Source organism: Actinomyces marseillensis (assembly GCF_900155605.1).
In the GTDB taxonomy this organism is placed as follows: domain Bacteria; phylum Actinomycetota; class Actinomycetes; order Actinomycetales; family Actinomycetaceae; genus Pauljensenia; species Pauljensenia marseillensis.
This window is the reverse complement of sequence record NZ_LT707420.1, coordinates 273,141-388,483: the sequence shown is the minus strand read 5'-3', so window position 1 is coordinate 388,483 and position 115,343 is coordinate 273,141. Positions and strand designations below refer to the sequence as shown.

Sequence of the window (115,343 nt, the reverse complement as noted above, 5' to 3'; positions counted from 1 at the left end):
GGTCAGATCGTCAAGGTTCTCGCCGGTCATTGCGGACACGGACTTCACGTGGCCGACGTTTTCGGCGATGAGGACGAAGACCACGGGGACGAAGAGGCCCAGAGTGGAGACGGAGAAGGAGGGGGTGTGGAATTGCGGCAGACCGAACCATGCGGCCTCGCGAACTGCATCGAACTTGACCTCGTGCTGGAACACTGCAGCAATGTAGCCAATGAGCACGCCGAAGAGGATGGAGAGGCGGCCGATGATGCCCTTGAAGAGGACCGTGATCAAGCAGATCGAGACGATCGTGATGACGGCGGTGATGGGGCCGGTCTTGACCCAGTTCCATGCGGCGGGCGCAAGGTTCAGACCGATGAGGGCGACGATTGCGCCGGTGACGGTCGGGGGCATGATGGCGTCAATCCAGCGCACACCTGCGAAGTGAACGATGATGCCGACAAGAGCCAGGGTTGCGCCGGTGGCAATGATGCCGCCCAGAGCGAAGCTCGGACCGAGATCCTGCATTCCGGAGACGGCCATGATCGGCGAAATTAAAGCGAAGGACGACCCCAAATAACTTGGGAGTCGTCCTGCAGTGATAAGGAAGAAGAGGAGCGTTCCGATTGCCGAGAAGAACAGCGTCGTTGACGGCGGGAATCCGGTGAGCAAGGGAACCAAAAAAGTTGCCCCGAACATTGCAACGACGTGTTGTGCGCCAATTCCAATTGTTCGAGGCCAAGAAAGACGTTCGCCGGGAAGAACTACGTCCCCGGGAGCAATACTGGTGCCATCGCCATGAAGTTTCCAGCGGAAGAATCCAGATTGTGCAACAGACATGCTGTTAAATCTCCGATCAGTTAAAAGGTCTGGGCCGAAACCGGTCGGAACACCATCATAGCCTTCTTTTGCGCTTGAACATAAAACCGCTCGCTATGTGGCGCCTCACATCAGAAGCCCTCGATGTGGCATCCTTGAGGAAGGAAGAACATGAAGGGAGCCTGATGAGTGCATTAAACCCCTATGCTCCCGGCGGGAGTGGGATCAGCGGGCAGGGCGCGGCAGCTGCAAACAGTGCCCCTGGGCAAGCTGGCGTAAACGGTGCCGCAACTCAGGCCGCAACCGTTGGAATTGACGATCCCTATGGTCCAACCCCGCACCTTGAGACTCCAAAGCCCCAGCAGACACAAATGGTCTTTCCGGGTAGCGATGATCCGGCGCTGCTCTACGTATTTTCCTCGCCCGGTTATACCTCACCTAAGCCTCAAGTGAATTCCGTTGCCACTGCTGCCGCATGGTGCGGGTGCTTCTCTTTGCTCTTCATTCCCGCATTTATCGCAGTCATTTTGGGGACGATCGGGCTTGTGCAGTCAACGTCGATGAACGGCGTAGGGCGCAAGGCCGCGACGGGGGCAATTGGTGCTGGCAGCGTCGGCATTGTCTTCTGGGTTTTAGCTTGGATGCTTGCCTTTAGTGGGCTGAAGTAGGAAATTCACGCGCGTGGTATTCCCTATGGTGAGGGATTCCACGCTGGATATTGGCATCAAAATTTCGCGATTTCGGCGAATTCCGCTAGCATTACGAGGTGCGTGTTTCACGCTCCGGAGGATTCGCCTAGTGGCCTATGGCGCACGCTTGGAAAGCGTGTTGGGTGCAAGCCCTCGGGGGTTCGAATCCCCCATCCTCCGCAGTACGTCCCCGGGATCTCAACGGATCCCGGGGTTTTTCCTTTGTTTGCAACGTTTTTGGGCTGTGTGTATTGAAACCGATATATACCGATAGGTACCTTTGGGGGCGCTAAAAGTGGCCCCAATACGCCCCCATCAATTTGAGGTTCGGTTATCTTGCAGAAATTCCCTCCAGGGATCGAGAGGGACACAGTGTGTGAAAAATATAGGGCGAGCGCCTATACCGCGGTGAAGAGATCTAGTGTCCTTCCATGCGGATCGGGTATAAGAAAACCCGTTCCTGCGCAGGTGCGGGAGGCATGAGAAAACCCCGCTCGCAAGTCGCGGCGGGGTTTAGGGTTGCTTCAGTTAGCTATGCAGCAGTATTGGCATTTTGCGCTGCGAAGCCCGCGCGGAGTTCTTCGAGTTCAAAATCAAAAGCTCCGGCATACTCGTCATTAAAAGCAACGAGCCGCTCAATCCAATCTTGGTTAACTTGCTTGTGCTCGACAAGCGCAGCGACCGCGCCCTCTACGTCCGGGCCGTCGTATTCGAGCATTTCTAAGAAGACAGGAATATACTCACGGTCGCCTAACGCTTCCAAAAGCGCGACCACATCAAGAACAAACTTTGTTGGGGTGTCACGCGATTCCATAGACTAGGTATCCCCTATCTAGTCGCTCTGATGGGATAAATACCCTTAATTTTACCGCGCGGGTTATAGTCTCGAATCAGCGGATCGCTCTCGACTCGCATGCTCGTAATGAGCACGAGCGCATTTGGAAAAAGAAAGACCCCGCCCGCCCGCAGTGTGCGGACGGGCGGAAACTCTATATCGCCTCGGAAATCAGGCGCGACGCTTGCGAGCAGTCACGGCAGTGCCGCCAGCAGTTGCTACAAGAGCGGCGGCAACCAAAATTCCTGATTCGAAACCAGTCTTTGCCAGTGCAGGCTTCTTAGGCGACTGAGTCGTCGGCTGGTCAGGAGCAGGCGTGGTGGGAGCCGTTGTTGAAGGACTCGGGGCAACGGTCGTTGGCGTTGCAGGCTGAGTCGGAGCCGGAGGCTGAGAGGTGGAGGGCGCGGGAGTCGGCGTTGCGGCGATCTGTCGGATCACGATGTCGGTATCGCGACCAACCGCGCGCGCGTCAGCCGGATTGTTCGGGTCCACGGTCTGCGCAGCCTCGTTAAAGCCGAAGACCGACTGGCCGGGAACGATCTCGTAGCCACCGGGAAGCTGGGGGAGAGCGGTTGACGCTGCGCGAGAAGGATCCGTTTGGTCATTGGTATAGACCGTCGAAGCCAAAACTTGACCAGAGGGATCGACCAGACGAATCCGTCCGAGGTGTGAGTACTGAACCTCGCAGACAAAGTGCATGGCAGGATTGTCTGGATCAAAGTTCACGGCAGGCGCGGAGGTCTGCAAGGTGTAAGACCCCGGGACGACGGGGCTGGGTGTTGAGGGGAGCGTCGCAGCGCCAGGGGCGGGCTGGTACTCCTGGCGAGGCTCAAGAATGGTTTCGTTTTCGTCTGCGATGTAGCAGGTGGCGGGGCCCGCGACCTCGGCGGCCTGCGCCGACTGCTGAGCAAAGACGGGTACTGCTGCGACGAAGAGTAGTGCTGTCGCTGCACAAGTCAGTTTGGTTCGCATTGAAATTCCAACCAGCTTTCTACCTATATGTTCAAACGCGGTGATGGGGATGCGCTCATTCGATTCAAGTTTATATCGAGTGGGTGAGCTGGCCAAATATGTGGCTTGGAGGGCTAGGGGAAGCGGGAGGAAGATTGTATTCATTACCACGGGTCGCCGCGAAAGCTCTGCTCCGTGTAGACTGTTCCCGGATCCTCCGTGTGACGGTATCATCCGAACCTCCCCAGGGCAGGAATGCAGCAAGGATAAGGGTGCGCTGCCGGGTACGCGGGGGGTTCTTTTGTATTTGGGCGCCAAAATGGCGGGATTTATCCTGTGTAACTACGCACATGTGGTTACGTAGCGACCTATTTTTGAGACCTCGAAAAACTCATCATTCTTCCAGCTGGAGAGCCAATCTCTTCGCCCTCAACATCCGGGCATTCGCGCAGGTCACTAGTTATTTGTCGATACAAATGTGAATCCGTATATACGTGTCACCTTATTACAAATAGAATCGACCTGATCCATCTCTACCTTCAACAGGAGAACACAGTGCATAACGTCGGTTCGCGCTCTGTCTGGCGCCGCGCCGGTCAGATGTTGTCAGTCTTGATCGTCGCAACCCTCGTGGTTTTTGGACTGGGAAATAACCCCAGCCGCGCCGCAACTCCCGTCCTCAACGTCAGCATTACCCCGGAAAAGACTTCCTACAATTCCGGCGATACCCAGAAGTACACCGTCTCATGGTCGTGTACTTCGGTGACCGAGGACTGCGTGGACTCCGTGATTAAGGTGCGCATTCCCCATGCTGTGAACCAGGCGGGCGATGCCATCGATAAGGCAGTTGCAGCAAACCTTGCAGCAACTGCTGCTTCGGGAACGCCTGCGGTGAGCGCGAATATCACTCCGGGAAGAGCTACCACCGACGCTTACGTTACCTACAACATGGGACGTATTCCCGCGGGTAACTCCTACCAAGCTGTCATCACCTTCGAAATGCCGAACAGCTACACGCCTGATCAGTCGACAGTGTCGCCCGAGGTTTCATTTACTTCGGCAGATACGACAGTGACCGACGATACGAAGGTTACTAACCATGCGGAAACTACTCTTGCTCTGACAAAGAAGAAGCCCACCGCGATCGGTCCAAAGGGTAGCAACGTTACCTATTCCTTGACACCGACGATTACCTCCGGAACGCTTGGTCCGAACCGTGGAAAGCTCGCAGTTGTCAACACGAAGCTGGTCGATAAACTGCCGAGCTGTGCTGTCTACGTCAGCGCAACTTCCCAGGGCTCAACTGATGGATCTGAGTTCACTGGAGCAGAACCGACCTACGACGCAGCGACACACTCCCTTACTTGGGATCTGGGAACGATGGTTCCGAATGTCGTGACTCTGACAATCAACGTCACGCTCAACTACCCGACGACCTGTGCAGATACGACGGTTACCAATACCGCAACCGTTACGGGTAGCCCCTACGGTGATCCCACGAAGACCGCAGCCGCTAATTCCTCGGTCTCGCACGACTTTGCCGACAGGGTCACCTATGGCGGTACCTTCTCCAAGAATGCCCTGCAACAGTTCAAGCGCGGTCAAAACGGCATGTGGCTCTACTGGTACAGCAACACCTCAAACATGCCGATTGTTCTTGAATACACCGACTACCTCAGCTGCGCACTGACCTCGCCAACTGATGGATCAACCGACTGTGCGAACCCTCTGATGTTTGCTCGCGGGGCAGAACTCAACACGACTTCTCCGGTCGAATTCACCTACTGGACCAATAAGGGCAATACGGGCACTCAAACGCTTACCGCCTCGAAGAAGTTCGATTCAACTGTCCTGGCAGCAGACGAATACATCACGAAGTTCCACTACAAGCAGACCCTGAACCCCTCGGAAAACGGACGTTTCATTGTCCAGGGTCAGATCAACGCGAAGACTCCCACGACTGAAGCCGGGGCCGACTACGTTCGTGCCGACACGAATTCAAATGCGTGGAAGGCTGGAACAGATCCCTCGTGGGTTCGCGTCCAGAACTGCGTGACCGACCTGTCGATGAAGTCCGAAGACGGGACTCAGTCCATTGGTATCCCTGCGGATAACCTCTGTGACATCCTCCTGCTTGAGACCTCGCGTCCCTCGTACTACAACGCAAAGTCGACCATTGCGAACTCTCAAGCAGCTCCGGGCCAGGAAGTGACCTTCTCCATCGTTGCCAACAACCGGACGATGTCTGCACCGGCTCAGCCGATCATTGCCGACCTCCTTCCCTGTGGCATGACCTATGTCGAGAACTCGGTTGCGGGTGGACCACGAGGCTTCAACGCAACCGTCGACTCCTCGCGTTGGGTCACGGACGCAAGCGGATGCTCGCGCCAATTGGTGACCGTTACGTGGCCCGGCTTCAAGGGTGTTGACGCTACAGGCGTCACCTTGCGAGGCCTCGTCACCAACAAGATGAAGCCCGGAACCTACACGAACCAGGCATTCATCTCCCCTGCAGAGCGCGAATACCAGAACGCCGATCCTTGCTTCTACTCGGGCACCACCGATATCTACGACATCAATGCCAATGGCTCTGTCACCGATAAGGTCTGCCCCGTAACCTCAGGCATGAGCGTCAACGAGCTGGCTGCAGCAGGCGTCGTCCTTGAGAGCCTCGGCTCAGTCCCCGGCTCGGTGTACATGAAGTACAACGACGGCACCTCACTGATCCGTCAGGGTGAAAACGGCACCTTCCGCATCACCCCGACCAACACCGGTAACGCCAACCTGTCGGATATGACCGTCTACGGCACCCTGCCGCACGTCGGCGACACGGCAGTTCGCACCAGTGCAAGCCGTGGTTCCGAGTGGGCACCCATCATGACCGGACCAATCCAAGTCCAAGCCGGAAATGGAATTGACCCCTCTCAGGTCAGCATCGAGTACTCGACCTCGTACAATCCTTGCCGCGGTGAGGTCATGGAACGCGGAAAGGCCAAGGCGGACGGACCCGCAGGATGCGATAACAACTGGACCTCGAACCCGGCTTCGTGGAGTGACGTCAAGTCCTACCGCATCTACATCAACGGCAAGACCACCCCGATCGAGGGCGGTGCATCGATCCCCCTGATCGTCCCGATCAAGGCTCCCGATAACGCTAATGGCGTGGCCTACGAATCGGTTGCAATCGCAGCAACCCAGGCCTCCTCGAACCAAGCGGTCTTCCCCAGCGAACCCTTCAAGGTCGCTATCGCCTCGGCCTTCGACGTCGCGCTGAACAAGAGCGTCGCCTCCGATGCCTCGGCGCTCTCACCCGGCGATGAAGTAACCTTCCGCGTCGACGCCGCAAACACGGGTCAGGGTTTGTCGGCGAACACCAAGGTTTTGGAGAAACTGCCTGACGGCGTCACCTTCGTGAAGTCCGAATCCTTCATGTGCCCCACCGGCTACGTGTCGGGTACCCCGGACGCGTGCGAGGCCGGCGCCGCTGCAGGCACCTACGATGCGAACAGTGGAGTGTGGACCATTGGCGACCTGACCGCGGGAAGCCACGCCTCGCTGTACGTGACAGTTCGCTTGAACGATGGAACAGATGGCAAGACCATCACCAACAACGTCGAATTCAAGGACCTGCCTCCTTACGACGTCAACCTGAACAACAACAAGGCAAGCACGACGATCACCGTCAAGCACCGCCTCGCGGGTAAGGTCTACTTCGATAAGAACGACTCCTCGTCCTACACCGCCGGTGAAGAGGGCTTCAACGGTGTCACCGTGAACCTTGTGGACGCAGCCGGAGCAGTTGTTGCCACTACCACGACTGACGCGGATGGTAACTACTCATTCGCTAAGCTCGACGCGGGCACCTACACGGTCAAGGTCGTCAAGGATGGGGATCTCGCCAACCTGACTCAGACCGAAGACCCCGATGGCACGAAGGACAATGCCTCCGGTGCAATTACGCTCAACACGGACAACCCCGTTCGTGAGAACGTGAACTTCGGTTACGTGAAGAAGCACGCGATCTCGGGCAACATTTACCAGGATGAAAACCGCGATAAGACGAAGAACGGGGATGACATCAATCTCTCCGGCGTGACTGTCACCCTGGTCGACGGCTCGGGCAACGTTGTTGCAACCACCACCACTGACGCCTCGGGAAATTACAACTTTCCCGGCCTGCTGGACGGTACCTACACGGTCAAGGTGGATACGACGGGCAAGCTCGCTGGCTTCGAGCAGACCGAAGACCCCAGCGGCGCGGCAAACTCGCAGTCCAACCCCATCACCTTCACGCGTAATGATCCCGATGTCACCGATGTGAACTTCGGTTACGCAAAGAATTACACCGTGACGGGTTCGGTCTACTACGACAAGGACCGTAACTCGTCGATGGGTACGGGTGAACAGGGATTTGGCGGGATCACCGTCAACCTGCTGGATAAGGATGGAAACGTCGCCGCCACTACCACGACTGCGGCCGATGGTTCTTACTCCTTTGGCAAGCTTCCTGCAGGAAAGTACTCTGTGGAGGTTGAGCAGTCAGACCTGCTCAAGAAGCTGGAGCAGACCCAGAACTCGACTGCACAGTTCACCCTGAACAACGCCAGCCCTTCCAAGGACAAGGTCGATTTCGGCTTCGCAACCAACTACACCCTCAAGGGCACGATTTACCGCGATGGCAACCGCTCCGAGGCGCTGGATTCCGGCGAGAAGCTCTACCAGGGCGTGGCTGTCGAACTGCTGAACTCGACAGGTAACGTTGTGGCCACCACGACCACCGACGCGCAGGGCGCGTACAAGTTCCAGAACTTGGAAGCGGGCGACTACAAGGTCCGCGTTGTCAAGGATGGAGCGTTGGCTGACCTGGTACAGACCGAGGATCCGGATGGAACCGCGGACAATACCTCTGGCGTGTACACGCTCAAGCTTGAGGATCCGATCCACGAGAACATCAACTTCGGTTACGTTTCCAACAACACTATTGAGGGAAGCGTCTACCGCGATGACTCGCGCAACGGTAGCCAGAACGGCAACGAGCCGGGCTACACCGGAGTCACCGTTCAGCTGCTGGATAAGGACGGCACCGTCATCTCTACCGTGACGACCGATGCCAACGGCCACTACTCCTTCTCCAACCTGCCCGATGGGGAATACTCCATCAAGGTTGTGAAGGATGGTGCGCTTGCGGATACCGAGCAGACCGAAGACCCCGACGCAACCAAGGACAACGCCTCGGAAAAGATCACTCTGAACGAGGCCAACCCGAAGAAGTCCGGTGTGAACTTCGGTTACGTTCCGGACTACTCGATCGCCGGTAACATCTACCGCGATTCGAACCGCTCCGAATCCAAGGACGCAAGCGAAACCGTCTTCCAGGGTGTCACCGTCAACCTGGTTGATGCCTCGGGCAACATCGTTGCAACGACCACGACCGACGCTGACGGAAACTACTCCTTCTCCAATCTGCCTGCCGGTGACTACACCGTGAAGGTCGTCAAGGATGGCGCCATCAAGGATATGGACCAGACTGAGGACCCTGATGGTACGAAGGACAATGCTTCTGGCAAGATTTCGATCGGTGCGGACAACCCGACCCAGACCGGTGTGAACTTCGGATACAACCCGAACAACATCATCAAGGGTTCGGTCTACCGCGACGATAACCGTTCCTCTTCCCTGAACTCCGGCGAGGAGGGCTACGAAGGCCAGACCGTCCAGCTGCTGGATGAAAACGGCAACGTCATTGCGACGACTCAGACCGGCGCGGATGGCAGCTACTCCTTCGAGCACCTGGCCGATGGCACCTACTCGGTGAAGGTTGTCAAGGACGGCGCCCTTGCGGATACCGAGCAGACCGAGGACCCGGATGGTACGAAGGACAATGCCTCCGAGCCCATTACCCTGGATCCGACCCAGAGCGTGAAGGAAGGCGTTAATTTCGGTTACGTTCCGGATTACTCGCTCTCCGGCACGATTTACCGCGATGGAAACCGCAGTGCCTCCCATGATTCCACCGAGAATCCCTACGCGGGTGTCACCGTGAACCTGCTGGATTCGGCGGGCAATGTTGTGGCGACCACAACGACGGATGCCAACGGCGCCTACAGCTTCTCCAAGCTGCCCGCCGGTGACTACCGCGTCAAGGTTGATACGACCGGAACGCTCAAGGGCCTGGACCAGACTGAGGATCCCGACGGCGTCGCGGATTCGACCTCTGGAACGATCTCCCTGAACAACGCGAACCGCACTCAGAGTGGTGTGAACTTCGGTTACATCGAGAACAACTCGATCAGCGGCACGATCTTCCGTGACGAGGCCCGCAACGGCGTCAAGGATCCCAGCGATCCCGGCTTCCCCTCGGTCAAGGTGACCTTGCTCGATGAGAACGGAAACGTCGTGGAGACCACCACCACGGATTCCAACGGCGCGTACAAGTTCTCGCACCTGCCCGATGGCAAGTACCGCGTGAAGGTTGATACGACCGGTGTCTTGAACGGCCTCGAGGTCACTCTTGATCCCGATACGCTCAAGGATTCTCAGTCCGAGCTGATCGAGCTTGGTGAGTCGAACCCGACCGTTGAGAACGTCGACTTCGGATACATGGAGAAGGAAGTTCCTCCGGCTCCGCAGCCCCCGAAGCAGCCGAACCCGAAGGCTGTGCCCTCGAAGTTGGCGCGTACCGGCGCTGAGTCCGGGGTCCTGGGTGTGGGTGTTGCCGCACTGATCGCCGGTGGCGTGCTCCTTATCCTCCGTCGCCGAGGCCGCATCTCCTAATGCGCGTTGCCGCCGCTGAGTCGACGGCATAGACGTGAGTCGGTGGAGGTCCAAGTGGGAAACTACTTGGGCCTCCACTTTTATGATTTTTGCGGTGTTCTTGCGGCTTGGGGCGAAAACAGGACGCAAATGAGCGCGCGGGGCCGTAAAGTTCAAGTGTGACGACAGCTCTTTATCGCCGGTACAGGCCCGATACCTTCGAACAGGTCATCGGTCAGGAACACGTGACCGAACCTCTTCGCGCGGCTCTTCGCGCCCACAGGGTGAATCATGCGTACTTGTTTTCTGGCCCTCGTGGGTGTGGCAAGACAACCTCTGCGCGTATTTTGGCGCGCTGCCTGAACTGCGCTGAAGGCCCAACGGACACTCCCTGCGGCCAGTGTGAGTCCTGTCGTGAACTGGCTACTGGTGGCCCGGGTTCGCTCGATGTTGTTGAAATCGACGCCGCCTCCCACGGTGGTGTGGATGACGCCCGTGACCTACGTGAGCGCGCCACTTTTGCACCGGTGCGTGACCGCTACAAGGTCTTCATCATCGACGAAGCCCACATGGTCAGCCCCCAGGGCTTCAATGCTCTGCTCAAGCTCGTGGAAGAGCCGCCCGAGCACGTGAAGTTCATCTTCGCAACGACCGAACCTGAACGAGTGATCGGAACCATTCGTTCCCGCACGCATCACTATCCTTTCCGCCTGGTACCACCGGATATCTTGGAGCCCTATCTGCACACCCTGTGCGATGAGGAGAACATCCGCGTCGGTGAAGGTGTTTTGCCTCTGGTTATTCGCGCCGGTGGCGGTTCTGTACGTGACTCGCTATCCGTGCTGGATCAGCTCATGGCCGGTGCTATCGAGGGTGAAATCGCGTATAAGACCGCGGTTGCACTGCTTGGTTACACGGATACCGCGCTTTTGGATGAGAGCGTTGATGCTCTTGCCGGTGGTGATGGAAGCGCAGCGTATCGCGTCATTGAAAAGATGGTGTCCTCGGGGCATGATCCGCGTCGTTTTGTTGAGGATTTCCTCCAACGTCTGCGCGACCTGCTGATCATCGCTGTTGCGGGTGACGGCGCCAGTGATGTTCTGGTTGGTACCCCACGCGATCAATTTGAACGCATGAGCATCCAGGCAAAGAACTGGGGGACTCAGGCGCTCTCGCGCGCCGCTGATCTGACCGATCAGGCTTTGCGTTCTATGACGGGTGCAACCTCGCCCAGGCTTCAACTTGAACTCTTGATCGGCCGGATCTTGGTACCCGCCCCAAGCGCACACTCTGATGCCGGATACGTTGCTTCCGCGCAAGGGCAGCCTGGTGGTGGGTCTGGTTCGCTTTCTGGCGGAGTTGGCCTCGTTGGGGGAGGGGCGCCTGCAGAAAAGCCTGCGGGTGCGGGTTCTTTCGGTGCTCGCCAAGCGCGGGAGGCCTTGGCTCGAAAGAAGGCCGAAAAGAGTGGGGAGCAGGACGTTCCTCAGGATCAGCCGCAGACTCAGATTCAGCCGCAGTCTGTTCCCGAAGCTCGCGCGGAATCCCCTGCTTCTTCCGGTGGCTGGGAAGTTGCCCAGCCGGCGCAGCGTGGGGGAGACGGCCCTGCGCCTCAGGCAGCGCAGCGTCAGGCCGAACAGAATGCTCCGGTTCCCCAGCAGCGCTCGCCCAAGCATGATTCGGATCAGCCCGAGGCCCCCGCACAGGCCTCTACGCCCACCCCCGCCACTACTCCAACAGCGGCCCCGAGCCGCCCTGCTGGAGGAGCAGCAGGTGCTGACCTCATCCGCCAGCGTTGGGGCGATGTCGTTGAACGCCTCGCGACCCACAGCAGGGTTGTGTGGAGTTTGCTCTCGCAAAATGGACAATTGGGCGCCATTGACGGGGACCAATTGGTACTGCTCTTCCCCAGTCAGGGAATGGTTGCCAGCTTCACCAATGGCGGCAAAGCCCAAATCGTTGAAGAAACAATCTATGACGTTCTCGGTATTCGCCTGAATGTCAGTGCACAGGTTGGACAAGCAGGTGGCGGCCCGGCGGTTTCAACGCCTTCAGCCAACGCGCATGCCGCAGCTACGCCGCCCACGCAGGGAACTGGCCAGCAGTCGGCACCCCAGCGCGGCGGGCAGCGCCGCGAAGTTGAGCATCGCGCCGAGGCCCCACAGGAAGCCTCCGTTTGGCAGGTTGCAACGCCTCCGGACGCTTCGGGAAACGCACCCACGCAGGGATTGCGTGTTCCAGCTCAGCCGATTGACGCAACGCAGCCCTATGACCCGCAGTCGCCCGCGTCTTACGATTGGCGCACCCAGGAGCCGCCCCCTTTTGATCCCGGCGAAGAAACCGATGAAGACGGCGACGCAAAACTCGAAGCGCCTGCTGCCTCGCAGCACGTGTCACAGCCAACGTCACAGCCAGCGGCCCCTCAGGACAGTGCACTCGACCAGCCTGAAGACGACGAAGACGAATCAGAGTCTTTCGAGCCGACCGCGGGATGGAGCGAGGCGGTCATTCAGCCGCCCAGTTTTGATCCCGAAGAAGAGGAATCGGCGCCCCCAGTTCCTGCTTTTGCAGAGGTAACTCCCTTGCCCTCGCAGCACTTTGCTGCGCTTGCCGAGCGCGAGGAAACGGATGAGAGTGACGCGGAAGAGGCCTCGCCGGAAACGGAGGATGAACCCTTCGAAGCGCCCACTGTGTCCGCTGCAGAAGACGATAGCGCCAGCATCGATGATGAGGACATGTCCGAGTCGAATCTCTTCGGGATTCCCGCGGTTTTGGATATTCTGGGCGGAACCATCATTGAACAGAAGGCTGACGACCAGGGAGGGTGGTGACGCGTGTACGAAGGAGCTCTTCAAGATCTCATTGATGAACTTGGCCAGCTTCCCGGGGTTGGGCCAAAGAGCGCACAACGCATGGCTTTGCACCTTCTCGAGGCCGAACCTGAGGACGTCGAGCGCCTGACGACCGCGATCAACGCGGTGCGACACCAGGTCAAGCATTGCTCGGTGTGTGGGAACCTCACCGAAGACGATGAATGCTCGATTTGCCGCGATCCGCGCCGCGATCCCAGCATTATCTGCGTCGTGCAGGAACCGAAGGATATTCAGGCGATTGAGAACTCTCGGGTTTTCCGCGGACGCTATCACGTGCTCGGTGGAGCCATTGACCCGATCCACGGAATTGGCCCTGATCAACTCAGGATTCGCCAGCTCTTGGGGCGTCTCTCTGACGGTGTCGTTCAGGAAATCATCATTGCAACGAACCCGAATATCGAAGGGGAAGCAACGGCCTCGTATCTGGCCAGAACCCTGTCCACCATTGGCGTGACAACAACGCGTCTGGCCATGGGGCTTCCCGTGGGCGGCGACCTCGAATACGCGGATTCCATTACCCTGGGCCGGGCAATGGAAGGCCGACGCAATATGTCCTGAACGTCGACGGAAACTGTGAAAGGATCTCGACGTGAGTACAACAGAGTCCAACTTCATCCGCCCCGATGGGACGCCCGCGCGCATTCTTGTCGTCGACGATGAATCCGTCCTCGCTGAGCTTTTGGGATCGGCCTTGAGGCACCAGGGCTGGGAGACAAAGACCGCAGCCAATGGCTGGGAAGCCTTGGATAAGGCCGATACTTTTGACCCCGATGTCGTCGTCTTGGATATCCAGATGCCCGGCCTTGACGGGATGGAAACTCTGGAACGCCTGCGTAAGCGCAAGCCCCATCTTCCGGTCCTGTTCTTGACGGCTCGTGACGCGGTTGCTGATCGTGTTGCAGGACTGCGCGCTGGTGCCGATGACTATGTGACGAAGCCCTTTGACTTGGATGAAGTTACCGCGCGAATCGACGCCCTGCTTCGCCGGTCTGGAATGGCTTCGGTTACCGCTGAACGTGTTCTGACCGTTGGTGATCTGACCCTGGATGAAGACTCGCATGATGTTGCACGTGGTGGTGAAGCTATCACGCTCACGAACACCGAATTCGAGCTGCTGCGGTACTTCATGGAAAACCCGAACGTTGTCTTGTCGAAGTCGCAGATCCTCGACCGCGTATGGTCCTACGATTTTGGCGGTCAGGCGAACATCGTCGAGCTCTACATTTCGTATTTGCGTAAGAAGATCGACGCTGGGCGTGACCCCATGATTCATACGGTCAGGGGAGCCGGTTATATCCTCAGGCCCGCCTCCTAGGAGCGCCAATGACAAGCTCTGCCCCCCAAGCTTCGAATACCGAATCGCAAGCGCGCGCTCCCAAGCACAGTGCTCCCCAGACAAAGCGCAAGCGATCTCGTCTTCTCACTGTTCGCCTGAGTCGTTTTCTTGCTGCAGCTGTCGCTTTAGCGTTGGTCANACGCTTCGGGAAACGCACCCACGCAGGGATTGCGTGTTCCAGCTCAGCCGATTGACGCAACGCAGCCCTATGACCCGCAGTCGCCCGCGTCTTACGATTGGCGCACCCAGGAGCCGCCCCCTTTTGATCCCGGCGAAGAAACCGATGAAGACGGCGACGCAAAACTCGAAGCGCCTGCTGCCTCGCAGCACGTGTCACAGCCAACGTCACAGCCAGCGGCCCCTCAGGACAGTGCACTCGACCAGCCTGAAGACGACGAAGACGAATCAGAGTCTTTCGAGCCGACCGCGGGATGGAGCGAGGCGGTCATTCAGCCGCCCAGTTTTGATCCCGAAGAAGAGGAATCGGCGCCCCCAGTTCCTGCTTTTGCAGAGGTAACTCCCTTGCCCTCGCAGCACTTTGCTGCGCTTGCCGAGCGCGAGGAAACGGATGAGAGTGACGCGGAAGAGGCCTCGCCGGAAACGGAGGATGAACCCTTCGAAGCGCCCACTGTGTCCGCTGCAGAAGACGATAGCGCCAGCATCGATGATGAGGACATGTCCGAGTCGAATCTCTTCGGGATTCCCGCGGTTTTGGATATTCTGGGCGGAACCATCATTGAACAGAAGGCTGACGACCAGGGAGGGTGGTGACGCGTGTACGAAGGAGCTCTTCAAGATCTCATTGATGAACTTGGCCAGCTTCCCGGGGTTGGGCCAAAGAGCGCACAACGCATGGCTTTGCACCTTCTCGAGGCCGAACCTGAGGACGTCGAGCGCCTGACGACCGCGATCAACGCGGTGCGACACCAGGTCAAGCATTGCTCGGTGTGTGGGAACCTCACCGAAGACGATGAATGCTCGATTTGCCGCGATCCGCGCCGCGATCCCAGCATTATCTGCGTCGTGCAGGAACCGAAGGATATTCAGGCGATTGAGAACTCTCGGGTTTTCCGCGGACGCTATCACGTGCTCGGTGGAGCCATTGACCCGATCCACGGAATTGGCCCTGATCAACTCAGGATTCGCCAGCTCTTGGGGCGTCTCTCTGACGGTGTCGTTCAGGAAATCATCATTGCAACGAACCCGAATATCGAAGGGGAAGCAACGGCCTCGTATCTGGCCAGAACCCTGTCCACCATTGGCGTGACAACAACGCGTCTGGCCATGGGGCTTCCCGTGGGCGGCGACCTCGAATACGCGGATTCCATTACCCTGGGCCGGGCAATGGAAGGCCGACGCAATATGTCCTGAACGTCGACGGAAACTGTGAAAGGATCTCGACGTGAGTACAACAGAGTCCAACTTCATCCGCCCCGATGGGACGCCCGCGCGCATTCTTGTCGTCGACGATGAATCCGTCCTCGCTGAGCTTTTGGGATCGGCCTTGAGGCACCAGGGCTGGGAGACAAAGACCGCAGCCAATGGCTGGGAAGCCTTGGATAAGGCCGATACTTTTGACCCCGATGTCGTCGTCTTGGATATCCAGATGCCCGGCCTTGACGGGATGGAAACTCTGGAACGCCTGCGTAAGCGCAAGCCCCATCTTCCGGTCCTGTTCTTGACGGCTCGTGACGCGGTTGCTGATCGTGTTGCAGGACTGCGCGCTGGTGCCGATGACTATGTGACGAAGCCCTTTGACTTGGATGAAGTTACCGCGCGAATCGACGCCCTGCTTCGCCGGTCTGGAATGGCTTCGGTTACCGCTGAACGTGTTCTGACCGTTGGTGATCTGACCCTGGATGAAGACTCGCATGATGTTGCACGTGGTGGTGAAGCTATCACGCTCACGAACACCGAATTCGAGCTGCTGCGGTACTTCATGGAAAACCCGAACGTTGTCTTGTCGAAGTCGCAGATCCTCGACCGCGTATGGTCCTACGATTTTGGCGGTCAGGCGAACATCGTCGAGCTCTACATTTCGTATTTGCGTAAGAAGATCGACGCTGGGCGTGACCCCATGATTCATACGGTCAGGGGAGCCGGTTATATCCTCAGGCCCGCCTCCTAGGAGCGCCAATGACAAGCTCTGCCCCCCAAGCTTCGAATACCGAATCGCAAGCGCGCGCTCCCAAGCACAGTGCTCCCCAGACAAAGCGCAAGCGATCTCGTCTTCTCACTGTTCGCCTGAGTCGTTTTCTTGCTGCAGCTGTCGCTTTAGCGTTGGTCACCATGCTTGCTGCCTCGGCGCTTGCAATGCATTCGTGGATGACTTCCAAGATCGATAGTTCGCTCGAATCCATGCTCAGCAGGCTTGAAAAGAACGCAGAGCTCAGTTTGCAGCAACCTGTTCCCCCACCCCCGCCTCCAACGGCCGGGTCACAGGACGACCAGGATGATCACGGTCCATCACAGTCGAATTCCCCAAGTTCCTCCGCTTCGCCAAGCGAACACGGACCGCGCGGCTTGCGAGGCCCGGGTTCTTCAGAAGGCCAGTTGCAGCTCATCAAAGACGACGATGAGATCGTTTCAGGTGTCGTCAAGCAATTTGATGTGGTGGAGCTCGATACCGCCGCTCAGCAGCAGATTCTCTCTCTGCGCTGTGATGGACACGGGCACAATGTCAGCCTGACGAATTTTGGCTCTTTCAGGATCATGTGCGGTCAATCAGAGTCACGGACACTGGTCGTCGGCCTGTCTTTGGCGGCCAATAACTCGACGCTGATTATGTTGGTGGCTCTTGAAGGTGTCATCGCTCTGGTCGTGATCGCCGGTGCGACTTTCATCGGCCGCAAGTGGATTCGCAGGGAAATGCTCCCCTTGGGTGAGGTAGCGGCGACCGCGAGAAGCATCGGCACCAAAGACCTGATTGCTACTCCAACGGTTGAGGACTTCCAACGCGTTGATTACTCCATCGCCCAGCCTGGTGATGAGGTCGGCGATGTTGGTTACGCCCTGAATACGATGATCGACAATGTTGAAACGGCACTTCAGGCCCGCGCCGAATCCGAGCAGCGCCTGCGCCAGTTCGTCGCCGATGCCTCGCACGAGCTTCGCACTCCATTGGCGTCGATTCAGGGCTACACGCAGCTTCTGCAAAAGGGAAGCGCGGATGAGGAGCTTGCGCTCGCGCGTATTGCCTCAGAGTCTGCCCGCATGTCCGGTCTGGTCGAAGACCTCCTGCTATTGGCTCGCTTGGATGCGGGCCGAGAACTCGCCAGTGATCCGGTCGACCTGATCCCCCTGGCGATTGACGCGGTTTCGGATGCGCACGCGGCGGGCCCGGATCACGAGTGGGTCTTGGACCTCCCTCAGTTCGATGACGAGGACGAAGACTGCGTCTCCTGCACGGTTGCGGGCGATGAATCCGCACTTCGCCAGGTGTTCGCAAACCTGGTGAATAACGCGCGAATCCACACTCCCGCGGGCACGCGCGTCAAGGTTGGCGTGCAGGTGATCGGCGGCGGGGCCTCGGCACCGGGGTTTGTGCGCATGAGTGTTGCCGACGACGGCCCGGGTATCCCGCCCGAGTTGCGCGCTACCGTCTTTGATCGTTTCGTCCGAGGCGACACTTCGCGCTCGCGTCAGGGGAAGGGATCGTCTGGCCTTGGGCTGTCGATCGTTTCTTCGATCGCCGAGGCCTTGGGCGGCCGGGTGGATGTGGATACCGTGTGCGAAGGCGAAGCTAAGCCCGGTGAACACGGGACGACTTTCTCGGTGATCCTGCCTGCGATGGAATTGTGACCTGCACAATTTATACGAAAAGCGAATGACAGAATGGCATAAATTCGATATTCTTTAATCAATCGTTCAGCCCGCCTCAACCGATATGGTTGAGAGTGGGCTGGATCTTTATCAGCGAATGACAAGGATGTCTTCGATGTCAAAGGAACTGAAGCCGGCAACGACGATTAGTGAACAGATAGAGACATTACGCGAACGCGGCATGCAAGTTGATGAGCAGCTTGCGCGGCAATGGCTCTCGAATGTTAGCTATTACCGGCTCTCAGCGTACTGGTATCCAGCTCGGAAACTTGACGATGATGGTACACATCTCGATGAATTTGACAATGGAATCTCTTTCGCGGATGTAGTCGCATTGTATGAGGCCGATCGGAAGCTACGTACCCTCCTTTTTGATGCGATTGAGCGCATTGAAACGACGATGCGGACGAGAATCGGGGACTGTTTATGTATGACCGATCCGGTTTTCTATCAAAATCCTGCTAATTTCCGTCCGAACTTTCGACATAAGCAGTGGCTCGAAACCGCCGATAAACGGATTTCCCGTATGCGTATGCGTAGCGAAGCAATTCAGCATTATTGTGATGTCTATAATTCTCAGTTTCCGTTTTGGGTATTGGCTGAGATCCTTGATTTCAGTGATTTATCGCGAATGTTTGACGGGATGCGTGTTCGGGACCAGCAAACGGTTGCAGAGAGTCTGGGGATACGAATTAATCTGAATTCCTTGTCTCGGAATCAGCAGGAGAAAGCAAAGAAACAATCACCATTAGCACGGTGGCTCGAACAGTTTGCAATCATACGGAATACATGCGCACACCACGGTCGACTGTGGAATAAATCGTTTACCCCGGCTCCCACTTCGGCGTTAAAATCGCAAACGAAATTCTCTGCGCTTCCAGCACGACAAAGCGAACGCATCTTTGGTGCGATTGTCGTCATGTCGCATCTTCTGAGAGTAACGTCTCCGGGAACTACATGGCCGGATAAAGTTTCGAGGCTCCTTGTTGAGGAATTTCTGCAGAACCCATTGGTTCGAACTCCGAGCCTCGGAATACCTGAAGAGTGGAACCGGACTTTTTAATCGTCCCGATCAGATTCAGTCAGGTATCTGCGTAACCAGAAGTGAGTACTTCAGATCCTTGCTTGCCCTTAGAACTCCACTTCGAGCGCAGTGCGCGCACGGTAGCGCGCATCGCCCGGGTCAGCGGCCTCGACAACTGAAGCAGCAGCCAAGCGGCACTGTGCCAAGCTCACCTGAGCAAGCTGCGCGCCCACCGAGGGGATGGCCAAGCGCGGCATTGACAGCGCGGGCACACCCATACCCGCGAAAACGCAAGCCAGCAGCGGGTCAGCCGCGGCCTCGCCACACACACTCACGCTCACCCCGTGAGCGAGGCCAGCGTGCGCAACCTGCGCAATCAAGCGCAAAGGCGCGGGTTGCCAAGGATCGGAATACTCGGCAAGGTCCGGTGAGAGGCGGTCCGAAGCCATCGTGTACTGGGTGAGGTCATTCGAACCAATCGACACGAAGTCCACGTGCTCCATGATTGAATCGATCATCAGTGCTGCTGCGGGGACCTCAATCATGACCCCAGCATGCAGCTCGACCTCGAAACGCTCGGAGAGCTGGCGAACCGAGGAGACAAACCACTTGGCCTCGGCAGCAGTTGACACCATCGGCGCCATCACCGAAACCGAAGTCTCACGCTGACGCATCGCCGCAAACGCAATCGCCTCGAGCTGGTTTTGGAGAATCTGCGGATGCGGGCCCGAGGTTCGGATCCCGCGAACGCCAAGAGCCGGGTTCTCCTCGCCGGGAATCGTCGCATAGGCCAGCGGCTTGTCGGAGCCTGCATCCAGCGTGCGCACGCACACCGAATACCCCTGGAACTCTTGGAAAATACTCGAATAAAACTCGGTCTGTTCCTCAATGGAAGGCTCGGTTTGTGCGTTGAGGAAGGCAATTTCTGAACGGAAAAGCCCGATCGAATCGGCAAGCGGAGAACGAGCAGCAGCCTTCGCGCTGGCCAGGTCGTGGATGTTTGCCAGCAAACGCACGGGATGATCATCTGAGGTGTGTGCAGGCGGTGCCCACCTGAGGGTGGCCTCGGCGCGGCGGCGATCCCTCTCCACGGCCTCGCGGGCCTCATTTTCGGGAACGCCAGTGGTCACGGAACCCACAAAAGCATCCATGAGTACATACTCGCCCGTGCGGATCTCGTTGATGCGACGAGCGGCCACGATGCAGGGGATCCCCAGCTGGCGCGCGATGATCGAGGTGTGCGAGGTGGGGCCGCCCAGCTGGGTCACGATTCCCACGCAGTGCGCGGGGTTGAGATGCGCCGTGTCCGAGGGCGACAAATCCCGCGCGCAGAGAATATAGGGGCTTTCCGAGGCCGCCTGTACCTTTCGCGCATGCACGCGCGCATCGCTGGCCTCGTCACCTGAGGAAGCAGCTAAGTGGGCAAGAATCAGGTCGCGCACGTCCTTAAGGTCCGCCACGCGCTCGAGCATGAGTCCGCCCGAAGCGCGGAAGACTTCGGTGAACTTTTCGGTCGCGCGAACAACCGCCTGAGGAGCAGGAACCCCTGAATAAATCCACGATTGTGCCTCCGCAATCCAGCTGGGATCGGTCGCCAGGGAAGCGGTCATCATGAGCACGTCGGAGACATCGCCGTAGGCCTGTTCGGACTGGGCGAAGAGGTCATCGCCGACGCTTCGGCAGATCTCTTCCAAATGCGCGGCACATGCGGCGCGCTCTGTGGGGGGAAGCTCGGTGAACTCTGTTGGGGGGAGGGGGTGACGTGATGTCCATACGATCGGCGCGTAGGACACTCCGTGAACAACGGGAGTGCCGTAAACCGTGTGTGACATCGTGCGTTCCTTTCTTGGGAGCCGAGCTCACACTATTCTCCCATGCCCTGTAGGCCTTGGTATGTGCGGTAAGTTACGTTTACAAATTGGTACAAACGTTCACGTGTTGGTCAAAAGTCGCAGTAACCCCAAACTTTCGCCACGATTAGGGAAGGAAACCAGAACACAGACAGTTAGGACTACTCGTGGCGCTCATCGTGCAAAAGTACGGAGGCTCGTCCGTCGCCGATGTCGAAGCGATCAAACGCGTTGCAAAACGCATCGTCGACACTCGAAACGCCGGACACAAGCTCGTCGTTGTCGTCTCCGCAATGGGCGATACAACTGACGACCTCTTGGACACGGCCGCTCAGATTACCGAGCATGCTCCCGAACGTGAAATGGATATTCTCCTCACCGCGGGCGAGCGTATTTCGATGGCCCTCCTGTCTATGGCGATTAACGAATTGGGTGTTGCCGCTCAGGCCTTCACCGGCGCACAGGCAGGCATTCACACGACCTCCGCCTACGGCCGCGCACAAATCACCGGCATGGTTCCTGAGCGCATTGCCCGCGCAATCTCGGAAGGGCAGGTCGCAATTGTCGCCGGATTCCAAGGAATTTCCGATGACGAGGACGTGACGACCCTGGGCCGAGGTGGCTCCGATACGACCGCGGTCGCTCTCGCGGCTGCCCTCCACGCTGATGTCTGCGAGATCTACACCGACGTTGATGGCCTTTTCTCTGCAGACCCGCGAATCGTAAAAAAGGCCCACCGCGTTCGCACTATCTCGACCGAAGAAACCCTGGAGCTGGCCGCTCACGGAGCGAAGATCCTCCACCTGCGCGCCGTTGAGTTTGCCCGCCGCTACAAGGTTCCCTTGCACGTGCGTTCTTCTTTCTCCGAGAAAGATGGAACCTGGATTTCCGACACCCCTGCGTCCCCCTCACTTAAAGGCCTGGTTCCCGAGGCCGCATTCCTTGACCCGAAAGAAGGACAGATGGAACAGCCCATCATTTCTGGAATTGCCCATGACCGCGGCCAGGACAAGATCACTGTTGCCGGTGTCCCGAACCACCCCGGTCGCGCGGCGAAGGTCTTTAAGACCATTGCTGCTGCGGGCGCCAATATTGACATGATCGTCCAGAACATCCCCGTCGGCGATCGCACTCGCGCGAACATCACCTTCACCATTCCCGAGGCTGACGCCCAGGTTGCTCTGGATGCTTTGGATGCCGCGAAGGAAGAGATTGGTTTCCAAGAGGTCCTCTACAACCCGAACATCGGCAAGCTTTCGCTGGTGGGTACTGGCATGCGCACCAACCCGGGTGTGGCCGCACGCCTGTTCGCTGCGCTGTCTGAGGCGGGAATCAACATCGATCTGATTTCTTCTTCCGAGATTCGTCTGTCGATCGTGACTCGATTGGAAGACCTGGACCGCGCGGTTGCAGTTGTTCACTCTGCTTTCGGCATGGACGCCGAAGTTTCCGAGGCCGTTGTCTACGCTGGCACGGGCCGCTGAGAACGCGTATTTACACAAAGAGAGGCTGAAAATGGCTGGTTTGACGGTTGCTGTTGTCGGTGCGACGGGCCAGGTTGGTCGCGTGATGCGCACAATCCTGGAAGAGCGAAACTTCCCGGTTGAAACGATTCGTTTCTTTGCCTCCGCTCGCTCGGCGGGTTCGACACTCCCGTGGAAGGGCACAGAGGTCGTCGTTGAAGACGTCGCGACCGCCGACTTCTCCGGGATCGACATCGCGATCTTCTCCGCGGGTGCAACGGCCTCGCGCGAGTACGCGCCGAAGTTTGCCGAGGCCGGCGCAGTAGTCGTCGACAACTCCTCCGCATGGCGCAAGGACCCCGAGGTCCCGCTGGTCGTCTCCGAAGTGAACGGTGCAGATATCGCCGATCGCCCCAAGGGCATCATTGCCAACCCGAACTGCACGACCATGGCCGTCATGCCTGCAATTAAGCCGCTTGCGCAAGCTGCTGGCGGTATTGAGCGTCTGACCGTATCCTCTTACCAGGCCGTGTCTGGCTCGGGACTCAAGGGTGTTCGTGAGCTCCTCGATCAGGTTCGCGGCACCGTCGATCAGAACCTCGAGGGCCTGACCACCGACGGACATGCCGTTGATTTCGGTACTCCCCAGGTTTACGTTGCCCCCATCGCTTTCGATGTTGTGCCCTTGGCCGGTTCGATTGTTGACGATGGCAGCTTCGAGACTGACGAAGAGCAGAAGCTCCGTAACGAATCGCGTCGTATCCTGCATGCTCCCAATCTGCTTGTGAGTGGTACCTGCGTGCGCGTACCGGTCCTGACCGCACACACGATGACCGTCCACGCCGAGTTCCCCGCCTCGATTTCTCGTGACGAGGCCGTGGCCGCGCTCAACAGTGCTCCCGGAGTTCGCGTCGTCGACGTCCCGACCCCGCTTGAGGCTGCCGGTGAAGACGATGTCTTGGTCGGCCGTATTCGCCAGGACCAGGCCGTTCCGGATAACCGCGGCATTGTTTTCGTGGTGAGTGGCGATAACCTGCGCAAGGGCGCAGCTCTGAATGCAATTCAGCTGGCTGAACTGGTTGCTGCTGAGCTACAGGGCTAGAGCATGTCGAACGAGCCGGGTTCTTGCGCGTACTGCGTGGGTGCCGCCTGAACGGATGCGCTCCTAGGTAAGCAATAAGTGGTGGGGACGGCTTGGCCGTCCCCACCACTTATCTGTCGTACGAAGTCAGTACTGAGTGAGGTCAGTCGTTCTGAGCTTCCTGCTTTGCGACCTCTGCGTGGACCTCTTCCATGTTGAGGGCTTGTGCCTGGGAGACGAGGTCGTCAATGGCTGCTCCGGGGATTGCGCCGGAGTTGCGGAAGATCAGGACGCCTTCGCGGAAGATCATCAGGGTCGGGATTGATGCGATCTCCAGTGCTGCGGCGATGTCCTGGTTGGCATCGGTATCGACCTTTGCGAAAACAACATCTTCGTGACGCTCTGAGGCTGCTTCGAAGATCGGGCCGAACTGGCGGCAGGGGCCGCACCAGCTTGCCCAGAAATCCACCAGCACGATCTTGTCAGAGTTGATGGTCTCGTTGAAGTTTTCCGAGGTGAGCGCGATCGTGCTCATGTGGGTACTCCTTTTTTCGGTGAGGGGCACACGCCCCGGGTTATGTTTAGCTCAACGGCGTGTGCCGGTCACTTATTCCACGATCCTATAGGAGTTTGCGAGATCACAAATGCTCATGCGCTGACCGGGCAGCGCATGTAGGCGGTATCTCCGGCTGTTTCTCTGTCATCTGCACCGTCCTCTGAGGCGTTCTCAACCGAGGAGGGACGTTGCGCGGAGGAAGTAATGGGGATATCCGCGCCGACGCCTCGAAGAATGAAGGTTTGCACGGTGGCGATCGTCGCCTCGCGCTGCTGGGGATTTGCGGGGAGGCGATTGCCTGCCAAGCATGAGTGGATCAGGGGGATCAGGGCATGCGGATTTTGTTTGGGGATGACGCCGCTTTCCATGCATCGGCCAAGGATTTCCAGGAGCCTGGTCGAGATGATTGTTGCGTGATCGTGCAGGTGCGCGGAGTTCTCGCGCGAAACCTGAGTGCGCAGGTTAAAAGTCGAATTCAGGTGGTAGCGGGTCGTCATCTCCAGGTGTGCGCGGATATAGATACGCAATTGGGCTAGGGGATCGTTGACCTGTGTGATCGCCTCTTCGAGGCGTTGCGAGAATTGCAGGGTGACGCGACGCATGAACTCAAGAAGGAGGACTTCCTTGTCGGGGAAGTGGTTGTAGACCGCGGTGCGGCCGACTTTTGCGCGCGTGGCGATTTGGGACATCGAGATTGAGTCGAAAGGCTGCTCGGCGAGAAGGCTTGCGAGAGCATCGAAAAGGCGGTTGCGGGTGAGCTCTCGGTGGTCGGCTAGCGAGTCCCCAATAATCTTCGGCATACATCTATTCTGACAGAAAAAGCAGAAGTGTCTGAATCGAAATCGGGTGTGTGGGCGATGCCTATCAACAAGGAACCGCAGATGAGTACTGCTCGATCGCAGCTTGAACGATGGGAAGGTCTGCGGGAATCCAGGGAAGAGCAAGGACCTCGTCAAGGCGAGTCCACCGCAGTTCCAGGTGGGAGTGCCCGGGAGTGAGCTGTTGGTCGGGGTCCGCAAGCGTGCAGCCCCACACCGCCATGACGCGTCCAGCAAGGATTGGCCACCATGGTCCCTCGGGGGAGAAGATGGGCTGGTGGACCACCAGCGCGCACCCCAGTTCCTCGTCGATTTCGCGTACGAGGCCGCGCACGGGGTCTTCGCCTTCCTCAACCTTTCCGCCGGGGAGCTCGAAGAGGCCTCGTAAATCTTCCGGATAGGAGCGCGAGGCGCACAAAAGCGCGCTTGGGTGGGGGAGGCGATCAAAGATTGCGGCGGCAACGACGGGGCGCGGGTTGGGTGAAGTCACGCCTTTAAGTCTAGAGGTCATGCTTTGGACTGCAGGCGGGGGAGCCGCTATGATGAACGAGTTGTGCCGGTCATACCGATTGGTATCAGGCGCTTCGCGGGCGTAGTTCAATGGTAGAACTTCAGCTTCCCAAGCTGACAGCGCGGGTTCGATTCCCGTCGCCCGCTCCAGACTTTCCGTTGAAATAACGCCGTTTTCGAGAAATCGGAAGCGGCGCGTTCTGGTCGAAGGGTGCTTGCGGGCGAGCCTGTGCTAGCCTGGATGCCAACAGGATTCCCCGCACCTCTCCTCTGGATGTGTCCCAGGGGAGACGTTTTTTACCCGGGGTACTTCATAGACCTGAAGCTTTCGACGACGATCGCCGAATAACTTGTTCTGATCGAATGAGTATGAATGAGGTGCTCAGCGGCCCTTGGGTTGCGCGTTGATGGGGAGGCCACGGTGGGTTCGCGGTTAGGTGTGCTGCTTAAGACTGCTGCTGGTTGGGAGATTTTCTACGACCATTGGGCAGCCCAAACGATCGGCTTGGACATTGCGCTCGATGGTGCGCAGGCCACCATCGAGCGCGTGCGTCGTATGGCTCCGATGGGTGTTGACGATCCGCATGCTTGGAAGGGGGCTACGTGGATTGAGGGCACGCTGCTGATCGATGAGACCAGGAAACTGGTGGTGTGGGCAGAGGAGAGCGAGGCGCTCTACATGCCTCGACTTATCAACTACCTCGTTGAGCACACTTGGCCTGGGTGGACGGCCGTCTGGTCAGCCGAAGGAACCAGGGGAACCCTTCGGGCTGCTGGCGTCGATCCGGCCACCATCTTCACACACCGTTCTGATCGTTTGCCATGCGATCGCGCGCCCGATCTAGAGCCATGGGATGAGTGGCACGGAGCTGATCCCATCACCGTACGCATGGCAGACGGCACCTTGGTCACCTGGCGCGCTTACGGCTTCCTGGACGATGTTGTTGGATTCGGTCCTGAGAATTTCCTGGCTTTGGCTCGTGAGGTAGCCTCCCGAAAACCGGATGAATCGAATGCGTGGGAGCCGACCATGGATGACGATGTTCCGACTACCGGGATATTCGTGGACTACCAAGCACGCTCGCTGCGCTGGTGGTCGCTCCAGGACGAGGACTTGCACCTGGAGGATTTCACGGCGTTGTGGCCGGGATGGACACTCACCAGCACTTCCGACGACTACTCATGGCATCAAGAACTCGCCGGCGAGGTATTCCGTACTTGGACTAACGACGTAGACGAATGCCGCTCTTGGATCGCAAAGGCCATCGAGGAAGGCGCACGAGCCAACCCGCTCGTGAGTATGGCCATCGCCCTGTCAGGCCAGGGGCACGAGGTCAGCCCGTACGCCTCCGCCTTGGAATTCGTTCCCTCCAACCGCAAGGCCACGATGGAAAGCTTCGACCGGCTCCTCGATGCCGTGTGCGACGAACCATTGAAACCCGCACGAATGATCGACCGACACGGAACCATCACACCTCCGTTGAACGAGGAAGAGCGGACTTGCTGAGCCGCCCCTTGGTGCCCCACCAAGTCCCCAACCCGCCAACGCTATGTCCTGAAGTCATATACTTGCACACCCTCCTGACACGCCCCAGGGCATCCCGCCACCCCGACAATGCATTTTTGTTACTCGGAAGACGTAGTGAATGGGGGTCCGCATGAAGGCCGACCTAGATGATGAACAGCTTTGGAAAACTGTCGTTGACGCTGCGCTCGAGCTTCCCGCAAGCGAGCTTTATCCCTTTAATGAGGAGTGGGAGGTCGCGCGAGTATGCGGTAAATGGTTCATGATCTCAACCGTCCGCGGGAAGAGGATGGTGAATCTCAAGACGGATCCAGAGGAAGCCCGTGCGCTCTGTGAAAGCTTTGAATCGATCACTCCGGGTTATCACATGAACAAGAAACACTGGATCACCGTCATGCCGGGACCGGGGATTAACGACGAGCTCATCCGCGAGCTTGTCAGGGAGTCGTACCTGCTAGTAGTCGACGGGCTGCCGAAGTATCAACAGCCAGTTGATCCTGCACGCTATGGGCACCGCGAAGACTGAGGTATTTGCTTTCAGCTAGGTAATGACTTTCGTTGATTCGTCATCCAAGTTAGGGGCAAGAACGTGCGACGCCCAGCAGGCGGGACGCTCCCTGAGAAATCCCTGAAGTGGGGAAGCATTGTTGTGAGAATAACGCGCGCCTTACAATTGGGCAACGCCGTTCATCGAAGGAGACGCACGTGGCACAAAAGACCCGCACCGCCCAGGTGTTCGATGTTGTCAAGGTTCTTGCCTGGGTAGTAATCGCCGTGGCCTTGGTGAAGTTTGCGTTCTTCCCGGCCGCGCAGGAGAAGCAGACGAGCGGCGACGTGGATCCGGGCGGGTCCTTCGGGCAGATGACAATCTCCGTTGGGCGCGCAGATATCACCAATACGGTGATCCTGACGGGCACGATTCAGCCCGATGAGCCGGTCGTCGCCCGTGCGACCCTGGACGGCAACGTCGTGCGCACCTTCGTCAATGACGGTGACAAGGTTTCCAAGGGTGATGCGCTCCTCCAGATCCGCAAGGAGATTCCCGGCGACACCCGGCAGGTGACCGACGAAGAAGGCAACGTGAGCGTCGAGACCTCCGAGCCGACCTACAAGTACGAGACCGTCATGTCCCCCGGCGATGGCACGGTTTCGACGGGGGTACTCGTCGGCCAGCAGTTCGCGATTGGCGACACGGTTGCGACGATTGTCCCCCCGACCTTCTCCGCGGTCGCCTCCCTGAGTGCGGACCAGATGTACCGCATGCAGGACGCTCCTTCGACGGCGACCGTTACCATTAAGAACGGCCCCGCGCCCTTCGAGTGCTCGGGTGTGAAGGTGGTGAGTTCGGCCGGCAAGGCGCAGGACTCGAAATCAAACGCCGGGTCCGATCACGGGGCCTCGGCCTCGACGGACCTGAAGGCCCGCTGCGCGATCCCCTCCAACCAGAAGGTGTTCGCCGGCCTGCAGGTCACTCTCGAAATGACGGCCGGATCGGCGATGGGCGTCCTCGCGGTGCCGATCTCCGCGGTCGAAGGCCGCTACCAGTCCGGCTCCGTCTACCTGCCGACCTCCGACCCGACTAAGCCCGAGAAGCGCGCCGTCACCCTGGGCATCACGGACGGCAAGATGGTCGAGATCAAGAAGGGACTGACGGAGGGCGAGGAGATCCTCGAGTTCACCCCGACCTCGAACAAGGACAATCAGGACGGCCAGACCGGCCCCTACGGCGGTATGGACTCCGGCGTGGCCGGGGGCTCGGGCAACGCAGCGGGCACACAATGAGTCTCGTGTGCCTGCGGGATGTGACCCGCACGGTGACCTTGCCTGACGGGGAGGCCCTGCACATTCTGCGCGGCGTCGACCTGGACGTCGCCGCGGGCGAGCATGTGTCTATCGTGGGTCGATCGGGCACGGGTAAATCCACGATGCTCAACATCATCGGCCTGCTCGATGTCCCCACGTCCGGCAGCTACGAGCTCGACGGCGTGGATACGACGCGGCTTGGCGAAGGGCGCCGCGCTCGCATGCGCGGAGAAGACTTCGGCTTCGTCTTCCAGCAATTCAACATCTTCGCTGCACGCACGGCCTGCGAAAACGTCGAGGTTCCCCTCCTGTACGCCCCCGGCCCCCAGCTGCTGCGCAGGCGCTCGATCGCCCTCGACATGCTCGGGCGTGTGGGTTTGGCGGATCGCGCGGATTCCTACCCGGGTGAGATGAGCGGCGGCGAGCAGCAGCGTATCGCGATCGCGCGCGCCCTTGTGCGTCGCCCACGTGTGATCCTGGCGGACGAGCCGACCGGTGCGCTCGACCCGGATACGGGGAGCGTCGTCATGAGCCTCCTCGAGGAGATCGCCCGCGAATCCAACTCGGCGCTCATCGTCATCACCCACGACATGGCCGTGGCCGCTCGAGCGCAGCGCGCCTACGAACTCTACGACGGCACGCTGCACGAGGTCGAGGATCCCTCCACTCTTGCACAGCGCGCGGAGGCTGGGCATTCGGGAAACGTGGGTACAGAACCCGCTGTGGCTGAACCTCCGCTCCCGCCCGCCGAGGGCGACCCGGAAGCTGAGCAGGCCTCGTCCCCCACGATGTTGCAGGAGGGTGAGCAATGAACGCCGTTAGTCAGATCCTGGGCGCGCTCATCGAGGCCTGGGGCGAGGTCAAGGTCCAGAAGGCGCGCGTCGTCCTCTCCCTCGTGGGCGTGGTCGCGGCTGTGGCCGCCATGACGATCGTCATCGCGCTCGGCGACCTGCTCCTGCAGTCCTCGCGTGAATTGGCGGAACTCTACGAGGGGCGCTCCGTCACCCTGCGCCTGACCCCCGAAAGCTCCTCGGCCTCCTCGGATGGTTCGGCGGGCAGCGGTCCCTATCAGGATGCATCCGATCCCGCCTCGGCCGCCGGCGCGCAGATGGCGAAGCGACCCGACGAGAAGGATGTCCTCGGCGAGGCTATGGGTACCCTGGCCGAGCGCATGGACATTCACTACTGGTCGCGCTTCTCCAGCGGCGGCGGCGACATCGTCGAAACTCGACAGGCGCGCTCCAGCGGGCAATTCCGCGGCTACCCGCTCACGAACATCTCCGACATGGTCGACGGCGTGGCATTCCAGGGCGTGGACCCCTCCTACGAGGTCATCTTCCGCACGCGCATGCTCGCCGGCCGATGGGTCGTGAGCAGCGACGCCGACCAGCGCCTGGTCCCCGTCGTCATCTCCGAAAGCCTGTGGAACCAGCTGGGGCGCGCCCCCATCGACCAGGTTCCGATCGTCCTCCACACGAGTGATGGCACGGCGATGCGCGTCGTCGGCATCACCAAGTCGAAGAGCTCCTTCGACATGCCGACCGTGTTCGCGCATTACGACGCGGCGCGCATCTCATTCCCGCAGATGGGTGCGCCGTCCATGTTCGCGTGGGTGGGCACCGAGAACGCGGATCAGGCCCGCGAGAACCTGCCGCGTGCCCTGGCCTCGATCCTCGGCGAAGGTTGGCAGGTCTCCGTCTCGGGCGGCGAGCACGAGGACATCGGCGAGGAGCAGCTCGGCACGATCTCCAACGTCATCATGGTCATCGGCGGCATCATCGTGTTCCTGGGGGCCCTCGGCCTGCTGAACGTCGCGATCGTAACCGTGCGCCAGCGCGTGCGCGAGATCGGCATCCGCCGCGCCGTCGGCGCCTCCGCGGCGCGCGTATTCTTCGCGGTCTTCATGGAGTCCGTCGTCGCGACCTTCGTCGCCGGCGTCATCGGTGTGGNTCTGCGCGGCGTCGACCTGGACGTCGCCGCGGGCGAGCATGTGTCTATCGTGGGTCGATCGGGCACGGGTAAATCCACGATGCTCAACATCATCGGCCTGCTCGATGTCCCCACGTCCGGCAGCTACGAGCTCGACGGCGTGGATACGACGCGGCTTGGCGAAGGGCGCCGCGCTCGCATGCGCGGAGAAGACTTCGGCTTCGTCTTCCAGCAATTCAACATCTTCGCTGCACGCACGGCCTGCGAAAACGTCGAGGTTCCCCTCCTGTACGCCCCCGGCCCCCAGCTGCTGCGCAGGCGCTCGATCGCCCTCGACATGCTCGGGCGTGTGGGTTTGGCGGATCGCGCGGATTCCTACCCGGGTGAGATGAGCGGCGGCGAGCAGCAGCGTATCGCGATCGCGCGCGCCCTTGTGCGTCGCCCACGTGTGATCCTGGCGGACGAGCCGACCGGTGCGCTCGACCCGGATACGGGGAGCGTCGTCATGAGCCTCCTCGAGGAGATCGCCCGCGAATCCAACTCGGCGCTCATCGTCATCACCCACGACATGGCCGTGGCCGCTCGAGCGCAGCGCGCCTACGAACTCTACGACGGCACGCTGCACGAGGTCGAGGATCCCTCCACTCTTGCACAGCGCGCGGAGGCTGGGCATTCGGGAAACGTGGGTACAGAACCCGCTGTGGCTGAACCTCCGCTCCCGCCCGCCGAGGGCGACCCGGAAGCTGAGCAGGCCTCGTCCCCCACGATGTTGCAGGAGGGTGAGCAATGAACGCCGTTAGTCAGATCCTGGGCGCGCTCATCGAGGCCTGGGGCGAGGTCAAGGTCCAGAAGGCGCGCGTCGTCCTCTCCCTCGTGGGCGTGGTCGCGGCTGTGGCCGCCATGACGATCGTCATCGCGCTCGGCGACCTGCTCCTGCAGTCCTCGCGTGAATTGGCGGAACTCTACGAGGGGCGCTCCGTCACCCTGCGCCTGACCCCCGAAAGCTCCTCGGCCTCCTCGGATGGTTCGGCGGGCAGCGGTCCCTATCAGGATGCATCCGATCCCGCCTCGGCCGCCGGCGCGCAGATGGCGAAGCGACCCGACGAGAAGGATGTCCTCGGCGAGGCTATGGGTACCCTGGCCGAGCGCATGGACATTCACTACTGGTCGCGCTTCTCCAGCGGCGGCGGCGACATCGTCGAAACTCGACAGGCGCGCTCCAGCGGGCAATTCCGCGGCTACCCGCTCACGAACATCTCCGACATGGTCGACGGCGTGGCATTCCAGGGCGTGGACCCCTCCTACGAGGTCATCTTCCGCACGCGCATGCTCGCCGGCCGATGGGTCGTGAGCAGCGACGCCGACCAGCGCCTGGTCCCCGTCGTCATCTCCGAAAGCCTGTGGAACCAGCTGGGGCGCGCCCCCATCGACCAGGTTCCGATCGTCCTCCACACGAGTGATGGCACGGCGATGCGCGTCGTCGGCATCACCAAGTCGAAGAGCTCCTTCGACATGCCGACCGTGTTCGCGCATTACGACGCGGCGCGCATCTCATTCCCGCAGATGGGTGCGCCGTCCATGTTCGCGTGGGTGGGCACCGAGAACGCGGATCAGGCCCGCGAGAACCTGCCGCGTGCCCTGGCCTCGATCCTCGGCGAAGGTTGGCAGGTCTCCGTCTCGGGCGGCGAGCACGAGGACATCGGCGAGGAGCAGCTCGGCACGATCTCCAACGTCATCATGGTCATCGGCGGCATCATCGTGTTCCTGGGGGCCCTCGGCCTGCTGAACGTCGCGATCGTAACCGTGCGCCAGCGCGTGCGCGAGATCGGCATCCGCCGCGCCGTCGGCGCCTCCGCGGCGCGCGTATTCTTCGCGGTCTTCATGGAGTCCGTCGTCGCGACCTTCGTCGCCGGCGTCATCGGTGTGGGAATCGCGGTCGTCGTCGTCCGATTCCTGCCCCTGGAGGCGCTCAATATCTCTTTGAGTGACACCCCGGCCTTCCCCGCCGGCGCCGCCATCGCCGGCGTCGCCATCTCCACGAGCATCGGCGCCCTGTGCGGCATCATCCCAGCATTCGCGGCCGTGCGGATTAAGCCGATTGATGCGATCCGCTACTGATTGATCGGCGAGGTCAGGTCTCTCCAAGCGGATCGCGTGCGGACCGCTTTTTGTTGCCTGGAGGTACGCCTTACTCCGCGTCTTCATGCCAGATCTGACGGAGCTGAACACCCATGGGGTAGGTCTCCATCGTTCCGTCGGCAAAATTCACTTCGACGCGTTCTTCATCGTCCTCGTCGTCGGGGTCGCCCGCCCAGTCGACCCATTCGATCATCGGGGACAACTCGCCGTTATCCCTGACAATTCGATAGCCCTCGCCAAGCAGCTCAGACATGACGTTTTCGATCTTGCTCTCATCCATGGCATCCTCCGTGATGATCAGAATGATTGAGTGTGTGGAGCGTACCCATAGATTAGCAGCAAACTTCCTGTATGCTTCCTGCATACGGAGCGGATGCTCATGGAGGAGAAGCAATGACCCCGGCGCGCCTTGCCGCGAATATTTCAGGTACCCCCTCAAAAGGACGTATCTACGCGCTTCACGGCGTGACCGACAATGCCGCATCCCTCAGTGATATCTCCGCTCGCTGGTCCAGCGACTATGAAGTCGTCTTGATCGACGCCCTGGGACACGGCTGTTCCCCGTGCTTTACTCCCACGCAGCTCGAGGACCCCTTCGAAGCGCTCGTCAGCAGCGCGGCCTCGTTAATCTGCACAATCGAAGAATCCTCACCCGCACCCTTCGTCGCCCTCCTCGGCCACTCGATGGGCGGAGCGACCGCGGCCGACGTCGTTTCGCGAGGCCTCGCCCCCGTTGACGCCCTGGTGCTGGAAGACCCCGCACTTCTCACCCCCGACCAGCGCGAGCACTTCCGCGCAAGCGCCGAAGACCGTATCGCCCGCTGCGATGAAGTCACGCAGTGGATGGGACGCGAAATCGACATCCTCCTCAAGGACTACCCCCAGTGGAGTCCTTCCGAGGCCGGCGGCTGGGCTCAAGGAAAAGCCCAAGTCGACCGCGACTTCCTTGCCCGCGGAGTCGTGAGTGGAAGCCGAAGTCGCGAAGAAATCCTCGCCCCAATTTCAGTACCAACCCTGCTCATGACCGGCGATGGCGACGACGTACTGATCGGGCCCGGCGGGATTGACGAGATCAGCGCAATGGGGAACCCGTCTGTTGAAACTCTGCTCATTCCTGGCGCGCGCCACTGCGTGCGCCACTCGACCCCCGCCCCCTTCTATGCCGCCGTCGATGCATTCTTTACCCGAGTCGCGCCGAGCAAGTGAGGAACGATGAGTACCTATCCCATCTACCTGCGTCCCGAACTCGCACCGATCATCGCCGAAACCCCCGAGCAAACAACGTGGGATCTGCCCGCCATGCGCGCTGGGGGAGATGCGCTTCTGGCAAACCCCCACGAAGCAGACAATAGAGTCGAAGTGACCGCGCGCGGGCGCACCTTTATTCCTGCCGATTTGGCTGAGGACGCGCCCCTGATCATCTCGATCCACGGCGGCGGATACGTCGCGGGCCGCGCCGCTTTCGATGACGCGAAGAACGACGAGCTGGCCACGCGTTTCGGTGCGATCATCGTCTCTCCGGAGTACCGCCTCGCACCCGAATTTCCCTTCCCGATCCCCGTCGACGACTGCATTTCCGCGCTTGCCGAGGCCCTTGAGCGCTTCGGACACGAGCGTCCAACTTTCATCCTGGGGGATTCAGCGGGAGCAGGGCTGGCCTATTCCATGGTGAGTCGCCTGTGTGGGTTGGGTCTGCAAATGGCGCAAGACGAGGTAATCGCGGCTCGATACAAACGAATTGCATCCCTGATCAGGGGCATCATCTTGCTTGAGCCCTGTGTTGATCCGACCCTGTCGACCCCCTCAAGCAGGTTCTTCACTGAGGGTCCCGTGTGGACGCGTCGCGCGGCGGCTGGAGCCTGGCGTCACTACTTCGGTGTTCCTTTGGATGCAGAAGTAACAATTCCCCTGCGTCTGATCGAGGCGGCATTCCCGAAGCCGAGCGCAGAGTTCAGGGAAGAAGGCTTCCCACCCGCGCTCATCGTTGTCAACCCCGTCGATCCTCTTCGAGATGAGGGAATCGCGCTGGCAACAGGCCTCGTTGATGCCGGTTGCATCGCAGAAATGCATATGTTCGCAGGGACCTTCCACGGTTCTTTGTCAATGCCGGGATCGGTGACTTGGCATGAAATTCAGCTGCTGATTGATCGTTTCGTGAAAGAAAACTCAGCGGTCCGTTAGCGCATTCATATACGCGCTGACCTGCGTTTATTCATTTCAGTGCCCTTGATGGGGGCATCCAGCATCTTTTGTGCTCTTCGTAACCAAAGTGCAATCCATGGACTCTGGAATTGGCTTTCTACGTAGTAATACAGTTCACATAAGGACTTCCGTGTCAAAGGGGCATGAGGGGGAGCGGGAACGGCAGTGTGGCCACCCGCCCACCTACAGGAAGTCGCAGAACTATCAAAGGAGAGTTCAATGGCACGACGTGCACTCGCGGCTGTTGCCGTAGTCGGTATCGCAGCTGTGGGCCTGACCGCCTGCTCTGGATCCAAGGACAAAGCCGCCTCTGGAAGCTCAGAAGGAAAATCGCTGGTTGTCACCTATTACAAGACCTCGTCCTTCCCGCAGATTGAAGACTTCATGAAGCGCGCGAAGGAAGAGTTCGAGTCCACTCACAAGGACGTCACCATCGATCTGCAGCCCGTTGAAGCGGACGCCGATCAGTACATGACCAAGCTCGCGCTGATGAACAAGTCGAAGTCCAAGGCTCCCGACATCATCTACGAAGACACCTTCCAGGTCATGAGTGATGCGGCAGCCGGATACCTGGCCCCGATCGACGACTACGTCAAGAATTGGGATGAGTGGAGCCAGTACCCCGAAAGCTCGATCCAGGGCGCAAAGGGCCTGGACGGCAAGCTCTACGGCGTTCCCTTCGGCACCGATACTCGCGGTATCTACTACAACAAGAAGATCTTTGAGCAGGCAGGACTGCCCACTGACTGGCAGCCTAAGAGCTGGGATGACCTGCTTTCTGCTGCGCGCACCATCAAGGAAAAGGTGCCCGACGTCATCCCCATGAACATCTACGCGGGCCGTGCAGGTGGCGAACAGACCAGCATGCAGGGCTTTGAAATGCTGCTCTACGGCACCCAGGACACCCTCTACAACACCGACACCAACAAGTGGGTCACGGGATCCCAAGGTTTCAAGGACGCACTGACCTTCTACCAGACCGCATACTCAGAGGGCCTCACTCCCTCCAACGACATCGCACTGGATAAGGCTGTTGGAACCCGTGTGTCCACCGAACTCCTTCCCAAGGGCAAGCTCGCCATTGATATTGATGGCTCCTGGCTGCCTTACGTGTGGATGCAGGAGTCGACGAAGTGGGCAGAATGGCAAGAAACCATCGGCCTCGCAAAGATGCCGACCCAGAAGGGACAGGCACCCGGATTCACCACTCTCTCCGGTGGCTGGGTTCTCTCTGTCGGATCTCAAACCAAGGATCCCGCACTGGCAGCCGACTTCGTCAAGACTGCGCTGAACAAGAAGGGCTCCCTGCAGTACTCCATCGCAACCTCTGCGATCGCAGTCCGCAAGGACATCGTTTCTGACCCCGAGTACCTCGCAGCCAACCCCTCTTTCAAGTTCTTCGCAGGAATTGTTGAATACACGCACTTCCGTCCCGCAACTCCTGACTACCCGCAGATCTCCACAAATATCCAGACGGCCACCGAATCCGTGGTGACGAAGGAACAGACCCCCGAGCAGGCCGCAAAGGCCTACGACGAGGGCCTGGTGAAGATCGTCGGCGAAAAGAACGTCGAAGCGGCGAAGTAACATGTCCACCTCGGTTCGTGTGGGGACCGAGAGCACTGCGACCCCTGGCGGGCGACGCGAGACACTACTTGCTCGCGCCGCCCGCCAAACGGGCCGAATGGGTCTTCTGTTTCCAGCAGTTGCCCTTATGGCGGTGTTCCTCGTAGGTCCCATTGCATATTCGGTGTATGGGTCTTTGACCAATGCCGCCCTCTCGGGCTACAAAGCAGCAAATCCTGAATTTGTCGGCCTCGAGAACTACGCGGATCTGCTGTCCAGCGGAGCATTCTGGAAAGCGGTCCTGCTGACGATCATCTTCGTTGTCGCCTCGGCGGTGATCGGCCAAAATATCTTGGGACTAGCCCTTGCCATGCTCATGAGCAAAGCCCCCAAGATTCTCTCCACCCTGGTCGGCGGCGTCGTTGTCATCGCGTGGGTTATGCCGGAGATCGTCGCAGCCTTCGCGCTCTACGCCTTCTTCTCCACCGACGGAACGCTAAATACGCTGCTGAGCTACATCGGCCTCGGCGGAACAACCTGGCTGTTGACCTTCCCCATGTTCTCCGTGATCATGGCGAATATCTGGCGCGGAACAGCTTTCTCGATGATGGTCTACTCCGCTGCGCTGGCCGAAGTTCCGCCTGAGATTCAAGAAGCCGCGAAGGTTGACGGCGCACGGGGCTGGCAGCGATTCTGCTTCGTGACCCTGCCGATGATCAAGGGTTCTATTTCGACAAACCTCCTGTTGACGACCCTTCAGACCCTGGGTGTCTTCACCCTTCTCTGGGTTATGACAGGCGGTGGCCCGGGCACTCAATCCACGACCCTCCCGGTCATGGCTTACCAAGAAGCCTTTAAGAACTCCCTCATTGGCTACGGAACGGCTATTGCAACCGTGACCATTGTTCTGGGTGCACTCTTTGCGCTGGTCTACATTCGCGCTCTCAAGCCGGAGGTGGACTGATGGCTACGCAGCGCAAAGGAATCCCCTCCGTTGCTAATCCGCGAGAAAAGACCGTCCGTCTGATTTCGAGCACTATCCTTGCTCTGATCGGCATCTCCTTTGTCGTTCCACTGGCATGGGTTCTCTTCGCATCTTTCAATCCGACAGCGACGGTGTCCTTAAGTATCCCCGAGCACTTCACGACCTCGAATTACTCGGATATTGCGACATTTGATCGCACGTGGCTGCCGCTGTGGAACTCCGCGATTCTCTCCTTCGGCACGGCCATTTTGACCGTGTTCGTTGGCGCGCTCGCGGCTTATCCGCTTTCTCGCTACAAGAGTCGTTTCGCGCGTGGATTCATGTACACGATCCTTTTTGGAACCTGCCTTCCCATCACGGCGCTCATGGTTCCCGTATATTCGCTCTTTGTCAGCATGGATTTGATCGATTCAATCCCGGGGATTATCTGCTTCATGACCGCAACCTCCCTGCCCATGGCAGTGTGGATGCTCAAAAACTTCATGGACTCAGTCCCCGTATCCCTCGAAGAAGCGGCCTGGGTCGACGGTGCCAGCGCGCTCAAAGCACTGCGCACCATCGTCTTACCGCTGATGAAGCCGGGCCTCTTGGTGGTCTTCATCTTCATCTTCACCGCGACCTGGGGGAACTTCTTCGTCCCCTTCATCCTCACGACTGACCCGGACATTCAGCCCGCAGCCGTTGCCATCTACCAATTCTTTGGGACGCACGGCGCGGTCGTCTACGGAAAACTGGCCGCATTCGCTGTGATCTACTCCAGCCCGGCGTTAATCCTCTACGCGATCATGCAAAAGGTCTCGGGAGGAAGCTTCGCCTTGGCTGGAGCCGTGAAGGGATAGGCCTCCCCTCCAAGGCCTCCCTTCTTCCTCACTCCCGAGGAAGTGTGATGTGCCTGGTTGTCGAATCTTCGGCAACCAGGCCATCGCTGATCAGTGCCTCAATAACCCGAGGCGCCTGCTCGGGATCCGCACCTTCCAAGCGTGCCGCAGCCACGGCCTCGTCAATGGAGATTCCCTCGGGAGAGCGCCGCAGCGCCGCCATTACCCGGCCGCGGGCCTGGCGATCCGTTCCCTTCCAACTTTGCCCACGAGGCCGCACCTCGGCAGGCGGGAAACCGGCGTTTGCCCATGCGCAGTCCTTGCGCAGTGGACAATCCTGGCACTTGGGGGAGCGCTGCGTGCACACGACCGCCCCGAACTCCATGATTGCCACATTCCAACGGGCGCAATCCACACCATTTTCGGGCAACCAGCAAACTGCGGCCGCGAACTCGGCACGCGAAGGTGCACTGCGCCGAGCAAACTCCACCCCGTCACGCACGCGTGCAAAAACTCGGCGAATATTCGTATCAAGGACGGGAATGCGCTCGTGGAACTGGAAGGAAGCAAGAGCGCTCGCGGTATAGGGGCCGATCCCGGGTAAAGCCAACAAGGCCTCGTAGCTATCGGGAACTTCGCAACCCCACTCGCGCACAATCACCTGCGCGCACTCGCGAAGCCGCAGTGCCCGCGAGGGATAGCCAAGGTGTGCCCACTCGACCAAAGCCTCGGCGGGGGAAGCGGCAGCGAAATCCGCAGGGCTCGGCCACAGCCTCATCCACCGCTCCCAAATTGGCTGCACGCGCGGGATCGGGGTTTGCTGGCTCATGACCTCAAAGACCAAGGTTCCCCACGGTGAGACGTCGCTCGCGCGCATGGGGAGCTCGCGGCGATGGAGCTCGTACCACGCGAGGATCGGGGCGCGAAGCATCTCGTAATTTGGGGTTGGCACAAGAGGTAGCTTAGCGGTCAGCCAACGCGCCCGCCGAGGCACAATAGGCGGCCGAAACTGTGCGAGAATGGCACCATGCTGCTCAGTGATCGCGATATTTCGGCAAGCCTCGATAGCGGACGTATCCAACTGGATCCGCTGGACCGCTCTCTGATTCAACCCGCAAGTATTGACGTGCGCTTGGATCGGCTTTTTCGGCTTTTTGACAACCATCGCTACTCGGTGATCGACCCCGCGGCCGACCAGTCTGACCTCACACACAGCGTCGATGTGGGACCGGATGATCCCTTCGTCCTTCACCCCGGCGAATTCGTGCTGGGCGCAACCTACGAATTGGTCACCCTGGGCGACGACATTGCGGCTCGCTTGGAAGGTAAGTCTTCGCTTGGACGCCTGGGCCTTCTCACTCACTCCACCGCTGGCTTTATTGACCCCGGTTTCTCGGGCCACGTCACCCTGGAGCTGTCGAATACTGCGACCATGCCGATTCTGCTCTACCCGGGAATGAAGATCGGCCAGCTGTGCTTCTTTGATCTGTCGTCTCCCGCCGAGCACCCCTACGGAAGTGAGGGCCTCGGTTCGCACTACCAGGGACAGCGCGGCCCCACGCCCTCGCGCACCCACCTGCGCTTCACTCGTACCCGTATCGAGCGCTAATCGTGGGACAGGAAGCCTCTCTGCCGCCTCGTCGCCGGTCATTTCGCGAACGAATGGATGCGGTCCCCGCTGGGGAAGCGCACGATTCCGCGCGTGGCGCACGAGAATCCGCGCTGAGTCAGACTGCTTCGCATCCTTTGACGCAGACCTCGATGACTTCAGTCGGCGGGCTGCGTGCTTTTGATACCGCCCTGCGCGTGAACGACACCGGCGAGATCCGCATCGATGATCACGTGGCACGCGTATCTATGGGCGCTTCGGCGGGTGAGCGGGAGATTTTGCCGCTGCCTCTTGAGCTTGCTCAGGATCACCACCTTTTCTGCGTGGGTGCTTCCGTCGAGGACGATGAGCTTGAGGCGCTTGCCGTTTCCGCTTGGGACGAGGCCCATTGGGTGGCTCCCGGACGCCTGCACCTGCGCGGGGGAGTGGAATTGTCCGGCCCCTGGTCTCTCCCCGTCAATGTCCGAGGCGAACTTGGCTTGGGTGCGGATCTGACCAGCGCGTGGGTTTTGGAGTGTGAGCCGATGCGAGGCGCGCGTGTTCCCGAGGAATTGCGCGGCAGTGATCGCTGGGCTGAGGCTTTCCCCGAGGGACTGCCCTTCGGTACTGAGTACCAGGTTTTGCTTGTGCTGGAGCGGATGGCTCGTCGCCTTGCGGGTGCGCTGCGCATCGCGGGCAGTGGCCGCATTATTCAACCCGATCCGGATTCCGCGGTGTCCTTGGCGATCTATACTCCGCGCTGGCTGGGTCCTGCTCAGCTTGCCAAGGCCTTGTCCGCTGCCTTCCCCGAGGTCATCGATTCGCGTGAGCTCATTGGCCAGGATGCGCCTCCTCAGACGCGTCGAGAAGCCGCAGCAGAGAGGGAGCTTCGTTCGGTGGCCCCCGAACTTAGTGATGAATTGCGCGAGGCGCTGACTCGTGACCGTGAGCGTGCAGAGGCTTCGGAGCAGGTAGTTGATGGATATGCGCTGCTGACCCCCATTGCCAATCAGTCGATGATGATGATCGAGGCGCACCAGGTCGAGCACGCTCCCCACGTACTGCGATGGGAGCAGTGGGCGCAGGGGGCAGTTATTGAGTATCGACTGCGGTGGCTCCCGAAGGGGCAGGTCCAGATTCCTGAGGCGATTGTCACACGCAGTGAGCGCTTGGAACGAATGCGATCGATCCGCGATATTGAATCCGCGGCAACTATTATCCATGCGATTACAGGCGGAGCCGTGGTTGATGAGGATGATTTTTTGGTCTCGCTGGATGATAGTATTGATGCTGATCACAGCCAGTTCGTCTGAAAAAAGCCTATGAAATTCGTGCTCAGGTGCTGTATTCTTTAAGAGTATTTATTCACTCGTGAATTATGGAGTTTTGACTGTGTCAAACCTACGCACGAAACGCGCTGTGTCAGCACTTGCAGCACTGACACTAGCGGTTGGTGGAATCGGGGCTGTTGAGGTTCTTTCCGATCACGCTCCCGCCGCGGTTGCAGCAAGCTGCCCCGCACCCACAACCAATATCACGTCAAAAGTGACGATCAGTGACCCTGAGCTGACCGATCAAAACGGCACCCCGAAGACCAGTTTCACTGTCGGAGCGACCGTTGGTTTCAAGGTGAAGTGGTCTACCAGCTCGAAGGTTCACGCCGGCGAATACTTCCAGTACAAGGTTTCGACTCAGTCCGCTAAGCCGATCATGCCCTTCAACTTCGACGTGAAGTCTTCGACGGGCACAATCATTGGCTGTGGCACCTGGGACCAGGATGGCAACGTCAAGGTCGTCTTCAATGATGCGGCCGAAGGCGCAGCCTCTTGGGACGGTTGGGTGATCACTACCGCACAGCTGACCCTGTCCAAGAACGAGGTCGGTAAGAAGCAGCCTTTCAAGCTGACCGAGACGAAGTCGGTTGACGTTGATATTCAGCCTGGAATCGGCGTTGGCGTGGACTTCCGCAAGGACGGTTGGCTCTTCAACATGTACAACAGGAACCGCACGCTTGCGTGGCGTATCACGGTTCCCGGTGGTGATACTGGTCTGAAGAACGTCAGCGTTGTTGACAACTCCGAAGACACGAAGTGGGACTTCAACTGCGATGATCTTGAACCGCTGTTGAAGAACAACGAAGCGAATCTCAAGCTTGTCGACTCGGTCGCAAACGGCTACAACGGGCCAGATGTGTCTGGCGGAGCAATTCGTCAGAACGCGACTATCAGCTGCTCGGCGAACAAGCTGGAAATCAAGCTTCCCGAGGTTCCCGCAAATAAGTTCGCGATCATTGTTCTGTACGGTCACACCCCCGAGGTTGTTTCCGGACACTACTGGAACACCGCGACTATTACCGCGAATGATATGGAAACCCGCACGGTCTCTGCTCAGGACGTCGTCCTTGGCGCAGATGCAGGTGCCGCAGCACGTCAGGTCTTCTCTATTGCAAAGAAGGTCGATGATTCTGCCGCAGCGCTGACCGAGAACCCGGACTTCACTTTCGAGGTCACCCTGAAGGGCCCCGGTGTTGACAGGACTGAAACGGTCACTGTTAAGAAGGGACAGACCTACACCTACCCGGACAAGCTGCCTATCGGAACAAAGGTCAGCATCAAGGAAAAGAACCTTCCCGATGCAAGTGTTCTGTGGGATAACGCGACCTCCGGTGTCTTTGATCAGTCCGAGGGCGTGACCTTGGGTGCAGACAAGAAGACTGCAACCCTGACGATTAATCCTGAAAAGGACTACACCGCAACGGTGACGAACGTGACCAAGCCGAAGCCGACGCCTTCGCCGACTCCGTCCACCACGACACCGACGCCTTCGCCGACACCTTCGACGACGACGCCAACCCCGTCTCCGACACCGTCGACGACCACTCCGGTTCCGACCCCGAGCACCACCACCCCGGTGCCCACTCCGTCCACGACCACTCCGGTTCCGACGCCTTCTACAACGACGCCTGCACCGACTCCGTCGACGACCACTCCGGTTCCGACCCCGTCCACGACTACCCCGACTCCTGCAGTGAGCACGACGCCCACGCCGTCGCCGTCCACTTCGACGACGCCGAGCCCCTCAACGTCGACCACTGCCTCGGTGCCTCCCGCACCCTCAGAGTCGAATCCTCCGGCGGTTCCGCCGAGCACTCCGGATAAGCCGAAGAATCCCAAGTCTCCTCTGGCAAAGACCGGTGCAGACAGCGGAATCCTCCTGGGAGCAGGCTTGGCCGCTCTCCTTGCTGGTGGTGCTGCAATCGCATCGCGTCGCAGGATGGGCTGACCATCTAGCGAGCTGACGCTCTAACGCAGGTCCCGGTGGCGAGAATTCGCCACCGGGACTGTGTTTTATCCGGGTAAAGAGTGTGCGGATGCTCCTTCAAGCCTTTAGAGGCTTATAGGCCCCAGAGTTGGTTTTTTCCTACCCTTGCGCATAGAGAAACGCCGTCAGAAGGGTATAGCAAACCCGTCTGACGGCGTTTCCGTATGTCTTAAAGCGGAAGAGCTCGGCTACTTTCGCGATTGCGAGGAAGGGGACGTCCAGTAATCTTCGTCATCCCAATGATCATCATCTGCAGACTGGTCATCTTCGGCGTAATCCGCGTAGCGCGCGTACAGATCATCTTCGTCTGTCTGCTGCTCTTCGCTATGCGCCTCATGCCCGGCTGCAAGCTCCCTTTGGAGTGCATCCAGGTCGGTGTCAGGGCTGAAATACTTCAGCTTTCGTGCGACTTTCGTCTGCTTGGCCTTTTGACGGCCGCGCCCCATGGCGTCGACCCCCTCTACGTCGGTCGGGTCCGCACAAGCGGTGCCCTAGGTGTTCAAAATGTTTCGTGGGAACATCATACCTAAAAACGATGCCCGATCCCCACCTGAAGTGCTAGGTGGAGCCAAAATTACGCGTTCAGCGCTAGAAGCTTGCGCGAGACCTCTTGATACGCGAAATGACTCGCCATGCGACAAGACCGACAACTGCAGCCGTGGAGCACGCAACAATTCCCAGAGTCTTAAGAGCTTCAGGATCGCCTTCGCGGGCTTGCTCGGTGATCAAACGGGCGCGCACTTTGAGCTCTTCGACCTTGAGGCGAGCCTTATTCTTGGCCTGCTCGATCTGGTAGGAAGGCTGAAGCTGACCAACAAGCTGATCGACGGTCTGCGTCAGCTCTTCGCGGGTTGCCCGAAGCTGCGCCTCGATTTCTGCGGCGCTGGGGGCGGGAGTTAGTGCCTGCTGATCATTGCTCATCTTTGTGAGCTCCCTTCTTCAAGGCATCCATGCTTTCCTTCAAGCCATCTTGAGGATGGGGAACATGCGCACGTGACTTCTTGAGCTGTGAAATTCCAGCGAGTGCAAGGATCAAGACGAAGAAGAAAATTCCGCCACATACGATCAAGGACGCTGCCCATGCGGGAAGAACTAGGACCAGAGCAAGCTCAATGCTGTGGAAAAGCCAGCCCAGACCGTAGAGTGCAAGAACGCCAGCAACGGCCAACGCGCCGATTCCTGCCTTTGTGTAGTTCAGGAACGTCATTGCCTGAGTCTTTGCCAGTGCAATTTCTCCACGAATCAACGAAGAGATCTGCCCCGTCATGCGGCCAAAAAGCTCGCCAATGCTGGGAGGCTGAGACCCGGAGGGAGCCTGCCCAAATGAGGGATGGTCGTTGCTCATACCTGCATCGCTTCCTATGAAGATGGGCACCGAAGTGCAGTCACCCTCTCATTTTGACACGAATTAGCCGCGAGTAGGACTCAAAGTCGCGAGTTATTCACCCTCGGCCGTTGAATCCTCGCCATCGGGGATGACCGATCCGGGTAGCTCACCCAAAATCTTTTGCGCATGCTCAATCAGCGCCCGTTCTTCCGGGCTTGCTTCTGCAGCAGTGGGCAGATCCTCGTTGAGCTGCTCCTTGAGCTCATCGCCCAGCGAAGCCCGTGCCTGCTCGATGCGATGGAAGCGGCGTGCTTGCTCGATTGCAGCTAACGCGATCTCCGCAGTTTCCGGGTTCTCTTCCCACTGCGAGGGCAGGGGAGTGGGCAAGGGTGAGTCCGCTGTTCGTATGACGCGCGTGGTCAGCGGGTGCCAATTCGGCGTCGCTGTGCCCTTTTTGCTCATTGCCGAGGCGTGATCTTCAACTTCTCCGCCATCCGCGGTGTCGGAAACGGAGGTTTCGTCACCTTCCGAGGCCGCGGGCGTGACATTGCTGGAAGCACTTTCCTCTGCGGGTGCTTCGGCATCGTCGGCGGGGGTGTCTTCCTCAAAAGCGGGTACGGATGCATCGGAAGTCACCGGCTCGCCTGCGCGGGGAATGGGGCCGAGATAAGCGCTGGGATTCTCGTTAATGGCATCGCAGGCCATGCGGATGAAGTGCGCATCAAGGCCAGCAGCATCGGCGACGATCGTGCTATTGGCAACGATGAGCACGCGCTGAGCCAAGGCCGCGGCCTCGGGACTATCGGTGAAGAAGACGACGCATGCGCCGCTGGTGCGAAGAAGTTCGCACGCCTCGGAGAAGTCCTCAAAGGAGGGCGCATCTTCGGTCTGGATGGGGAAATCGCTAACGACAACCAAATCAGCACGGTAGATCAGTGCACGGAGGACCTGGAACTTCAGGAGATCGCAAGCGCTGACATCGCGCGCGACTCGATCAAGATCAACGCCAAGCCGCGCGGCCCGCCGGCGGATTTCACCCGGATCGACGATCTCTCCCATTGCGGCGCAGGGAACAATAAGGTTCTGGGACAGCGTCAGGGAGGGAGTCAAAACCTCGTCCGGGGAAATGAGAACGCTGCGGCTGCGCGCTGGCATCCACACCGAGCCCGCGTCCAGCGGGCGCAGGCCAGCTAGGGCAAGGGCGATTGAGCGCCTACGCACTGCCTGTGGGTCAAAAACGGCGACCGTTGATCCGGTGCGCAGAGCAAGATCCGTGTCTTCTAGGTAGTGCGCCTTGCTGACCGAGTCGATAACGCTGGCGCTGCGAGCGAAGTACATGACTCTTCCGCCGACACTGCCAGATGCCGTGCTCCTGCGTGTTCGCCACCAGCGACGCTTGGGTCGCGAGGCAACAAAGGCAGCGCGTTCTTCATCGGTGGGGGCGTGAGTCGTCATAGTGCAATTGTGCCAATAGCAGTGCTCACTTGCGGCGTGCGCGCGCCGAAAAATGGCAGTTTACTGCGGAAGAAGCGAGGCGAAGATTTCGTCGATGCGCTCTTGGATGAATGGGGTAAGGGTGGCGTGGATTCGTTGGCGTGGCATGCTTGCCAGGGGTTCCAAGGCAATGATGTAGCGCATTGTCACGACCCCGTAGAGCATCGATAAGAGGAGCTCAAGCATTTCCCCGAGGCGGCGCGCATCGGCGGGATCTGCGGCCAAGAAGTGGCTCACTTGTTCAAGGACATCGCTGCGCATGTAGGTGCGGAAACGCTGTGATGTTGAGGTGTCGGTGGTGAGAGCGCGCATGAGTGCAGTGAGCGTTTCTGAGGTCAGTTTGTGCTCATACAGATCGAGGACGTAATCCACGAGGCGTCGCGCCGCATCTTTGGGTCCTGGCATGAGGAGTGCGATGATTTCCGAGGCCGGATCGAGGGGGAGATCCATGCAGGCGCGGAAGAGCTTTTGCTTGGTGTTGAAGTAGTAGGTGATCAAAGCGGGATCACAGCCTGCGCTACGGGCAACCGAACGCATCGTCGTGTGGTCGTAGCCCTGAGTAACGAACTCGCTGCGCGCAGCTTCGATGATGCGTTTTTTGATTTCTCCGCGGGAAGCGGAGGGACCTCGATGGATTTTTGAAAGAGGAGATGTTTCTTTATTCAATTCAGAAGTTTCAACATCTGATGAAACTTCTGAGGGCTCCTTCAGGGAATCCGAAGGCTCTTTTCGCTGTTTTTCTGCCTTTATTTCCCTTGTTTCACTCATGCCATCAGTCTAATTTCAACAGTTTGGAAATTAGAAATCTGCGTCATAGTTTCGCAGTATGGATACGCAGATCATTGAAGGCTCACGTCTACACGCCGAAAGTACGCCCGAGCACCCGTGCCAGCTCGGTATTGATGTGGGCTCAACGACGGTCAAAGCCGTTGTCTTGGACGGCAACCGCATCCTCTTCTCCGACTATCGCCGCCACAACGCTGATGTTCGCGCCGAACTCGGACACCTCCTCGAAGACATCGAGGACATCTACCCGGGACTGGTCGTCCAAGCTGCGATCACCGGTTCGGGCGGTTTGACGACGGCCCGAGCAATGGGTATCCCCTTCGTTCAGGAAGTCATCGCCGGAACGGAATCCACCCAACGGCTCCACCCAGAAGTTGACGTCGTCATCGAATTGGGCGGTGAAGACGCCAAGCTCACCTACCTTCACCCCACCCCCGAGCAGCGTATGAACGGAACCTGTGCGGGTGGAACCGGAGCATTCATCGACCAGATGGCCACACTGCTCCACACCGACGCCTCGGGACTGAACGCGCTGGCCGAAGCGCACACTCAGCTTTACCCGATCGCCTCGCGATGCGGTGTCTTTGCGAAATCGGATATCCAGCCACTGATCAACCAGGGCGCCGCGCACGAGGACCTCGCGGCCTCGATCTTCAGCGCGGTCGCAACCCAAACCATCGCAGGTCTGGCTTGCGGTCGCCCCATCCGCGGAAATGTCATGTTCCTTGGCGGCCCGCTGCACTTCCTCCCTCAACTCCGCGAGGCCTACAAAACCCTGCTCCCCAAGGCAGAGTCCTTCATCACCCCGGAAAACGCGCAACTTTACGTCGCTATCGGGGCTGCGCTCTTGGCCTCGAAAGAAGCAAAGAAACGAGGCGAAGAAGAAGGAAACGCACTCGAGCAACTGATCGACCGCCTCGCCACCGCACACGTCGAAGCGGAATCCGCGCGCATGCGTCCCCTCTTCGCAACCCCGGAAGAGAAGGAAGAATTCGTCCAGCGTCACGCGCAAGAAGTCATCCCCAAGGCCGACCTCTCGCAGGCCCGCGGGCGCTGCTGGCTCGGAATTGACGCCGGTTCAACCACCATCAAAGCCGTCGTCATCGACGAAGACGACCGGATCGTCTTCACCCACTATGCCTCCAACGAAGGCGACCCCGTCGCTGCGGCCGTCAACATCGTCCGTCGCGTTCGCTCGGAACTGCCCGAAGGAACCGTGATTGGTCGATCCTGCGCAACCGGATACGGCGAAGGTCTGGTTACCGCGGCCCTGACCATGGACGAGGGTGAAATCGAAACAATGGCGCACTATCGCGCCGCGGAATTCATCCAGCCCGGTGTCACCTCGGTCATCGATATCGGCGGCCAAGACATGAAATACCTGCGGATCAAGGATCACACAGTCGATTCAATTTCCGTCAACGAGGCCTGCTCCTCGGGTTGCGGGTCCTTCCTGCAAACCTTCGCGCAGACCATGGGAACCGACGTGCGAAACTTCGCGCAGATGGCAATGGAATCGAGCAGCCCCGTCGACTTGGGAACGCGCTGCACGGTCTTCATGAATTCATCGGTCAAGCAGGCGCAAAAAGAAGGTGCGGATGTGCGCGATATCAGCGCCGGCCTGTCCTACTCGGTCGTGCGTAATGCCCTGTACAAGGTCATCAAGCTCAAGGACCCCTCGGATCTGGGCGAACGCGTCGTTGTCCAGGGTGGAACTTTCCTCAACGACTCGGTTCTTCGCGCATTCGAGCTGCTCACCGGCCGCGAGGTTGTTCGCCCCGATATCGCCGGACTCATGGGCGCTTACGGCGCGGCGCTCACTGCCCGCATGCACGATAGCGGTGAAGGTGAGTCGACACTCGCTCGCGTGGAAGACCTCGAGGACTTCCAAGTCGAGACCACGCGCAAGACTTGCCGCCTATGCCAAAACCACTGCCAGATGACGATCTCGACCTTCTCCAACGGAGAAAGGCACGTATCGGGGAACCGTTGCGAGCGCGGGGCAAGCCTTGAGAAGGTCCCACGCAAGTCGGACCTACCCAACCTCTACGACTGGAAGTACAAGAGGATCTTTGGATACCGACGCCTCACCGAAGCCAAGGCGTTCCGCGGAGACATTGGTATTCCGCGAGTTCTGGGCATGTACGAGAACTACCCCTTCTGGTTCACCATGCTCACCGAGCTCGGCTTCCGCGTGATGATCTCAGGGCGAAGCAACCACGAGCTATTCGAACAGGGAATGGAATCGATCCCTTCCGAAAACGTGTGCTACCCGGCCAAGCTCGTCCACGGACACATCGAATCCCTGTTGGATAAGGGAATCACAACGATCTGGTACCCCTGCGTTGATTTCGAACAAAAGCTCACCGACGCGGATAACAACTTCAACTGCCCGGTCGTTGCAACCTACCCCGAAGTCATCCGCAACAACATGGAACGCCTGAATGAGCCGGGCGTGAAGTTCATCAGCCCCTTCATCAACTTCGGCAACCGCGACTACCTACCCGCACACCTCGTACGCACCTTCGCGCAGTATGGCTACGACATCAGCGTTGAAGAAATGACCCGCGCACTGGATAAGGCGTGGGAAGAAGACGCAGCAGTCAAGGCTGAAATCAAGGAAAAGGGCCGCGAAGCACTCGAGTGGATGCGCGAACATGGAGTGCGTGGAATCGTCTTGGCGGGCCGCCCCTACCACCTCGACCCCGAAATCAACCACGGTATTCCCGAGGTCATCATTGGACTGGGAATGGCCGTCCTCACCGAGGACTCCATCATTGACCAGCGCCTCGAGCGCCCCCTTCGCGTGCGCGATCAGTGGTCCTACCATTCGCGCCTATACGAGGCCGCTGCGCGCGTGGGCGATGAACCTGACCTTGAGATGGTCCAGCTCAACTCCTTCGGCTGCGGCGTTGACGCAATCACCGCCGACCAGGTTCAAGAAATCCTCGAGGGCCGAGGCGACGTGCACACGGTCCTCAAGATTGACGAAGTATCAAACCTGGGTGCCGCGAAGATCCGCCTGCGTTCCCTAGAAGCTGCGGTTGCGGAGCGAGGAACCATGGCCTCGGGAACGATCGATACCGCGGTGCACGAGGACCCCGCATCCGTTGCCGCGCGCGAAGAATCCGAGCAGGTCAAGGCTGGACACATCGAAGCGAGAGCCGTCTTCACCGAGGAAATGCGCGATGCGGGATACGAAATCCTTGCCCCGCAGATGTCGCCGATCCACTTCCGTTTCCTCGAACCCTTGTTCAGGCGTGCGGGGCTGAATGTGCGAGTCCTTGAGCACACCAGCCGCCAGACCATGGAAACGGGCCTGAAGTACGTCAACAACGACTCCTGCTACCCGGCGATCGTTGTCATCGGTCAGTTGATCGACGAATTCGTATCGGGTCGAGCAGATCCCGATAAGACCGCCGTCGGCATCACGCAGACCGGCGGAATGTGCCGCGCAACGAACTACGCCGCACTGTTGCGTAAGGGTTTGCGCGATGCGGGGTATCCGCAGGTCCCGGTCATTGCACTTTCCGTTCAAGGATTGGAAGACAACCCCGGCTTCAAGATCGGAATTCGCCATATTCACAAGGCAATTCAGTCCTTCGTCATCGGCGACGCAATCCAGTCCATGCTGCTTCGCGTGCGTCCTTACGAGGCCGTGCCCGGAAGCGCGATGGAACTGTACCGCCGCTGGGATCAGATCGTGCGCGAGTGGGTCGTCAGTGATCGCTCTGAGACTTTGGGACGTGTCGGTCCGACGGGTCTCCTGACGGGGCGCTTGCGCTATTCAACGCTGATCAAGCGCTGCGTTGCTGAGTTTGACGCTCTGGAATTGCGTGATATTCCGCGTAAGCCTCGCGTTGGTTTGGTGGGAGAGATCCTTGTGAAGTTCCACCCCGATGCGAATAACCACGCGGTTGACGTCATCGAGGCTGAGGGCTGTGAGGCGGAACTTCCCGGCCTCATGCAGTTCTTCCACAATTCGGTTGCGACCGCGGAGTGGGATTACGAGAACCTGGGTATCGACGGCAAACAGCGCAAGATCTTGCCCATGGCTTTGTGGCTCCTCAAGAAGTATGAGGTTCCGGTCCATCGCGCCTTCGGAGAGACGAATGGGAAGTTCGAACCTCACCGCGATATCGAAGAGATGATCTCGCGCTCGGAGGACATCGCACGCCTCGGCAACCAGGCCGGCGAAGGCTGGTATCTGACGGCCGAGATGGTCGACATGATCGAACACGGGTGCCCGAACATCATCTGCGCGCAGCCATTCGCATGCCTGCCCAACCACATCGTTGGAAAGGGCATGTTCCGCGCGCTGCGCAACCGTTACCCGCAAGCAAACATTGTCGCGGTCGACTACGACCCGGGCGCCTCGGAAGTCAATCAGCTCAACCGAATCAAGCTGATGCTGGCAACCGCTGTTCAACAGCACAATGCCGCCGAGCGCGATGGTGAAGACGATGGCGTGCTGCAGTTGGTCGGGATTGATTTCGATTCCGAAGACCTGGGCGGCGAGGCCGTTGCTGGTGCCTCCTGCGGTGGTTGCGGGTGCGGATCCGGTGGCGGGTCCTCTGATGGCGAGGGACGCCGCGTGGTCGGCTTGGGCATGCCTGCGATGCCGCCGAGGCGTGGTGCCGCTTTCCGCTGAGGTAGGTGTTGGGGTGTTGGCTGGGTGGCGCATGGCTGAGTTCTGCGCGGACAATCGCTCGGCCGGCGCGCTCCTTCCTAGCGGAATATCCTCAAGAATAACCGTGTTTAAGTAGCGGATATTTTGTGAAATGGAAGGGTAACAATGCGCCTCTCAGCACTGGAACAGGTTCCGCTTTTTGATGGATCGACTCCGCATCAGGCACTGGAAGACATGGTGTCTTTGGCTCGCGGGCTGGAAGAACTGGATTTCCATCGCTTTTGGATCGCAGAGCACCACAACACACCGGTCTTTATGTCGTCCGCTCCCGAGCTGGTGATGGCTCACCTTCTGGATCGGACCTCGCGTATTCGCATTGGTTCGGGCGGCGTAATGGCCATGCACCAGGGCAGCTTGCAGATGGCAGAAAAGTTCTTCACTCTTACCACCTTGTTCCCTGGACGCGTCGACATGGGATTGGGGCGTGCCCCCGGCGGTGACATGATTTCTGCTCGCGCGCTCAACCAGGGGACAACGATCGATCCTCAATCGATCAATGCTCTGATTGATGAAACTTTGGCCTTCATGCGAGGGACTTTGCCGGAGGGACATCCCTACGCCTCGGTTGGTGTCTACCCGCGCCCCGAGGAGCTTCCCGAACTCTGGCTTCTGGGTTCTTCAGGGCAGAGCGCAGCTTGGGCGGGGACTCGAAACATGAACTATGCATATGCGCAGTTCTTTAGCGGCCAACAACAGCCCGAGGTCATGGACCACTACCGCGCACACCTGCCCGAAAACCTGAGTGAAGGCCAAGGGCAGACCCTTTCCGCGCTCGCGGTGAGCGCTGCAGCAACTGAAGCGGAAGCCCTAGAACAAGCACTTCCGGCATTGAGCTTCCGCATGTGTTTGCGACTGGGACGTCCCGTGCGATTCCAGCGCCCCGAGCAGATGAGCGCCGAAGACCGAGAAGATGCACTGCGATGGGCACAACGCGATCGTTCGATCATCATTGGCACCTACGACCAGGTTGCTCAAACGATTGCAAACTTTGCGCGGAATCATCGCGTTGATGAAGTCATGCTGATCAGTTACATCGCTGATGTTCAGCAAAAGCTTGCCCAGTATCAAGAACTCCAGACGCGCCTTGGATAACGCCTGTTGTCGGCTCTAAATCTTGTCAGTGGAGAATGCCGTGGCCCCCGCCTTTAGGCGGGGGCCACAAGCTTTAAAACAAATGAGCAGCGATCACAGGGCTGCTGCGAAACGCTGTGCGACGTTCTCCCAGTTCACAACGTTCCACCAGGCCTTGACGTAGTCGGCCTTGACGTTGAGGTAATCCAGGTAGAACGCGTGCTCCCACATATCCAGCATGAGCAGCGGAACAGTTGCAACGGGGATGTTGCCCTGCTGATCGGTCAGCTGGTAGGTCACGAGGCGCTTGCCCAGGGTGTCCCATGCGAGAACGGCCCAGCCGGAGCCCTGAAGACCGAGGGCTGCAGCGGCGAACTGTGCCTGGAACTTCTCGAAGGAGCCGAAGAACTCGTTGATAGCGTCGGCCAGATTGCCTTCGGGGCGAGAGGCGCCGTCGCCGGTCATATTCGTCCAGAAGATCGAGTGGTTGGTGTGGCCACCCAGGTTGAAGGCCAGGTTCTTTTCCCACAGGTTGATCGCGGCAAAATCGCCAGCTTCGCGAGCTGCTTCCAGCTTCTCCAGTGCGGTGTTTGCGCCGGCCACGTAGTTGGCGTGGTGCTTGTCGTGGTGCAGCTCCATGATCTTTGCAGAGATGTGGGGCTCCAGTGCCGCGTAATCATAGGGAAGTTCGGGAAGGGTGTAAATGCTCATCGGGCTCTCCTTACACTTAGGGGTTGATACCCCAAGACTAGTACTTAAGTCCCTATGTGTGAGTGCATAGGTGGGCGAGTTCACTCAGCGCTCAACGCACCACGCAAAAGGGAGAGGGGGGGAAGGCTCAGTGGCCTCGGCCTCGGCGGAAAAGATGGGAAACCCCAACAGCAACTCCGGTGATCAGCGAGCCGAGCACAATGCCAAACACTGCCGCACACGCGGTCTCAACAAGCCAGCCAAGGAAACCACCGCCCGAAGCGAGCGTGTGCTCAATCGTCGACACGACGTTGTGGAAGAAGCCGACGCCCACCTTCGCAAGGTTCTCGATGACGAGGTGTCCGCCCACCCACAGCATCGCAATTGTTCCAACGACGCCGATTGCGTTAAAAACCTTGGGCATCACGCGCACAATCCCACGGCCGATATTATCCCCGGGACCGGGGCGGTTATCGTCCGGATGCGTCGCGCCCTTGGCCAAGCGAAGCCCAAAATCGTCCATGCGCACCAGGACAGCAACGATTCCGTAGACAAAGAAAGTCATGAAGAAAGCGACCGCGATCAAGACCGCGACCCGGATCGACATGGACTCGGCGTTCAGTCCGTCCATGGAGACCAGCATGATTTCCGCCGAAAGAATAAGGTCGGTGCGCGAGGCTGAAGAAACGATGCTTTTTTCGAGGTCTTCCGCGCTTTGAGGGGCCGTATCTTCGGCTGAGTCTTCGTGTTCGGGAAGCCAGTGCAGGGCCTCGAGAACCTTCTCTCCGCCCTCAAAACACAGGTAAGCGCCGCCCGCAATGAGGAGGAAAGGCAGGACTTGCGGCGCAAACCACGTGAGCAGCAGCGCGACCGGCAGAATAACAACCAGCTTGTTGATTAACGAGGCCTTGGCGATTTTCCCGATAATCGGCAGCTCACGCTTGGGGGAAAGTCCGGAGACGTACTGCGGAGTGACGGCAGTGTCGTCGATGACGACGCCAACCGCTTTGGCCGATACCTTCACCGCGCTTGATGCAACGTCATCAATAGACGAAGCCGTTGCTTTTGCCAGAGTCGCAATATCGTCCAAAAGCGCTACCAGTCCGCCAGACATCCACTCATCCTTTTCCTTGGGGACACAGGCATTCTAATGGGCGAGCGGGACGTCCTGCGCGGTGGGGGAGCTCGTGGGAATATGTGCCTGAGAACTTGCGTGAATAAGTCGACGCAGATGCAGGTCAGGCGTGAGAAAGTAATGCTATGACGGAATCACTGATTGACACTCTTCCCAGTCCGACACCGGGATTGGAACCGGGATTGATCGCGCGCTTGGCAGCCGACCTGGGTGGCGCCGGGTGGAGTGTTGACGCGATGGAAACCATGATTAGCCCGACGGCGCGTGCTGCGCTCATGCGTAATCAAAGGGTTCCGGCCATTCGCGAACTTCAGCGGAAAGACTCTGCGGCAGCTGTGTTGACGCGCTTCTTTGTCTTGGGCTGCGCGGAAAGTGGGGATGTTCTTGCGCAGGCTCTGCCCACTCTTGGGGTCCACGGCGCGGTCGACTTGGGATTGATTTTTCCTGCACTCGATGCGGAATCGCCTTCCGGCCAGCAACTTTTCAAAGCAAATTACGACCTGCGTCCTCACGCGGCACAGCTTCACGGCGGCCTCAAAAACTGGTGGATCCTATCGGACCTGGGTGAAGATGTGACGGGTGAACCCATTCGCCCAGACCACGTTCTGGGAATCGGCGGCGCAACGACCTCGCTCTTGAAGGCAACACTTCGAACTCCTGTCGAATCCGCCTTGGATCTGGGGTGTGGATGCGGAATCCAAGCCTTGTATTTGGCCACACACGCTACTCGCGTTGTCGCAACCGACCTGTCGGTGCGAGCCTGTGAGATCACGCGCTTCAACGCCGCGCTTAACGGTGTCGAATTGGATGTTCGCCAAGGATCCCTTTTTGAACCGGTCGAAGGCGAAGAATTTGATCTGATCGCTTCGAATCCGCCCTTTGTCATCACCCCAGACTCGCTTCGAAGCTCAGGGGTCCTGGAGTATCGCGACGGCGGAATGAGCCGCGATCATCTGGTGCGCACGGTGATCCGGGAAAGCCCGAAGTACCTCAAGCCCGGCGGTGTTGTGCAACTCCTTGCGAATTGGGAGATTCCCGGACGTGTGGGACATCCTGATGACTGGGAACGTGTCGTGCACTCATGGGTTCAAGATCTTCCCGTTGACGCATGGATTGTGCAGCGCGACCGGCTTGATCCCGCGCACTACGTTGAAATGTGGCTTCGTGACTCGGGTCAGCAATTGCACCAGCGCGAAGACTACGAACGCGAATATGCCCAGTGGCTTGAAGACTTCGTCCAGGCAGGAGTCGTCGAAATTGGCATGGGCATGGTCGCCCTGCGAAAGCTCGATACGCCGCGCCCCGGCGTGTGCGAATGCGATGAACTCGAAGGGGGAGAATCCCCATCCGGAGAAGACGTGCAGCGCGCGCTTGCATCCTTGCGGCTTCCCGATGATCTCAGCGACCTTCACTTGTTCTTTGCTTCCGATGTGACGGAAGAACGACATTTCCTGCCCGGAGCGCAAGATCCTTCCGCTTTGGTTCTTCACCAAGGTGGCGGGCTTGGGCAATCGGTTGCCTCGACCACTGCTTTGAGCGCTTTGGTTGGCGCATCAGATGGTGAACTCAGCGTTGGTCAGATCTGCGGGGCTCTTGCAGCCCTATTGGAATGCGATTCCCGGCAGCTTCAGGACGAACTTTTCCCGCAGGTGCGCACCTTAATTCGGTGGGGATTCCTTCGAGTCGAATCGGATCAGGAGTAACTGCGATGCCCCTCCCCGCGCCTTTAACCCACCAGCCGCCCCTGTGGGTGTGGTTCCTTGTCGGCACATTTGAACTAGTGATCCGGCTGATTGCCTTGGGCGTCGTTCCGAAGCGGAGGCGCGCATCCACGTCTACCGCGTGGCTTCTGCTCATTTTCTTATGGCCAGTTGTTGGCGTTCCGCTCTATCTGATCTTCGGATCTTGGTGGGCGATGGGAAAGTCTCTGCGCTCTGATCCGAAGGCACACCAATTGGTGAAGGGCATTAACGGTGAAAACCCGCAGGAATCGGCAGAAAATGATGAAGGCAGCAGCGCTCTGCCTGAGCGAACGGCCTCGTTAATGCAGCTCAATAGGAAGCAGACTTCCTTCCCTGTTAGCAGCGGAGAAGTGGTTCAACTTCTCAATGACACCGACGAGACCTTCAAGGCAATGGCCCGTGAGGTTGATCGGGCGCAACACCACGTGAATGTCCTGTACTTCCAAACCTCATGGGATCAGTCCACTGATCCGCTCTACAAAGCCCTGGTTCGTGCCTGCGCTCGCGGAGTGAGCGTCCGTTTGCTGGTGGATCATCACGGGGTGCGAACAATTCCGGGTTGGCGCGACTTTTGCCGAGTCTTGGACGAATCCGGCATCCAATGGCGCATCATGCTTCCCTTCAATCTGTTCAAGGGGGAAATTCGACGGCCGGACCTGCGGAACCACCGCAAACTTCTGCTGATTGACGGTGAATTCGGTTTCATCGGTTCGCACAATATGGTGGCCGCGGACTATGACACTCCCGCCTATCAAAAAGCGGGGATTGAATACCACGACACGTCGGTTGAAGTGCGTGGCGAAATTGTTCGCCAGATGGAGGCAGTGTTCGCGGCGGACTGGTACTACGCCTCGGGCGAAGAGCTGACTGCCGACGATCTTAACCTTGACCAGGCAGAGCCAACCCCGGGCAAACCGATGCAGATCATCCCCTCAGGGCCGGCCTACCCGACAGAGCCCAACCTGCGGATGTTCGTTTCAATGATCTCGCAGGCGCATACGCATGTATCTATTGCCAGCCCGTACTTCATTCCGGATGAACCACTCCTAGCGGCGTTGACTGGCGCAGCGATGTCGGGGGTTGACGTCCATCTCTATGTTTCCGAGCAATTCGATCAGTTCTTGGTCGGACACGCTCAACGCAGCTACTACGGTTTTCTCTTGAAAGCTGGGGTAAAGGTTCACCTCTACGCTCTGCCCAATATGCTGCACTCGAAGTACGTTGTGGTTGATGGGGAGCTTGCGGCTATCGGATCATCCAACATGGATTACCGTTCCTTCGGCTTGAACTACGAAGTCATGCTGCTGGCCCACGACTCGCATCTTGTTGATCTTCTCCTGGAAAACGACCAGCGCATCATTGCGCGATCTCGTTTGCTCACCATCGACGAGTGGGAAGCGCTTCCCTGGTACAAGCACTACATCGATAACATCTGCCGCCTGGGCAGTGCGCTGCTTTAAAACTGCGGGGGCTACTGGCCGTAGTGATAGCGGCAGGAGATGATCCAGAGGGTTTTACCGTCGTCGCTGATCTGGTAGATCAGGCGGTGACGTGAGTCGATCCTGCGCGACCAATACCCCGAAAACTCGTAGCGGAGGGGTTCAGGTTTGCCAATACCCTCGTTTCCGTTGCTTTGGATGTCTTTGATGAGTGCGTTGATGCGCTTGAGGGTCTTGCGGTCCTCGAACTGCCACCAGACATAGTCGTTCCAGGCTTCCTCGTCCCACGTGATGTGCATACTCAGTCCTCGTCGGGCTCAACGAGGTCATGGACGACACCCTCACCAGCGCGGTGACGCGCGATCGATTCGCGCAGGTGACGGGCATTTGCAGGAGACTGCATGAGGTAGACGGTTTCCATGAGAGATTCGTACTCGTCGAGCGCCATGATGACGGCGCTTTCGTGGCCCTGGCGGGTGATGATGATTTCCTCGCGGTCGTTGACGACCTGATCGAGGACCTCGGCGTAGCGTGCGCGCGACTCGCTGTAGGTCATGGTCTTCATGGAGGTTCCTCACTTCGTCACGTATGTACAAAATATTGTACATATCCTGTTACTGTGTTCCCAGTCAGTGAGTGACGCGCGAGGGGACAGTGACTCCGTGCGATGTGGGACTGTTCGATGTGGGGGTCCTTGCTTCCCTCACGTCCCGCCGAGTTGATGGATTCTGCCCCACCAGCGGGTGATCAGCCACTCGTCGTGCGTTGAGATAACCAGGGTTCCCTCCCACTCGCGCATCGCCTCTTCGAGGGACTCCAGGGCGTTCAGGTCCAGGTAGTTCGTGGGCTCATCGATCACGAGGATCTGAGCGTCGGCCCGCGCTGCGAACGCCAGCTGTGCCCTGCGTTGGTTTCCCGCGGAGAGCTCACCGAGCGGCCGGTTCCACGCCGCTGGGGGAACGAATCCCTTCCCGGCCTCTCCGATGCCCAGGTACCACGCGTCTTCGGGNATGAAGGCAGCAGCGCTCTGCCTGAGCGAACGGCCTCGTTAATGCAGCTCAATAGGAAGCAGACTTCCTTCCCTGTTAGCAGCGGAGAAGTGGTTCAACTTCTCAATGACACCGACGAGACCTTCAAGGCAATGGCCCGTGAGGTTGATCGGGCGCAACACCACGTGAATGTCCTGTACTTCCAAACCTCATGGGATCAGTCCACTGATCCGCTCTACAAAGCCCTGGTTCGTGCCTGCGCTCGCGGAGTGAGCGTCCGTTTGCTGGTGGATCATCACGGGGTGCGAACAATTCCGGGTTGGCGCGACTTTTGCCGAGTCTTGGACGAATCCGGCATCCAATGGCGCATCATGCTTCCCTTCAATCTGTTCAAGGGGGAAATTCGACGGCCGGACCTGCGGAACCACCGCAAACTTCTGCTGATTGACGGTGAATTCGGTTTCATCGGTTCGCACAATATGGTGGCCGCGGACTATGACACTCCCGCCTATCAAAAAGCGGGGATTGAATACCACGACACGTCGGTTGAAGTGCGTGGCGAAATTGTTCGCCAGATGGAGGCAGTGTTCGCGGCGGACTGGTACTACGCCTCGGGCGAAGAGCTGACTGCCGACGATCTTAACCTTGACCAGGCAGAGCCAACCCCGGGCAAACCGATGCAGATCATCCCCTCAGGGCCGGCCTACCCGACAGAGCCCAACCTGCGGATGTTCGTTTCAATGATCTCGCAGGCGCATACGCATGTATCTATTGCCAGCCCGTACTTCATTCCGGATGAACCACTCCTAGCGGCGTTGACTGGCGCAGCGATGTCGGGGGTTGACGTCCATCTCTATGTTTCCGAGCAATTCGATCAGTTCTTGGTCGGACACGCTCAACGCAGCTACTACGGTTTTCTCTTGAAAGCTGGGGTAAAGGTTCACCTCTACGCTCTGCCCAATATGCTGCACTCGAAGTACGTTGTGGTTGATGGGGAGCTTGCGGCTATCGGATCATCCAACATGGATTACCGTTCCTTCGGCTTGAACTACGAAGTCATGCTGCTGGCCCACGACTCGCATCTTGTTGATCTTCTCCTGGAAAACGACCAGCGCATCATTGCGCGATCTCGTTTGCTCACCATCGACGAGTGGGAAGCGCTTCCCTGGTACAAGCACTACATCGATAACATCTGCCGCCTGGGCAGTGCGCTGCTTTAAAACTGCGGGGGCTACTGGCCGTAGTGATAGCGGCAGGAGATGATCCAGAGGGTTTTACCGTCGTCGCTGATCTGGTAGATCAGGCGGTGACGTGAGTCGATCCTGCGCGACCAATACCCCGAAAACTCGTAGCGGAGGGGTTCAGGTTTGCCAATACCCTCGTTTCCGTTGCTTTGGATGTCTTTGATGAGTGCGTTGATGCGCTTGAGGGTCTTGCGGTCCTCGAACTGCCACCAGACATAGTCGTTCCAGGCTTCCTCGTCCCACGTGATGTGCATACTCAGTCCTCGTCGGGCTCAACGAGGTCATGGACGACACCCTCACCAGCGCGGTGACGCGCGATCGATTCGCGCAGGTGACGGGCATTTGCAGGAGACTGCATGAGGTAGACGGTTTCCATGAGAGATTCGTACTCGTCGAGCGCCATGATGACGGCGCTTTCGTGGCCCTGGCGGGTGATGATGATTTCCTCGCGGTCGTTGACGACCTGATCGAGGACCTCGGCGTAGCGTGCGCGCGACTCGCTGTAGGTCATGGTCTTCATGGAGGTTCCTCACTTCGTCACGTATGTACAAAATATTGTACATATCCTGTTACTGTGTTCCCAGTCAGTGAGTGACGCGCGAGGGGACAGTGACTCCGTGCGATGTGGGACTGTTCGATGTGGGGGTCCTTGCTTCCCTCACGTCCCGCCGAGTTGATGGATTCTGCCCCACCAGCGGGTGATCAGCCACTCGTCGTGCGTTGAGATAACCAGGGTTCCCTCCCACTCGCGCATCGCCTCTTCGAGGGACTCCAGGGCGTTCAGGTCCAGGTAGTTCGTGGGCTCATCGATCACGAGGATCTGAGCGTCGGCCCGCGCTGCGAACGCCAGCTGTGCCCTGCGTTGGTTTCCCGCGGAGAGCTCACCGAGCGGCCGGTTCCACGCCGCTGGGGGAACGAATCCCTTCCCGGCCTCTCCGATGCCCAGGTACCACGCGTCTTCGGGGATTAAGGGGTCGCCGGGCCGCGGGAGCACCTGGGGCACGAGGACGACCCCGGAGGCAGCGTCGACGCATCCGTGCGCCCCGCTGGGGGCCCCGCGTGCGATCCACTCCAGCAGGGTGGTCTTGCCTGACCCGTTGGGCCCTGCGACGAGGAGATGCTCACCGTAGCGCACCTCGAAGGAGGTCGACTCGAGGCGTCCCTCCACCGACGCGCCGCGGACGGCCAGGGCGATCCCCATTGCCTGCGGGTGCGGTGACGTCCCGCCTGTGGTGGTCCTCATGGTGCGGGGGAAAGAGAACGCACCCTCGTCATAGCGGGGCTTGGGGACTTCGTGTGCTGCGAGGACCGACAGCCTCTGGGAGTCGTCGTTGATGCGCCTCGTCGAGGCGGCCTGGCTGCGGTCGGCGTAGTACTTCTGCGCCATCCTCGTCTCGGTGCGGGGTTTGAAGCGCGCATGCCCCACCACCGTCGAATCCCGCTGGTGAGATACGAGTCGGCGTTTCTCGGCCTGCTGATCCGCATGGATCGCGGTGTGCCGTGAGCGTGCGTCGGCCTTGTTGCGCAGGTAGTCCGAGTAGGATCCTCGTACCCTGTACGCCCCGAAGTCCGCGGGCTCTCCCTTGGAGATTGCCACCGCCCGCCACGGTGTCGGATCCAGGTCGAGCAGTGCCGTCGCCGTGCGCTCAATGAAGGCCCTGTCGTGGCTGGTCATGAGCACTGGCCCCTGCCAGTCGTCGATTGTGTGTGCCAGGTGCTCGCGCCCGTCATTGTCCAGGTGGTTCGTCGGCTCGTCCAGGACGAGGGCCTCCGGTCGCTCGACGAGGGTGAGGGCGAGGCGCAGGCGGGCACGCTGTCCCGGGGAGAGGGAAGCGAGGGGGCGGGAGCGGTCGAGGCCTCCCAGGTCGAGAGCCTCCAGGGTCTGTTCGAGGCGCGTGTCGATGGTCCACGCATCCCGCGTGATCATCGCCGCTAGGACGAGGTCGTACTCCGCTTCGTCGCGCGGAGAGGGGTCCCGGGTGAGGCGCTCGGTGAGGAAGTCGAAGCGCGCCGCCAGCTCGCGGGTGTCCGATGTGGCGGCATCGATGAGCTGTGCGACGGTGCGGGACTCCCTGTCCCCCGCGAGTGGAGGGCGAGACGCCAGAGGGACTCCCAGTGCTGACCGCGTAGCCGCGGGCCGATGAATTGGGGGAACTAGCTGGGTTGCGGAGAGTGCCGGGCCGGTGATCGTTCCGGAGTCCGGCTGGAGTCGGCCCGCTGCGAGGGCCAGCAGCGTTGACTTGCCGATCCCGTTTGGGCCGACGACGATGAGGCGGTCGGTGGGCCCACACGTGAAGGAGACGTTGGTGAGGACGGGCAGCGTGCCGTAGGAAAAGAAGACGTGGGAAAAGACAATCGTGGACATGACGCACCGAGGACAGAAGGAGTGGGGCAGGAGCGCGATGTCAGGAGTCCATGGGGACATTATAGCGGCAAAGGTGCGCAGGCGCGGCAGTTCTGCGTGGACATGGGCGCGTTCTCCCGGGGCTGTCTGACAAGACCAACGGCTTGCCGCCGGACGATATGAGCATGCGGGAGGACACCCGGACAAAATACTCCCCCACGTGCCCTCGTTGGGGCCCGCGGGGGAGGAAACAGCGACTACTGAGAGATCCTCAGAACAGCAGCGGCGCGAAGCCGGCAAGCCGATGGACATGGAGGCGCGGGTGCGCGCGTGCGCGCGACTCGGTGTAGGTCATGGTCTTCATGGATGCTCCTCACTTCGTCACGTATGTACAGAACATTGTACAGGGGTAGTTACCGTGTCTCTAGTCAGTGAGTGACGCGCGGGGCGTTGCCTCCGTGCGATGGCCGCTGCCGGTCACGGCTTGATGTACGTGGCCCCGTCCTTCGTCCACTCGCGGATCGCGGGGATGGCAGCGGGTACTTGTCCCAGCCACTCGGGTAGCGTGCCCTCGACGAACTCGTGGTTGGCCAGCGACCTGGCACAGGCGAAGAAGTCCACGCCAGCGTGGGCCGCTGCCTCCATCTGCGCAGTCCAGTCGTTTGCCCCTTGGAGCGCGTAGACTCCAGTGCCGTTCACGATGACGGTGATCCCGTGAGCCAGGCCGAGTTGTGTGAGATTGCCGAGGTTCGACAGCGCTGCGGGCCAGCGGGCGACATCTGAAACGTGGAGGATATAGTCGTAGCTCATAGTGCTCTCTTCTGTGGGAATAACGTGGCACGAGTGGAGTCCCCGTAGGGGTACGGGAAAAAGATACTACGCGGCGATGGGCGGCCTAAAGTGACCCCGGTGTCGTATTTTTGCTTTCTCACGTTCGAGTCGGTACTGGGCATTAGCAGCCTGGGCAGTGCATTGCTGTAAAGTCGTGTCCCCCCTGCACTACGCGCAGGGGGGACACAACTATGTGAGTGACATTTCCTCAGTCAACGTTCTTTGCGTTCCTGTATTCGCTTGTGCGATTCATCGTCAAGCTCGCGCTCCCACCTGGGTGCATCTTCCCATTCGAATCGCGACATGGGATTGAGCTGGAAATTCTCATCAGACGCATCAAGTAGGAGATAACGAGGGGAAGGGTAGGTTCCATCCCACGGAATCTTGTTCCAGACGCCGTTTGGTCCCACCAAAGCCTCTCGTCGGCGTTGGTCATGAAGATCGGAGGCCTCCATGGCCTCGCCCTCTTCATTCAACCACAACCAGCGAGTAACGATGAAGGCATCACAGGCTTCTTCCCACGACGAGTAGGTTGTGCGCAGACCGTGATTAATCAGGGCCAAAGTGTCCTCGGCCTCGTCGCGGGTCATCCACCCAAGCCCCTCACCGGCGCGCGTGAGGTTTGCTGCTCGCATAAGATCCCATGCGGTGAAATTGGTCGTTTGCAATCCACGTTCATCATTGATGAAGCGGGAAAGTTCACGCCAACGACTCTTAGGAAAACCCGGATTAACACGGGTCTGTGAGGCAGCAAGATCGAGAGCCTTCTTGCGAAGGTCGTTGTAGTAGGAACGGTGCCCATCTCGCAACATGCTGTAGATCTGCCGCAGAAGAGTTGAGCGATCTGTAATATCCCAATCTCGCTTCAGCATTTTGGTTATGCCTCGAGAATCCGACAAACCAAAACTATTGAGATAGTCCCCGTAGGCCAGCGCATAGACCATTCCGGGGGCGAGGAGCTGAGCCTCGACGCTGGATGAAAGATCTGAGTGAGGACCTTTAATGCGCGGCCTGAAGGGGTCGCTGGGCTCTCTTGACGCGACGATGTCCCGCTTGGCAGAGGTGAACTCGTCTGTCGAACCCTTCTGTACTGCGCGCGGCTTCTCTTCCGGTGAAGAGTCAGTTTGCGATTGTGGGCTCTCGTCGTGAGGCCGTTGAGTAGTTTCGCGTTGCTCGCGAGATCTGGGAGCTTTTTTCGAGCGCGGGTCTTTGCGCCCCTTGGCGAAAGCCCACGCGAGAAGTCCAGCAAGTATGGCCAGAGCCACCCACATGTCGTAGGAGAACTTGGAGAGCAAGTTTTCGATCATAGGTATACCTCTTTATGGAGAAGATGAAGTCAGCTACGCATCTGAATCCGCTTGTGCGTCTCATTATCCAATTTGCGCTCCCAGAGGGGCGACTCTTCCCAGGACGAGTAGGTTGTGCGCAGATCATGATTGATCAGGGCTAAAGTGTCCACCGGGGCGAGGAATGCAGCGCCGCACACGCACAGGTGATGGGGTTTACGTGCGTACCGAGGGGATAATGCGCAGTCGTTAGTGGCCGCGGTGACGAGCTTTGGCTTTCAGGCGGGCGAGTTGGCGTTTCTCTTCAGCTTTCTCTTGTTTCTCCTTCCTGGTTGCGGAAGCTCGTTCTTGCGCCGTGCGTTCTCGTTCTGCTTGAATCGCTGCCTGCGACGCAGTGGAAGGAAGCGCGCGGCGAGCGAGATGGGACGCTTGGCGCTGTGCGCGTTTGGGGTTGTGATGCGTCGCCTGGTGTTGACCGATATCGGAAGCCCAAGCGGCCTCGTCGAGACGGCACAGGAGAGCGTTGGCGTGAGTGAGAAGGAACTCGTAGAGTTCCGCGTCTGAGGGTTGCGCACCGAACACGATTCGAACGGCGCGAACACGATCGGCCTCGTGGCGCTCAATGACACCGACCCAGAACTGGCCATCGAAATATAGTGTGAATTCCGTCTTCATTACTCGTCTCCAGGTACACCACGGTGGACCCGATGACGCTGGATTCTGCTCGACGCAGCGACGGATGCGAGGCATCGTCCAGACTTCCTACTGGACTGTGCGGTTCGCGTATCAGGACTGACGACTCATTCTACGTCCTGTGCGCGGCGGTGTCGTTACTGGACGACCGGTTTGCCGCCGATGGACATGGAGGCGCGGGTGCGCGCGTGGGGGGCATGGCCTCGGGAATTATCCACAAAAGACGCGCGGAAAAGCACATCGGTTCCCGGAAAGCCCCGTAACGCGGTAATGTCCTACCCAGTGGTACTCCGCGGCGCTCGCCATCGGAGGACCAGCAATGAGTGCTACAAATACGAGGTAGCAACGGAAGGGACAAACAATGGCAGCGACCAAGCTGGTGATCGTGGAGTCTCCCGCTAAGGCGGCGACGATCGAAGGATACTTGGGACCCGACTACCATGTGACCGCCTCGATCGGTCACATTCGCGACCTGCCACAGCCCTCGGAGCTGCCCGCCGACATGAAGAAGGGTCCCTACGGGCGCTTCGCCGTCGACGTCGAGGACGGCTTCACCCCTTATTACGTTGTCAATCCCGACAAGAAGAAAAAGGTCACCGAGCTCAAGAAGCTCCTGAAAGATTCCGACGAACTCTTCCTGGCAACTGATGAGGACCGCGAAGGTGAGGCTATTGCTTGGCACCTTCTCCAAGTCCTTAAGCCCAAGGTTCCCGTGCGCCGCATGGTCTTCCACGAAATCACGAAGGAAGCGATCCAACGCGCTCTAGAAAATACTCGCGAGCTCGACACCGACCTCGTTGACGCCCAAGAAACTCGTCGAATCCTTGACCGTCTTTACGGTTACGAGGTCTCGCCGCTGCTCTGGCGCAAGATTCGCCCCTCCCTGTCCGCGGGCCGCGTTCAGTCGGTCGCAACGCGCTTGGTTGTTGATCGCGAGCGCGACCGCATGTCGCATGTGAGTGCAGAGTACTGGTCGATCGATACCCAGTTTGCCGCTTCGGGTCAGTCTTTTGGCGCAAAGGTTTCGCACATCGATGATCGTCCCGTCGCAACCGGTTCCGATTTCGATGAAAACGGTCGCCTTTCCGCGAAGGCTACAAAGAACGAGGCCTTCCACCTGGATGCCCATTCCGCGCCGCTCTTCGCCGCAGCGCTCGAGGCCGCGCGTGATTCCGCGATCGATTCTGTCCAGCAGAAGCCCTACCGCCGCCGCCCAGCAGCGCCCTTCACGACGTCGACGCTGCAGCAGGAAGCTTCCCGTAAGCTTCACTGGAACGCTTCCTCGACGATGCGGACCGCTCAGTCCCTGTACGAGTCGGGTTTCATCACCTACATGCGTACTGACTCTACGGCCCTGTCTTCGCAGGCCATCAAGGCTGCTCGCCAGCAAGCTACGGAACTTTATGGGGCCGAGGCCGTGGCTGAGAAGCCGCGCATCTACGGCACCACCTCTAAGGGTGCGCAGGAAGCTCACGAGGCCATTCGCCCCGCCGGGGATCACTTCCGCACCCCCGCGCAAGTCGCCTCGGTTTTGAATCGTCAGCAGCTTGCACTTTATGACTTGATCTGGAAGCGAACCGTCGCTTCGCAGATGGCAGATGCCCTTGGCTTTACCGCAACCATCCGCGTGCGGACCGATGTTGAGGTCGAAGGTCAGCTTCACGCAGTGCTCTCCAGCGCCTCGGGAACGGTGATCACGTCCCCCGGCTTCAGGTTGGCCTACCAAGAAGGCCAGGACAAGGGACGCTACGACGCGGAAACAACTGATGCTGAGAAGACCCTCCCTCAGGTGAGCGAAGGAGAACTCGCGCTGCTTGAAGAAGCGCAGGCGCAGGGACACCAGACTCAGCCCCCGGGACGCTACACCGAAGCGACCTTGGTGAAGACCATGGAAGAGCTCGGAATTGGTCGCCCCTCGACCTATGCGGCAACGATTCAAACCATTGGTGATCGCGGCTACGTCACCCACCGAGGCCAGTACTTGGTTCCGACGTGGCTGGCCTTCTCGGTCACGCGACTGATGGAAGAGAACCTGTCGAACCTGGTTGACTACGACTTCACGGCATCGATGGAAAACGATCTGGACCAGATCGCTGCGGGAAGCGAAGATCGACACGAGTTCTTGAGCACCTTCTACTTCGGGGCAGACGGTAAGGGCGACGCTGACGGCCTGAAGTTCCAGGTTGAATCCCTGGGAGACGATATTGATGCCCGTGCGGTGAACTCCATTGACATGGGAAATGGCGTCACCTTGCGAGTGGGTCGGTACGGACCCTACATGGAGAAGGCCGATGGGACGCGCGCAAATGTACCGCCCGAGGTCGCTCCCGATGAGTTGACGGAAGAGAAGATCGCGGAACTTTTCGCGCTTGCTGCAGATGACGGACGCGAGCTGGGAATCGATCCCGCAAGCGGGCACATGCTGGTTGCAAAGAACGGCCGCTACGGTCCCTACGTGACGGAAATTCTGCTCGAAGAGACCGAGGAAGCGGAAGCTTCTGAAGACGGGAAGCCCGCGAAGAAGACGCGAAAGAAGGCTGCGGCAAAACCGCGCACGGCCTCGTTGTTCAAGTCGATGGATCTGGCGACCATCACGCTGGAGGATGCACTTGCGCTGCTTTCGCTTCCGCGCGAGGTTGGTGTTGATCCCTCTGACGGTGAGGTGATCACCGCGCAAAACGGTCGCTACGGCCCGTACCTGAAGAAGGGCAGCGATTCGCGGACCCTTCCCAGTGAAGATCAGCTTCTAACGATCACCTTGGACGAGGCGCTGGAGATCTACTCTCAGCCCAAGCAACGAGGCCGCGGGGCAGCAAAGCCCCCGCTGCGTGAGTTTGGCGAGGACCCGGTGTCGGGCAAGAAGGTCACCGTCAAGGACGGTCGTTTCGGTCCCTACATCACCGATGGTGAAACTAATGTGACTGTTCCTCGCGCCGAGACCGTCGAGGATCTGACCGCTGAACGCGCGTATGAGCTGCTTGCAGACAAGCGCGCGAAGGGCCCGGCTCCCAAGCGCACCCGTAAGACGACTGCGAAGAAGACAACGACTCGACGCACGGCGAAGAAGTCTTCGGCAAAGAAGTAAATATTCTTTCGCCCACCGGTCCAAAATGGACGCAAATGCCGGTGGGCACTGTCAAGATAGAGACATGAGATCAATGGGTAGTGGTGCACAGGCGGGGCGCGGACTCTTCATCACCTTCGAAGGGGGAGATGGAACCGGCAAAAGTACCCAGATTGACCGGGTACGGCGCTGGTTTGAAGAACGCGGTCAGCAAGTCGTCGTGACGCGTGAACCCGGTGGAACGGAACTGGGAACAACTTTGCGTCAATTGGTGCAGAACGGACCAGACGACGTTGACCCTCGCACCGAAGCACTGCTGTATGCCGCTGATCGCGCCTACCATGTCGCGACATTGATTCGTCCGGCGCTGGAGCGCGGCGAAATTGTGCTTGCTGATCGCTACATTGACTCATCTCTGGCATATCAGGGTGCAGCGCGAAGCCTAGGCGTTGATGAAATCCGTAGCCTGTCCATGTGGGCAACGGAGAGCCTGCTCCCGAACCTCACGCTGCTTATTGACGTTCCGCCAGAAGTTGCCGCCCGACGTCGCGGAGGTGAACCGGACCGAATGGAACGCGAATCCATGGAATTCCATGAGCGCGTTCGGCACCAGTACTTAGCGCTTGCAGACTCTGAAGCGGATCGCATCGTTGTCATCGACGGTGTGGGAACTGAAGATCAAGTCTTCAGTGAAATTCGTGGAGTCCTTGAAGAACGCGTTGATGCAGCATTCCAGGGATTGCCCGAAGAAGCTGCAAAAGATACCAAGCCCGTTGAATCTCAGGCCACGCTCTGGGCCCTATTGGATGAGGACGGCATTCTCCTGTGAGTGTCTGGGACGAAGTGGTTGGCCAGGAACATGCCCTGGCAGTATTGCGACAGGCTGCTGACGCTGCCCGAGCAATTGTCGGCCGCGCGTCCCAAGGAATTGCCGTTGATGATGCAGCGCGCTCCATGACCCATGCGTGGCTCATCACCGGACCTCCCGGCTCAGGTCGATCCGTTGCTGCCATGGCTTTTGCAGCCTCCTTGCAGTGCACGGGGGATGTCCCAGGGTGTGGTCACTGTCCGGGATGCGTCACAACTCTGGCTCGGACAAATGGGGACGTGACAATCCTCAGCACCGAATCAACCCAGATTCGCATCGATGAAGTGCGACAAATCGTCGTGCGTGCGCAGACCGCTCCTTCGCAGGGGCGCTGGCGAGTCATCGTCATTGAAGATGCGGACCGCATGATGGAACGCACCGCGAATGTTCTTCTCAAGGCAGTTGAGGAACCTCCCGAACGCACCGTGTGGTTGCTCTGTGCTCCCAGTGCGGAAGATATGATCACAACGATTCGTTCACGATGCCGTCACTTGGGGTTGCGAATCCCAGATCCGCACGCAGTCGCCGATCTCCTTGTTCGTCGTGACGGGGTTGAACCCGCGGATGCCCTTTCTGCTGCCCGTGCAGCGCAATCGCATATCGGCTTGGCTCGCGCGCTGGCCAAAGACCCGCAGATGCGCCAACGTCGTCGGTCAATCATTACTGCCCCGGCACAGGTGCGTTCCGTCGGAGAAGCTGTTTTTGCCGCCGAAGACCTGCATTCGATTGCGAAGGCTCAGGCAGAATCCCAATCTGAAGAACGCAATGCCCGCGAAAAAGCTGAACTCATGCGCCAGCTCGGAATGGAGGAAGGCCAGACCCCGGCCTCGCACCAGCGCGCACGCATTCGCGAACTCGAGGACGAACAGAAACGGCGTTCGAAACGCGCAATTCAAGACGCGCTCGATCGTGCGCTTGTTGATCTTCTTGGGATTTACCGTGATGTCCTCATGCGTCAACTGGGAAGCGATCAAGAACCTATTAACGATGACTGCGTGGACCTCATCGAAGAACTGGCTACGCGCTCAACACCGCAGCAGACCATGACCCGCGTCCAAGCGATCGAGGAAGCTCGAAAGCGGCTGACAACAAACATGTCAGTCCCTCTGATTTTGGAAGCGATGACGCTCTCGCTTCGACCGCAGGTCTAAACATCTAATAGGGTAGGGGCATGAACTCACGCTCTCGCTTGATTGTCGCCGTCCTCGTGGTGCTTGCGCTCGCATCGAATTTCGGAGTTGCGTACTACTTGAAGGGCTCGATCGATAGCTTTGCAGAGGCTGCTGCGGCCGTTAGCCCGAACAATCAGAACAAGGTGACGGTTGCACACAGTGCTGATCCTCTTCCCGGGAAGCCGACGAAGGATCAGTTCTATTCTCAGCCCCTCAATTGGCGACAGTGTGAGGTTTCGGAAATCACCAGCAACGGTGTCGCTGCGCCGCGCGATATTGACAAGTATCAGTGCGCATCGCTGACCGCACCTTTGGACTGGGAAAACCTTGACGGGAATCAAATCACTCTTGCCTTGGCAATCCACCGCGCTGATCAGAGCGAAGGCAAAGCTCTTTTCTTCAACCTCGGTGGTCCCGGCGGAGCAGCCGTGTCCTCGATTACCTCACAAGTCAACAGCTCCTTAGGGACTGGGCTTGTTGGGGCATTCGACATCGTCGCTCTGGACCCCCGAGGGGTCGGTGCGTCTACTCCCGTTCGCTGCATGAGCGACGAAGACCGCGATAAGCAGGCAGCTGGCACAGGCAGTGATAAAGACCCGAACGCTACTCCCGCTCAACTTATTGAACAGGCAAAGAAAGATTCTGCTGACCTTGCCAAGGGATGCCAGGACCTGAGCGGAAACCTATATAAGCATGTTGACACGGTCAATGCGGCGAAGGACTTTGACATGGTCCGCGCGCTGCTGGACCAAGATAAGTTCAACTACCTGGGTTACTCCTATGGAACATTCCTCGGTGCAACCTACGCAGGACTTTTCCCAACAAACGTTGGACACATGGTCCTTGATGGTGCAGTTGATCCTGCGGTACAAGGCGATGACCTCGCGGCCATGCAGATGCGCGGTTTCGAGGCCTCTCTCCGTCACTGGGTCGAAGACTGCCAGGCCGGGCGTAATTGCCCGCTCACTGGTGATGCAGACGCGGGAATGCGAAAGATGAAGGCCTTCTTCGATAGCTTGGAGAATTCGCCGCTTGAGACCTCAGATGCGAATCGCCCTCTGACGCGCAATCTGGCAATGAGCGCCGTTATCGGACTGCTGTACTCGACTGAGACCTACTCAATTTTGACGCAGGCCATGACCTCGGCCCTCAATTCGAACGACGGCTCCATGTTGCTCTTCGTGGCTGACCTCCTCAATGAACGCAACAAGGACGGCTCATACGCCTCGAACTCGATGGATGCGATTGTTGCGATCAACTCGCTGGACTACTCGCCTGTCGGAAACGCGGACCAGTGGACAAAAGGCTACGAAACCCTCAAGAGCGAATTACTGGTCTTTGGTGAAGAAGCTGGTTTCACTTCAGCCGGTCTGGAGGGATGGCCCACCTCGCACGCGAAACGCCAGCCGATTAGCGCGCAAGGCGCGCCTCCCATCATGGTCGTCGGAACGACTCACGATCCTGCAACGCCCTACGTCATGTCACAGAACCTGGCGAAGGAACTGTCCTCGGGCGTATTGGTAACGTGGGATGGATGGAACCACACCGCTTACTCAAAGAGTGGCAGCAAGTGCGTGGCGACAGCCGTCGAAGGATACTTCCTGCGAAACGTTGTTCCCGCCGCCGATGTTCAGTGTGGCGCTGACTCCTGAGGCGCTTCGGGCTGTGGAGATGGCTCAATACCTCCGCAAAATGTTCCTAGATCTTGGCAGTTGGGCTGCGGCTCGCTAACGTTGAGGTATGGACTTTTTCGGCGATGACGAATCAGAAACCCCAGGCCAGAACACGGACAGCGTTGAAGCTGAGGTGCTCGTTGACACCACCATCGAAAATGCATGGGCTCTGGTTTCTGAACCGGGCTGGTGGATTAACGATGGTCCTCTGGGTGACCATGAGGTTGAACGCGACGATAACGGCGTGTACCACATCACCGATCCAGAAGCCGGGACGTGGCTCGTCGAGAAGGTTGACGAAGACCCCATGGACGTTGTGACCTTCCGCTGGTACCCGCTGGCTAGTGACGAGTTCCCCGAGGAATCCCTGACCACCGTTGAGGTTTCTTTATCCGAAGAAAAGGGTAAGGTCGCACTTCACGTTGAAGAATTCGGAATCTCTGCCCTCAGCGATGACGAAGACGAGGCCTATCAGCTTTGGGAAAATGAGGCCGGTCTGTGGGATCAGGCCGTTGATAGCGCGAAGGATTACCTCGAACAGCGCTGATACGGGCGAGTTCTTCTAGGTCTGTGGATCATTAACGGAGTTTATTCCGTACCACTCAGGCGCAGCGCGTGCTAGCGTGGAAAACTCAGCTAGAAGAATGGACCAACATGAGCACCAGCGGACATGCTGAGGAGAACAGTGGTGAGGCCTCGGGCCGCCAGCTCCAACGCAACCTGACGAATCGCCACATTCAGCTCATCGCTATTGGCGGCGCAATTGGCACCGGTCTTTTTATGGGCTCCGGAAAGACCATTGCCACCGCTGGCCCGTCCATCTTGCTCGTCTACTTGATCATCGGAAGCGCGCTCTTCCTGTTCATGCGAGCCATGGGGGAGCTTCTTCTCTCTGATCAAAGCTATGGGACTTTCGCGGATATTGTTCGTGACTTTTTAGGGCCAACCATGGGCTTCGTCGTGGGCTGGACCTATTGGCTGTGTTGGGTTGTTACAGGTATCGCAGACGTCGTTGCAATCACTGGATACGTGCACTTCTGGTGGCCTGACCTTCCCTCGTGGATTCCTGTCATCGCGACAGCGCTACTTCTTTTTGCCCTCAATGCGATGACCGTCAAGGCTTTCGGCGAAACCGAATTCTGGTTCGCCATGATCAAGATCGTCGCCATTGTTGCCCTGATTGTCGTAGGCGTCATCATGGTAGCGATCGGCATGCAAGACAACGCGGGAACAACAGCCGCGGTTTCGAACCTATGGGTGCACGGAGGAATATTCCCCACCGGCTTTATGGGATTCTTAGGCGGTTTCCAAATCGCGATCTTCGCCTTTGTAGGTATCGAACTTGTGGGGACGACGGTTGCAGAAACCGCCAATCCAGAGAAAACTCTGCCCAAGGCAATCAACTCGATTCCCGTGCGCGTGGTGATCTTCTATATCTGTGCGCTTGCGGTGATCATGATGGTGACGCCATGGAACCAAATCGATAAGTCTCAATCCCCGTTCGTCACGATGTTTTCGATGACCGGCCTGGGAATGGCAGCATCGCTGGTGAACCTTGTTGTTCTCACCTCTGCTGCTTCTTCGGCAAATTCGGGAATCTACTCCACTTCGAGGATGCTCTTCTCGCTGTCGATCCAAGGAGACGCCGCGCCCTTCTTCGGCCGTCTCTCAAAGCGCCACATTCCCCAAAACGCACTCTTCCTTTCATGCGTCTTCCTTCTGTCGGGCGCGGTTCTTTTGGCATTTGGGGATTCGATCCTCAGCGTCTTCACCGTGGTGACAGCAACTTCGGCGACGCTCTTCATGGTCGTGTGGATTTTGGTGGTTATTTCCTATCTGGTTTACGTGCGTAAGTACCCTGAACGACACAAAGCAACCATTTTCCCCCTGCCCGGCGGTGTCTTCTCGGCCTGGCTGTTCATTGTTTTCATTGCTGTGATGACGGTCGTTCTCTCGCTCGAGACAGAGAGCCTGCAAGGGCTGCTGATGTCGGCTGCGTGGATGGTCATTATTACCGTGGTCGGTGTTGTACGTCGTCATCGCGCTCTTGATCGCCGAGGCCGTGCTTCGCTCTCCGCGTGACCTCGCTGCGCCGCTTCCCGTGTGACAGTGGCGTCTTTTCAGCCGGAGCTGCGCAATCTCTGGGCGCTGCCTTGTCGCGATGCGCTATGCTGACCGGGTAAGACAGGGGAGCCCACAGCGGGCTGAGAGTGCGAATGCAGACCCTTACACCTGATCCGGATTATGCCGGCGTAGGAAGTCGCAATCTCCGGACTGCCCTCACCCCGAGGCGGTCCAGCCCTCCCACCTGAGCGGAGGAAACAATGTCTACTTTTTCGGCGCACCGTCGCGCTCGTTTCATCGCGTCAAGCGCGATTCTTTGCATTGGAGCCACTTCTGTTGCAGCATGCTCATCAAGTGCAAAGGATTCTTCGACAAGCCAAGGCAGCGCGGCCTCGTCAAGCGGTGAACAAACGGTCACGGTTCTTGCCTACGATTCATTCGATTTCCCGCAAGAACTCCTCGACAAGTTCCGCGAACAGACCGGAATCACCGTCAAGATCCAAGCGATTGGCAACGGCGGCGAGCTAGCCAACCAACTCGTCCTCACGAAAGATGCCCCGCTGGGAGATGCGGTATTCGGCCTCGACAACACGGTATCGACGCGCATTGTCGGGCAAGGCGTCATTGCGGACGCATCGATCACCTCGCCCAACTCTGCAGATAACTTTGCGGGAGAACCGGGACTGGTCCCCATCGATCGCGGTGACGTGTGCGTCAACTACGACAAGACCTGGTTCAAGGAACACCAACTCACTCCTCCCGCAAGCTTCGAGGATCTGGCGAAGCCCGAATACAAGAACATGCTCGTCGCCATGAATCCGGCCTCGTCGACCCCCGGAATGGCCTTCATGCTGGCCACCATTGCCAAGTACGGTCCCGATGGCTACGCGAACTACTGGAAGTCCCTCAAGGACAACGGCGTGAAGATCACCGAAGGCTGGTCTCAGGCCTTCAACGTTGACTACAGTGCGGGTGAAGGCAAGGGCAGCTACCCGATGATGGTGTCTTACGGTTCTTCTCCCGCTTACGCGGTCAACGATGCGGGAACCGAGTCTTCGACCGGTGTTATTACCGACACCTGCTTCCGCCAGATTGAATACGCCGGTGTCCTCACGGGCGCAAAGAACCCCGAGGGCGCGAAGAAGTTCATCGAATTCCTCCTCTCCGACGAGGTGCAGAGCGCGATCTCCAAGGCAACCTACATGCACCCCTACGCGGGGAAGGCTCCCGAGGCACTAGAGAAGTTCGGTCCCCTGGCTGAAAACCCCGCACGTGTTGATCCCCAAGAGATTCAGAAGAACTCTGCAAACTGGCTCAAGACCTGGCAAGAAACGGTTCTTGGGTGAAAAACCTACGACAGCGTGTAGCGAGGGTGGGCGCCGGGGCCGTTGGCCTGGGCGTCCCCCTGGCTTTTCTCACGCTGTTTTTCGCGTGGCCTGCGGCGACGCTCATCGCGAAGGGCTTCGTCGCGCCCGGTGGGGGGCTTGACCTCTCGGGGCTCGGCGAAGTGCTTTCCACGCCGCGCACGTGGCGCGTCATTGCTCGCACGCTCTGGATGGCTCTCCTGGGCACCTGTGTTTCACTGTTTGTGGGCCTACCCGGCGCCTACGCGCTCTACTGTTGTCGCTTCCCCGGTCAGCGCGCTCTACGTGCGCTCATCTCCGTTCCCTTCGTTCTCCCGACGGTCGTTGTCGGCGTGGCCTTCCGTTCTCTCCTCGCTCCCCAAGGCTGGTTGGGCTTCCTGAACCTCGATGGGACACCGACAGCGGTCATCGCGGCCATGGTCTTCTTCAATTACTCACTGGTTGTTCGCAATGTCGGTAGTTTTTGGGCGCAAATCGATGGCCGCCGCGCACAGGTCGCCGCCTGTCTCGGAGCGCGCCCCCTGCGAGTATTTACCACCGTTACTTTCCCGACCTTGCTCCCCGCGATCGCCTCGGCAGCCTCGCTGGTTTTCTTGTATTGCGCAACTTCCTTTGGAATCGTGCTGATTTTGGGCGGTTCGAAGCTCACGACCGTCGAGTCCGAAATCTATATGCTTACGACCCAGTACCTGGATCTGCGTAGCGCCTCGGTCTTATCGATCGTTCAGCTTGTCGTGATCGCGCTGTCCCTGATTGTTGCCGAGGCCGCGCGCCGTCGCGGTACTCGAGCAGTCGCCTTAAGGTCCTCACAAGCGGGGCATCGCGTCCGCCGAGGCGATGTGTGGACACTTGTGGTGAGTGCGGCGGTAATCCTCGTACTGGTCGTGCTTCCCCTTGCTGCGCTTGTGTGGCGTTCCCTCCACCGCCGAGGCCGCTTCACCTTCGAGCACTACCTCACCTTGGCCGATTCCTCTTTCACTCCCGCACTGCGCGTTTCCCCCCTCCAAGCACTGGGGCACTCGCTTCTTGTCGCTCTGGTTGCGATGATGATTGCTTTGAGCGTGGGTGTTTGCGTCGTCCTTCTTGTGACTCGCCATCCGCGTTCGCGGGCGGGGCGCGTGGCTCTTTCTCTGGTCGAGAGTGCCTTCATGCTTCCCCTGGGAGTTTCTGCAGTCACGGTGGGTTTTGGCTTTCTCATCACCATGAATCGCCCGCCCCTTGACCTGCGTTCGTCGTGGATCCTTGTTCCCTGTGCGCAAGCTGTCGTCGCGCTTCCCCTGGTGGTTCGCTTGATCGCACCCTCATTGCGTGCCATTAACCCGCGTTTGCGCGAGGCCGCGGCAAGCCTCGGTGCAAGTGATGCGCGCATCATGGCAACAATTGATGGTCCCGTCCTTCTTCGCAGCGTCGGTATCGCCGCAGGTTTTGCGGCTGCGACATCGCTGGGTGAATTCGGCGCGACTTCTTTCTTAGCTAAAGGCGATTCAGTGACGCTCCCGGTCGTGATTTATCGATTAATTTCGCGCCCAGACGCACTGGACCAAGGGGTTGCAATGGCCTCGTGTGTACTGCTTGCGCTCGTGTGTGCGCTGCTCATTACGTGTATGGAGTGGTTGCGTCCCGCTGAGATTGGAGAGACGGTATGAGCAAAAACGTGGCTTTGACTTGCGCGAAGGTCAGTGTCGATTACGGGTCTTTTCGCGCGCTTGAAGAAGTGTCTTTCGATGTAAAACCCGGACAAATTACTGCTCTCCTTGGCCCCAGTGGCTGCGGGAAATCCACGCTCTTGCGCGCGATTGCGGGCCTTGAACGACCCAGCGGTGGGGATATCGCGTGGGAAGGCGAATCGGTTCTGGACACCCCCACCTATCAACGCGGCTTCGGGCTGATGTTCCAAGATGGTCAACTTTTTCCTCATCGAAATGTTGAGGGCAATATCGCTTACGGCCTGCGTCATTTTCCACGTGATCAGCGCGAGCGCAGAGTCGCCGAAGTCCTTGCAATTGTTGGTCTGGAGGGATTTGCATCGCGCAGCATTGAATCCTTGTCGGGAGGCCAGGCTCAACGGGTAGCTCTCGCCCGCGCACTCGCCCCGCGGCCTCGTCTTCTCCTTCTTGATGAACCGCTTTCCGCGCTTGACCGCACCATGCGTGAAAGCCTGTCAGTCGAGTTGCGCGAAATCATTACCGGCGAGGGAATTACGAGTATCTACGTCACTCACGACCAGGACGAAGCCTTTGCCGTCGCCGACCAAATCGGAGTGATGATTCAGGGGCGCCTGCGCCGCATCGATACTCCCGAGGCCATGTGGGCAAATCCTGGGGATACAGAAGTCGCGCGTTTCTTGGGTTTTGCGAGCATCGAACTCGAGGGGAGGGCAGACGCGGATGAGGTCTGGATTGAAATCACGGGAGGGGTATCTCGCCGCGCTCGCGGATACTATGAAGTGCCCGCTCGCCTCGAAAATCAGGCGGATGGCGAGCCGCGCATAGTGAGGATTCCTTTCGGAAGCCGGGTCCCCGCGGTGGGCGAGCGAGTCAAGGCTCGGGCATCACACGGCATCATCCACTAGGCTTCACTCGTGACCAATCCCTTCCGTCTTGCGACTGACTCCTATGGAGCGGTGCGCCCAAGCTACCCGCGCGAGGCAGTTGAGACAATCGTGAAAGGGGCCGACGCCTCGACACTCACGATCGCAGACGTGGGAGCGGGGACGGGCAAACTGACCGCCGCACTCCTTTCTCGCGGGGTGAAGGTCACGGCCATCGAGCCTGCCCCAGCGATGTGCGACCAGATGAGGCAGCTTCTGGGAGAGGATGCGAATCTGAGAATTGTCGACGCATACGGGGAGTCAACGGGGCTTGCTGACTCCAGCGTTGACCGCGCGGTTTTCGCTCAATCGTGGCATTGGATGGATGCGGAAGCTACCTGCACAGAAATGCACCGAATTGTGCGCCCCGGCGGGAAGCTCATGATCGTGTGGAATCAGCTCGATGTCACGATTCCTTGGGTACACAGGCTCACGCGCATCATGCGCTCGGGAGATATTCATCGTCCTGATCGGCCGCCCCTTCTGAACTCGCAGTGGTCGCAGCCGGTCTTGGAACGTTTCGACTGGGAAGACGAAACGACTCCCGAGGAGATTCTTGAGTTGGGGACAACGCGCTCCTCCTATTTGCGTTCAACCCCCGCGGGCAGGGAAAAGATGCAGGCAAACCTGCGCTGGTACCTGTATGAGCATCTGGGATTTGCGCCGCATTCCACTGTGATCCTGCCGTACTTCACTCTTGTATGGACGGCAGATCGGGCACAATAGACAGGTAGGACAAGAGGGGGTGACATCATCAATATTTCATTGCTCGGCCTGATCGGCGCGCTGGTCATGTACGGAGTCTCCGTCTCTCCCTCTCTTCTTGCTCGCTCGTGGCAGTGGCACGCGGTAGCTTCCGGTGTTCTCACAGCTGCTGGTTACATCCTCGGCCTGACCCTTCAACGCCTGTACGCGATTGTTGTCCCCCGATTGGGAGTTCAGATCACTGCTCCGCCCACGGTGGCGCTTGCTTTTAGAGTCATCCTCTTCGTTGGTTTCTTCCTGTGGCTGATTCGCTGGTTGATCCATTCCTATCGCGAACGTAGGCGAGCCGATGTTCTGGTTGGAATGCCCGGCGAGAACTTGGGCCAGTACCTTCTGGGCACTGCCGGAGCTGTCGTCCTCACCCTTGTCCTTCTTGCCATCGCTTCTGGACTGCAGTGGATTGGGCGCGCTCTTCTTGCTTTCTTCAGCCAATGGCTGCACTACGTTCTTGCACTGTCCATTACTTTGGCACTCCTCGTCATCATCGTTTACGGATTGACCTCGCAGGTAATCATCAAGCTGGGCATTAACTTCTTCACCCGTCACGCGCGCCGCATGAACAATCGGACCGCTAAGGGAATCGTGCAGCCTCAGGTCAAGGAACGCTCGGGTTCGCCTTCGTCCTACTCGAGCTGGGAGTCTGTCGGAGGTCAGGGACGCGTGTTCCTTGGGCGCGGTCCCAGTCGCGCAGATATCGAGGCCCTCGCCGGATGCGCCGCCCAAGAACCGATCCGCGTCTACGCGGGAATGCCAGCAGAAGGGCAAAGCCTCCAGAGTGCAGCTGATCTGGTAGTACGCGAACTTCGCCGAAGCGGGGCATTTGAACGTGCAGTTATTCTGATCGCAACATCGACCGGATCGGGATGGGTTGACGAATGGCAAGTCCAACCCTTGGAATACCTCACCTTGGGAAACTGTGCGACGGCGTCCATGCAGTATTCCTTTGTCCCCTCCTCGATTAACTTCCTGACAGATCTGGACGTCTCAGAGGAAGCCGCGGTCATTCTCTTTGAGACGATTCGCCGCGCGGTTGATGAACTCCCCGAAGAGTCGCGACCCGCACTCTTCGTATGCGGGGAATCCTTGGGTGCCTACGCCTCGCAACATGTCTTTTCAGGGATCGTCGATGTTTTGAACCGGACCGATGGTGCGCTGTGGGTCGGAACCCCCGCCTTCACTCCCATGCATGCCGAACTCACCCAAGTGCGTCACCGAGGAAGCCCCCAGGTTGCTCCCGTTGTCGCCAACGGCCGTCACGTTCGTTTTGTCAATGTTCCGGAGAACTTGTGGGCGGACGTGTATGGGCGCGAGCTTGGGCGATGGAACTTCCCGAGAATCGTCTACGCACAGCACCCTTCCGATCCTGTGGTCTGGTGGAATTCGCAGCTTGCGTGGAACAAGCCCGACTGGATTTCTGAACGCGTCGATGGTGACGTGAGTTCCCAGATGGTCTACACGCGCCTGGCAACCTACATCCAGGTTCTCGTTGATATGCCGGTTGCGGGGACTGCTCCGGGCGGACACGGACACACCTACCACGAGGAGCTCATCCCACTGTGGGAAGCAATCCTCGGCCTGCGAAAGAATAGTGAGCATATGGGTTCTCGCTTTGGACTGGATTCGACGTGGATTCAGGCCGACACTCTTGGACGCATCGGTCAGGCAATTAGCGACAATCTGGCCAAATCGGAACGCCAATAGGGACGCGAAAGGACGCGCGCGACCCCGGACAAGTGTTGCCGGGCATCGCTGCAAATTTTTAGTGCACTGAATTTTGGTGATACTGTGACCGCGACCGCGTCGATGCGGTCGCAACAACAATCTATGGTTTTAACGATGACGACGTCCCCGCCCGCATGGATGCCTGCGCGGATGTGCGGAAAGAAGACGAACGATGAGTATTGATATCAATCAGATCATCGATATGAGGGTCAACCACCCCGAGCAAATCGGTTTCGTGATGCGTGACCGCGGAATGGGGATCCGCCCCAACGCGAAATTCCTCATGATCGCTGCAGACGACCCCGCGCGTGGAAACTTGGCGGCGGGAGGCAATCCTCGGGCACTGGAAGACCGCTGGGATCTGCTCGACCGTCTGTGCCAGGCCTTCGCCATCGAAGGAGTCAAGGGGTGCGTGGGTGCAGCTGATCTTGTCGAAGACCTGACGATCGCGGGAGTGCTCAAGGAAAAGTTCGTCATCGGCTCCATGAACCGAGGTGGCCTCGCTGACTCGTCCTTCGAATTGGACGACGTCATGAGTGGCTATGACATCGCGGGAATCCATGAGTCTCGCTTGGATGGCGGCAAGATGCTGCTCCGCTTGGACTACAGCGATGAGGGCTCGTCCCATACCCTGTCTCGCTGCGCTCGCGGGGTGTGCGCGCTCAATGCCTCGGGTCGAATTGCCCTGCTTGAAGCGGTGATCTCAAGCCGCGACGAATCCGGCCGCGTCCGCACTCACCTCGATATGGATTCCATCTGCCTAGCGACTGCGATCGCATCGGGTCTGGGAACAACCTCGGGACTGACATGGCTCATGCTCCCGCTGTGCGAGGACGTGAAGCGTCTTGCCCATGCGACCACTCTTCCCATCGTTTTGCGAGTCGACTTCAGCGTGGGCGTGGACGCGCTTCGTGAACGCGTTCAAGAAGCATTGTCGTACCCGAACATCATTGGGATCATGGCGGATACCTCGCTGGTCTATCCCAGCGAGGGAAGCGTTGAGGATGCGGTGAAGGCGGCTCTGGAGCTGATCGCCTAACTGCGGCTGCGGCCTCGCACCCCTTGCGAGGCCCCTCAGATCAGGTTCCGCTTCTGCATGATCTTCAGTGCGACCCAACCGAAGGGCGCGCGGCCATAGAAAGTTACGAGGCGGTAGATGATCGCGGTTGGCAATGCGATGGATACGGCGATACCGGCCACCTGCAAACCACCGGTGAGCGCGGCCTCGACAGGACCGATACCGCCGGGGGAGGGGACGACCGAACCCAGGGAGTTCGATGCCAAGTAGGTAATCGAGAGAGTCACAAGGTTCAGCGACCCGCCCATGGCCTTGAGTGAGGCCCAGAACGCGCCGACGAAACCGATGTTCATGAGCATGTTCCCCGCAAGAACCGCAAGGAGGCGCTGGGGCTGACCGGCAACCCACATGAGGCGCGGATAGACCTGCTTCCACGTGGGTTCGATCTTCGACCAAATGAACTTTCGGATCTTCGGGATAGAAATGCAGATAATCACGACAAGGGCGACAACTGCGACCCCGGCGATGATCGCGCCATAAGGCAGCGATACAGACAGTGAGGATCCGGAGAAGAACAAAACGGTGACGAGCAGTGAGATAGTCACGAGGAACTGTGAAATCTGCTGAAGAGTTACGGTTGTAACCGCAGCGGCTGTACTCATCTTCTGCTTGGTCAGGAAGCGCAGGTTGAGCGCGGCGGGGCCAATTCCAGCAGGTGCGACCAGAGTGACAATCGAGGCGGCGACCTGGGCAAGAATCGAGTCTCCGAACTTGACCTTCTCTTGGCTGAAAGCAACCAGAGGGACTGCGCCGCCAACCCACGTTGCAGCTGCGAAAGCAAAAGCGATGGCAATCCAGATCGGGTTGGCCTGCTTAACTGCTGCGACGATATCGGAGAAGTTCAAGGAACCCATCAAGATGATTGCGGCGAGCGCAAGAACTGCGAAGGTGATCATCGTCTTGGGGGCGAAACGTTGCAAATTAGCCGGTTGGATAGATTCTTGAGGAGTATCGGCAACGATTCCTTCGCGGAGTTTGTCAAGCAGATCGCTGCGTCGAAGGCTTGCAGTCACCTCCGAAGGCAGGACAGCCTTTTGCAGCACCGGCGCACAACCGACCAGGGCTTCTTCGGAAAGATTTCGTTGCGCCGAGGCCAGCGCCCGATCCTTTCCGACATAGATCGCAAGCAGAGTGAGCATCTGGGCGACATCGATGCGCTGATTGAGCTCGTTCGTTGCAACCTCACCCTCGTCCCAGTGGATCAGCCACACCTGGGAGGACTCATCCACAACCAATGAAGAGGGGGCAATATGGCGGTGGCTGATCGCATGGGCGTGCGCGAAGACCAACTGCTTCCAGGCCTCGTCAAGGATCTCATCGGTGAGTGCATCTGCCTCGGCAAGATCCTTCAAGGACGCGGTCGGTGGAAGCACGCGCATGACGGTCATGATGGAGTCACCCGCCTGTGCAAGCCCCATGGGTTCGGGCAGGTGTACGCCCGCGCGCTTGGCGGAAATGGTGGTCAGCATGGAACGCTCGGCAGCGGCCTTCACAGAGGGGGAAACCCAGCGGGAAAGGCCGCGAAGACGGACGTTATTCCACACTTCCAAAAGGGTCCCAGTCATTCCGCGCCCCGGGTCGAGCATGGTGATCTCGTAGGGCACACCGTAGATATCCCACACCTGATAGTGGCGATTGCCATCAACGGGGGGACGGCGAGGAATCGTGTATTCAGCTGAATCGGATGCGTGGGGTTCCGCGTGGAAATGGCCGTGTTCTGATTCGGTGACCAGCCATGTTTCCAGGTTGACCCCCGCGGGAAGAAGATCTGTGCGAATGATGCGTTGGGGTGTGATTCGGATGGAGAGAAGCGCGCGAACAATCTGACCGCCCGAAGCGCTGCGGTCCTGGAATCCCAAGACAAAGCGCGAGGCCGACCCAAAAGTGCGTCCCAAGAGCACGGAGAATACCGCCGAGGGAAGCGTGAGCTGGCCGCGCAAGACCCAAATGACGATGATGACGGCGAGTGCCCAGTATGACCAGCGAATCGTGCGCATGGCCTCGGCCTCGCCTGCCGCAGTGAAGAGCGCGATGAGCGCGACGGCGACCAAGTTAATTGCAATGTACGAGGCCGTTTGTCCGTTTTCTGAATAGGTGACGCTCAGTGGGCCGGTCGCGGTTTTGGGAAGTTGGCGCAGGAGAAGCAGGATTGCGTACGAGGCGACGCCTGCGATCACGCTTGTTGTCAGTGCTTCGATTGCTGTGGAGACTTGGCGGCGGAAGAGCAGCATGCCGATCACAGCGATCGGGGTGACAAGAATGGTTAAGCCCTCGACCAGAGACAAAGGCATAAGCAGCAGATCGCGAATGACTGTCACGCGGAGGACGTCTTGGGCAACGCCTTCGGTTGTTGAGGAGGCGACGAAACCCAGCCCCCATGCCAAGGCGATACCGAGGAGACAGAAGATGGCCTCGACAAGGTCGGAGCGGCGGCGTCGACGGTAATGGACCCGATCGGCGAAAAAGACCGCCTCGGGAAGTCTTGACTGGCGCGTAGGAGCGTGATCGGGTGTGTTTTCTTCCGCCTGCTCGGACGCGGGCGCAGGGGGCTGCGGGGCGTCAGAGGCCTCGGACGTGATCAGTTCCTCGGAATTCTCCATGGATGACATCCTATCTGTCTTCTAAAGACCGGTAGGGTTGACTTCGTAACATGCCGTGCGCTCTTAAGTGAACGGTGCCCGAGTTTAAGGAAATCTGCATGCTTGCTGCCGTCATGGTCAATGCCTCAGGTCTGGATACCTTCATCAACTGGTTCAAGGACCCCGAAAGCCTGCTGGTCGCTATGGGACCGTGGGTTTTGTGGGGAACAATGCTCATTGTCCTCATCGAATCCGGTGTTCTCTTCCCGGTTCTTCCCGGCGAATCGCTGCTGTTCACTGCGGGTTTGCTCCACGATCGACTGGGGCTACACCTGCCGACACTGATCATCATGGTTGTTGTTGCGGCCTTCATTGGCGCGCAGATCGGCTACTTCCTTGGCGCAAAGTGGGGACGCAGGTTCTTCAAGCCGGATGCTCGAATCTTGAAGACCGAGCACTTGGAGAAGGCCGAACGATACTTTCGTGACTACGGCGGGCGTTCCCTGGTCATTGGTCGTTTCATCCCCTTCGTTCGTACCTTCATTCCGATCGCGGCGGGAATGGCGCGCTACCCCTACGTCAAGTTCCTGATCTTCAACACCCTGGGTGCCTTGATCTGGGGTGCGGGATTCATCCTCGTTGGCTCACTGCTGGGTAATGTTCCCTTCGTGCATGACAATCTGACCTTGATCCTGGGTGTGATCATCCTCGTCTCGGTTCTGCCCGTGATCATTGAGATCGTCGGAAAGAAGCGTTCAGGCGAGCATGCTGAGGCCGGTGAAGCCGAGGCCCTCGCGCAGCAGGAGCACGCCGAGTGAGCAAGCTGCGAATCGCATTCCTAGGGCCCTTCGGGACTTTTACAGAGCAAGCTCTGCGCCAGGTTGCCCCGGAAAACGCTGAGCTTATTCCCCTGACTTCCCCGCCGCTGGCAATGAAAGCGGTACGTGAAGGAAAGGCAGATTGGGCGGTCGTTCCGATCGAGAATTCCATCGAGGGCGGGGTTAACGCGACGCTCGATGCACTGGCTGACTACCCGCAGCTCGTCATTCGCGCGGAAATGCTGGTTCCCATTACCTTCCACTTGGCTGTTCGCCCTGGGACGCGCGCGGAAGATATCCGCAAGATCGGGACGCACCCGCACGCGTGGGCGCAGTGCCGTAACTGGGCCGAGGAGACCTTCCCGGGTGTTGTCCACGTTCCTGCGACTTCAACCGCTGCAGCGGCTGAGACTTTGGGGGCAAGCGAGGGAGCATTTGACGCAGTCTTGTGCAATGCGACCTCGGTTGAACGCTACGGTTTGGAATCGCTGTTCACGGATGTTGCGGATAATCCTGGTGCGATTACGCGTTTTGTGTGTGTGAGAAGGCCGATTGAAGGGTCCTTGACTGCGCCGACTGGACACGATAAGACGACGATTCAAGTCGCGCTGCCGGTGAACCAAGCGGGTTCGCTCATGCGTCTCCTTGAGCAGTTTTCGGTGCACGACGTGGACCTGTCGCGAATTGAATCACGACCCAGCGGTGATGGCCTGGGTGCCTATACCTTCTCGATCGACATGGTTGGGCACATTACTCAAGAGCACATTCAGGCTGCTTTGCGAGGCCTGTACCGAGTTTCCCCGGACGTGCGCTTCATGGGGTCCTACCCCAGCTCAACGGTCAATAGCGCGGATGTTCCTCAAGACGACGAGGACTATCGCCGTGCGCGGACGTGGGTTCGTGAACTCATTGCCGGGGTTTCGCAGGACTAAACTGTTGCATTTTCCGAGGCCGGTTGGCGCTGGAAGGCGTCAGTCGGCCTCACACTTTGGTTGAGCAAGGTGCGCATTGCGATTGCTTTGCGCATGAGGCGGGCCAGGCCTCGGCAGGTAAAACAAAAGGACCCAGCTTTCGCTGGGTCCTTACTACGTGCGCGAGGGGGGAGTTGAACCCCCACCCTATCACTAGGACACGGACCTGAACCGTGCGCGTCTGCCTATTCCGCCACTCGCGCGTACGTGGAAACTTTAGGGAATGAGAAACGATAAGTCAAACTGAATGATGAAAGGCGGCGCGCATCACCTTGAGACATGTAAAGACACCCATCCCATAGCTGACCACCGCCTGCGCGCAGCCGGCTTCCGTTCGTCTTTTACTTCGCGAGGAAGCGTTGGACGAAGCTTTCGGGTAGGTACAGGTATTTTTCTGCAAGCCCGATGAAGGTCTCGAAGTCGATCTCTGGATTGCTGAAAAGCTCGTGAAGTTGGGGATTGTCGCCCCGGGTAATTGGGCCGAATTCTCCAGTGGGTAGGCAGTAGAAGATATCACGACTGATCGCGTAGGCGTTGTTATTGCCGAACTCTTCCATGACCGCGAAGCGCATGAAGTCGATCATCTGGAGTATCTGTTGTGAGGTGTCCTCCGGATCGATGGGTGCATAGAGCAGGACGGATCGTTGCGGAATGGCAAAGAACAATCCGTGGGGGGCATTGATGTGGAGATTGCTTACCAATGCGCCGATGTTTGCTGCCTTACCGGCAATAAATGGTGATTCTCCCAGCAGTTCAGTAAAGGGGCCCACCTGTTGCTGAGTATCGATGGGCTCGTTATCGGTGTTGATCTGGCCGTAGTGGAAAAGTTCATCGACCGAAAGTGGGTATCGGGCAAGACTTTGATCCGTTACCAATGACACGCTGTTTGGGAAATCCAGGTAGAGCGCTGTGGCTAATCCGGCGGTGAATGGGCGAATGTAGGTGATGGGGAGATCTGAGCTCTGCCCGCTCCGGATGATGCGTGTGCGGATTCGCTTGCGAAGCTCATCGGGATCATTAACCGAGTACTCGGGCATCCGCAGAGTTTCAATCATGAAGGCAACCCAGCGCTCGATTCGTTCTTGGTGCTGGGCTGGGTTGGAGCGCGATAAATCTGACAGAAGGTTTTCAACGTTGAAGCGCATGGTGTCGACGGTCAGAATGTAGCCGTTTGTTTGCGGATCGACCTGGGGAGTGGCATCAATGCCAGCGTCTTCCAAGCGCTTCAAAAGATAGGGAAACGTGCGTTGAATCAGTTCATTGCGGTCCATGTGCGTGAGTTTAGCGTTTTTCATATTTGAAAGAGCTGGATTGAGGCTGGATGAGAGTGTGTGCCGGGTTGAATCGCTGTAGAAGTCCCAGAATGTTAGCCCGGATGAAAATATGTTAACCGGTTGACAGGATTTCTGTTAATGCGCTAATTTAGTAGCTGTCCAAATCAGATAGCCGCATTATTTGGGTGAATAAGGCGGCGGCATGTAGGCAAAGTCATAGAGTTACCCCGTAGATGAGGTGAAGTTTCTATTGCCACATGTTAACCGGTTGACATAAACATTGACTCTTCTTAACGGAGGCGAAGGTGCCATGAATACAAATTTCAAACCTGGCGCATTATCGGTCAGTATGCTCTCCCTGCTTTTAGCAGTTAGCCTAACAAGCTGTAGCGGCGGAACGAGTACTTCAGAAGATGCTCGTGACCAAAGCGGTGCAACCGTGATCAAGTTTGGGATCAACGTTGCTAACCCGGAGAAGCAGGAGCCCGCGACGTATGCGATTGTGCAGGCATTCAATTCTGCGAATGAAGGAAAATACAGGGTCGAATTTCAAGCTGCGGATACCGAATCGCACAGCAAGAACTTAAAGCTGCACGCTTCAGATGGCACGCTTCCGCAGGTGTTCTGGGTAGATGGTGCTCAAGTTCGCGACTTTGCCGATTCGGGCGCATTGCTCGATTTGAACGACTATCTAAAACAAAATCCTGATGTGAATACGGCTTTGGCTGGTGCGCAGGATGCGTTCAAGGGAAGCGATGGTGTCCAGTTTGGATTGCCATATCAAAGCAATGTTCAGGGCATCTTCTATAACAAGGAACTGTTCGATAAAGCGGGTATTTCTTATCCGACAGACGCGACAACTTTTGAAGACTTTATGAATATGGTGAGCGCACTGAAGTCAAGTGGCGTTACTCCTGTCGCGATTGGGTCAAAGAATAGTTCTTTCGCAATGTGGGAATTCAACCTCTGGCTGACTCGAAATGGATGGTCGGAGAACATCGACTCGATCATGGCCGGAAACGCCAAATTTGCGTCGAGTGACGTCGCTGGGGCCTTCGATAAATTGCAAAAACTGACGGACGCAGGAGCGTTCCCAGATAATATTTCTACGCTCGAATACTTTGATGCGAAGCAGCAGTTCGATGACGGTAAAGCCGCAATGTTTGGAAGTGGCCAGTGGGATTGCGCGGAGTTTGACAAATCACTTGGCGACAAAATTGGCTTCTGGTGGGGGCCAAAGTTTACCGACAGTAAATACGACCAGGATGTCAATATGAGGGTTCCGTCGGCACCAATTGCTGTTAGTGCCGCTGTAGGTAATGACGAAAAAGCGCAGGAGGCAACTTTTGCCTTCTTGAACTTCTACTACTCGAAAGAAGCGGCAAAGATCTCTTATGAGAATTCAATGTTCCCTGCTACTTCGTATGAGGGGCTTGCGCCAGCTAGTGACAAATACGCTATGAGCGCAATGACTGCGGCATTGGGGAACGGCTACAAGTCTCCGGCTGTAGCTCCTGACCTTTCCGTTCCCTCAGCGCTTCAATCGGAACTATACGATGCACTATTCGGCGTCATGCAAAAGACCTATACCCCTGCGCAAGCGCTCGAAAAGTTGGATCAGGCTGTCGAAAATTCGAAGTGATTCCAACCTGGTCGAGAGCGCGGAAACCTCAAAATCAAGCCGGATATTGAGCGTGCGCTCTCGGCCAGCAGACCTAGTTCGTCAATATGTAGTAGGGAGCGTAGGTTCATGCATTGGCTCAGCAGAAAACGGTATAAAGTCGCATTTCTTATTCCGTCGTTGCTTGTCTATACCTTGTTTATCGTCGTCCCGATATTCGTTGGTATCGGGTATAGCTTTACGAAGTACACGGGGATTGGAAAAGCAAAGTTCAACGGACTGAGCAACTACCAGCGTCTCGTACATGACAAGCTGTTCTGGTCTTCTCTCACAAACACTCTTGTGGTTTTTGTGGTTGCATCGGTCATGCTCCTTGTGCTGTCTTTTGCGCTAGCGTTGCTTCTTAACAGCAAACTGAAGTTTTCAGATACGTCGAAGGCACTTATCTTTTCTCCAGCAATTATTGCGCCGATCATTGTTGGAATTATTTGGGTGTACATCCTTGACCCGAAGATTGGTCTGATTAATAGTCTGCTGCATGCAGTGGGACTTGATAGCTTCCGGCATCAATGGATCGGTGGAACAGTACTGACTCCATATTCCACGGCGATTATCTTTTTCTGGCAACAGCTTGGATATTTGACGACTATTTTTATCGCCGGATTGAAAATGATCCCGGAAGAAATTATTGAAGCGGCTCGTGTAGATGGCGCGAGCGCCTGGAAGCGAACGATATCTATCACGATTCCAATGATGCGTTCGACGATCTCAACTGTCATCGTCCTGATCATTACCGGGATCTTTAAGATTTTTGAAATCGTTCAGCAAACAACGGGTGGTGGGCCAAACCACTTGTCTGAAACCCTTGTGACTTATGCCTATTCGGTAACGTTCCAAAACGGCCAGTACGGCTATGGTATGTCGATCGCGACCGTTACGTTCGTAATTTCTCTTGGTATTACGGGTATTTACATGTTGCTTTCGCGCGATGGAGGTGAAAACTAATGACAAAGCAAACCCGGATTGTGCTCTATGTATTGATGGCACTGACTACCGTAATTGTCGTTCTTCCTTTCGCATGGATGCTCCTGATGTCCTTCAAGACTAATGGAGAGATCATCTCCTCCCCTCTTTCTTGGCCCAAAGGGGTGAGCTGGGATAACTACATAAACGCGTTGAAGACACTGAATTATCCACGGTTGTACGCGAATACGTTTGTAGTCTGCGTTATAAGCATTGCAATTGAACTGAGCATTACCTTTCTAAGTTCCTTTGTACTTGCACGATTTTCCTTCCGGCACCCACAGTTTGTGCGCCTCCTATATGTGTTTCTGATCGCGGGATTGGCCGTTTCGCCCTTCATACTGCTTTTCCCTGTGTACAAGATCAATTTAATGTTTGGTTTGAAAGAGCAATGGGCTCTTGTTATGCCGTATGTTGCATCGTCTATTTCGTTTAACACGTTGTTGTTTGTTAACTATCTAAGGGCTCTACCGAGTGAAATTGACGAAGCAGCAATCATCGACGGCTGCTCAATCTGGGATCTTCTATTTCGAATCGTTGTGCCGATGGCGAAACCAGTGATCGCAACGGTGGTCATATTCAATGTCCTTTATATATGGAATGAATATCCCTTCGCTTCGGTAATGCTGAGAGAACAAGCCGACTACACGCTTGCCATGGGAGCGTCGTTCTTTAAGGGAACGTACACCGTTGATTATGGGGGCATTGTCGCTTCAAGCGTGATGATCATTATTCCTGAGCTGATTTTCTATGGGATCTTCCAAAAGAAAATTGTTGGGGGAATGGTGGCAGGGGCGGTCAAAGGGTAGCTAGTGCTGCGGTTATCAGTAGAAATTAACTCCGGATATTTGTCTGGTGAAATGGAAATAGGACTAGTCATAGGAGACTAAAATGGCTCAAATTACGGGTTTGCTTGGCGATCTCACGACTGTAAAGCATGCACGAAATGGACGTCTCGCAAGTTGGGATCAACGAGGGAAAAACCAAGATTACTGGGAAATCCCCGCCGGCGAGTCTATTTCTTTGGGTGAGATTGAGGGTCCCGGTTGCATTACGCATATTTGGATGACGTCATCGTGCCGTCGTGTTGTCGCTCCCTCTATTCTCGACCCGGAGCAGAACGCATCTGCCGCCCCAGTTATGGAGATACACCCGGCACTCGGGGTTATTTGGGACGACTACGATCCGTATTACTACAGGAAAGTGCTTATCAAGATCACATGGGATGGACAAGATTCGCCGAGTGTTCTTGCACCTTTCGGGGATTTTTTCTGCATTGGGAATAGTTATCCGGGAAACTTCACTTCGCTTCCGTTCAACGTCTCGCTCAAACCTGAAGAAGCTGGCCGGTATGGTGCTCCGTGCTCTGTTTCGTGCTACTTTCCGATGCCGTTCAATAAGAAAGCAAAAATTGAAATTGTGAATGAGAACGAGCTTCCATTCATCCTCTATTTCAATATCGACTACGAGATGTACTCCGAACCCCTTCCTGAAGATACTGCATATTTCCATGCGTCTTGGCGCCGGGAGAATCCGTGTAACGGGTGGGGACCGGACCTGCAAGTCAACTCGCCTGAGGTCAACAATGTGTCGAATCTTAGCGGGGAAGGAAACTACACCGTCCTTGACGTTCAGGGCCGTGGACACTATGTCGGCTGCAATCTGACCGTAAAACATTTCCAAGGAAGTTGGTGGGGAGAAGGAAATGACATGTTCTTCATCGACGGCGAGGAACTCCCAAGCCTAAATGGAACAGGTACTGAGGACTACTTCAACCATGCGTGGGGGATGCAGCGTAATGCATTCCCGTTCTTTGGAACGATTGTGCATGAAGGCGATACTGACGGTTTCCAGGTGTCGTACAGGTGGCATATCTGTGACCCTGTTCGTTTTGAAAAGAGCCTGAGGGTGACAATTGAGCACGGTCACGCTAATCATCTTGCCGATGACTGGAGTTCAACAGCGTATTGGTATCAGGTGCTCCCGACGGTTACTCCGCTGACGATAGCCCGTGTTGAAGACCGCCTTCCTGTTGTCCCGGTACTTCCAGAGCGTGAAAATCCGAAGGTTAGCCTGTCCGCAGAACAGCGTGCTGCTCGTGAGACATATGAAGCGCGGTGGGAGGAGTACAAGCCTCGTCGGGAGGCGCAGTTCCGCATTAAAGAAGACAAAGCACGCCGTGAATCGGCTCTGAACACCGCATTTGCGGCACAGCTTCGTAAGGCCTTTGAACGGCAGGAAAATGAGAGCACAAGGGTTTGAGTACATTGATGAGCAATCAAATAGAGCAACAGATGTTGCTACGGGCTAATGGTTTTATCGCCTCTCATGCATCCACGGTCGCAGAGTCAAAGATGCGTCAGCGTTACCACTTCATGGGGCCAGCTGGATGGATCAATGACCCAAATGGGCTAGTTTTCTTCCGAGGGCAGTACCACTTTTTCTACCAATTCAATCCGTATGAGCCGTTCTGGTCCCACATGCACTGGGGCCATGCCATTAGCGATGATCTGGTCCATTGGAAGCATCTTCCAATTGCCTTGGCGCCCTCAGAGGAATACGAGTGTCACCCGCGAGGTGGCTGCTTTTCAGGAAGTGCGATTGAGAAAGATGGGCGTCTGTATCTGATCTACACAGGTACGTCGAACCACGGGAACGGATTCGAACAAACGCAATGCGTTGCCTGGACTGACGATGGAATCAACTTCGTGAAATATGAAGGTAATCCTGTTCTTTCTGCTCCTCAGGAAGTGCCTACCGACTTTTTCCGCGATCCGAAAGTATTTGAGCACGAGGGAAAGTATTTCCTTGTCTGTGGTGCTCAGAAAAATGGTCGCGCACAGGCCTTGCTATACACTTCACCGGATCTTCTTCACTGGGAGTTTATGAACGTATTGTTCGAGTCTCGAGGTGAGTGGGGTTTTATGTGGGAGTGTCCAGATTTCTTTCCATTGGGCGATAAGTGGGTGTTTGTCTGTTCTCCTATGGGAGCGGGGGAACGGACTTGCATTTACTTCGTCGGCGATTTTGACGGGCGGCGTGGGCGTTTTTATCCTCAGACGAGCGGCGAGGTTGACTGGGGTCTTGACTTCTATGCACCGCAATCTTTCCGCGCTCCGGATAGTCGCCGCATTATGGTTGGCTGGGCAAATGGCTGGGATTGGATGCCGACTTGGAAAGACTGGGGTCCGACATGGCGAGATGGATGGTGTGGTGCATTTGGGGTTCCGCGTGAAGTTGCTCTGGATGAGAAACTCCATCTAGTGTCCCAACCGATTCGTGAACTCGCGTCCCTGCGTGACGCGGATACGAAAACTGAAATCGATTCGCTAATCGTTGAGTCGAGTTGTGACGTACCGGTAGGGGACGGAATCTCATATGACCTGTCCTTTGAAATTGACCTAGATTCCACTACGACTAGGTGCGCAGCGTTGTTGTTGCGAGCTAAGGGCGATTTGGGATTGTTAGTTGAGTGTGACATCGAGAACGCTGAGCTACGGCTCAGTCGTGACACTGCCGATGGGTGGAGCGCAGGGGTTTCGCGTAGTCCGTTGTGTCTCATGGGTAAGTCCCAGCTTGACGTCAGAATCTGTGTGGATGTGTGTTCAGTCGAGTTATTTGTCGATGGGGGAAGAGTCGTCCATTCGATAAATGATTTTGCTCCTCTTGAGAACAATGAGATCAGATTTCAAGTTGATGATGGTCAGCTTGTTATTAAGAACTTGGTTGGTTATCCCTTGAAGGCGGTTACAGATCCCGCATTAACCTTCGAATTGCACTGAAATAACGGTTGTGCTGGCTAGACTGGAGCAAGTACTTGCGGCTGTCTAGCCAGCACCCCGCGAAAGGAACGAGGATGGCAACGATCACCGATGTTGCGCGTTTAGCCGGGGTGTCGAAAAATACAGTTTCCCGTTATCTCAATGAACGTGGTTACATTTCAGATAAAACACGTCGTGCGATCGCGAGTGCTATCGATGAGCTGCACTATCAACCGAACCAGATTGCACGGAGCCTGTATACGCGTCGTACGAATCTAGTTGGTCTTGTAATTCCAAACGTTGAACACCCGTTCTTTGCCGCGGTGACGAGTCGAATTGAGGATGAGCTCGATTCCCGCGGATACAAAATGATTCTTTGTAATACCTTGCATTCAACACGCAAGGAGCGTCAGTACATCGATATGCTTACCGCGAATAAGGTAGATGGGATCATTATCGGTTCGCACTCGATTGATATTGACTATTCCGAGGTTGCTGCGCCCGTGGTTGCGCTGGACAGATATCTTGCGGACGACATACCGGTGGTTGCATCAGACCATGCTGAAGGCGGGCGAATTGCTGCGCAAGCCTTCATTGATCGACATTGTCATAAAGTAGCGCAGCTTGTAGCTTCAGGACGTGTGAGGACTCCTTCAAATCTCAGGCATGAAGCCTTCTCAAATGCAATGAGGCTAAATGGCATCACCTGTATTACGCATGAGCTCCAGCTCAATCAGTTTCAATATTCGACGTACATTGAGACCGCCAAGCAAGTCTTGGATGAATATCCAGGGTTAGACGGTGTATTTTCGGCAGACCCGGTCGCTGTTGCTGTTCAGCAGGAGGTCCTTCGTAGGGGGATGAGTGTTCCGGAAGATGTGTTTGTTTATGGGTACGACGGTACGTACTTAGCGGAGGCTGTTTTTCCGCAGCTTCCCAGTATTGCCCAAGATTTTTCTGCGCTTGCGCAGAAAGCTGTGGAAGTGTTGCTCATGCAGATAGGAGGGGGTGAATTCGAGCAGCTTCAGTATGTGGTTCCTCTAGCAAAAGGCTAGACGGCGAGGAATGCCTGTAGGCTTGGAACGTATTTGTCTGATGAATATGCTGCGTTTTGCGGCTTGACCTGTCAGACTTATACATGCATGTCCCAACGATGGCGACATTCACGGAAGGATGAGCACAATGACAATCCCATTCATTATCGGAGCCTACGCCTCGCATCCCGCACCGGAACTGCAAGAGGACTATTACAAACTTCTCGCACAGCAGCCGTGGATCAACGGCCTCGAAATGCCCTATCCCGGACAGATCGCCACCGACAACGAACTTCTCGCCGGCCTGCTTGCCGCGAACTGGGATTTCAACACCGTCACCGCCATCCCCGGCACCATGCAAAACGTCGGAAAAGACGCGAACTTCGGCTTGGCCTCGCCAGATCGGGACGGTCGCGAGGCCGCGCTGGCTTTCACCCGCCAGCTGCGTGAGGACGTGGGCAAGTTGAGCGAGCATGCCGACCGCCATGTGGTGACGCGCATCGAAGTGCACTCGGCACCCACTCGGACCGCAGATGGGGACGCGTTCAGGCGATCTCTGGAAGTTCTGCGCGAATGGGACTGGTACGGCGCGAAGCTCGTGATTGAGCATTGTGACCGCTTTATCTCCGAGCAAAAGCCAGAAAAGGGATTCTTAGCCATTGAAGAAGAAATCCAGATCGCTGCGGAATTTGAGGTCGGTGTTCTGATTAACTGGGGACGCTCCGTTCTAGAAGAACGCAGTGCCGATGCTGCCTACGATCACATCGTTGCGGCCGGGAAACGCGGGGTTCTAGATGGCGTCGTCTTCTCGGGAGCGGGTCCGGAGGAAACCCAGTATGGCTACGCCTGGATTGATGGGCACCTGCCCGGCCAGGTCGATGAGCCGGCATCGCTCATGAGTGATGCGGAAATTAAGCGCTGCGCACGCGCCGCGATCGAGGGCGGATGCAACTATCTGGGTGCGAAGATGTGCGTGCCCAAGGACGCAACCTTGGAGGAGCGCCTCGCGATGCTGACCCACGTCTACAAGGCTTGCGAGCTCCAATAACTGTGCTTACGTAAGCACTCGTTGAGTATCGGCCCCTGGAATATCCGCCGCCGGAGTATGCCCCTCGGAATATCCGCCTGAATGTCCTCCGGAATATCCCACTGGAGTATCCGCCCGCGGACAAAGTGCGTCAATGTGCGGGCATAGTGCAGCTATTTCACGCCTGTCCTTCGAGCTATGACGCACTTTGTCCGATGGAGAGGTCGTTGAAGCAGAAAACGGCGTTCGTCTGCCTCGTGCTGAGGTCGCAGCCGCGCAGCCGGTCCTACTCCACGGTGACTGACTTGGCGAGGTTTCGAGGCTGATCGACATCCAGCCCCTTCACCGCCGCAAGCTCACACGCAAAAATCTGTAGCGGAACAATTGTCAGCAGCGGCGCATACAGCGTCGGAACCGGAGGTACGCGGAAGACGACTTCAGCGAACTCGTCAACCGATGCGTCGCCTTCCTCTGCAATGACAATGGTTCGTGCTCCGCGCGCGCGGACCTCTTGGATATTCGCCAGGACCTTCGCGTGCAGTTCGGGGCGGCGCGGAGTTGGCACGATGACGACGACCGGCTGGCCTTCATCCACTAGGGCGATCGGCCCGTGCTTGAGTTCGCCGGCCGCAAAACCCTCCGCGTGGATGTAGCAGATTTCCTTGAGTTTGAGCGCACCCTCGAGAGCGACGGGGTAGCCCACGTGCCGCCCCAAGTAGATCACCGAGGTCGCGTCTTTCATGGTGCGAGCGAATTGGCGAACTGTTTCTCCGCTATCCAAAACCTTCTGAACCGCCTCGGGAAGGCGCGCAAGTTTCTCCATGTAGTCGGCGATCTCGTCGGCATACTTGTTCCCGCGAACCTGTGCCAGGTACAGGCCGAGGATGTAGCACGCTGTCACCTGTGAAGTGAAGGCCTTCGTGGAAGCGACCGCGATTTCGGGCCCTGCATGGGTGAGGATGACGGCATCGGATTCGCGCGAGATGGTCGAACCGGGAGTGTTGACGATCGCGACGACCTTCGCGCCCTGTTCGCGGGCGTGGCGGATCGCCTGGATCGTATCCATGGTTTCGCCGCTCTGAGAAATTGCGACAACCAGGGTCTTTTCTCCGACAACCGGGTCTCGGTAGCGGAATTCGCTGGATAGTTCGACCTCGACGGGGATACGGCACCAGTGCTCAATCGCGTAACGGGCGACCTGCCCCGCATAAGAGGCGGTTCCACAGCCAATCATGATGATCTTGTCGATCCCACGCAGGACGTGCTCGGGGATGCGGATCTCATCCAAAGCCAAGTGCTCGTGCGAGTCCATTCGATCAGCAAGAGTCTCAGCCACGCCTCGAGGCTGTTCGTGGATTTCCTTCTCCATGAAGGTCGGCCATCCGCCCTTGGTCGCGCGATCCGCCGAAAAATCGACTTCGTATTCCTTCAGGGGGACCGGGTGCCCATCCGCACCGATGACCGTTACAGCGGAAGCGCTCACGACGACAAGTTGATCCTGGCCGATTTCCACCGCGCGGTTCGTGTGCTCGATGAAGGCAAGGACATCTGAACCCAGGAAGTTTTCTCCTTCGCCGAGGCCAATAACCAGCGGCGATGACCTGCGCGCGGCAACGATGACCTTGGGAGATTCAGTGGACAATGCGAGCAGAGTAAAAGTTCCCTCGAGCTCGGCGGTTACTTCCCGCATGGCGACGACCAATCGGCGCGCGACGGCCTCGTCGGTGCCGCTCAGCCCTGCAACTTCTTCCGTGTACGAGGCAGCATCCGCCTGATCGTAGGCGCGCGCAAGCAGGTGCACGACCACTTCCGTATCGGTTTCCGAGGCGAAGACCGCACCTTGTGCGCGCAGTCGGGTGCGCAGTTTGTCCGCGTTTTCGATGATTCCATTGTGGACAAGTGCGAAGCGCCCATCCGGGCTGACGTGGGGGTGAGCGTTTGCTACCGTGGGACGTCCGTGAGTTGCCCAACGGGTATGCCCGATCCCGGCGTAAGCATCGGCTGGTGCCTCAGAATCTACGGCCTCGCGCAGGTTGACCAGCTTGCCGACGGCCTTGATGACGTCCAGTTCTCCCGGATACGCCAATGCGATTCCTGCAGAATCATATCCGCGGTATTCCAGGCGCGAGAGGCCATCGAGGACGACCTGACGGCTGCGCTGAGAGGCTTGATATGCAACGTGTCCAACAATTCCACACATAGCCTCATTGCAGCACAGGAGCCTTGCTATCGCTTGCCGGGCAGCTATGTAGCGCCTGTGAATCCTGCCTAGAATGCACCGTCTTTCCAGTGAATCGGATCGTCCAAAATTCTCTCGAGAATCTGGAAAGCCCCACCGCGCAGGGAAAGGTCCTCGGATGAGGGAAGGATATCGATAGCGGGCGCATACCAGGGCGCTTGGAGGACTCGAGTTTCCAATTCCTCGTGCAGCGTTGGCAGTAAGTAGGGTGCGGTCTCGGCGACGAGGCCACCCAAGTAGACCTGTGAAATATCGACGGTGTTGACGACGCCTGCTAGGGCTTGCCCCAGTGCATGACCGGCATTGGCAAGAGCATCTTGAGCCTTCGCACTGTGTCCGGCAAGCTGGGTAAGCTCGCGCGCGCTAGCCCCGTCTCCCAAGCCCGCTGCTCGGCATAGTGCCTTGAGTCCAGCAATGGTTTCCAGGCATCCGCGTGCTCCACAGGAGCAGACGTTTCCTTGGGGTTCAACGCAAATATGCCCGATTTCACCCGACCAGCCGTGAGCTCCGCCCAGCGGTTGATGGTTGATGACGAGGCCGCCGCCGATGCCAACTTCCCCGGAGACATAGATGAAAGATGCGGGTCCCTCGGGAACGCCTGGGCGGGGATGGGCGACCGCAAAGGCTGCCAAGTCGGCCTCGTTCGCAACGAGGGTGACGTGGAGGTCGTGGAGGGGGTGGGTGAGTTCGTCGAAGGGGATGTTCTTCCAGCCGAGGTTTGGAGCGGTGACGAGGGTGTCGCCAGAGACGAGGCCGGGGAGGGCAAGCGCGCTGCCGAGGAAAACCGTGCCTTCCTCGCGTCCTGCGTGTAGGACGCGTCTTCCCATTCGAGCCAGTTTGCGCAGGGTTGCCTGCGGGTTGGAGCCGGAGAAATCGCCCTCCAGTGTCTCTCGAGCGAGGACGTTGCCGCTGAGGTCGACAAGGTATGCGCCAAGAACGGAGATATTCACCTGCAGTCCCAGTGCGATGACCGTTCCCGAGGCGGGGGAGAGGACGCTTGTGGGTCGGCCTCGTCCGCCAGTGGCGAGTTTATCGTCGCTTTCTTCGACGAGGTCGGTGGCGATGAGTTCATCGACCAGACGTGACATTGTTGCGCGTGAAATTCCGGTTTGAGCAGCGATTCCCGCGCGGTTGATTGCGCCAGGATTGGCCAGGATGTGGCGCAATGCCAGCGAAAGATTGTGTGCACGCAGATTTTGGTTCGTGGCGCCAGAATGTGGGCTTTGCGTGCGAACTGTGTTGGCCATGTCTTGACTCTATCGCATTTTTTGGATTATGTTATGAGGCATAACAAAACCGTGCATACTTTTGCACCGATTAAAAATCTGGAAGGTCATGCTATGGCGCATACACCTCGACCCGAAGATCGCTTCTCTTTCGGCCTGTGGACCGTGGGATGGAATGCGGTTGATCCCTTTGGAACCGGTACCCGAGCTGTCCTCGATCCGTGGGAATACACGGCGAAACTCGCAGAAATCGGCGCCTGGGGTATTACATTCCATGACAATGATGTCTTCGACTTCGATGCCTCGGACTCGGAGCGTCATGAGCGAGTCATGCGCGTCAAAGAGGTCGCTGATGCAGCCGGACTCGTCATCGAAATGGTGACAACCAATACCTTCACCCACCCGGTCTTTAAAGACGGTGGATTGACAAATAACGACCGCGAGATCCGCCGTTTTGGCCTGCGCAAGATCTTGCGTAACGTCGACCTTGCGGCGGAACTTGGAGCAACAACCTTCGTCATGTGGGGTGGGCGCGAAGGCGCAGAATACGACTCCTCGAAAGACCTCAACGCCGCATTCGATCGCTACCGCGAAGGCCTCGATACCGTTGCCGCCTACATTAAGTCCCGCGGCTACGACCTCCGGATCGGTCTGGAACCCAAGCCCAATGAACCCCGAGGAGATATCTTCCTTCCCACCGTCGGTCACGCTTTGGCCCTGATCGCCCAGCTCGACAACGGTGATGTCGTCGGCTTGAACCCCGAAACCGGACACGAACAAATGGCCGGCCTGAACTACACGCACGCCTTGGCTCAGGCGCTCAACGCCGGAAAGCTCTTCCACATTGACCTCAATGGTCAATCTGGCCTGAAGTACGACCAAGATAAGGCATTCGGACACGGCGACTTGGCCAGCGCTTTCTTTACCGTCGACCTGCTCGAGAATGGCTTCCCCGGGGGAGGACCTCGCTACGAAGGGCCACGTCACTTTGACTACAAGCCCAGCCGAACCGAGGGCATGGAAGGCGTGTGGGAATCCGCGCGTGCAAACATGGAGATGTACCTGACTCTGGCCGAAAAGGCTCGCGAATTCCGCGCGGATCCGCTCACCCAAGAACTCATGGAAGCGGCATCTGTCGCCGAGCTGGCAACTCCCACGCTCGCACCCGGTGAAAGCATTGACGACTTCCTTGCTGACCGCAGTGCCTTCGAGGATTTCGACGCCGAAGCAAAGGGCGCTCGCGAGTACCACTACGTCGAGCTCTACCAGCAGGCCATGCGCCACCTGATCGGCTGAAACCATGAGTGAGAGCAGGCCATTCGTCGCTGGAGTCGACTCCTCCACGCAATCGTGCAAAGTTGTCATCTGCGATCCGGTCAGCGGCAGGATCGTCCGCGAAGGTCGCGCCTCGCACCCCGAGGGAAGCGAAGTCGACCCCCAGGCGTGGTGGGATGCCTTCCTCGAGGCTGTGCGCGCGGCTGGCGGCTTGGATGACGTGCGTGCGCTGAGCGTGGGCGGGCAACAACACGGAATGGTCTGCTTGGACGAGCGTGGCGAGGTCATCCGCCCGGCGCTTTTGTGGAACGATACCCGAAGCGCCGGCGCGGCCGAGGAACTCACCTGCGAACGAGGCGATGGAGACCGCGAGCTCGGTGCTCGCTGGTGGGCCCGCGCCACGGGCCTCGTTCCCGTTGCCTCTTTTACGGTCACCAAACTGCGCTGGCTTGCAGACAATGAACCGGAGAATGCAAGGAAGATTGCGGCAATCTGCCTTCCTCACGACTGGCTGAGTTGGAAAATCCGCGGCGGTTTTGAGACTGTCGGATTGGAAGGAATGTGCACCGACCGCTCCGACGCCTCGGGAACCGGATACATGGACCGGGCTGATGCGGCCTACAGGCGCGAAATCTTGGCTCAGGCCCTGCGAATTTCGGTGGAAGAAGCCGAGGGAATCATCCTGCCGAAGATCTGCGAGCCCATGGAGGCCATGGGATTTGGGGATCCAAGGCATGGATGGGGAGAAATCGCCATCGGCCCAGGGTGTGGGGATAATGCTGGGGCTGCGCTCGGTGTTGGCCTCGGTGTCGGACAGGCGTTGCTCTCGTTGGGAACCTCCGGGGTTGTTGCCGTTGTGAGTGAAACTCCCGTCGAGGACCCCAGCGGTCAAGTCGCCGGTTTTGCTGACGCAAGCGGGCACTGGCTTCCCCTCGCGTGCACGCTCAACGCCTCGCGAATCCTCGACGCGGTCGGCGCGATGAGCGGCCTCGGCTATGAGGAACTAGACGAAGCGGCACTGTCGGTTCCCGACGCGGGAGGGCTGCGCCTCGTTCCGTATTTTGAAGGCGAACGCACGCCGAACCTGCCCGATGCCACTGCCCGATTGGAGGGAATGACGCTCAAGAATTCGACGCGCGCGCACCTTGCTCGGGCCGGTGTCGAGGGGCTGCTAAGCCACATGCGTTTCGCGCTCGAATGCGTGCGTGAGCTGGGAGTTCCGATCGAGAAAGTGCTCGTTGTCGGCGGCGGAGCACGCTCGCGGGCAGTGCAGAGCTTGGCGCCCGAATTCTTGGGGGTGCCCGTTGAATTTCCCGAGGCAGCAGAATACGTCGCCCTGGGTGCCGCAAGGCAGGCGGGAATGTTACATTCGCCCACGATATGAGCACGCCGTGCGCGGCCCACGCCTGGGCCATAGCATGAGGCTATGTTCCAGCGAATGCGTAGCTGACCCTCGCGTCAGCTTTTGACCAGACCTACTGATGGCTAGAGATTACTCGCCCGGGTCGTACGTCTTTGCGTTGGAAACTGCCGCAATCGCCAAATTGTGAGCGTAGCGGCTCGACCCCTCAGCCATCGCCTCTCCTCACGTCACAAGAATCAAAAATCGTGAACACTAGGAGAAGTAACAATGGGCGCAATTGAGGCAACGGACACCGACTACCAGAACTCTTGGGCATTTGAGACCAAGCAAATTCACGCGGGCTGGGACCGCGATCCCCAAACCGGTGCAACTTCCATCCCGATTCTTCAAACCACTTCATTTGCCTTTGACTCTGCGGAACGCGCTGCAGCTCGCTTCGCCCTTCAAGAACTTGGCCCCATCTACACTCGCTTGGGCAACCCGACCAATGATTACGTCGAGGCCCGAATTGCTGCCCTCGAAGGTGGTGTCGGTGCGCTTCTGACTTCCTCTGGCCAATCTGCAATTACTCTTGCAATCCTGAACCTGGCATCTGCGGGGAATAACATTGTTGCTTCGCCTTCGCTTTACGGCGGTTCAACCTCGCTGCTCAACAACACCCTGCGTCGCCTCGGAATCGATGCCCGCTTCGTGAGCGATCCCTACGATGTGGACGAATGGCTATCTCTGGCCGATGAAAACACCGTTGCCTTCTACGGCGAAACCATCCCCAACCCCAAGGGCGATATCTTCGATATCGAGAAGATTGCGCAGGCCGCACACTCCGTTGGCGTTCCGCTGATCGTCGATAACACTGTTGCAACCCCCTACCTGACCAGGCCCATCGAGTGGGGCGCCGACATCGTCATCCACTCGGCCACGAAGTACCTGGGCGGACACGGAACCGCAATTTCGGGTGCAATTGTCGATGCCGGTAACTTCGACTACACGAAGGACCCCAAGCGTTTCCCCGGTTTCAATGAACCCGAATCTTCCTACGCGGGCCTTGTTTTCGGACATGACCTGAGCGCCGAGAAGCTCGGAGCAAACCTCTCCTACATCATTCGCGCACGTGGAATTGGCCTGCGAGATGTCGGCTGTGCTCCCTCGCCCTTCAACTCCTTCCTCATCGAGCAGGGGATCCAGACCCTGTCGCTACGCGTTGAGCGCCACGTTGACAACGCGCTGAAAGTTGCGAAGTTCCTCGAGGCCCACCCGCAGGTTGAGTCCGTCAACTACGCGGGCCTCGAGTCCTCGCCCTACTACGAGCTCCACCAGAAGTACAACCCGCGCGGTGCTGGCGGCCTGCTCTCCTTCGTCATCAAGGGCGGCCTCGAAGCCGGAACCTCATTTGCGACCTCGCTCAAGCTTCTCCCGACCGTTGCCAATATCGGTGACGCAAAGTCCTTGGTCATTCACCCCGCATCCACCACGCACTCCCAACTCAGTGAGTCCCAGCTGCGTGCCGCGGGAATTGAACCCGGAACCGTCCGCCTGTCCATTGGCATTGAGAACGTTAACGACATCATTGCCGACCTTGTCCAAGGATTCGAGGCCGTCGCCCACCTGGCCTGACACTGGCCAGCCCGCGCAATCTCGAGGTAAGTGAGGAAGAGACCATGAGCCGACGTGAACTTGGACCGATCCCCGTCAGTGGTGCGTGGACGCCTAATGACCCCGTCGCATTCCGTAAGTTTGCGCACTTGGGGCCCCTCCGCCTTGAAAATGGTTCATTCCTGCCGGAAGTGACACTGGCCTACGAGACCTTGGGCAGGCTCAACGAGGACCGATCGAATGCGATCCTCGTGCTGCACGCACTCACGGGCGATGCCCACATCTCGGGGCCGGCGGCTCCCGGCCAGGTCACTGCGGGCTGGTGGGAAGAGGCCGTCGGACCGGGCAAACCCTTGGATCCCGAGCGCTACTTCCTCGTCGTTCCCAACGTTCTCGGTGGCTGTCAGGGAAGCACGGGCCCGGCCTCGGCAGCGCCTGACGGGCAGCCGTGGGGTTCGCGTTTCCCCGTCATCTCAACGCGCGACCAGGTTCAGGCCGAGGCGCGGCTTGCGGATTACCTCGGGATTCCCACGTGGAACACGGTCATCGGCGCCTCCCTGGGAGGACACCGCGCGCTCGAGTGGGGAGTGACCTTCCCGCTGCGCTGTGAGCGCTTGGTCGTCGTGGCCTCGGCGGCATGCACGAACGCGGAACGTGCGGCTTGGGCGCACACTCAAATCCGCGCCATTGAACTGGACCCCAACTGGCGAGGCGGAGACTACTACGACCAAGAAGAAGGCCCTCACGCGGGACTCAACCTCGCGCGACAAATCGCTCACGCCACCTACCGCTGCCCCGATGAGCTGGACGCGCGCTTCGGGCGCGCACCCCAGGACCGCGAGGACGTGTTAAGCGGCGGCCGTCTGGCTGTCCAGTCCTACTTGGACTACCACGGGGCAAAGCTCGTGCGTCGTTTCGACGCGGGTTCCTACGTTTCCTTGTGCCGCACGATGCTGAGCTACGACATCGGTCGCGATCGCGGGGGAATTACCGAGGCACTGCGGCAGATCACCGCGCGAACGCTGGTCATTTCGGTGGACTCGGACCGACTCTTCTTCGCGAAAGAAGGACTCAAGGTTGCCGAGGGAATCCCCGGCGCGCAATACGCGTGCCTGTCGTCTCCGCATGGCCATGACGGCTTCCTCATCGAGTACGAACAGCTCAATCGAGTCCTCGAGGATTTCCTGGAAAATCAACCTTCTTTCATTGATTCTTCGGCACTGTAAAGGCGCAATTTTCTTTCTTATGTGAGGCCTGAGCTAGGCACAGCTCATTCATAGAGTCGACTGGCTCAATTGGATCATCACGATCCACGAAAGGACCTCACATGAAAACGCCAGCATCGACTCTTGTACGGTTATCAGCCGTAGCCGCGGTCGGCGCGCTCGCACTGAGCGCTTGCGCATCGACTTCCGGCACCGCATCGGCCTCGTCGGCCGTCAGCGCGAAGGCTGCCTCAAGCTCATCGGTTTCCGCAGAGTCTGGGACTGTCATTGCTCCTCCGACCGCTGCCGAGGCCCTGGCTGCGAACGCGAAAGCCTCCTACGTTGAGGACAGCGCGTGGGATGCTTCTTCGGCTCAGACCATTTCTTTGAACGGAAGCAGCGCGAGTACATCAGCATCCGGAGTGAAGGTCGACGGCTCCACGGTGACGATCACCCAGGCTGGCGTCTACAAGCTCTCTGGAACGCTCAATGGACAGGTCAAGGTCGAGGCCGGGAAAGATGCCCAGGTCGTCTTGATCCTTGACGGTGCGACAATCACAAACTCGTCGGGGAGCGCGATCAATGTGGTCTCAGCAGATGATGTTGTTCTGTCATTGAATGGTTCAAACACCGTCACTGACGGCACTCCCTCGGATACGAATGCTGAGGACAACGCGGCGATTTATTCCGATGCCGACCTCACTATTACGGGTAGCGGTTCGCTGACGGTCAATGCCAACTACAACGACGGTATTACCAGCAAGGACGATCTCTACATTCTGTCGGGTAACATCACGGTCACCTCGAAGGACGATGCGCTACGTGGCAAGGACTCGCTGACCGTTGCTGGCGGAACTATCAAGCTCACTTCAGGAGGGGACGGCCTGAAGTCTGACCAAGATAGCGATACCACTAAGGGCTACGTCAATATCACCGGTGGCACCATCGAAATCACCTCCGCGGGTGACGGTATTCAGGGTGAAACCGATGTCATTATCACCGGTGGAGATACGACGATCATTGCCGGTGGCGGGGCCTCGTCTGGAAAGGACTCCAATAATTCCACTAAGGGAATTAAGGCCGGTGTCTTCCTGATCGAAGACGGTGGCGAGGTCACGATTGACTCCGGTGACGATGGTCTGCACTCCGATGGTGCAATCCGGCTGACCTCCGGAACAATCGTTGCATCAACCGCTGACGATGGTATCCACGCTGAGGGTGCGGCCGTTCTTGACGGCGCGAAGGTTACGGTTGAACAGTCTAATGAAGCCCTTGAGGGCGGTTTGATCACCATCTCCAATGGTGAGGTCAATCTGACCTCCAGTGATGACGGTATCAACGGCTCCGGTTCGACCACCGTTGCGGCAGTTGAAGCGGCGAAGACCGCGACAAAGACGACCACGACCAACAACGGACCCGGTGGCGGTGGCTCCATGCAGGACACCGGTGAGAAGATCCTAATTTCGGGCGGAACCGTGACGGTGAACGCCGGCGGTGACGGCATCGACTCCAATGGCTCGGTGGAGATCTCCGGCGGTAACACGATCGTTTACGGCCCGACGGATGGCGGGAACGGCGCACTGGATTCGAACGGTGAATTCTTGGTCAGTGGTGGAACGCTGATCGCGATTGGTTCTTCCGGAATGGCTGAATCGCCTTCGACCAACTCTTCACAGGGATGGCTGCAGGCTTCGGCTTCCGGTAACGCGAACTCGACTGTGACCATTAAGGATTCCAGTGGAAAGGTCTTGGCCAACATTAAGGCCGCAAAGACCTTCCAGAACGTGGTCTTCTCCTCTGCGGATGTGTCGAATAGCCAGAGCTACACGGTGAGTGTGGATTCCAATTCGACCTCTGTCACTGCGGGTCAATCGACCGGTGGCCAGGGCGGTCCTGGTGGGGGAGCGCCCGGTGGTCAGGGAGGTGCTCCTGGCGGACAAGGCGGAAACCGTCAGGGCGGCCGCTGAGTGAAAGAGTGGGGGGATGCAACTACGGTTGCATCCCCCCACTACTCGTTTGATTCACATCGTTCGGTCCAGTGCCCCTTTTGGTTAATGGTGGCCAGTGGATCCACCCCGTGGACTCGCCCCGTGGATCCAGCCCGCGGACCGACCCCGTGGACAAAGTGCGTCTGAACGGAAGGAGTCATGTGGGATACGGCCGGAATTGCTCGAGCAATGACGCACTTTGTCCGGGTACATGTACGCAAGAAACGATCTTCTCGCTCTGTGGGTGTCTCAGGCCGATTTGTCCGGGCGTCCTAGTCTCGAGTACGACCAAGGCATCTCCCAAAAAGCATGGCCGGGTCAAGTCTCCCACATAGCTCATTCATAGACTCCGCTGGCTCAATAGTTATGTCACGCACGAAACAAGCTTGAGGAGCATCAAATGATTGCACTCACCACAGCGATGGTTCTGCCGATCATCATCGACCTTCTCGCAATGTTGATCCTGGTTGGAGCCCTCTACTACCCCCGCCACCGACGCGCCGATCTCGTCGTCGCATTCTTTGTTGTGAACATCGGCGTCCTTGCGGTCGCAAGCGTCATGGCAAACTCGACGATATCCGCAGGCCTTGGCCTCTTCGGTGTCTTGTCGATCATCCGACTGCGCTCCGACGAAATCAGCCAGCGCGAAATCGCCTACTACTTTGCTTCCCTTGCCATTGGTCTGCTCCTCGGCATGAGCACCGCGATCTACTCCTACGCAATGGTCGCATTGGTGCTTGCAACTTTGGCCATTGGTGATTCAACTCTGATCCTAGGACGCTCCGGCTCGCAGCAAGTCCAATTCGACCGTGCAATCGCAGACGAGAAGGAACTTCGCCAAGCACTTGAAGCCCGCATGGGTGTCAAGGTAACCGGAGTCAAGGTCATCAAACTCGACATGGTCAACGATCTCACCTTGGTTGATGTTCGCTACCGGGTCCCGGCCAAGCGCTGAACTTAACGCAAATCGCCACCCCGGCCTCGGCCTCGTGAAAGAACTGGAGGACACCATGACGCACGAACTACACAACCTGACGAACCTCGAACGAATCAGCCTTGATGACATGAACGCACGCGCCGCGATGCTCACGCGAGTCGACCGCAAGTACGTCGTGCCCACGGATCGCTTGGATCAGTTGCTCGCGCTCATGAACCCCGCAACGCAGATCCTTGAAATCGGAGGGAAGATTGAGCAGCGCTATGCCTCGTGCTACTTCGATACTCCCGAGCTGCACTCCTTCATGGACACCGCGCACAAGCGCCGCCGCCGCTACAAGGTCCGTACGCGCTCTTACCTTGATTCGGAGCTGGCATTCCTTGAAGTTAAGACCCGAGGCCCGCGCGGGCACACCGTCAAGAAGCGCTTGGCCTACGACTTCGCTCAGGCTGCGCGGATGGAACTGAGTCGCGAGGGCAGGTTTTGGGTGGCCGAAAGGCTCGAGGCCGCTCAGTGCTTTGACGGCGTCGATCGAGTAGATTCCCTGGTCCCCGTACTCTCTGGAACCTACACGCGTTCGACGCTTCTCATGGCAGACGGTCAGGGGCGAGCGACGATTGACACCGATCTGAACTGGGACTCATTGGGACATGAGCTTCAGGCTCCCCACATTGCGATTATTGAAACCAAATCAGGCGCAGCTCCGTCTGAGCTAGACCGACTGCTGTGGGCAAACAGGATCCGGCCGTCGCGTATCTCGAAGTACGCGACTGCGATGGCTCTGCTGACTCCGGACTTACAGACAAACCGGTGGACTCGCGTGATTGATCGTTTCTTCACGATGAGGCCGATGGTTCAGCAGGCGCTTGCCGCATGAGCAGATCACGGGGTTGATCCCGTACACAAGCTGTCCCGCGAAGTGTGCGTGATGACCCAGAGGTGCTGCGCGGGACTAGGCTGGGGGGTGTGGAAATTCCACGCCCCCCAGTTCTGATGAGATCGTGAGGAAAAATGACACTGCCTTCGGAGAAACTTGCTGAGCTTGGCCTTGAACTACCTGAGGTTGCCAAGCCTGTTGCCGCCTATGTTCCTGCCATTGAGGATCGCGGTGTTGTGCGCACCTCCGGTCAGCTTCCCTTGGAAAATGGCGAGTTGGCATGCATTGGTGCGGTTGGTGAAGATGGTGCGGATCCCGAAGACGCGTACGAGGCCGCGCGGATTTGTGCGTTGAACGCGATGGCGGCTGCAGCTGCAGTTGCTGGCGGTGTGGATCGTCTGGCCTCGGTAGTTAAGGTGACTGCTTTTGTCGCGTCCTTGCCGAATTTCTATGGGCAGGCTGCTGTGGTCAATGGAGCATCTGAACTGCTGGGCGAGGTTTTTGGCTCTCAGCACGCGCGTTCGGCTGTGGGTGTTGCGGCCTTGCCGCTGAATGCCTCGGTCGAGGTTGAGGTGGAGTTTGTGCTCCGTTCCGAGTAAACGGGATCGCTCAGCGCTCTATTTAGCAAGGATTTAAACTGAAATAAAGGTCTGTATGCGGGCGTTCCTGTGAGTGCCCGCTGATTTACAGCGTTATTCCAAGGAAGAGGACAAAATGGCAGAGACTTTGCCCGAGGCAGCAGCGCCGGGAACTGGACAGCAATTCAAGCTGGTTGACGTGTCGACCACCCCCTCTGAGGGAGGTTGTGGCTGCGGTTGTGGTGGCCACGGAAAGAAGGAACAGGCTGCTCCTGCAGCAACTGCACCCGAGTCGCACGGAGGCTGTGGCTGCGGTGGGCACGGACATAAGGCTGAGGCCGCACCTGCCCGTGAATCACACGGCGGTTGTGGTTGTGGCGGACATGGACACGGTGCTCAGGAAGCTCCGAAGGCTGAAGCACCTGCTCACGGGGGCTGCGGTTGCGGTGATCACGGCCAGGGAACAGCGCACGTTGTATCGCAGGATCCCGCCGTTCGTGAGGACGAACTTGTTATTCACTCCCTGCCCAAGGTCGTTCGCCATGCACTGTTGTTTGCCGCGATGGATAACCTGCCGCTTGGCGCATCGCTGATTGTCGTTGCTCCGCATCAGCCTGTCCCGCTGTTCAATTACCTGCAGGAAAGCGAATCGCACTACCGCGTCGAGACAATCGAGACCGGCCCGGTCGACTGGCGCTACCGCATTACGCGTCTGTCCTAATTTTCTGAGGCTCAATGCCCGCGAGCTCTGCGCTCGCGGGCATTTCTGTGTCTTGGTCTACCCGGGTTCTATATTGGCCTCCGCGTGTCCGCGGCTTTCGCGTGTCCGCGGCATCCGCGGACAAAGTGCGTCTGAATGGGGGAGGCTTTGGTGATTTTCTCCGATAACCCGGAAGTAATGACGCACTTTGTCCGATGCATTGAGGTGAAGAGCAACCTCGCGGCAAGGTGTCGGTACTTTGTCCGATGTGCCGAGGTGACGAGCAACCTCACGACGCCCTTGCTCAAGTGCCTCGCTCGGTTCGCCGTCAGTGGCCGAGCAAGTCCTGTCGCTGGCCGAGCCGCCCCGCTGCGTGGCCGAGCCGCGCAGCCGACTGACTAAGCGATGCCCCGTCAGGTGACCGCTGTCCAGTTTCAATAAGAAAACCCGAAATACCAGCGAAACTTTCGTTGGTACTTCGGGTTGTTCTGAGCCGCCTGTGGGAATCGAACCCACGACCTATTCATTACGAGTGAATCGCTCTGCCGACTGAGCTAAGGCGGCCGGGCAAATCCTCACTTCCGAAGGGAAGTGCAGAAAAGCTACCGGAAGTACTTTAGCGGTATCCGCTTCGGAGAAGCAAACGTTGTGCTGCTGCGACGGTGTGTGATTACCCGCACCTACTCTCGCTCGTGCCCGCCCCTACCTGCACGTTCCTGGGTGCTACCCTGAATTGTGTTGACAGAACATGACAAAACGTCAGAAAACCCAGCGGAGACGCCCGTCGTCCTTCTTGTAAATCTAGGGACTCCCGAATCGCCCAGCCCCAGCGATATTCGCCGTTTTTTGCGTGAATTTCTGAGTGATCGTCGAGTAATTGAACTTCATCCTCTGATCTGGAAGCCAGTTCTTGAAGGCGTGATTCTTCCTTTCCGCCCCTCTCGAGTCGCACCAAACTATCGTTCGATTTGGACTGAGCATGGTTCGCCGCTCATGGCGTATTCCATCGCCCAAGCCGAATCTCTTTCAGAGCTGCTTGGCGGTCAAGCGAAAGTTGCGCTCGCTATGCGCTACGGAAAGCCCTCTATTGAGAGCGTCCTTGATGATGTGTTCGCAAAGGGGCATCGCCGCGTCCTTCTTCTCCCCGCCTATCCGCAATATGCCGCGTCATCTGCGGGAACAGTCACTGACGCATTAGCGCGCTACATCCTGAAACGTCGCAATCATATGGAAGTGCGCACGATCCGTTCGTTCCCTACGGAACCCGCCTATATTGAAGCCCTAGCCTGCGCTATCGAGGAAGATTGGGCACGCCGGGGTCGCCCTGATTTCGCATCTGGAGATCAGCTCCTTGCGTCTTTCCATTCCATCCCTCAGAAAATGCACGATGCGGGTGATCCCTACAAGCATGAGTGTATGGCGACGGCAAATGCACTCCGAGCGCGCTTAAATCTCGACGAAGACCAGCTTCTAGTCACTTTCCAATCGGTTTTTGGGCCCGCGAAATGGTTGGGGCCGGCGACCATCGATACCGTTGCTGAGCTTGCTCGTCACGGGACCCGGCGTCTTGATGTGATTTGCCCTGGATTTATGGCGGACTGCCTTGAAACCGTCGACGAGATTGCTCAACTGAACCGGGAGACTTTCCTGGAAGCGGGCGGCTCAGAGTTCAACTACATCCCGTGGGGAAATGCCTCGCGCGGTGCCGTCGAGACTTTGGAGGCCCTCGCCCGGCGCGGGCTTGCGGGTTGGATTGATTGACGAGGCCGTGGGGGAGTTATAGGAAACGCCTCGTGCATTGGTGCTCGCTGACGAGGTCGCGCCAAGAAACCCGCTAGGCTTCGGTTCGGTGCGTGCGCAGTTGCGTCCAGAGGCGCGAGGCGCCGACACCTAGTCCGAGCGCGATCGTGGTTGGAACCAAGAGCGTCGCGCCTCGGTGTGTAAATTCAATGACCAAGCACAGTGCGGTCAGAGGGGCACTCATTGATGTGCCGAGGAAAACTACTGCACCGATGAATGCGAAACACGCAATGGCTGTCGTGTCGCCGGGGTAGATGTGTGACCAGATGATGCCGAAGACCGCCCCGCAGGAGCCGCCAAGCGCAAGTCCTGGCGTTAGCGTGCCACCCCATGCGCCCGAGCGAATGGTTGCGAGCGTCCCGACAAGCTTCGTCAGACCATCGATGAGCAGAGAAACGAGAAGCGCCAGGCCGATTCCAGATGCCGCGCGTGCTCCTTCGCCCAGAATCGCGCCGTCAAATGCTAACTGTGCGGTGGACTGGCCATTCCCAGCAATCGATGGGACCCAGATGGTGATGACCCCGATGAGCGTGAAGGTGGGGATCATCCATGCGAGCAGTTTCCAGCCGGTGGGTCGCGCGGCGGAACAGGATTTAACCGCGCCCTTGAAAAGAGTGCCCAGAACGCCAAGAAGGGGCCCGACGATAATGGCCCACAGGGTGAGGGAAGCAGTTGGGACCATCTGCGTGGCCTCGGGAAGAGAATAGAAAGGCTCGGTACGCACCCAACCGTGTGCAACTAAAACCGCGCCGCCGCTAATGACTAAGGCGGGCCAGACGGTGCTTGCGTTTACTTCAAGAAGAAGAATCTCGAGCGCAAACACGGCTCCCGAGAGGGGAAGTGAATAGACAGCGGCGAGGCCGGCGCCGGCTGCGCAGCCGACAATGATCCGGCGTTGTGGGGGAGTCAGTCCGAGTAGATCAGAAATTTTCGCACCGAGGGACGCACTGATTTCGCGGGGAGCGACTTCTCGTCCGATGGAAGCACCCATCCCCACAATGAGGATTTGATTCAGTGAGTGCCAGAGCGTGAGCCAAAAAGGCATCTTCTGGCCATCAACTGCTTTTGGAAGAGAGACAGGCTTCCCGCCCATGCGGGAGTAGAGGTACCAGGACAATGCGCCGAGAACGCCCGCTCCACTTAAAGCAAGGACACGGTGCCACCAGGGAACTAAGGAGATCGCCTGAAGAAGTGTGCCATCAAAGTGGCCGAAAACAAGGTGCTCGATGATGTGGAGAAGATGCGAACACCCGGCGCCCACAAGCCCTGCAGCAGTTGCGGTAATTGCAACCGCGAGCCCCATTCGAAGGCGGGGAGACCATGCAGAGATTGGGAAACCGGGTGTACTCACAGTTCCTGAGACTAGTGACGTTTCTCGACTTCGTCCAAACGCGTGTTCACATCTGAGCTCACGCGAATAATGACGCTGAGGTCTTCGTCGGAAATGTCATCGCTAATGATGTCGCGAAGAAGAGCTCGCTCAACGCGCTGCGCCTTGGTGAGGAGTTCCTTGCCTGCATCCGTGATTGTGATTGTGCCGCCACGACGGTCGAACTCGTAGGGAGTGCGCACGACGAGGTTGCGGCTGGCAAGGCGGCGATAGGTGTGGGTCAATCGCGAAGGACTAAAAATGACCGATTGGGCAAGTTCTCCCATTCGGATTCCGATTTCACCGGTTGATGCGACCTCGTCAAGGACGCGGTACTCGCCGAGCGACAGTCCGAAATTGCGCTTGAGTACAACCTCAAGAGCCGCCGAAGCCCTAGTAATAGTAATGAAAAACTGTTCGATCTCGCGAGCACGCTTTTCTTGGTTCATGTCCCTTCTCCGTTTTGCGTTCAACACCGAGGATTCTCTAACAAAAGGACAGTTTATAGACTTTGGCCAGGCCGTTCAACGCTCAAAAGCGAAATTGAGACAGCAAAATTGGCCCCTCAGCGGATTATTAGTCCCCACATAGAATGTGATAACTTTTGATTAAATGTGCATTGCTTGATTGAAGAGAGCTTATTTCTCTCCCAATCTAATGAGTTTTCGAAAGGTGAAAACTGTGCAGAAAAAAGTTGTTGTATTAGTCGACGACCGTGACGGCTCAGTTGCCGAACAAACCATTTCTTTTGCCTTCAAAGGTGTATCGTACGAGATTGACCTTTCGAACGAAAACGCCGAAGAGTTTGAGCGGGTACTCTCCCCTTGGATCTCAGCCGCCCGTAGGGTTGGTGGGCGATTGAATAGTCGTCGTGCGGGTCAGTCTGCTGCCCCTGAATCAAAGAGTTCACAGGTGCGACGCTGGGCACGCAAAAAAGGAATTTCTTTGAGTGAACGCGGACGTATTCCGACGGCAATTATTGAGCAATTCGAAAAAGAGAATCGCTGAGTTTTCTTAAGGAAAACTTATCTTTATGCGGGGTGGTTTAAAACAGAACACCCCGCATTTATTTGTGTATCCAATACGTTTTGTATTGAGTGGTCAGTTTTCGAAGCTGCTTACGGAGCGCCTGTTGATTGGGCAAACGTGCAGCTCAACTAGGCAATAGCTGGGAGATTGAGCTCTCCTGCAATAGACCGGTTCATCCACTGCGCGAACTGATCACCACGAATTTCCTGCGAAAGCAAGAAGATTGTCTTTGCGTAGAGAGCTTCCAAGGTCATGTCATGAGCGCTGATGGCCCCTAAACGTGCCAAGGCGCTACCAGCCTCGTAATGGCCCAGAACCACTTCAGATTGGTAACACTGGGAAGCCACAATCAGCGGAACATCGTGTGCTCGGAGCCCTGCAAGAACATCGACAATTCCCGGATCAGAAGCCGGGATATTACCGACGCCGTAGGCGCGAATAATGACAGCTTCGGGTGCGGGAGTCAGCATTGCCTGCAGGCGCCTGGCGGAAAGCCCGGGAACAACATCGATGACCGCGACATCGTGACGGGTATAGGGGGCGGGCTCGGCCCAGCCCTCACCCGCCTCGATGCCGTGGTACCACTGCCACGGAGCACCGGTGCGCGCGACCGGCAAAGTCGAAGGGGAATCAAAGCCGGCGAAAGCCCATGATGAGGTCTTTGTCGCGCGATTGCCCGCCAAAAGCGTGTGGCCAAAGAACAGCGTGACACCTCGAACTTGCGGGCTTCCAACGGCGCGCAAAGCCCCCGTGACATTCGCCGATGCGTCCGTACCCACTACCCCCAGCGGATACTGTGAGCCCGTGAAGACAATCGGCTTCTCAAAATCGGCCAGCGCATAGGAGAGGGCAGCTGAGGTGTAGGCCATGGTGTCTGTGCCGTGTAAAACGATAAAAGCATCCGCACTATCGGCGTGAGAACGAACGTCCTCGATAATCATCTGCCAATGAACAGGCGTCGTCTCGGAAGAATCAACCAAAGGGGAGAGCTGAGAAAGAGAAACCTGTCCTGAGAGTTCAATACCGTCCAATTGCGCATTGAGCCACGAGGCCAAGTCAGCGCCCGGACGCAAACCGTCGGGAGAATCAACCATTCCGATGGTGCCCCCGGCGTAGGTTACGTGGATCCTCATGATGGTCCTCTTCTGTTGCGTGGACGATTGGTGGTGAAGCGAAGCGCCAGATGAAAGCGAATGGCCGGCTCGGCCTCGTCAATCGAAGAAAATCTATCGCGAATGGATGGCTGCGTGCACGCCATTAAGCGGAGGTTCTCATCAAAGATGCCGGACGCTCGCGCATACGGAGAAGGGGCCAGGACGCCTGACGCATCCCAGCCCCCTCTGCAAACTACAGAGACTCAGCCCTTGGAGACCGAGTTGTTGGCACCCGTATCGGCAACATTGGGGTTGCCCGAGGAGTAGGTGACTTTGTTGCTCGAGCCGCTGATGCTCACGCGGTTCACGGAAGCGAGGGTGACAGTGTTGTCGCTGCCGCCGATGGTGATGGACTCGATTGCGTGGGTCGAGGTCAGCTTGACGTCCGAACCGAAGATCACCACGTGGGCGACGCCCTCGGGAACGGTGACAACAACGTCAGAATCTACGATAGTCTGAGTGCTTCCGGTGACGCCCTGTGCCGTTTCCTTCGCGCCATTAGCAGCAGAAGAAGCGGTTGCCTGCGCTGCGGAGACGGTCGCAGACGCG

Annotated in this window: 94 protein-coding genes, 4 tRNA genes, 1 other RNA gene, 3 pseudogenes and 1 riboswitch (1 of these 103 only partly in view); of the genes and pseudogenes, 67 read left to right on the top strand and 35 right to left on the bottom strand. The window is 58.1% G+C overall.

Annotated features, from left to right (window positions below):
• Nucleotides 1-819: the 5' portion of a uracil-xanthine permease family protein gene (locus BQ8011_RS01625; RefSeq protein ID WP_034501103.1), read on the bottom strand. It extends 549 nt beyond the left edge of the window; 819 of the gene's 1,368 nt are visible here — the first part of the coding sequence; its start codon is at nt 817-819; its stop codon lies beyond the left edge, outside the window.
• Nucleotides 820-983: 164 nt separating this feature from the next.
• Between BQ8011_RS01625 and BQ8011_RS01620 the strand changes: the two genes are divergently transcribed.
• On the top strand, nt 984-1,466 hold the full coding sequence (locus tag BQ8011_RS01620; protein WP_072457824.1) for a DUF4190 domain-containing protein: 483 nt from the start codon (nt 984-986) through the stop codon (nt 1,464-1,466).
• Nucleotides 1,467-1,582: 116 nt separating this feature from the next.
• Nucleotides 1,583-1,667: transfer RNA gene (locus tag BQ8011_RS01615), tRNA-Ser, on the top strand.
• A 352-nt stretch (nt 1,668-2,019) separates the two neighbouring features.
• Here the strand turns inward: BQ8011_RS01615 and BQ8011_RS01610 are convergent.
• Nucleotides 2,020-2,301: a hypothetical protein gene (locus tag BQ8011_RS01610; RefSeq protein ID WP_034501104.1), complete on the bottom strand. Its 282-nt coding sequence runs from the start codon at nt 2,299-2,301 to the stop codon at nt 2,020-2,022.
• Nucleotides 2,302-2,493: 192 nt separating this feature from the next.
• On the bottom strand, nt 2,494-3,294 hold the full coding sequence (locus BQ8011_RS01605; RefSeq protein ID WP_072456965.1) for a hypothetical protein: 801 nt from the start codon (nt 3,292-3,294) through the stop codon (nt 2,494-2,496).
• A gap of 187 nt (nt 3,295-3,481) precedes the next feature.
• Between BQ8011_RS01605 and ffs the strand changes: the two genes are divergently transcribed.
• The 10 genes from ffs to BQ8011_RS01550 all read left to right on the top strand — a co-directional run bounded on the left by ffs (nt 3,482) and on the right by BQ8011_RS01550 (nt 19,117).
• Nucleotides 3,482-3,578: signal recognition particle sRNA small type (gene ffs / locus BQ8011_RS01600), an RNA gene on the top strand.
• A gap of 250 nt (nt 3,579-3,828) precedes the next feature.
• On the top strand, nt 3,829-10,047 hold the full coding sequence (locus BQ8011_RS01595; protein WP_072456963.1) for an SdrD B-like domain-containing protein: 6,219 nt from the start codon (nt 3,829-3,831) through the stop codon (nt 10,045-10,047).
• Nucleotides 10,048-10,205: 158 nt separating this feature from the next.
• Complete coding sequence (locus tag BQ8011_RS01590; protein WP_072456961.1) at nt 10,206-12,854, top strand: DNA polymerase III subunit gamma and tau; 2,649 nt, start codon at nt 10,206-10,208, stop codon at nt 12,852-12,854.
• Between the two features lie 3 nt (nt 12,855-12,857).
• The gene (gene recR / locus BQ8011_RS01585; RefSeq protein WP_072456959.1) at nt 12,858-13,454 is read left to right on the top strand and encodes a recombination mediator RecR; all 597 of its coding nucleotides are present in this window, start codon (nt 12,858-12,860) and stop codon (nt 13,452-13,454) included.
• A gap of 31 nt (nt 13,455-13,485) precedes the next feature.
• On the top strand, nt 13,486-14,211 hold the full coding sequence (locus BQ8011_RS01580) for a response regulator transcription factor (RefSeq protein ID WP_072456957.1): 726 nt from the start codon (nt 13,486-13,488) through the stop codon (nt 14,209-14,211).
• A gap of 189 nt (nt 14,212-14,400) precedes the next feature.
• Nucleotides 14,401-15,003 (top strand): hypothetical protein, encoded by a 603-nt coding sequence (locus tag BQ8011_RS01570; RefSeq protein ID WP_077209658.1) that lies wholly within the window; start codon nt 14,401-14,403, stop codon nt 15,001-15,003.
• A 3-nt stretch (nt 15,004-15,006) separates the two neighbouring features.
• Entirely contained in the window at nt 15,007-15,603 is a 597-nt protein-coding gene (gene recR, locus BQ8011_RS01565) for a recombination mediator RecR (RefSeq protein ID WP_072456959.1), read from the top strand.
• Nucleotides 15,604-15,634: 31 nt separating this feature from the next.
• Entirely contained in the window at nt 15,635-16,360 is a 726-nt protein-coding gene (locus BQ8011_RS01560) for a response regulator transcription factor (protein WP_072456957.1), read from the top strand.
• 8 nt (nt 16,361-16,368) lie between these two features.
• Nucleotides 16,369-18,033: a sensor histidine kinase gene (locus BQ8011_RS01555; protein ID WP_072456955.1), complete on the top strand. Its 1,665-nt coding sequence runs from the start codon at nt 16,369-16,371 to the stop codon at nt 18,031-18,033.
• Between the two features lie 136 nt (nt 18,034-18,169).
• The gene (locus tag BQ8011_RS01550; RefSeq protein ID WP_072457823.1) at nt 18,170-19,117 is read left to right on the top strand and encodes an Abi family protein; all 948 of its coding nucleotides are present in this window, start codon (nt 18,170-18,172) and stop codon (nt 19,115-19,117) included.
• Between the two features lie 68 nt (nt 19,118-19,185).
• Here the strand turns inward: BQ8011_RS01550 and BQ8011_RS01545 are convergent, their stop codons facing one another.
• Nucleotides 19,186-20,910, bottom strand: coding sequence for a phosphoenolpyruvate--protein phosphotransferase (locus tag BQ8011_RS01545; protein ID WP_072456953.1), 1,725 nt, complete (start codon nt 20,908-20,910; stop codon nt 19,186-19,188).
• A 185-nt stretch (nt 20,911-21,095) separates the two neighbouring features.
• Between BQ8011_RS01545 and BQ8011_RS01540 the strand changes: the two genes are divergently transcribed.
• Together BQ8011_RS01540 and BQ8011_RS01535 are read left to right on the top strand one after the other, a co-directional pair.
• Nucleotides 21,096-22,412: an aspartate kinase gene (locus tag BQ8011_RS01540; protein ID WP_072456951.1), complete on the top strand. Its 1,317-nt coding sequence runs from the start codon at nt 21,096-21,098 to the stop codon at nt 22,410-22,412.
• Nucleotides 22,413-22,443: 31 nt separating this feature from the next.
• Nucleotides 22,444-23,493, top strand: coding sequence for an aspartate-semialdehyde dehydrogenase (locus tag BQ8011_RS01535; protein WP_034501113.1), 1,050 nt, complete (start codon nt 22,444-22,446; stop codon nt 23,491-23,493).
• Nucleotides 23,494-23,635: 142 nt separating this feature from the next.
• Here BQ8011_RS01535 and trxA read toward each other — a convergent pair whose 3' ends face one another.
• The 3 genes from trxA to BQ8011_RS01520 form a co-directional block, all read right to left on the bottom strand.
• The gene (gene trxA, locus BQ8011_RS01530) at nt 23,636-24,037 is read right to left on the bottom strand and encodes a thioredoxin (protein ID WP_267958468.1); all 402 of its coding nucleotides are present in this window, start codon (nt 24,035-24,037) and stop codon (nt 23,636-23,638) included.
• A gap of 83 nt (nt 24,038-24,120) precedes the next feature.
• The gene (locus BQ8011_RS01525; RefSeq protein WP_072456949.1) at nt 24,121-24,828 is read right to left on the bottom strand and encodes a TetR/AcrR family transcriptional regulator; all 708 of its coding nucleotides are present in this window, start codon (nt 24,826-24,828) and stop codon (nt 24,121-24,123) included.
• 64 nt (nt 24,829-24,892) lie between these two features.
• Complete coding sequence (locus BQ8011_RS01520; protein ID WP_072456947.1) at nt 24,893-25,336, bottom strand: (deoxy)nucleoside triphosphate pyrophosphohydrolase; 444 nt, start codon at nt 25,334-25,336, stop codon at nt 24,893-24,895.
• Between the two features lie 96 nt (nt 25,337-25,432).
• Here BQ8011_RS01520 and BQ8011_RS01515 point away from each other — a divergent pair.
• The 8 genes and pseudogenes from BQ8011_RS01515 (at nt 25,433) to BQ8011_RS01480 (ending at nt 32,731) form a co-directional block, all read left to right on the top strand.
• A tRNA-Gly gene (locus tag BQ8011_RS01515) sits at nt 25,433-25,506 on the top strand.
• 223 nt (nt 25,507-25,729) lie between these two features.
• Complete coding sequence (locus BQ8011_RS01510) at nt 25,730-26,863, top strand: hypothetical protein (RefSeq protein WP_231945336.1); 1,134 nt, start codon at nt 25,730-25,732, stop codon at nt 26,861-26,863.
• A gap of 151 nt (nt 26,864-27,014) precedes the next feature.
• Complete coding sequence (locus BQ8011_RS01505) at nt 27,015-27,407, top strand: MmcQ/YjbR family DNA-binding protein (protein ID WP_072457821.1); 393 nt, start codon at nt 27,015-27,017, stop codon at nt 27,405-27,407.
• Between the two features lie 179 nt (nt 27,408-27,586).
• Nucleotides 27,587-28,663, top strand: a complete 1,077-nt coding sequence (locus tag BQ8011_RS01500; RefSeq protein ID WP_072456945.1) for an efflux RND transporter periplasmic adaptor subunit — start codon at nt 27,587-27,589, stop codon at nt 28,661-28,663.
• Nucleotides 28,660-29,496: an ABC transporter ATP-binding protein gene (locus BQ8011_RS01495; RefSeq protein ID WP_072456943.1), complete on the top strand. Its 837-nt coding sequence runs from the start codon at nt 28,660-28,662 to the stop codon at nt 29,494-29,496. The genes BQ8011_RS01500 and BQ8011_RS01495 overlap by 4 nt, the downstream gene beginning before the upstream one ends.
• Nucleotides 29,493-30,638, top strand: a pseudogene (locus BQ8011_RS09040) (ABC transporter permease); the annotation flags it as partial. The gene BQ8011_RS01495 and the pseudogene BQ8011_RS09040, both read left to right, overlap by 4 nt.
• Nucleotides 30,630-31,403, top strand: coding sequence for an ABC transporter ATP-binding protein (locus tag BQ8011_RS09105; RefSeq protein ID WP_268753928.1), 774 nt, complete (start codon nt 30,630-30,632; stop codon nt 31,401-31,403). The pseudogene BQ8011_RS09040 and the gene BQ8011_RS09105, both read left to right, overlap by 9 nt.
• Complete coding sequence (locus tag BQ8011_RS01480; RefSeq protein ID WP_072456941.1) at nt 31,400-32,731, top strand: ABC transporter permease; 1,332 nt, start codon at nt 31,400-31,402, stop codon at nt 32,729-32,731. Before BQ8011_RS09105 ends, BQ8011_RS01480 begins: the two co-directional genes overlap by 4 nt.
• 70 nt (nt 32,732-32,801) lie before the next feature.
• On the opposite strand, the gene BQ8011_RS01475 is transcribed toward BQ8011_RS01480, so the two are convergent.
• On the bottom strand, nt 32,802-33,032 hold the full coding sequence (locus tag BQ8011_RS01475) for a hypothetical protein (RefSeq protein WP_072457820.1): 231 nt from the start codon (nt 33,030-33,032) through the stop codon (nt 32,802-32,804).
• A 71-nt stretch (nt 33,033-33,103) separates the two neighbouring features.
• Between BQ8011_RS01475 and BQ8011_RS01470 the strand changes: the two genes are divergently transcribed.
• From BQ8011_RS01470 to BQ8011_RS01450, 5 genes are all read left to right on the top strand, one after another.
• Nucleotides 33,104-33,958: an alpha/beta hydrolase gene (locus BQ8011_RS01470; protein ID WP_231945335.1), complete on the top strand. Its 855-nt coding sequence runs from the start codon at nt 33,104-33,106 to the stop codon at nt 33,956-33,958.
• A 6-nt stretch (nt 33,959-33,964) separates the two neighbouring features.
• Complete coding sequence (locus tag BQ8011_RS01465) at nt 33,965-34,933, top strand: alpha/beta hydrolase fold domain-containing protein (protein WP_072456937.1); 969 nt, start codon at nt 33,965-33,967, stop codon at nt 34,931-34,933.
• Between the two features lie 240 nt (nt 34,934-35,173).
• Nucleotides 35,174-36,541 carry an extracellular solute-binding protein gene (locus BQ8011_RS01460; protein WP_072456935.1) on the top strand — a complete coding sequence of 456 codons (1,368 nt, stop codon included), beginning with the start codon at nt 35,174-35,176 and terminating at the stop codon, nt 36,539-36,541.
• Between the two features lie 97 nt (nt 36,542-36,638).
• Nucleotides 36,639-37,484 (top strand): carbohydrate ABC transporter permease, encoded by an 846-nt coding sequence (locus BQ8011_RS01455; RefSeq protein ID WP_081940736.1) that lies wholly within the window; start codon nt 36,639-36,641, stop codon nt 37,482-37,484.
• Nucleotides 37,484-38,344 carry a carbohydrate ABC transporter permease gene (locus tag BQ8011_RS01450; RefSeq protein WP_072456931.1) on the top strand — a complete coding sequence of 287 codons (861 nt, stop codon included), beginning with the start codon at nt 37,484-37,486 and terminating at the stop codon, nt 38,342-38,344. The genes BQ8011_RS01455 and BQ8011_RS01450 overlap by 1 nt, the downstream gene beginning before the upstream one ends.
• A gap of 28 nt (nt 38,345-38,372) precedes the next feature.
• Here BQ8011_RS01450 and BQ8011_RS01445 read toward each other — a convergent pair whose 3' ends face one another.
• Complete coding sequence (locus BQ8011_RS01445; RefSeq protein WP_173656075.1) at nt 38,373-39,200, bottom strand: A/G-specific adenine glycosylase; 828 nt, start codon at nt 39,198-39,200, stop codon at nt 38,373-38,375.
• A gap of 150 nt (nt 39,201-39,350) precedes the next feature.
• On the opposite strand from BQ8011_RS01445, the gene dcd reads away from it, so the two are divergent.
• From dcd to BQ8011_RS01430, 3 genes are all read left to right on the top strand, one after another.
• Nucleotides 39,351-39,932 carry a dCTP deaminase gene (dcd, locus tag BQ8011_RS01440; RefSeq protein WP_034500512.1) on the top strand — a complete coding sequence of 194 codons (582 nt, stop codon included), beginning with the start codon at nt 39,351-39,353 and terminating at the stop codon, nt 39,930-39,932.
• Nucleotides 39,933-39,934: 2 nt separating this feature from the next.
• A complete protein-coding gene (locus tag BQ8011_RS01435) occupies nt 39,935-41,224 on the top strand; it encodes a hypothetical protein (RefSeq protein WP_231945334.1) in 1,290 nt (429 codons plus the stop codon).
• A gap of 79 nt (nt 41,225-41,303) precedes the next feature.
• Nucleotides 41,304-43,193: an Ig-like domain-containing protein gene (locus BQ8011_RS01430; protein WP_072456926.1), complete on the top strand. Its 1,890-nt coding sequence runs from the start codon at nt 41,304-41,306 to the stop codon at nt 43,191-43,193.
• 227 nt (nt 43,194-43,420) lie between these two features.
• Here the strand turns inward: BQ8011_RS01430 and BQ8011_RS01425 are convergent, their stop codons facing one another.
• The 5 genes from BQ8011_RS01425 to BQ8011_RS01405 all read right to left on the bottom strand — a co-directional run bounded on the left by BQ8011_RS01425 (nt 43,421) and on the right by BQ8011_RS01405 (nt 46,821).
• On the bottom strand, nt 43,421-43,678 hold the full coding sequence (locus BQ8011_RS01425; RefSeq protein WP_034500508.1) for a DUF3073 domain-containing protein: 258 nt from the start codon (nt 43,676-43,678) through the stop codon (nt 43,421-43,423).
• Nucleotides 43,679-43,820: 142 nt separating this feature from the next.
• Nucleotides 43,821-44,153 (bottom strand): DUF3618 domain-containing protein, encoded by a 333-nt coding sequence (locus BQ8011_RS01420; protein ID WP_072456924.1) that lies wholly within the window; start codon nt 44,151-44,153, stop codon nt 43,821-43,823.
• Entirely contained in the window at nt 44,143-44,577 is a 435-nt protein-coding gene (locus BQ8011_RS01415) for a phage holin family protein (RefSeq protein WP_072456922.1), read from the bottom strand. The genes BQ8011_RS01420 and BQ8011_RS01415 overlap by 11 nt, the downstream gene beginning before the upstream one ends.
• Nucleotides 44,578-44,670: 93 nt before the next feature.
• Nucleotides 44,671-46,014, bottom strand: a complete 1,344-nt coding sequence (locus BQ8011_RS01410) for a hypothetical protein (protein ID WP_072456920.1) — start codon at nt 46,012-46,014, stop codon at nt 44,671-44,673.
• Between the two features lie 60 nt (nt 46,015-46,074).
• The gene (locus BQ8011_RS01405; protein ID WP_072456918.1) at nt 46,075-46,821 is read right to left on the bottom strand and encodes a TetR/AcrR family transcriptional regulator; all 747 of its coding nucleotides are present in this window, start codon (nt 46,819-46,821) and stop codon (nt 46,075-46,077) included.
• 58 nt (nt 46,822-46,879) lie between these two features.
• Between BQ8011_RS01405 and BQ8011_RS01400 the strand changes: the two genes are divergently transcribed.
• Together BQ8011_RS01400 and BQ8011_RS01395 are read left to right on the top strand one after the other, a co-directional pair.
• A complete protein-coding gene (locus BQ8011_RS01400) occupies nt 46,880-51,490 on the top strand; it encodes an acyl-CoA dehydratase activase-related protein (protein ID WP_072456916.1) in 4,611 nt (1,536 codons plus the stop codon).
• Between the two features lie 144 nt (nt 51,491-51,634).
• Nucleotides 51,635-52,621 carry an MsnO8 family LLM class oxidoreductase gene (locus BQ8011_RS01395; protein WP_072456914.1) on the top strand — a complete coding sequence of 329 codons (987 nt, stop codon included), beginning with the start codon at nt 51,635-51,637 and terminating at the stop codon, nt 52,619-52,621.
• A 93-nt stretch (nt 52,622-52,714) separates the two neighbouring features.
• Here the strand turns inward: BQ8011_RS01395 and BQ8011_RS01390 are convergent, their stop codons facing one another.
• Together BQ8011_RS01390 and BQ8011_RS01385 are read right to left on the bottom strand one after the other, a co-directional pair.
• On the bottom strand, nt 52,715-53,311 hold the full coding sequence (locus BQ8011_RS01390; protein ID WP_019126796.1) for a superoxide dismutase: 597 nt from the start codon (nt 53,309-53,311) through the stop codon (nt 52,715-52,717).
• A gap of 127 nt (nt 53,312-53,438) precedes the next feature.
• Nucleotides 53,439-54,404: a DUF808 domain-containing protein gene (locus BQ8011_RS01385; protein WP_072456912.1), complete on the bottom strand. Its 966-nt coding sequence runs from the start codon at nt 54,402-54,404 to the stop codon at nt 53,439-53,441.
• 146 nt (nt 54,405-54,550) lie between these two features.
• On the opposite strand from BQ8011_RS01385, the gene BQ8011_RS01380 reads away from it, so the two are divergent.
• Nucleotides 54,551-56,128, top strand: coding sequence for a DUF7059 domain-containing protein (locus tag BQ8011_RS01380; protein ID WP_072456909.1), 1,578 nt, complete (start codon nt 54,551-54,553; stop codon nt 56,126-56,128).
• Between the two features lie 5 nt (nt 56,129-56,133).
• Nucleotides 56,134-57,627 carry a cardiolipin synthase gene (gene cls, locus BQ8011_RS01375; RefSeq protein WP_072456905.1) on the top strand — a complete coding sequence of 498 codons (1,494 nt, stop codon included), beginning with the start codon at nt 56,134-56,136 and terminating at the stop codon, nt 57,625-57,627.
• An 11-nt stretch (nt 57,628-57,638) separates the two neighbouring features.
• Here the strand turns inward: cls and BQ8011_RS01370 are convergent, their stop codons facing one another.
• The 3 genes and pseudogenes from BQ8011_RS01370 to BQ8011_RS08895 all read right to left on the bottom strand — a co-directional run.
• Entirely contained in the window at nt 57,639-57,905 is a 267-nt protein-coding gene (locus tag BQ8011_RS01370; RefSeq protein WP_072456903.1) for a Txe/YoeB family addiction module toxin, read from the bottom strand.
• Nucleotides 57,906-57,907: 2 nt separating this feature from the next.
• On the bottom strand, nt 57,908-58,171 hold the full coding sequence (locus tag BQ8011_RS01365) for a type II toxin-antitoxin system Phd/YefM family antitoxin (protein ID WP_072456901.1): 264 nt from the start codon (nt 58,169-58,171) through the stop codon (nt 57,908-57,910).
• A 138-nt stretch (nt 58,172-58,309) separates the two neighbouring features.
• Nucleotides 58,310-58,615 (bottom strand): annotated as a pseudogene (locus BQ8011_RS08895) (AAA family ATPase); the annotation flags it as partial.
• 24 nt (nt 58,616-58,639) lie between these two features.
• Between BQ8011_RS08895 and BQ8011_RS01360 the strand changes: the two are divergent.
• A pseudogene (locus tag BQ8011_RS01360) lies at nt 58,640-59,815 on the top strand (phospholipase D-like domain-containing protein); the annotation flags it as partial.
• 11 nt (nt 59,816-59,826) lie between these two features.
• Here BQ8011_RS01360 and BQ8011_RS01355 read toward each other — a convergent pair.
• The 6 genes from BQ8011_RS01355 to BQ8011_RS01330 all read right to left on the bottom strand — a co-directional run bounded on the left by BQ8011_RS01355 (nt 59,827) and on the right by BQ8011_RS01330 (nt 64,975).
• On the bottom strand, nt 59,827-60,093 hold the full coding sequence (locus BQ8011_RS01355; protein WP_072456903.1) for a Txe/YoeB family addiction module toxin: 267 nt from the start codon (nt 60,091-60,093) through the stop codon (nt 59,827-59,829).
• Between the two features lie 2 nt (nt 60,094-60,095).
• Nucleotides 60,096-60,359, bottom strand: a complete 264-nt coding sequence (locus BQ8011_RS01350; protein WP_072456901.1) for a type II toxin-antitoxin system Phd/YefM family antitoxin — start codon at nt 60,357-60,359, stop codon at nt 60,096-60,098.
• A gap of 138 nt (nt 60,360-60,497) precedes the next feature.
• A complete protein-coding gene (locus tag BQ8011_RS01345; protein ID WP_072456898.1) occupies nt 60,498-62,204 on the bottom strand; it encodes an ATP-binding cassette domain-containing protein in 1,707 nt (568 codons plus the stop codon).
• A 456-nt stretch (nt 62,205-62,660) separates the two neighbouring features.
• On the bottom strand, nt 62,661-62,993 hold the full coding sequence (locus tag BQ8011_RS01340) for a DsrE family protein (protein ID WP_072456896.1): 333 nt from the start codon (nt 62,991-62,993) through the stop codon (nt 62,661-62,663).
• A 233-nt stretch (nt 62,994-63,226) separates the two neighbouring features.
• Nucleotides 63,227-64,321 carry a DUF1266 domain-containing protein gene (locus BQ8011_RS01335; RefSeq protein ID WP_072456894.1) on the bottom strand — a complete coding sequence of 365 codons (1,095 nt, stop codon included), beginning with the start codon at nt 64,319-64,321 and terminating at the stop codon, nt 63,227-63,229.
• A gap of 228 nt (nt 64,322-64,549) precedes the next feature.
• Nucleotides 64,550-64,975, bottom strand: a complete 426-nt coding sequence (locus tag BQ8011_RS01330) for a YjdF family protein (RefSeq protein ID WP_072456892.1) — start codon at nt 64,973-64,975, stop codon at nt 64,550-64,552.
• 379 nt (nt 64,976-65,354) lie between these two features.
• Between BQ8011_RS01330 and topA the strand changes: the two genes are divergently transcribed.
• The 12 genes from topA (at nt 65,355) to BQ8011_RS01270 (ending at nt 81,314) form a co-directional block, all read left to right on the top strand.
• Entirely contained in the window at nt 65,355-68,078 is a 2,724-nt protein-coding gene (gene topA / locus BQ8011_RS01325; protein ID WP_072456890.1) for a type I DNA topoisomerase, read from the top strand.
• 73 nt (nt 68,079-68,151) lie between these two features.
• The gene (gene tmk / locus BQ8011_RS01320; protein WP_072456888.1) at nt 68,152-68,886 is read left to right on the top strand and encodes a dTMP kinase; all 735 of its coding nucleotides are present in this window, start codon (nt 68,152-68,154) and stop codon (nt 68,884-68,886) included.
• The gene (locus BQ8011_RS01315; RefSeq protein ID WP_072456886.1) at nt 68,883-70,076 is read left to right on the top strand and encodes a DNA polymerase III subunit delta'; all 1,194 of its coding nucleotides are present in this window, start codon (nt 68,883-68,885) and stop codon (nt 70,074-70,076) included. The genes tmk and BQ8011_RS01315 overlap by 4 nt, the downstream gene beginning before the upstream one ends.
• Before the next feature lie 20 nt (nt 70,077-70,096).
• Nucleotides 70,097-71,749 (top strand): alpha/beta hydrolase, encoded by a 1,653-nt coding sequence (locus BQ8011_RS01310; RefSeq protein WP_072456884.1) that lies wholly within the window; start codon nt 70,097-70,099, stop codon nt 71,747-71,749.
• Nucleotides 71,750-71,837: 88 nt separating this feature from the next.
• Nucleotides 71,838-72,317, top strand: a complete 480-nt coding sequence (locus BQ8011_RS01305) for an SRPBCC family protein (protein WP_072456883.1) — start codon at nt 71,838-71,840, stop codon at nt 72,315-72,317.
• Between the two features lie 107 nt (nt 72,318-72,424).
• Nucleotides 72,425-73,852 (top strand): amino acid permease, encoded by a 1,428-nt coding sequence (locus tag BQ8011_RS01300; protein WP_072456881.1) that lies wholly within the window; start codon nt 72,425-72,427, stop codon nt 73,850-73,852.
• Nucleotides 73,853-73,946: 94 nt separating this feature from the next.
• A riboswitch (TPP riboswitch) is annotated at nt 73,947-74,046 on the top strand.
• Nucleotides 74,047-74,094: 48 nt separating this feature from the next.
• Nucleotides 74,095-75,180, top strand: coding sequence for a thiamine ABC transporter substrate-binding protein (locus tag BQ8011_RS01295; RefSeq protein WP_072456879.1), 1,086 nt, complete (start codon nt 74,095-74,097; stop codon nt 75,178-75,180).
• Nucleotides 75,177-76,844, top strand: coding sequence for an ABC transporter permease (locus BQ8011_RS01290; RefSeq protein ID WP_072456878.1), 1,668 nt, complete (start codon nt 75,177-75,179; stop codon nt 76,842-76,844). The genes BQ8011_RS01295 and BQ8011_RS01290 overlap by 4 nt, the downstream gene beginning before the upstream one ends.
• Nucleotides 76,841-77,770, top strand: a complete 930-nt coding sequence (locus BQ8011_RS01285; protein WP_072456876.1) for an ABC transporter ATP-binding protein — start codon at nt 76,841-76,843, stop codon at nt 77,768-77,770. The genes BQ8011_RS01290 and BQ8011_RS01285 overlap by 4 nt, the downstream gene beginning before the upstream one ends.
• 9 nt (nt 77,771-77,779) lie before the next feature.
• Nucleotides 77,780-78,514, top strand: a complete 735-nt coding sequence (locus tag BQ8011_RS01280) for a class I SAM-dependent methyltransferase (protein WP_072456874.1) — start codon at nt 77,780-77,782, stop codon at nt 78,512-78,514.
• Between the two features lie 27 nt (nt 78,515-78,541).
• Entirely contained in the window at nt 78,542-80,254 is a 1,713-nt protein-coding gene (locus tag BQ8011_RS01275) for an alpha/beta-hydrolase family protein (RefSeq protein ID WP_072456872.1), read from the top strand.
• A 193-nt stretch (nt 80,255-80,447) separates the two neighbouring features.
• Nucleotides 80,448-81,314 carry a Cgl0159 family (beta/alpha)8-fold protein gene (locus BQ8011_RS01270; protein WP_072456870.1) on the top strand — a complete coding sequence of 289 codons (867 nt, stop codon included), beginning with the start codon at nt 80,448-80,450 and terminating at the stop codon, nt 81,312-81,314.
• A gap of 35 nt (nt 81,315-81,349) precedes the next feature.
• Here the strand turns inward: BQ8011_RS01270 and BQ8011_RS01265 are convergent, their stop codons facing one another.
• Nucleotides 81,350-83,953, bottom strand: coding sequence for a lysylphosphatidylglycerol synthase transmembrane domain-containing protein (locus BQ8011_RS01265; RefSeq protein WP_072457818.1), 2,604 nt, complete (start codon nt 83,951-83,953; stop codon nt 81,350-81,352).
• A gap of 98 nt (nt 83,954-84,051) precedes the next feature.
• On the opposite strand from BQ8011_RS01265, the gene BQ8011_RS01260 reads away from it, so the two are divergent.
• Entirely contained in the window at nt 84,052-84,750 is a 699-nt protein-coding gene (locus tag BQ8011_RS01260; RefSeq protein WP_072456868.1) for a DedA family protein, read from the top strand.
• Nucleotides 84,747-85,682, top strand: coding sequence for a prephenate dehydratase (gene pheA, locus BQ8011_RS01255; protein ID WP_034500462.1), 936 nt, complete (start codon nt 84,747-84,749; stop codon nt 85,680-85,682). Before BQ8011_RS01260 ends, pheA begins: the two co-directional genes overlap by 4 nt.
• A 158-nt stretch (nt 85,683-85,840) precedes the next feature.
• Here the strand turns inward: pheA and BQ8011_RS01250 are convergent.
• Nucleotides 85,841-85,924: transfer RNA gene (locus BQ8011_RS01250), tRNA-Leu, on the bottom strand.
• Between the two features lie 138 nt (nt 85,925-86,062).
• Nucleotides 86,063-86,992, bottom strand: coding sequence for a hypothetical protein (locus tag BQ8011_RS01245; protein ID WP_072456867.1), 930 nt, complete (start codon nt 86,990-86,992; stop codon nt 86,063-86,065).
• A 313-nt stretch (nt 86,993-87,305) separates the two neighbouring features.
• Between BQ8011_RS01245 and BQ8011_RS01240 the strand changes: the two genes are divergently transcribed.
• The 7 genes from BQ8011_RS01240 (at nt 87,306) to BQ8011_RS01210 (ending at nt 95,482) form a co-directional block, all read left to right on the top strand.
• Nucleotides 87,306-88,637 carry an ABC transporter substrate-binding protein gene (locus BQ8011_RS01240; RefSeq protein ID WP_072456865.1) on the top strand — a complete coding sequence of 444 codons (1,332 nt, stop codon included), beginning with the start codon at nt 87,306-87,308 and terminating at the stop codon, nt 88,635-88,637.
• A gap of 108 nt (nt 88,638-88,745) precedes the next feature.
• The gene (locus BQ8011_RS01235; RefSeq protein ID WP_072456863.1) at nt 88,746-89,621 is read left to right on the top strand and encodes a carbohydrate ABC transporter permease; all 876 of its coding nucleotides are present in this window, start codon (nt 88,746-88,748) and stop codon (nt 89,619-89,621) included.
• Nucleotides 89,621-90,448 (top strand): carbohydrate ABC transporter permease, encoded by an 828-nt coding sequence (locus BQ8011_RS01230; RefSeq protein ID WP_072456861.1) that lies wholly within the window; start codon nt 89,621-89,623, stop codon nt 90,446-90,448. Before BQ8011_RS01235 ends, BQ8011_RS01230 begins: the two co-directional genes overlap by 1 nt.
• A gap of 82 nt (nt 90,449-90,530) precedes the next feature.
• Nucleotides 90,531-91,901: a glycoside hydrolase family 172 protein gene (locus BQ8011_RS01225; protein ID WP_072456860.1), complete on the top strand. Its 1,371-nt coding sequence runs from the start codon at nt 90,531-90,533 to the stop codon at nt 91,899-91,901.
• A complete protein-coding gene (locus tag BQ8011_RS01220) occupies nt 91,898-93,421 on the top strand; it encodes a glycoside hydrolase family 32 protein (RefSeq protein WP_197678556.1) in 1,524 nt (507 codons plus the stop codon). The genes BQ8011_RS01225 and BQ8011_RS01220 overlap by 4 nt, the downstream gene beginning before the upstream one ends.
• A gap of 74 nt (nt 93,422-93,495) precedes the next feature.
• Nucleotides 93,496-94,455, top strand: coding sequence for a LacI family DNA-binding transcriptional regulator (locus tag BQ8011_RS01215; protein WP_072456856.1), 960 nt, complete (start codon nt 93,496-93,498; stop codon nt 94,453-94,455).
• A 127-nt stretch (nt 94,456-94,582) separates the two neighbouring features.
• Nucleotides 94,583-95,482, top strand: coding sequence for a DUF4862 family protein (locus BQ8011_RS01210; protein WP_072456854.1), 900 nt, complete (start codon nt 94,583-94,585; stop codon nt 95,480-95,482).
• 265 nt (nt 95,483-95,747) lie between these two features.
• Here the strand turns inward: BQ8011_RS01210 and glmS are convergent, their stop codons facing one another.
• A complete protein-coding gene (gene glmS / locus BQ8011_RS01205) occupies nt 95,748-97,661 on the bottom strand; it encodes a glutamine--fructose-6-phosphate transaminase (isomerizing) (protein WP_072456851.1) in 1,914 nt (637 codons plus the stop codon).
• Between the two features lie 68 nt (nt 97,662-97,729).
• On the bottom strand, nt 97,730-98,947 hold the full coding sequence (locus BQ8011_RS01200; protein ID WP_072456849.1) for an ROK family transcriptional regulator: 1,218 nt from the start codon (nt 98,945-98,947) through the stop codon (nt 97,730-97,732).
• 93 nt (nt 98,948-99,040) lie between these two features.
• Here BQ8011_RS01200 and xylA point away from each other — a divergent pair, with 93 nt between their 5' ends.
• From xylA to BQ8011_RS01155, 9 genes are all read left to right on the top strand, one after another.
• Nucleotides 99,041-100,222, top strand: coding sequence for a xylose isomerase (xylA, locus tag BQ8011_RS01195; RefSeq protein WP_072456847.1), 1,182 nt, complete (start codon nt 99,041-99,043; stop codon nt 100,220-100,222).
• Nucleotides 100,223-100,226: 4 nt separating this feature from the next.
• Nucleotides 100,227-101,585 (top strand): xylulokinase, encoded by a 1,359-nt coding sequence (locus BQ8011_RS01190; protein ID WP_072456845.1) that lies wholly within the window; start codon nt 100,227-100,229, stop codon nt 101,583-101,585.
• A gap of 246 nt (nt 101,586-101,831) precedes the next feature.
• Entirely contained in the window at nt 101,832-103,178 is a 1,347-nt protein-coding gene (locus BQ8011_RS01185; RefSeq protein ID WP_072456843.1) for an O-acetylhomoserine aminocarboxypropyltransferase/cysteine synthase family protein, read from the top strand.
• Between the two features lie 44 nt (nt 103,179-103,222).
• A complete protein-coding gene (gene metX / locus BQ8011_RS01180; protein ID WP_072456841.1) occupies nt 103,223-104,383 on the top strand; it encodes a homoserine O-acetyltransferase MetX in 1,161 nt (386 codons plus the stop codon).
• Between the two features lie 101 nt (nt 104,384-104,484).
• Nucleotides 104,485-106,329, top strand: coding sequence for a carbohydrate-binding domain-containing protein (locus tag BQ8011_RS01175; RefSeq protein WP_072456838.1), 1,845 nt, complete (start codon nt 104,485-104,487; stop codon nt 106,327-106,329).
• 421 nt (nt 106,330-106,750) lie between these two features.
• Complete coding sequence (locus tag BQ8011_RS01170; protein WP_072456836.1) at nt 106,751-107,305, top strand: DUF4956 domain-containing protein; 555 nt, start codon at nt 106,751-106,753, stop codon at nt 107,303-107,305.
• Nucleotides 107,306-107,360: 55 nt separating this feature from the next.
• Complete coding sequence (locus BQ8011_RS01165) at nt 107,361-108,164, top strand: polyphosphate polymerase domain-containing protein (RefSeq protein ID WP_072456834.1); 804 nt, start codon at nt 107,361-107,363, stop codon at nt 108,162-108,164.
• 134 nt (nt 108,165-108,298) lie between these two features.
• The gene (locus BQ8011_RS01160; protein WP_072456832.1) at nt 108,299-108,763 is read left to right on the top strand and encodes a RidA family protein; all 465 of its coding nucleotides are present in this window, start codon (nt 108,299-108,301) and stop codon (nt 108,761-108,763) included.
• Nucleotides 108,764-108,878: 115 nt separating this feature from the next.
• The gene (locus BQ8011_RS01155) at nt 108,879-109,463 is read left to right on the top strand and encodes a DUF2249 domain-containing protein (RefSeq protein ID WP_072456829.1); all 585 of its coding nucleotides are present in this window, start codon (nt 108,879-108,881) and stop codon (nt 109,461-109,463) included.
• 470 nt (nt 109,464-109,933) lie between these two features.
• Here the strand turns inward: BQ8011_RS01155 and BQ8011_RS01150 are convergent.
• A tRNA-Thr gene (locus BQ8011_RS01150) sits at nt 109,934-110,006 on the bottom strand.
• Nucleotides 110,007-110,177: 171 nt separating this feature from the next.
• On the opposite strand from BQ8011_RS01150, the gene hemH reads away from it, so the two are divergent.
• A complete protein-coding gene (hemH, locus tag BQ8011_RS01145; protein WP_072456826.1) occupies nt 110,178-111,203 on the top strand; it encodes a ferrochelatase in 1,026 nt (341 codons plus the stop codon).
• Between the two features lie 73 nt (nt 111,204-111,276).
• On the opposite strand, the gene BQ8011_RS01140 is transcribed toward hemH, so the two are convergent.
• Both BQ8011_RS01140 and BQ8011_RS01135 read right to left on the bottom strand, forming a co-directional pair.
• Nucleotides 111,277-112,593 (bottom strand): chloride channel protein, encoded by a 1,317-nt coding sequence (locus BQ8011_RS01140; RefSeq protein WP_231945332.1) that lies wholly within the window; start codon nt 112,591-112,593, stop codon nt 111,277-111,279.
• An 11-nt stretch (nt 112,594-112,604) separates the two neighbouring features.
• Nucleotides 112,605-113,060, bottom strand: a complete 456-nt coding sequence (locus BQ8011_RS01135; RefSeq protein ID WP_072456823.1) for a MarR family winged helix-turn-helix transcriptional regulator — start codon at nt 113,058-113,060, stop codon at nt 112,605-112,607.
• Nucleotides 113,061-113,292: 232 nt separating this feature from the next.
• Here BQ8011_RS01135 and BQ8011_RS01130 point away from each other — a divergent pair, with 232 nt between their 5' ends.
• Complete coding sequence (locus BQ8011_RS01130) at nt 113,293-113,619, top strand: histone-like nucleoid-structuring protein Lsr2 (protein WP_197678555.1); 327 nt, start codon at nt 113,293-113,295, stop codon at nt 113,617-113,619.
• Nucleotides 113,620-113,768: 149 nt separating this feature from the next.
• On the opposite strand, the gene BQ8011_RS01125 is transcribed toward BQ8011_RS01130, so the two are convergent.
• Together BQ8011_RS01125 and BQ8011_RS01120 are read right to left on the bottom strand one after the other, a co-directional pair.
• The gene (locus BQ8011_RS01125) at nt 113,769-114,773 is read right to left on the bottom strand and encodes an asparaginase (protein WP_072456818.1); all 1,005 of its coding nucleotides are present in this window, start codon (nt 114,771-114,773) and stop codon (nt 113,769-113,771) included.
• 224 nt (nt 114,774-114,997) lie between these two features.
• Nucleotides 114,998-115,343, bottom strand: a 346-nt coding sequence (locus BQ8011_RS01120) for a DUF3060 domain-containing protein (RefSeq protein ID WP_077209657.1), incomplete at its 5' end; no start/stop codon positions are given.

Bases quoted from the DNA above. Each gene is read 5' to 3' on its own strand.
- BQ8011_RS01425 (WP_034500508.1), bottom strand. From the start codon at position 43,678: ATGGGGCGCGGCCGTCAAAAGGCCAAGCAGACGAAAGTCGCACGAAAG.
- BQ8011_RS01230 (WP_072456861.1), top strand. From the start codon at position 89,621: ATGACAAAGCAAACCCGGATTGTGCTCTATGTATTGATGGCACTGACT.
- BQ8011_RS01495 (WP_072456943.1), top strand. From the start codon at position 28,660: ATGAGTCTCGTGTGCCTGCGGGATGTGACCCGCACGGTGACCTTGCCT.
- BQ8011_RS01535 (WP_034501113.1), top strand. From the start codon at position 22,444: ATGGCTGGTTTGACGGTTGCTGTTGTCGGTGCGACGGGCCAGGTTGGT.
- BQ8011_RS01400 (WP_072456916.1), top strand. From the start codon at position 46,880: ATGGATACGCAGATCATTGAAGGCTCACGTCTACACGCCGAAAGTACG.
- BQ8011_RS01170 (WP_072456836.1), top strand. From the start codon at position 106,751: ATGATTGCACTCACCACAGCGATGGTTCTGCCGATCATCATCGACCTT.
- BQ8011_RS01370 (WP_072456903.1), bottom strand. From the start codon at position 57,905: ATGCACATCACGTGGGACGAGGAAGCCTGGAACGACTATGTCTGGTGG.
- BQ8011_RS01380 (WP_072456909.1), top strand. From the start codon at position 54,551: ATGACGGAATCACTGATTGACACTCTTCCCAGTCCGACACCGGGATTG.
- BQ8011_RS01470 (WP_231945335.1), top strand. From the start codon at position 33,104: ATGCTTCCTGCATACGGAGCGGATGCTCATGGAGGAGAAGCAATGACC.
- BQ8011_RS01475 (WP_072457820.1), bottom strand. From the start codon at position 33,032: ATGGATGAGAGCAAGATCGAAAACGTCATGTCTGAGCTGCTTGGCGAG.
- dcd (WP_034500512.1), top strand. From the start codon at position 39,351: ATGCTGCTCAGTGATCGCGATATTTCGGCAAGCCTCGATAGCGGACGT.
- BQ8011_RS01265 (WP_072457818.1), bottom strand. From the start codon at position 83,953: ATGGAGAATTCCGAGGAACTGATCACGTCCGAGGCCTCTGACGCCCCG.
- BQ8011_RS01175 (WP_072456838.1), top strand. From the start codon at position 104,485: ATGAAAACGCCAGCATCGACTCTTGTACGGTTATCAGCCGTAGCCGCG.
- cls (WP_072456905.1), top strand. From the start codon at position 56,134: ATGCCCCTCCCCGCGCCTTTAACCCACCAGCCGCCCCTGTGGGTGTGG.
- BQ8011_RS01160 (WP_072456832.1), top strand. From the start codon at position 108,299: ATGACACTGCCTTCGGAGAAACTTGCTGAGCTTGGCCTTGAACTACCT.
- BQ8011_RS01270 (WP_072456870.1), top strand. From the start codon at position 80,448: ATGAGTATTGATATCAATCAGATCATCGATATGAGGGTCAACCACCCC.
- BQ8011_RS01385 (WP_072456912.1), bottom strand. From the start codon at position 54,404: ATGTCTGGCGGACTGGTAGCGCTTTTGGACGATATTGCGACTCTGGCA.
- glmS (WP_072456851.1), bottom strand. From the start codon at position 97,661: ATGTGTGGAATTGTTGGACACGTTGCATATCAAGCCTCTCAGCGCAGC.
- BQ8011_RS01550 (WP_072457823.1), top strand. From the start codon at position 18,170: ATGTCAAAGGAACTGAAGCCGGCAACGACGATTAGTGAACAGATAGAG.
- BQ8011_RS01420 (WP_072456924.1), bottom strand. From the start codon at position 44,153: ATGAGCAATGATCAGCAGGCACTAACTCCCGCCCCCAGCGCCGCAGAA.
- BQ8011_RS01555 (WP_072456955.1), top strand. From the start codon at position 16,369: ATGACAAGCTCTGCCCCCCAAGCTTCGAATACCGAATCGCAAGCGCGC.
- BQ8011_RS01460 (WP_072456935.1), top strand. From the start codon at position 35,174: ATGGCACGACGTGCACTCGCGGCTGTTGCCGTAGTCGGTATCGCAGCT.
- BQ8011_RS01450 (WP_072456931.1), top strand. From the start codon at position 37,484: ATGGCTACGCAGCGCAAAGGAATCCCCTCCGTTGCTAATCCGCGAGAA.
- BQ8011_RS01185 (WP_072456843.1), top strand. From the start codon at position 101,832: ATGGGCGCAATTGAGGCAACGGACACCGACTACCAGAACTCTTGGGCA.
- BQ8011_RS01350 (WP_072456901.1), bottom strand. From the start codon at position 60,359: ATGAAGACCATGACCTACAGCGAGTCGCGCGCACGCTACGCCGAGGTC.
- BQ8011_RS01210 (WP_072456854.1), top strand. From the start codon at position 94,583: ATGACAATCCCATTCATTATCGGAGCCTACGCCTCGCATCCCGCACCG.
- BQ8011_RS01285 (WP_072456876.1), top strand. From the start codon at position 76,841: ATGAGCAAAAACGTGGCTTTGACTTGCGCGAAGGTCAGTGTCGATTAC.
- BQ8011_RS01525 (WP_072456949.1), bottom strand. From the start codon at position 24,828: ATGCCGAAGATTATTGGGGACTCGCTAGCCGACCACCGAGAGCTCACC.
- BQ8011_RS01620 (WP_072457824.1), top strand. From the start codon at position 984: ATGAGTGCATTAAACCCCTATGCTCCCGGCGGGAGTGGGATCAGCGGG.
- BQ8011_RS01155 (WP_072456829.1), top strand. From the start codon at position 108,879: ATGGCAGAGACTTTGCCCGAGGCAGCAGCGCCGGGAACTGGACAGCAA.
- BQ8011_RS01605 (WP_072456965.1), bottom strand. From the start codon at position 3,294: ATGCGAACCAAACTGACTTGTGCAGCGACAGCACTACTCTTCGTCGCA.
- BQ8011_RS01410 (WP_072456920.1), bottom strand. From the start codon at position 46,014: ATGACGACTCACGCCCCCACCGATGAAGAACGCGCTGCCTTTGTTGCC.
- BQ8011_RS01260 (WP_072456868.1), top strand. From the start codon at position 84,052: ATGCTTGCTGCCGTCATGGTCAATGCCTCAGGTCTGGATACCTTCATC.
- BQ8011_RS01405 (WP_072456918.1), bottom strand. From the start codon at position 46,821: ATGAGTGAAACAAGGGAAATAAAGGCAGAAAAACAGCGAAAAGAGCCT.
- BQ8011_RS01340 (WP_072456896.1), bottom strand. From the start codon at position 62,993: ATGAGCTACGACTATATCCTCCACGTTTCAGATGTCGCCCGCTGGCCC.
- BQ8011_RS01305 (WP_072456883.1), top strand. From the start codon at position 71,838: ATGGACTTTTTCGGCGATGACGAATCAGAAACCCCAGGCCAGAACACG.
- BQ8011_RS01310 (WP_072456884.1), top strand. From the start codon at position 70,097: ATGAACTCACGCTCTCGCTTGATTGTCGCCGTCCTCGTGGTGCTTGCG.
- BQ8011_RS01235 (WP_072456863.1), top strand. From the start codon at position 88,746: ATGCATTGGCTCAGCAGAAAACGGTATAAAGTCGCATTTCTTATTCCG.
- BQ8011_RS01345 (WP_072456898.1), bottom strand. From the start codon at position 62,204: ATGTCCACGATTGTCTTTTCCCACGTCTTCTTTTCCTACGGCACGCTG.
- BQ8011_RS01510 (WP_231945336.1), top strand. From the start codon at position 25,730: ATGAGGTGCTCAGCGGCCCTTGGGTTGCGCGTTGATGGGGAGGCCACG.
- topA (WP_072456890.1), top strand. From the start codon at position 65,355: ATGGCAGCGACCAAGCTGGTGATCGTGGAGTCTCCCGCTAAGGCGGCG.
- BQ8011_RS01245 (WP_072456867.1), bottom strand. From the start codon at position 86,992: ATGGACCGCAATGAACTGATTCAACGCACGTTTCCCTATCTTTTGAAG.
- BQ8011_RS01365 (WP_072456901.1), bottom strand. From the start codon at position 58,171: ATGAAGACCATGACCTACAGCGAGTCGCGCGCACGCTACGCCGAGGTC.
- BQ8011_RS01480 (WP_072456941.1), top strand. From the start codon at position 31,400: ATGAACGCCGTTAGTCAGATCCTGGGCGCGCTCATCGAGGCCTGGGGC.
- xylA (WP_072456847.1), top strand. From the start codon at position 99,041: ATGGCGCATACACCTCGACCCGAAGATCGCTTCTCTTTCGGCCTGTGG.
- BQ8011_RS01455 (WP_081940736.1), top strand. From the start codon at position 36,639: ATGGGTCTTCTGTTTCCAGCAGTTGCCCTTATGGCGGTGTTCCTCGTA.
- BQ8011_RS01300 (WP_072456881.1), top strand. From the start codon at position 72,425: ATGAGCACCAGCGGACATGCTGAGGAGAACAGTGGTGAGGCCTCGGGC.
- BQ8011_RS01355 (WP_072456903.1), bottom strand. From the start codon at position 60,093: ATGCACATCACGTGGGACGAGGAAGCCTGGAACGACTATGTCTGGTGG.
- BQ8011_RS01330 (WP_072456892.1), bottom strand. From the start codon at position 64,975: ATGAAGACGGAATTCACACTATATTTCGATGGCCAGTTCTGGGTCGGT.
- BQ8011_RS01465 (WP_072456937.1), top strand. From the start codon at position 33,965: ATGAGTACCTATCCCATCTACCTGCGTCCCGAACTCGCACCGATCATC.
- BQ8011_RS01190 (WP_072456845.1), top strand. From the start codon at position 100,227: ATGAGTGAGAGCAGGCCATTCGTCGCTGGAGTCGACTCCTCCACGCAA.
- BQ8011_RS01335 (WP_072456894.1), bottom strand. From the start codon at position 64,321: ATGATCGAAAACTTGCTCTCCAAGTTCTCCTACGACATGTGGGTGGCT.
- BQ8011_RS01395 (WP_072456914.1), top strand. From the start codon at position 51,635: ATGCGCCTCTCAGCACTGGAACAGGTTCCGCTTTTTGATGGATCGACT.
- BQ8011_RS01125 (WP_072456818.1), bottom strand. From the start codon at position 114,773: ATGAGGATCCACGTAACCTACGCCGGGGGCACCATCGGAATGGTTGAT.
- BQ8011_RS01295 (WP_072456879.1), top strand. From the start codon at position 74,095: ATGTCTACTTTTTCGGCGCACCGTCGCGCTCGTTTCATCGCGTCAAGC.
- BQ8011_RS01445 (WP_173656075.1), bottom strand. From the start codon at position 39,200: ATGCGCGCGAGCGACGTCTCACCGTGGGGAACCTTGGTCTTTGAGGTC.
- BQ8011_RS01165 (WP_072456834.1), top strand. From the start codon at position 107,361: ATGACGCACGAACTACACAACCTGACGAACCTCGAACGAATCAGCCTT.
- BQ8011_RS01200 (WP_072456849.1), bottom strand. From the start codon at position 98,947: ATGGCCAACACAGTTCGCACGCAAAGCCCACATTCTGGCGCCACGAAC.
- metX (WP_072456841.1), top strand. From the start codon at position 103,223: ATGAGCCGACGTGAACTTGGACCGATCCCCGTCAGTGGTGCGTGGACG.
- BQ8011_RS01225 (WP_072456860.1), top strand. From the start codon at position 90,531: ATGGCTCAAATTACGGGTTTGCTTGGCGATCTCACGACTGTAAAGCAT.
- BQ8011_RS01240 (WP_072456865.1), top strand. From the start codon at position 87,306: ATGAATACAAATTTCAAACCTGGCGCATTATCGGTCAGTATGCTCTCC.
- BQ8011_RS01545 (WP_072456953.1), bottom strand. From the start codon at position 20,910: ATGTCACACACGGTTTACGGCACTCCCGTTGTTCACGGAGTGTCCTAC.
- BQ8011_RS01390 (WP_019126796.1), bottom strand. From the start codon at position 53,311: ATGAGCATTTACACCCTTCCCGAACTTCCCTATGATTACGCGGCACTG.
- BQ8011_RS01610 (WP_034501104.1), bottom strand. From the start codon at position 2,301: ATGGAATCGCGTGACACCCCAACAAAGTTTGTTCTTGATGTGGTCGCG.
- BQ8011_RS01215 (WP_072456856.1), top strand. From the start codon at position 93,496: ATGGCAACGATCACCGATGTTGCGCGTTTAGCCGGGGTGTCGAAAAAT.
- BQ8011_RS01135 (WP_072456823.1), bottom strand. From the start codon at position 113,060: ATGAACCAAGAAAAGCGTGCTCGCGAGATCGAACAGTTTTTCATTACT.
- BQ8011_RS01505 (WP_072457821.1), top strand. From the start codon at position 27,015: ATGAAGGCCGACCTAGATGATGAACAGCTTTGGAAAACTGTCGTTGAC.
- tmk (WP_072456888.1), top strand. From the start codon at position 68,152: ATGGGTAGTGGTGCACAGGCGGGGCGCGGACTCTTCATCACCTTCGAA.
- BQ8011_RS01415 (WP_072456922.1), bottom strand. From the start codon at position 44,577: ATGAGCAACGACCATCCCTCATTTGGGCAGGCTCCCTCCGGGTCTCAG.